General features: G+C 28.4%; 119 protein-coding genes, 2 pseudogenes, 2 riboswitches and 1 other annotated feature (2 of these 124 cut by a window edge). Of the genes and pseudogenes, 52 read left to right on the top strand and 69 right to left on the bottom strand.

What is annotated here, in order from left to right; genetic code table 11:
• The 18 genes from bioD to J2Z43_RS02450 all read left to right on the top strand — a co-directional run.
• Positions 1 to 614, top strand: partial view of a dethiobiotin synthase gene (gene bioD, locus J2Z43_RS02535; protein ID WP_209455702.1) — the 3' portion only. It extends 70 nt beyond the left edge of the window; 614 of the gene's 684 nt are visible here — the last part of the coding sequence; the start codon falls outside the window, past its left edge; the stop codon is at positions 612 to 614.
• A gap of 288 nt (positions 615 to 902) precedes the next feature.
• Positions 903 to 1,664 carry a DeoR/GlpR family DNA-binding transcription regulator gene (locus J2Z43_RS02530; RefSeq protein WP_024621405.1) on the top strand — a complete coding sequence of 254 codons (762 nt, stop codon included), beginning with the start codon at positions 903 to 905 and terminating at the stop codon, positions 1,662 to 1,664.
• A gap of 17 nt (positions 1,665 to 1,681) precedes the next feature.
• Positions 1,682 to 2,995, top strand: a complete 1,314-nt coding sequence (locus J2Z43_RS02525) for a four-carbon acid sugar kinase family protein (protein ID WP_209455701.1) — start codon at positions 1,682 to 1,684, stop codon at positions 2,993 to 2,995.
• A gap of 42 nt (positions 2,996 to 3,037) precedes the next feature.
• Positions 3,038 to 4,033 carry a 4-hydroxythreonine-4-phosphate dehydrogenase PdxA gene (gene pdxA, locus J2Z43_RS02520; protein WP_209455700.1) on the top strand — a complete coding sequence of 332 codons (996 nt, stop codon included), beginning with the start codon at positions 3,038 to 3,040 and terminating at the stop codon, positions 4,031 to 4,033.
• Between the two features lie 114 nt (positions 4,034 to 4,147).
• Positions 4,148 to 5,527 carry a GntP family permease gene (locus J2Z43_RS02515; RefSeq protein ID WP_209455699.1) on the top strand — a complete coding sequence of 460 codons (1,380 nt, stop codon included), beginning with the start codon at positions 4,148 to 4,150 and terminating at the stop codon, positions 5,525 to 5,527.
• Between the two features lie 259 nt (positions 5,528 to 5,786).
• Complete coding sequence (locus J2Z43_RS02510) at positions 5,787 to 6,416, top strand: Vat family streptogramin A O-acetyltransferase (RefSeq protein WP_234925942.1); 630 nt, start codon at positions 5,787 to 5,789, stop codon at positions 6,414 to 6,416.
• A 213-nt stretch (positions 6,417 to 6,629) separates the two neighbouring features.
• Entirely contained in the window at positions 6,630 to 7,208 is a 579-nt protein-coding gene (locus J2Z43_RS02505; protein ID WP_209455698.1) for a PadR family transcriptional regulator, read from the top strand.
• Positions 7,209 to 7,297: 89 nt separating this feature from the next.
• Positions 7,298 to 7,405, top strand: a riboswitch (SAM riboswitch).
• Positions 7,406 to 7,511: 106 nt separating this feature from the next.
• On the top strand, positions 7,512 to 8,777 hold the full coding sequence (locus J2Z43_RS02500) for an O-acetylhomoserine aminocarboxypropyltransferase/cysteine synthase family protein (protein ID WP_209455697.1): 1,266 nt from the start codon (positions 7,512 to 7,514) through the stop codon (positions 8,775 to 8,777).
• A 96-nt stretch (positions 8,778 to 8,873) separates the two neighbouring features.
• Positions 8,874 to 9,749 (top strand): homoserine O-succinyltransferase, encoded by an 876-nt coding sequence (locus J2Z43_RS02495; protein WP_209455696.1) that lies wholly within the window; start codon positions 8,874 to 8,876, stop codon positions 9,747 to 9,749.
• 380 nt (positions 9,750 to 10,129) lie between these two features.
• On the top strand, positions 10,130 to 10,573 hold the full coding sequence (locus tag J2Z43_RS02490; protein WP_209455695.1) for a MarR family winged helix-turn-helix transcriptional regulator: 444 nt from the start codon (positions 10,130 to 10,132) through the stop codon (positions 10,571 to 10,573).
• Positions 10,574 to 10,621: 48 nt separating this feature from the next.
• Positions 10,622 to 12,568, top strand: a complete 1,947-nt coding sequence (gene ftsH, locus J2Z43_RS02485) for an ATP-dependent zinc metalloprotease FtsH (protein ID WP_209455694.1) — start codon at positions 10,622 to 10,624, stop codon at positions 12,566 to 12,568.
• 252 nt (positions 12,569 to 12,820) lie between these two features.
• Entirely contained in the window at positions 12,821 to 13,777 is a 957-nt protein-coding gene (locus J2Z43_RS02480; protein WP_209455693.1) for a magnesium transporter CorA family protein, read from the top strand.
• A gap of 146 nt (positions 13,778 to 13,923) precedes the next feature.
• Positions 13,924 to 14,946 (top strand): branched-chain amino acid aminotransferase, encoded by a 1,023-nt coding sequence (locus J2Z43_RS02475; RefSeq protein WP_209455692.1) that lies wholly within the window; start codon positions 13,924 to 13,926, stop codon positions 14,944 to 14,946.
• A gap of 186 nt (positions 14,947 to 15,132) precedes the next feature.
• Entirely contained in the window at positions 15,133 to 16,194 is a 1,062-nt protein-coding gene (gene aroB / locus J2Z43_RS02470; protein WP_209455691.1) for a 3-dehydroquinate synthase, read from the top strand.
• The gene (gene aroA, locus J2Z43_RS02465) at positions 16,194 to 17,573 is read left to right on the top strand and encodes a 3-phosphoshikimate 1-carboxyvinyltransferase (protein ID WP_209455690.1); all 1,380 of its coding nucleotides are present in this window, start codon (positions 16,194 to 16,196) and stop codon (positions 17,571 to 17,573) included. The genes aroB and aroA overlap by 1 nt, the downstream gene beginning before the upstream one ends.
• A complete protein-coding gene (gene aroC, locus J2Z43_RS02460) occupies positions 17,551 to 18,633 on the top strand; it encodes a chorismate synthase (RefSeq protein WP_209455689.1) in 1,083 nt (360 codons plus the stop codon). Before aroA ends, aroC begins: the two co-directional genes overlap by 23 nt.
• Positions 18,634 to 18,906, top strand: coding sequence for a chorismate mutase (locus J2Z43_RS02455; RefSeq protein ID WP_209455688.1), 273 nt, complete (start codon positions 18,634 to 18,636; stop codon positions 18,904 to 18,906).
• Between the two features lie 124 nt (positions 18,907 to 19,030).
• A complete protein-coding gene (locus J2Z43_RS02450; protein ID WP_209455687.1) occupies positions 19,031 to 19,690 on the top strand; it encodes a B3/B4 domain-containing protein in 660 nt (219 codons plus the stop codon).
• Between the two features lie 93 nt (positions 19,691 to 19,783).
• Here J2Z43_RS02450 and J2Z43_RS02445 read toward each other — a convergent pair whose 3' ends face one another.
• Entirely contained in the window at positions 19,784 to 20,899 is a 1,116-nt protein-coding gene (locus J2Z43_RS02445; RefSeq protein ID WP_209455686.1) for a tyrosine-type recombinase/integrase, read from the bottom strand.
• 335 nt (positions 20,900 to 21,234) lie between these two features.
• Between J2Z43_RS02445 and J2Z43_RS02440 the strand changes: the two genes are divergently transcribed.
• Positions 21,235 to 21,828, top strand: coding sequence for a GNAT family N-acetyltransferase (locus J2Z43_RS02440; protein WP_234925941.1), 594 nt, complete (start codon positions 21,235 to 21,237; stop codon positions 21,826 to 21,828).
• 133 nt (positions 21,829 to 21,961) lie between these two features.
• Here the strand turns inward: J2Z43_RS02440 and J2Z43_RS02435 are convergent, their stop codons facing one another.
• Positions 21,962 to 22,822 carry a YitT family protein gene (locus J2Z43_RS02435; RefSeq protein WP_209455685.1) on the bottom strand — a complete coding sequence of 287 codons (861 nt, stop codon included), beginning with the start codon at positions 22,820 to 22,822 and terminating at the stop codon, positions 21,962 to 21,964.
• A gap of 199 nt (positions 22,823 to 23,021) precedes the next feature.
• On the opposite strand from J2Z43_RS02435, the gene J2Z43_RS02430 reads away from it, so the two are divergent.
• From J2Z43_RS02430 to lexA, 14 genes are all read left to right on the top strand, one after another.
• Positions 23,022 to 23,339, top strand: coding sequence for a Fe-S cluster assembly protein HesB (locus J2Z43_RS02430; protein WP_027702031.1), 318 nt, complete (start codon positions 23,022 to 23,024; stop codon positions 23,337 to 23,339).
• A 195-nt stretch (positions 23,340 to 23,534) separates the two neighbouring features.
• The gene (locus J2Z43_RS02425) at positions 23,535 to 24,257 is read left to right on the top strand and encodes a hypothetical protein (RefSeq protein ID WP_209455684.1); all 723 of its coding nucleotides are present in this window, start codon (positions 23,535 to 23,537) and stop codon (positions 24,255 to 24,257) included.
• 142 nt (positions 24,258 to 24,399) lie between these two features.
• Positions 24,400 to 24,942, top strand: a complete 543-nt coding sequence (locus J2Z43_RS02420; protein WP_209455683.1) for a hypothetical protein — start codon at positions 24,400 to 24,402, stop codon at positions 24,940 to 24,942.
• A gap of 379 nt (positions 24,943 to 25,321) precedes the next feature.
• A complete protein-coding gene (locus tag J2Z43_RS02415) occupies positions 25,322 to 26,395 on the top strand; it encodes a uroporphyrinogen decarboxylase family protein (RefSeq protein ID WP_234925940.1) in 1,074 nt (357 codons plus the stop codon).
• A 13-nt stretch (positions 26,396 to 26,408) separates the two neighbouring features.
• Positions 26,409 to 27,080 (top strand): corrinoid protein, encoded by a 672-nt coding sequence (locus J2Z43_RS02410; RefSeq protein ID WP_209455682.1) that lies wholly within the window; start codon positions 26,409 to 26,411, stop codon positions 27,078 to 27,080.
• Complete coding sequence (locus tag J2Z43_RS02405; RefSeq protein ID WP_234925939.1) at positions 27,080 to 28,099, top strand: methylcobamide:CoM methyltransferase MtbA; 1,020 nt, start codon at positions 27,080 to 27,082, stop codon at positions 28,097 to 28,099. The genes J2Z43_RS02410 and J2Z43_RS02405 overlap by 1 nt, the downstream gene beginning before the upstream one ends.
• Positions 28,100 to 28,204: 105 nt before the next feature.
• Entirely contained in the window at positions 28,205 to 28,681 is a 477-nt protein-coding gene (gene accB, locus J2Z43_RS02400; protein WP_209455681.1) for an acetyl-CoA carboxylase biotin carboxyl carrier protein, read from the top strand.
• Between the two features lie 14 nt (positions 28,682 to 28,695).
• Entirely contained in the window at positions 28,696 to 30,057 is a 1,362-nt protein-coding gene (gene accC, locus J2Z43_RS02395; RefSeq protein ID WP_209455680.1) for an acetyl-CoA carboxylase biotin carboxylase subunit, read from the top strand.
• Positions 30,058 to 30,071: 14 nt separating this feature from the next.
• Positions 30,072 to 30,923 carry an acetyl-CoA carboxylase, carboxyltransferase subunit beta gene (gene accD, locus J2Z43_RS02390; protein WP_209455679.1) on the top strand — a complete coding sequence of 284 codons (852 nt, stop codon included), beginning with the start codon at positions 30,072 to 30,074 and terminating at the stop codon, positions 30,921 to 30,923.
• 110 nt (positions 30,924 to 31,033) lie between these two features.
• A complete protein-coding gene (locus tag J2Z43_RS02385; protein ID WP_408631519.1) occupies positions 31,034 to 31,954 on the top strand; it encodes an acetyl-CoA carboxylase carboxyltransferase subunit alpha in 921 nt (306 codons plus the stop codon).
• Between the two features lie 403 nt (positions 31,955 to 32,357).
• Positions 32,358 to 32,618 carry a stage V sporulation protein S gene (locus tag J2Z43_RS02380; RefSeq protein WP_209455677.1) on the top strand — a complete coding sequence of 87 codons (261 nt, stop codon included), beginning with the start codon at positions 32,358 to 32,360 and terminating at the stop codon, positions 32,616 to 32,618.
• Positions 32,619 to 32,907: 289 nt separating this feature from the next.
• Positions 32,908 to 33,744, top strand: coding sequence for a hypothetical protein (locus J2Z43_RS02375; protein WP_209455676.1), 837 nt, complete (start codon positions 32,908 to 32,910; stop codon positions 33,742 to 33,744).
• Between the two features lie 1,105 nt (positions 33,745 to 34,849).
• Positions 34,850 to 35,977, top strand: a complete 1,128-nt coding sequence (locus J2Z43_RS02370) for a tyrosine-type recombinase/integrase (RefSeq protein WP_209455675.1) — start codon at positions 34,850 to 34,852, stop codon at positions 35,975 to 35,977.
• Between the two features lie 102 nt (positions 35,978 to 36,079).
• Complete coding sequence (lexA, locus tag J2Z43_RS02365) at positions 36,080 to 36,715, top strand: transcriptional repressor LexA (protein WP_209456354.1); 636 nt, start codon at positions 36,080 to 36,082, stop codon at positions 36,713 to 36,715.
• 75 nt (positions 36,716 to 36,790) lie between these two features.
• Here the strand turns inward: lexA and J2Z43_RS02360 are convergent, their stop codons facing one another.
• From J2Z43_RS02360 to J2Z43_RS02340, 5 genes are all read right to left on the bottom strand, one after another.
• Positions 36,791 to 37,090, bottom strand: a complete 300-nt coding sequence (locus tag J2Z43_RS02360) for a Dabb family protein (RefSeq protein ID WP_209455674.1) — start codon at positions 37,088 to 37,090, stop codon at positions 36,791 to 36,793.
• Between the two features lie 36 nt (positions 37,091 to 37,126).
• The gene (locus tag J2Z43_RS02355) at positions 37,127 to 38,086 is read right to left on the bottom strand and encodes a ComEC/Rec2 family competence protein (protein ID WP_234925938.1); all 960 of its coding nucleotides are present in this window, start codon (positions 38,084 to 38,086) and stop codon (positions 37,127 to 37,129) included.
• Between the two features lie 122 nt (positions 38,087 to 38,208).
• Positions 38,209 to 38,832 (bottom strand): OmpA family protein, encoded by a 624-nt coding sequence (locus J2Z43_RS15120; RefSeq protein WP_209455673.1) that lies wholly within the window; start codon positions 38,830 to 38,832, stop codon positions 38,209 to 38,211.
• The gene (locus J2Z43_RS02345) at positions 38,822 to 40,285 is read right to left on the bottom strand and encodes a MotA/TolQ/ExbB proton channel family protein (RefSeq protein ID WP_209455672.1); all 1,464 of its coding nucleotides are present in this window, start codon (positions 40,283 to 40,285) and stop codon (positions 38,822 to 38,824) included. Before J2Z43_RS02345 ends, J2Z43_RS15120 begins: the two co-directional genes overlap by 11 nt.
• A 105-nt stretch (positions 40,286 to 40,390) precedes the next feature.
• The gene (locus J2Z43_RS02340; RefSeq protein WP_209455671.1) at positions 40,391 to 41,275 is read right to left on the bottom strand and encodes an SPL family radical SAM protein; all 885 of its coding nucleotides are present in this window, start codon (positions 41,273 to 41,275) and stop codon (positions 40,391 to 40,393) included.
• 220 nt (positions 41,276 to 41,495) lie between these two features.
• On the opposite strand from J2Z43_RS02340, the gene J2Z43_RS02335 reads away from it, so the two are divergent.
• Entirely contained in the window at positions 41,496 to 42,119 is a 624-nt protein-coding gene (locus tag J2Z43_RS02335; protein WP_209455670.1) for an ABC transporter ATP-binding protein, read from the top strand.
• Positions 42,119 to 42,892: an ABC transporter permease gene (locus J2Z43_RS02330; RefSeq protein WP_209455669.1), complete on the top strand. Its 774-nt coding sequence runs from the start codon at positions 42,119 to 42,121 to the stop codon at positions 42,890 to 42,892. Before J2Z43_RS02335 ends, J2Z43_RS02330 begins: the two co-directional genes overlap by 1 nt.
• Before the next feature lie 126 nt (positions 42,893 to 43,018).
• Here the strand turns inward: J2Z43_RS02330 and J2Z43_RS15300 are convergent, their stop codons facing one another.
• The 5 genes from J2Z43_RS15300 to J2Z43_RS02305 form a co-directional block, all read right to left on the bottom strand.
• Positions 43,019 to 43,105 carry a zinc ribbon domain-containing protein gene (locus J2Z43_RS15300; protein WP_334299285.1) on the bottom strand — a complete coding sequence of 29 codons (87 nt, stop codon included), beginning with the start codon at positions 43,103 to 43,105 and terminating at the stop codon, positions 43,019 to 43,021.
• A gap of 442 nt (positions 43,106 to 43,547) precedes the next feature.
• A complete protein-coding gene (gene murJ / locus J2Z43_RS02320; protein WP_209455668.1) occupies positions 43,548 to 45,092 on the bottom strand; it encodes a murein biosynthesis integral membrane protein MurJ in 1,545 nt (514 codons plus the stop codon).
• A 2-nt stretch (positions 45,093 to 45,094) separates the two neighbouring features.
• Positions 45,095 to 45,709, bottom strand: coding sequence for a DedA family protein (locus J2Z43_RS02315; RefSeq protein WP_209455667.1), 615 nt, complete (start codon positions 45,707 to 45,709; stop codon positions 45,095 to 45,097).
• 175 nt (positions 45,710 to 45,884) lie between these two features.
• Positions 45,885 to 47,231 carry a sensor histidine kinase gene (locus tag J2Z43_RS02310; protein WP_209455666.1) on the bottom strand — a complete coding sequence of 449 codons (1,347 nt, stop codon included), beginning with the start codon at positions 47,229 to 47,231 and terminating at the stop codon, positions 45,885 to 45,887.
• Positions 47,232 to 47,233: 2 nt separating this feature from the next.
• The gene (locus tag J2Z43_RS02305; RefSeq protein WP_209455665.1) at positions 47,234 to 47,902 is read right to left on the bottom strand and encodes a response regulator transcription factor; all 669 of its coding nucleotides are present in this window, start codon (positions 47,900 to 47,902) and stop codon (positions 47,234 to 47,236) included.
• A gap of 250 nt (positions 47,903 to 48,152) precedes the next feature.
• Between J2Z43_RS02305 and J2Z43_RS15400 the strand changes: the two genes are divergently transcribed.
• The 3 genes from J2Z43_RS15400 to J2Z43_RS15395 all read left to right on the top strand — a co-directional run bounded on the left by J2Z43_RS15400 (position 48,153) and on the right by J2Z43_RS15395 (position 48,879).
• Complete coding sequence (locus J2Z43_RS15400; protein ID WP_343749127.1) at positions 48,153 to 48,251, top strand: ABC transporter permease; 99 nt, start codon at positions 48,153 to 48,155, stop codon at positions 48,249 to 48,251.
• A 140-nt stretch (positions 48,252 to 48,391) separates the two neighbouring features.
• Complete coding sequence (locus J2Z43_RS02295; protein WP_209455664.1) at positions 48,392 to 48,640, top strand: S66 peptidase family protein; 249 nt, start codon at positions 48,392 to 48,394, stop codon at positions 48,638 to 48,640.
• On the top strand, positions 48,634 to 48,879 hold the full coding sequence (locus tag J2Z43_RS15395) for a hypothetical protein (protein WP_209456352.1): 246 nt from the start codon (positions 48,634 to 48,636) through the stop codon (positions 48,877 to 48,879). Before J2Z43_RS02295 ends, J2Z43_RS15395 begins: the two co-directional genes overlap by 7 nt.
• A 90-nt stretch (positions 48,880 to 48,969) precedes the next feature.
• Here the strand turns inward: J2Z43_RS15395 and J2Z43_RS02285 are convergent, their stop codons facing one another.
• Complete coding sequence (locus J2Z43_RS02285; RefSeq protein ID WP_209455663.1) at positions 48,970 to 49,179, bottom strand: zinc ribbon domain-containing protein; 210 nt, start codon at positions 49,177 to 49,179, stop codon at positions 48,970 to 48,972.
• 210 nt (positions 49,180 to 49,389) lie between these two features.
• Here J2Z43_RS02285 and J2Z43_RS02280 point away from each other — a divergent pair, with 210 nt between their 5' ends.
• Both J2Z43_RS02280 and J2Z43_RS02275 read left to right on the top strand, forming a co-directional pair.
• On the top strand, positions 49,390 to 50,145 hold the full coding sequence (locus J2Z43_RS02280) for an ABC transporter ATP-binding protein (protein ID WP_024621366.1): 756 nt from the start codon (positions 49,390 to 49,392) through the stop codon (positions 50,143 to 50,145).
• Positions 50,135 to 50,938 (top strand): ABC transporter permease, encoded by an 804-nt coding sequence (locus tag J2Z43_RS02275; protein WP_209455662.1) that lies wholly within the window; start codon positions 50,135 to 50,137, stop codon positions 50,936 to 50,938. The genes J2Z43_RS02280 and J2Z43_RS02275 overlap by 11 nt, the downstream gene beginning before the upstream one ends.
• 72 nt (positions 50,939 to 51,010) lie before the next feature.
• Here J2Z43_RS02275 and J2Z43_RS14980 read toward each other — a convergent pair whose 3' ends face one another.
• From J2Z43_RS14980 to J2Z43_RS02255, 4 genes are all read right to left on the bottom strand, one after another.
• Positions 51,011 to 51,616, bottom strand: a complete 606-nt coding sequence (locus J2Z43_RS14980; RefSeq protein WP_209456351.1) for a peptidase dimerization domain-containing protein — start codon at positions 51,614 to 51,616, stop codon at positions 51,011 to 51,013.
• A gap of 2 nt (positions 51,617 to 51,618) precedes the next feature.
• Positions 51,619 to 52,065, bottom strand: coding sequence for a hypothetical protein (locus J2Z43_RS02265; protein ID WP_209455661.1), 447 nt, complete (start codon positions 52,063 to 52,065; stop codon positions 51,619 to 51,621).
• A 442-nt stretch (positions 52,066 to 52,507) separates the two neighbouring features.
• Positions 52,508 to 52,888, bottom strand: a complete 381-nt coding sequence (locus J2Z43_RS02260) for a VOC family protein (protein ID WP_209455660.1) — start codon at positions 52,886 to 52,888, stop codon at positions 52,508 to 52,510.
• Positions 52,889 to 52,951: 63 nt separating this feature from the next.
• Positions 52,952 to 53,266: a cupin domain-containing protein gene (locus tag J2Z43_RS02255; protein WP_209455659.1), complete on the bottom strand. Its 315-nt coding sequence runs from the start codon at positions 53,264 to 53,266 to the stop codon at positions 52,952 to 52,954.
• Positions 53,267 to 53,479: 213 nt separating this feature from the next.
• Between J2Z43_RS02255 and J2Z43_RS02250 the strand changes: the two genes are divergently transcribed.
• Positions 53,480 to 53,809, top strand: a complete 330-nt coding sequence (locus J2Z43_RS02250; RefSeq protein ID WP_209455658.1) for a winged helix-turn-helix transcriptional regulator — start codon at positions 53,480 to 53,482, stop codon at positions 53,807 to 53,809.
• Positions 53,810 to 54,041: 232 nt separating this feature from the next.
• Here the strand turns inward: J2Z43_RS02250 and J2Z43_RS02245 are convergent, their stop codons facing one another.
• Entirely contained in the window at positions 54,042 to 54,884 is an 843-nt protein-coding gene (locus tag J2Z43_RS02245) for a L,D-transpeptidase family protein (RefSeq protein ID WP_209455657.1), read from the bottom strand.
• A 363-nt stretch (positions 54,885 to 55,247) separates the two neighbouring features.
• Here J2Z43_RS02245 and nhaA point away from each other — a divergent pair, with 363 nt between their 5' ends.
• Positions 55,248 to 56,411, top strand: coding sequence for a Na+/H+ antiporter NhaA (gene nhaA / locus J2Z43_RS02240; protein ID WP_209455656.1), 1,164 nt, complete (start codon positions 55,248 to 55,250; stop codon positions 56,409 to 56,411).
• Between the two features lie 52 nt (positions 56,412 to 56,463).
• Here the strand turns inward: nhaA and J2Z43_RS02235 are convergent, their stop codons facing one another.
• From J2Z43_RS02235 to J2Z43_RS02205, 7 genes and pseudogenes are all read right to left on the bottom strand, one after another.
• Positions 56,464 to 57,663, bottom strand: coding sequence for a M20 family metallopeptidase (locus tag J2Z43_RS02235; RefSeq protein WP_209455655.1), 1,200 nt, complete (start codon positions 57,661 to 57,663; stop codon positions 56,464 to 56,466).
• 15 nt (positions 57,664 to 57,678) lie between these two features.
• Complete coding sequence (locus J2Z43_RS02230) at positions 57,679 to 59,070, bottom strand: YfcC family protein (RefSeq protein WP_209455654.1); 1,392 nt, start codon at positions 59,068 to 59,070, stop codon at positions 57,679 to 57,681.
• A 146-nt stretch (positions 59,071 to 59,216) separates the two neighbouring features.
• Positions 59,217 to 59,396: riboswitch (Lysine riboswitch) on the bottom strand.
• A gap of 261 nt (positions 59,397 to 59,657) precedes the next feature.
• A pseudogene (locus J2Z43_RS02225) lies at positions 59,658 to 59,831 on the bottom strand (hydroxylamine reductase); the annotation flags it as partial.
• Between the two features lie 72 nt (positions 59,832 to 59,903).
• A complete protein-coding gene (locus tag J2Z43_RS02220) occupies positions 59,904 to 60,314 on the bottom strand; it encodes a hypothetical protein (RefSeq protein ID WP_209455653.1) in 411 nt (136 codons plus the stop codon).
• A 227-nt stretch (positions 60,315 to 60,541) separates the two neighbouring features.
• A complete protein-coding gene (locus J2Z43_RS02215; RefSeq protein ID WP_209455652.1) occupies positions 60,542 to 61,048 on the bottom strand; it encodes a nucleoside recognition domain-containing protein in 507 nt (168 codons plus the stop codon).
• The gene (locus tag J2Z43_RS02210) at positions 61,048 to 61,689 is read right to left on the bottom strand and encodes a nucleoside recognition domain-containing protein (protein WP_209455651.1); all 642 of its coding nucleotides are present in this window, start codon (positions 61,687 to 61,689) and stop codon (positions 61,048 to 61,050) included. Before J2Z43_RS02210 ends, J2Z43_RS02215 begins: the two co-directional genes overlap by 1 nt.
• A gap of 56 nt (positions 61,690 to 61,745) precedes the next feature.
• Complete coding sequence (locus J2Z43_RS02205; protein WP_209455650.1) at positions 61,746 to 62,921, bottom strand: M20 family metallopeptidase; 1,176 nt, start codon at positions 62,919 to 62,921, stop codon at positions 61,746 to 61,748.
• Between the two features lie 334 nt (positions 62,922 to 63,255).
• Between J2Z43_RS02205 and J2Z43_RS02200 the strand changes: the two genes are divergently transcribed.
• On the top strand, positions 63,256 to 64,056 hold the full coding sequence (locus J2Z43_RS02200; protein ID WP_209455649.1) for an EFR1 family ferrodoxin: 801 nt from the start codon (positions 63,256 to 63,258) through the stop codon (positions 64,054 to 64,056).
• A gap of 221 nt (positions 64,057 to 64,277) precedes the next feature.
• Here J2Z43_RS02200 and J2Z43_RS02195 read toward each other — a convergent pair whose 3' ends face one another.
• The 5 genes from J2Z43_RS02195 to J2Z43_RS15390 form a co-directional block, all read right to left on the bottom strand.
• On the bottom strand, positions 64,278 to 65,312 hold the full coding sequence (locus J2Z43_RS02195) for a Cfr family 23S rRNA (adenine(2503)-C(8))-methyltransferase (protein ID WP_209455648.1): 1,035 nt from the start codon (positions 65,310 to 65,312) through the stop codon (positions 64,278 to 64,280).
• A gap of 162 nt (positions 65,313 to 65,474) precedes the next feature.
• Positions 65,475 to 66,953 carry an Lsa family ABC-F type ribosomal protection protein gene (locus J2Z43_RS02190; RefSeq protein WP_209455647.1) on the bottom strand — a complete coding sequence of 493 codons (1,479 nt, stop codon included), beginning with the start codon at positions 66,951 to 66,953 and terminating at the stop codon, positions 65,475 to 65,477.
• A gap of 507 nt (positions 66,954 to 67,460) precedes the next feature.
• On the bottom strand, positions 67,461 to 69,206 hold the full coding sequence (locus J2Z43_RS02185) for a hypothetical protein (protein WP_234925936.1): 1,746 nt from the start codon (positions 69,204 to 69,206) through the stop codon (positions 67,461 to 67,463).
• A 231-nt stretch (positions 69,207 to 69,437) separates the two neighbouring features.
• Positions 69,438 to 69,809, bottom strand: a complete 372-nt coding sequence (locus J2Z43_RS02180) for an HNH endonuclease (protein WP_209455646.1) — start codon at positions 69,807 to 69,809, stop codon at positions 69,438 to 69,440.
• A 93-nt stretch (positions 69,810 to 69,902) separates the two neighbouring features.
• Positions 69,903 to 70,097, bottom strand: a complete 195-nt coding sequence (locus tag J2Z43_RS15390) for a DNA polymerase thumb domain-containing protein (protein WP_408631518.1) — start codon at positions 70,095 to 70,097, stop codon at positions 69,903 to 69,905.
• A gap of 122 nt (positions 70,098 to 70,219) precedes the next feature.
• On the opposite strand from J2Z43_RS15390, the gene J2Z43_RS02175 reads away from it, so the two are divergent.
• Both J2Z43_RS02175 and J2Z43_RS02170 read left to right on the top strand, forming a co-directional pair.
• A complete protein-coding gene (locus J2Z43_RS02175; protein ID WP_209455645.1) occupies positions 70,220 to 70,807 on the top strand; it encodes an accessory gene regulator ArgB-like protein in 588 nt (195 codons plus the stop codon).
• Positions 70,804 to 70,950: a cyclic lactone autoinducer peptide gene (locus tag J2Z43_RS02170; RefSeq protein ID WP_209455644.1), complete on the top strand. Its 147-nt coding sequence runs from the start codon at positions 70,804 to 70,806 to the stop codon at positions 70,948 to 70,950. The genes J2Z43_RS02175 and J2Z43_RS02170 overlap by 4 nt, the downstream gene beginning before the upstream one ends.
• 50 nt (positions 70,951 to 71,000) lie before the next feature.
• Here the strand turns inward: J2Z43_RS02170 and J2Z43_RS02165 are convergent, their stop codons facing one another.
• The 3 genes from J2Z43_RS02165 to J2Z43_RS02160 form a co-directional block, all read right to left on the bottom strand.
• Positions 71,001 to 71,159, bottom strand: coding sequence for a hypothetical protein (locus tag J2Z43_RS02165; protein ID WP_209455643.1), 159 nt, complete (start codon positions 71,157 to 71,159; stop codon positions 71,001 to 71,003).
• Between the two features lie 291 nt (positions 71,160 to 71,450).
• Positions 71,451 to 71,585, bottom strand: a complete 135-nt coding sequence (locus J2Z43_RS14975; protein WP_268828381.1) for a hypothetical protein — start codon at positions 71,583 to 71,585, stop codon at positions 71,451 to 71,453.
• An 83-nt stretch (positions 71,586 to 71,668) separates the two neighbouring features.
• Positions 71,669 to 72,055 carry a VOC family protein gene (locus J2Z43_RS02160; protein WP_209455642.1) on the bottom strand — a complete coding sequence of 129 codons (387 nt, stop codon included), beginning with the start codon at positions 72,053 to 72,055 and terminating at the stop codon, positions 71,669 to 71,671.
• A 435-nt stretch (positions 72,056 to 72,490) separates the two neighbouring features.
• On the opposite strand from J2Z43_RS02160, the gene J2Z43_RS02155 reads away from it, so the two are divergent.
• From J2Z43_RS02155 to J2Z43_RS02145, 3 genes are read left to right on the top strand one after another with little or no spacing between them, the layout of a single operon-like run.
• The gene (locus tag J2Z43_RS02155; RefSeq protein ID WP_209455641.1) at positions 72,491 to 72,814 is read left to right on the top strand and encodes a hypothetical protein; all 324 of its coding nucleotides are present in this window, start codon (positions 72,491 to 72,493) and stop codon (positions 72,812 to 72,814) included.
• Positions 72,815 to 72,856: 42 nt separating this feature from the next.
• Positions 72,857 to 73,168, top strand: a complete 312-nt coding sequence (locus tag J2Z43_RS02150; protein ID WP_209455640.1) for a hypothetical protein — start codon at positions 72,857 to 72,859, stop codon at positions 73,166 to 73,168.
• 6 nt (positions 73,169 to 73,174) lie between these two features.
• Positions 73,175 to 73,585, top strand: coding sequence for a tyrosine-type recombinase/integrase (locus J2Z43_RS02145; RefSeq protein ID WP_234925935.1), 411 nt, complete (start codon positions 73,175 to 73,177; stop codon positions 73,583 to 73,585).
• A 374-nt stretch (positions 73,586 to 73,959) separates the two neighbouring features.
• Here the strand turns inward: J2Z43_RS02145 and J2Z43_RS02140 are convergent, their stop codons facing one another.
• The 32 genes and pseudogenes from J2Z43_RS02140 to J2Z43_RS01990 form a co-directional block, all read right to left on the bottom strand.
• The gene (locus tag J2Z43_RS02140) at positions 73,960 to 74,793 is read right to left on the bottom strand and encodes an HNH endonuclease (RefSeq protein ID WP_209455639.1); all 834 of its coding nucleotides are present in this window, start codon (positions 74,791 to 74,793) and stop codon (positions 73,960 to 73,962) included.
• A 428-nt stretch (positions 74,794 to 75,221) separates the two neighbouring features.
• Positions 75,222 to 75,272, bottom strand: a complete 51-nt coding sequence (locus J2Z43_RS15385; protein WP_408631517.1) for a hypothetical protein — start codon at positions 75,270 to 75,272, stop codon at positions 75,222 to 75,224.
• Between the two features lie 124 nt (positions 75,273 to 75,396).
• On the bottom strand, positions 75,397 to 77,106 hold the full coding sequence (locus J2Z43_RS02130; RefSeq protein ID WP_209455638.1) for an RNA-directed DNA polymerase: 1,710 nt from the start codon (positions 77,104 to 77,106) through the stop codon (positions 75,397 to 75,399).
• 564 nt (positions 77,107 to 77,670) lie between these two features.
• Positions 77,671 to 78,078 (bottom strand): DUF6946 family protein, encoded by a 408-nt coding sequence (locus J2Z43_RS02125; protein WP_209455637.1) that lies wholly within the window; start codon positions 78,076 to 78,078, stop codon positions 77,671 to 77,673.
• 53 nt (positions 78,079 to 78,131) lie between these two features.
• Complete coding sequence (locus tag J2Z43_RS02120; RefSeq protein WP_209455636.1) at positions 78,132 to 78,794, bottom strand: hypothetical protein; 663 nt, start codon at positions 78,792 to 78,794, stop codon at positions 78,132 to 78,134.
• Between the two features lie 94 nt (positions 78,795 to 78,888).
• Positions 78,889 to 79,227 carry an ATP dependent DNA ligase gene (locus J2Z43_RS02115; protein ID WP_209455635.1) on the bottom strand — a complete coding sequence of 113 codons (339 nt, stop codon included), beginning with the start codon at positions 79,225 to 79,227 and terminating at the stop codon, positions 78,889 to 78,891.
• A 372-nt stretch (positions 79,228 to 79,599) separates the two neighbouring features.
• Complete coding sequence (locus tag J2Z43_RS02110; protein WP_209455634.1) at positions 79,600 to 80,325, bottom strand: CPBP family intramembrane glutamic endopeptidase; 726 nt, start codon at positions 80,323 to 80,325, stop codon at positions 79,600 to 79,602.
• A 70-nt stretch (positions 80,326 to 80,395) separates the two neighbouring features.
• Positions 80,396 to 81,853 carry an ATP-binding cassette domain-containing protein gene (locus J2Z43_RS02105; RefSeq protein ID WP_209455633.1) on the bottom strand — a complete coding sequence of 486 codons (1,458 nt, stop codon included), beginning with the start codon at positions 81,851 to 81,853 and terminating at the stop codon, positions 80,396 to 80,398.
• 333 nt (positions 81,854 to 82,186) lie between these two features.
• The gene (locus J2Z43_RS02100) at positions 82,187 to 83,512 is read right to left on the bottom strand and encodes a lanthionine synthetase LanC family protein (RefSeq protein WP_209455632.1); all 1,326 of its coding nucleotides are present in this window, start codon (positions 83,510 to 83,512) and stop codon (positions 82,187 to 82,189) included.
• Positions 83,513 to 83,541: 29 nt separating this feature from the next.
• Positions 83,542 to 86,526 carry a lantibiotic dehydratase gene (locus J2Z43_RS02095; RefSeq protein ID WP_209455631.1) on the bottom strand — a complete coding sequence of 995 codons (2,985 nt, stop codon included), beginning with the start codon at positions 86,524 to 86,526 and terminating at the stop codon, positions 83,542 to 83,544.
• Positions 86,527 to 86,838: 312 nt separating this feature from the next.
• Positions 86,839 to 87,066: a hypothetical protein gene (locus tag J2Z43_RS02090; RefSeq protein WP_209455630.1), complete on the bottom strand. Its 228-nt coding sequence runs from the start codon at positions 87,064 to 87,066 to the stop codon at positions 86,839 to 86,841.
• Positions 87,067 to 88,190: 1,124 nt separating this feature from the next.
• A complete protein-coding gene (locus J2Z43_RS02085) occupies positions 88,191 to 88,604 on the bottom strand; it encodes a hypothetical protein (protein WP_209455629.1) in 414 nt (137 codons plus the stop codon).
• A gap of 296 nt (positions 88,605 to 88,900) precedes the next feature.
• Positions 88,901 to 89,086, bottom strand: a complete 186-nt coding sequence (locus tag J2Z43_RS15295; protein WP_209456348.1) for an HNH endonuclease — start codon at positions 89,084 to 89,086, stop codon at positions 88,901 to 88,903.
• Between the two features lie 29 nt (positions 89,087 to 89,115).
• Positions 89,116 to 89,454, bottom strand: coding sequence for an anti sigma factor C-terminal domain-containing protein (locus J2Z43_RS02075; protein ID WP_209455628.1), 339 nt, complete (start codon positions 89,452 to 89,454; stop codon positions 89,116 to 89,118).
• A gap of 218 nt (positions 89,455 to 89,672) precedes the next feature.
• A pseudogene (locus J2Z43_RS15380) lies at positions 89,673 to 89,945 on the bottom strand (sigma factor regulator N-terminal domain-containing protein); the annotation flags it as partial.
• Between the two features lie 849 nt (positions 89,946 to 90,794).
• Entirely contained in the window at positions 90,795 to 93,329 is a 2,535-nt protein-coding gene (locus J2Z43_RS02065; RefSeq protein ID WP_209455626.1) for a hypothetical protein, read from the bottom strand.
• Between the two features lie 454 nt (positions 93,330 to 93,783).
• Positions 93,784 to 93,897 carry a hypothetical protein gene (locus J2Z43_RS15290; protein WP_327786927.1) on the bottom strand — a complete coding sequence of 38 codons (114 nt, stop codon included), beginning with the start codon at positions 93,895 to 93,897 and terminating at the stop codon, positions 93,784 to 93,786.
• 16 nt (positions 93,898 to 93,913) lie between these two features.
• Positions 93,914 to 94,600 (bottom strand): HNH endonuclease, encoded by a 687-nt coding sequence (locus J2Z43_RS02060; RefSeq protein WP_234925934.1) that lies wholly within the window; start codon positions 94,598 to 94,600, stop codon positions 93,914 to 93,916.
• 416 nt (positions 94,601 to 95,016) lie between these two features.
• Positions 95,017 to 95,313 (bottom strand): hypothetical protein, encoded by a 297-nt coding sequence (locus J2Z43_RS02055; RefSeq protein ID WP_209455625.1) that lies wholly within the window; start codon positions 95,311 to 95,313, stop codon positions 95,017 to 95,019.
• Positions 95,314 to 96,113: 800 nt separating this feature from the next.
• A complete protein-coding gene (locus J2Z43_RS02050) occupies positions 96,114 to 98,048 on the bottom strand; it encodes a hypothetical protein (RefSeq protein ID WP_209455624.1) in 1,935 nt (644 codons plus the stop codon).
• 112 nt (positions 98,049 to 98,160) lie between these two features.
• Positions 98,161 to 99,909, bottom strand: coding sequence for a P-loop NTPase fold protein (locus J2Z43_RS02045; protein ID WP_209455623.1), 1,749 nt, complete (start codon positions 99,907 to 99,909; stop codon positions 98,161 to 98,163).
• Between the two features lie 620 nt (positions 99,910 to 100,529).
• A complete protein-coding gene (locus J2Z43_RS02040; RefSeq protein ID WP_209455622.1) occupies positions 100,530 to 100,883 on the bottom strand; it encodes an RNA polymerase sigma factor in 354 nt (117 codons plus the stop codon).
• A gap of 119 nt (positions 100,884 to 101,002) precedes the next feature.
• Entirely contained in the window at positions 101,003 to 101,809 is an 807-nt protein-coding gene (locus tag J2Z43_RS02035) for a hypothetical protein (protein ID WP_209455621.1), read from the bottom strand.
• A gap of 268 nt (positions 101,810 to 102,077) precedes the next feature.
• Positions 102,078 to 102,866: a hypothetical protein gene (locus J2Z43_RS02030; protein ID WP_209455620.1), complete on the bottom strand. Its 789-nt coding sequence runs from the start codon at positions 102,864 to 102,866 to the stop codon at positions 102,078 to 102,080.
• Positions 102,867 to 103,050: 184 nt separating this feature from the next.
• Positions 103,051 to 103,224, bottom strand: a complete 174-nt coding sequence (locus tag J2Z43_RS02025) for a hypothetical protein (RefSeq protein WP_209455619.1) — start codon at positions 103,222 to 103,224, stop codon at positions 103,051 to 103,053.
• A gap of 174 nt (positions 103,225 to 103,398) precedes the next feature.
• Entirely contained in the window at positions 103,399 to 103,674 is a 276-nt protein-coding gene (locus J2Z43_RS02020) for a hypothetical protein (protein ID WP_209455618.1), read from the bottom strand.
• Between the two features lie 22 nt (positions 103,675 to 103,696).
• Positions 103,697 to 103,894 (bottom strand): hypothetical protein, encoded by a 198-nt coding sequence (locus tag J2Z43_RS02015; RefSeq protein ID WP_209455617.1) that lies wholly within the window; start codon positions 103,892 to 103,894, stop codon positions 103,697 to 103,699.
• A 20-nt stretch (positions 103,895 to 103,914) separates the two neighbouring features.
• The gene (locus J2Z43_RS02010; protein ID WP_209455616.1) at positions 103,915 to 105,258 is read right to left on the bottom strand and encodes a replicative DNA helicase; all 1,344 of its coding nucleotides are present in this window, start codon (positions 105,256 to 105,258) and stop codon (positions 103,915 to 103,917) included.
• A gap of 140 nt (positions 105,259 to 105,398) precedes the next feature.
• Positions 105,399 to 106,151, bottom strand: coding sequence for a hypothetical protein (locus J2Z43_RS02005; RefSeq protein ID WP_209455615.1), 753 nt, complete (start codon positions 106,149 to 106,151; stop codon positions 105,399 to 105,401).
• A gap of 22 nt (positions 106,152 to 106,173) precedes the next feature.
• Positions 106,174 to 106,311 (bottom strand): hypothetical protein, encoded by a 138-nt coding sequence (locus J2Z43_RS02000; RefSeq protein ID WP_209455614.1) that lies wholly within the window; start codon positions 106,309 to 106,311, stop codon positions 106,174 to 106,176.
• 22 nt (positions 106,312 to 106,333) lie between these two features.
• Positions 106,334 to 106,645, bottom strand: a complete 312-nt coding sequence (locus J2Z43_RS01995; RefSeq protein ID WP_209455613.1) for a hypothetical protein — start codon at positions 106,643 to 106,645, stop codon at positions 106,334 to 106,336.
• A gap of 3 nt (positions 106,646 to 106,648) precedes the next feature.
• Complete coding sequence (locus J2Z43_RS01990) at positions 106,649 to 106,849, bottom strand: helix-turn-helix transcriptional regulator (protein ID WP_209455612.1); 201 nt, start codon at positions 106,847 to 106,849, stop codon at positions 106,649 to 106,651.
• A gap of 162 nt (positions 106,850 to 107,011) precedes the next feature.
• On the opposite strand from J2Z43_RS01990, the gene J2Z43_RS01985 reads away from it, so the two are divergent.
• The 3 genes from J2Z43_RS01985 (at position 107,012) to J2Z43_RS01975 (ending at position 110,047) form a co-directional block, all read left to right on the top strand.
• A complete protein-coding gene (locus tag J2Z43_RS01985) occupies positions 107,012 to 107,887 on the top strand; it encodes a helix-turn-helix domain-containing protein (protein WP_209455611.1) in 876 nt (291 codons plus the stop codon).
• 272 nt (positions 107,888 to 108,159) lie between these two features.
• Positions 108,160 to 108,861, top strand: a complete 702-nt coding sequence (locus J2Z43_RS01980) for a Fic family protein (protein WP_209455610.1) — start codon at positions 108,160 to 108,162, stop codon at positions 108,859 to 108,861.
• A gap of 16 nt (positions 108,862 to 108,877) precedes the next feature.
• A complete protein-coding gene (locus J2Z43_RS01975; protein ID WP_209455609.1) occupies positions 108,878 to 110,047 on the top strand; it encodes a tyrosine-type recombinase/integrase in 1,170 nt (389 codons plus the stop codon).
• A gap of 149 nt (positions 110,048 to 110,196) precedes the next feature.
• On the opposite strand, the gene serS is transcribed toward J2Z43_RS01975, so the two are convergent.
• From serS to J2Z43_RS01955, 4 genes are all read right to left on the bottom strand, one after another.
• On the bottom strand, positions 110,197 to 111,480 hold the full coding sequence (gene serS / locus J2Z43_RS01970; protein WP_209455608.1) for a serine--tRNA ligase: 1,284 nt from the start codon (positions 111,478 to 111,480) through the stop codon (positions 110,197 to 110,199).
• 62 nt (positions 111,481 to 111,542) lie between these two features.
• Positions 111,543 to 111,742, bottom strand: a binding site (T-box leader).
• Positions 111,743 to 111,869: 127 nt separating this feature from the next.
• Complete coding sequence (locus tag J2Z43_RS01965) at positions 111,870 to 112,235, bottom strand: VOC family protein (protein ID WP_209455607.1); 366 nt, start codon at positions 112,233 to 112,235, stop codon at positions 111,870 to 111,872.
• 63 nt (positions 112,236 to 112,298) lie between these two features.
• On the bottom strand, positions 112,299 to 113,561 hold the full coding sequence (locus J2Z43_RS01960; protein ID WP_327786913.1) for an MFS transporter: 1,263 nt from the start codon (positions 113,559 to 113,561) through the stop codon (positions 112,299 to 112,301).
• Positions 113,562 to 113,597: 36 nt separating this feature from the next.
• Positions 113,598 to 114,047: a MarR family winged helix-turn-helix transcriptional regulator gene (locus J2Z43_RS01955; protein ID WP_209455606.1), complete on the bottom strand. Its 450-nt coding sequence runs from the start codon at positions 114,045 to 114,047 to the stop codon at positions 113,598 to 113,600.
• Positions 114,048 to 114,409: 362 nt separating this feature from the next.
• Between J2Z43_RS01955 and J2Z43_RS01950 the strand changes: the two genes are divergently transcribed.
• Positions 114,410 to 115,343, top strand: partial view of a cell wall-binding repeat-containing protein gene (locus tag J2Z43_RS01950; RefSeq protein WP_209455605.1) — the 5' portion only. 302 nt of this gene lie beyond the right edge of the window; the window shows 934 of its 1,236 coding nt (coding positions 1–934); the start codon lies at positions 114,410 to 114,412; its stop codon lies beyond the right edge, outside the window.

The following is a 115,343-nucleotide window of genomic DNA, read 5'->3' as shown; positions in this document are numbered from 1 at the left end:
TAAAAGCGTTAATTAAAAATAAAATAAATGCCGGATACTACAAGCCAGTTCTAAGTGGAGCTATAGTAGAAAATGGAACTTTGATACCAGGAGATGTAGATTTCGTAAGCAGGGAGTCGGGACTTAAAAATAAGTATGAAGATTTAGTAACTTATGTATTTAAAACACCAGTTTCACCACATATGGCCTCGAAACTAGAGAATATAAAAATTGAGAAAGAAATTATAATAGATCATTATAATAGATTGAAGAATAAGTTTGATTATACAGTAGTAGAAGGTTGCGGAGGGATTTTTTGCCCACTTAGAATTGATACAGAACAGATTCTCCTGACTGATATTATAAAAATGATGGGATTAGATATTGTAATAGTCGCTTCATCTGATCTTGGTACTATAAATTCTACAGTGCTAACAGTGGAATATGCAAGAAGTTGCAATATAGGCATAGCAGGAATTATATTGAACAATTATGAAAAAGAAAATTATTTACACGATGATAATAAAGAAAAAATAGAGCTTTTAACAGGAGTAAAAGTAATTTCCTGTGTTAAAAAAGATGATAAAGATATTGAAATGACAATAGAAAATTGTCTAGAATTATTTAGTCGATGAAATTTAGTTAAAGAAATGCCTATGCTAAATCTATAGGCTCGATTAATAAAGCATAATTTAATATTTTAAAAATACATCGATATTTAATCGGTGTATTTTTTTGACTTAGTATGTTTATATAATAATTTGATTATATTTGTTAAATAATAGTTATAAAATAAACAAACATATTTCGACTAATATATTGACATCATTACTATAAATATGTAAATATATATCTATAAACAAACAAATTCAAACATACATACACACATAGTAACAAAACTATAAATAAGGACGGTGCAAAGCATGTTTCAAATAAATAGACACAAAAAAATCTATAACTACTTACTAGACAAGAATAATGCAACTGTCAATGAGCTAGCGGAAATATGTGATGTAGCGCCTATGACGATAAGAAGAGATCTCGACAAGATGGAAAGCGATGGACTACTTACACGAGTTTTCGGAGGTGCAGTCATTGGCTCTAATATAGTTAAAGAAATTGCGTATGAAGAAAAAGAAAAAATTTCGATCAATGAGAAGATTTCGATCGCATCTGAAGCTTCAAAGTTAGTATCTGATAATTCAATAATACTACTTGATTCTGGAACTACATGTATGGAAATAGCTAGAAATCTTGTAGATAGGTCAAATTTAAAGGTAATAACTACAGATATTCTTATAGCTGCTTACCTTATGAAATTTGAAAATATTGAGGTCTACTGTACTGGTGGTAGAGTTCAAACAGACATAGGTTGTTGTATAGACAACACCACTGTAGATTTTATCAGCAAGATTAATGCGGACATATGCTTCTTAGGAGCTAGTGCTATAAATAATTCTCTAGATGTATCTACTTTTACAATGGATAAAGTACTTGTAAAACAGACGATGCTTAAATCTTCAGAGTATAGAATACTAGTAGTCGATGATACTAAGTTTGAAAAGAGTAGTTTTGCAAAAATTTGTGAGCTGACTGATTTTAATTTAGTAATAACAAATGGTGATATAAAGGAAAGTTTAAAAGAAACACTTATAGAAAATGGAGTAAGTTTACAGCTTGTGTAAATAGGAGGTATAAAATTATGAAGCTATATATAATAGCAGATGATCTTACAGGTGCAAATGCAACAAGTGTGTTGTTGGCAAAAGAGGGATTTAAATGTTCGAGTTTTATTGATTCCAATCTATTAAATGACAGCAATATGGAAAACTACGATGTAGTAGCAGTAAGTACAGATAGTAGAGGAATAAAAGCTAATGAAGCTTATGACAAAGTAGCAAAAGAAGTAAATCGAGTTAAACATGTAAACCCAACTTATGCAAAGAGAATAGATAGTACACTTAGAGGGAATATTGGTTCTGAGATAGACGCAGTACTAGACAATGTAAAAGATAGCGTGGCTATAGTAGTGGCTTCGTATCCAGATTCATCTAGAATATCAATTGGAGGGTTTTTACTTGTAAATTCGATTCCACTTGAGAAGACTCTAGTAGCAAAAGATCCAAAATCCCCAGTTACAAACTCTAAGATAAGCGAAATTATTAAACTTCAAACTAAACACAGTGTAGGAGATATTGGAGTAAATGAAGTTCTAAAAGGACATATTAATTTATGCGATAAAATAAAAGATCTTGCTAATTCTAATAACAGAATAATAGTTATCGATGCCGTTACTAATGACGACATTGATATAATAGCTAAAGCGGCTAAAATGAGTAATTTAAACGTAGTTACAGTTGATCCAGGGCCGTTTACAAGAAGTTATTTAAATGAAAAATATGGATCTTCAACAGTTGAACAAGGAAAGAAAGTATTTCTATCTATAGGAAGTGTTTCTAAAACTACAATAGGTCAAATTGAACATTTATTAGTAAGTAGAAATCCTGACTTTGTAAAGGTAGATCCTTTAAAACTAATAGATGACAATCAAGTAGATAAAGAAATAGATAGAGTAATATCTATTATACGCGTGAAACTAGAAGAAAATAAATCTAATATCTTAGGCGTATCTACTACAACTAGGGAAGAAGAAGTTCTAGACTTAACAGCTTTATCCGAAGAATTAAAGATAGATGAAGAAGCTATATCTGTAAAAATCAACAAAGGTCTGGCAAAAATTACTGAAATGGCATTAGATATATCACATTCAGCAATAGGCGCACTTTATACAAGTGGTGGAGATGTGACTATGGAGGTCATGAAGATATTAGAAGTAGAAGGTATAGACATTAAAGATGAAGTAATACCACTAGCAGTTTACGGTAGATTTATCGGTGGGAAGTACAACAATATGCCAGCTATTACAAAAGGTGGACTTATCGGAGACGAAAAAACACTTCTAGTTTGTGTAGATTATCTATTAACTAAGATTTCAACACAATACTACGTTAAATAAATTAGACATAAAAAGTTTAGACTAAATTGAGGAGGTAATTTTATGAAAAAACCATTTATAGGTGTACCAATAGGTGACCCAGCGGGAATCGGGCCTGAAATAGTAGTAAAATCAATAGCGGGAGAAGATACAAACAGTTATGCGAATACAGTAATTTTCGGAGATAAAAAAGTATTAGAAAATGCTATAAAAATATGTGATTTAGATCTTGAAATAAAAGTAATAGAAGATGTGAAAGATGGTGTTTACAATAATAAAACACTTAACTTAATAGATTTGGACAATATAGATATGGACAAGTTTGAATTTGGTAAAGTAAGTGGTATGTGTGGAAAAGCATCATATGAATATGTAGAAAAATCAGTTGAATTCGCTTTAGACAAAAAGATAGATGCAGTTGCCACAACATCTATAAACAAAGAGGCATTTAAAGCTGGTAATGTACCGTATATAGGTCATACAGAGGTTTTAGAGGCTTTAACAAATACTCATAATCCTCTTACAATGTTCCAAGTTCGCGACTTAAGAGTATTCTTTTTAAGTAGACATGTTTCTTTAAGAAAAGCTTGCGACTTAGTTACAGAGGAAAATATGTACGACTTTATAGTTAGATCAAAGCAGTCACTTGATGAACTAGGAATTAAAAATGGTAAATTAGCTGTAGCTGGATTAAACCCTCACTGTGGTGAACATGGATTATTTGGCAATGAAGAAAGATATATAGAAAAAGCAATAGAGAGAGCTAAGACTGATGGAATAGATGTAATAGGTCCTATAGGAGCAGATTCAGTATTCTTCTTTGGGCTTCAAGGGAAATACGATGCAGTTTTATCTTTATACCACGATCAAGGTCATATAGCTACTAAGACGGTAGATTTCCACAAGACTATATCTATAACAAACAATATGCCATTTTTAAGAACTTCTGTTGATCATGGAACAGCATTTGATATAGCAGGAAAAAATATAGCCGACGAAATAAGTTTAGTAGAAGCAATAAGACTTGCAGCAGAGTATGCACCTAAATTTGGCAAATAGAATTGCGCTCAGCTATACAAATTAAATAGCGACACTAAATTTGATAAAAACTAATTTATTAGTTTATATAAATCTATAGATATAATTATATTAATTTTAAGGGAGAATAATGATATGGAAACAACAACATTGGTATCATCAGGCCCACAACTTTTATTAGGGCTTGGGTTAGGTATTACTCTGTTAATTTTCATGATGCTAAAGACAAAGTTGCATCCGTTTTTAGCTATGATTATCGCTGCATCTGTCACTGGACTAGTTGGCGGAATGGGAGCAGCAGACGTAGTAGGTAGTATTACAAAAGGTTTTGGTAACACGCTTGGAAGTATTGGTATTATAATCGGCTTTGGTGTTATGATGGGAGAAATCTTCGAAGTGTCTGGAGCTGCCAAAAAGATGGCTCAGGTATTTGTAAAGAAACTTGGTAAAGGAAGAGAAGAGTTGGCATTAGCTATCACTGGTTTCCTTGTATCTATTCCGATATTCTGTGATTCAGGATTCGTTATACTTTCACCACTTGCTAAATCAATTTCTAGAAATACTGGAAAATCAGTTATTTCACTTGGTTTATCACTAGCAATAGGTCTTGTTATAACTCACTCATTAGTGCCTCCTACTCCTGGACCAGTCGGAGTTGCAGGTATATATGGAGCTAATGTAGGAACTGTACTACTTCTTGGTATAATATGTGCTATACCTATGACAATTGCGGGTCTTATGTACGCGAAATATATAGGTAAAAAAATGTATAGAGTGCCTTCTGAAGATGGAGAAACTTATTTAACAGAATATGTTGCTCCTTCAAATGCAGATGTATTAGGTGATTCTTCTGAAATTTTACCTTCAACTCTAATGTCATTTATGCCTATAATTGTACCAATAATATTAATACTTATAAATACAGTTGCTGCATTATTTAAATATTCTGGTCCTATGGCTGGAGCTATAGACTTCTTCGGATCTCCTATAATAGCAGTTGGTATCGGTCTTATAGTAGCAATTTATGGATTAGGTGCTAAATACGAAAAAAATGAAATAATAGGAGCAATGGAAAAAGGAATAAAATCAGCAGGTGTTATAATGCTTGTAACTGGAGCTGGTGGTGCCTTAGGTATGATAATAAGAGATAGTGGAGCTGGTGATTATATAGCTGGATTGATAGCTCAAACTGCGCTTCCAGCAGTGGTAATACCATTTGCTATATCTTCTATAATAAGACTTATACAAGGAAGTGGTACTGTTGCGATGACAACTGCAGCATCAGTTACTGCACCAATGATGGCAACGCTTGGACTTAGTCCTGAACTTGCAGTTTTATCTGCTTGTATAGGTTCTCTAGTGTTCTCACACTTCAATGATTCATACTTCTGGGTTGTTAATAGAACTCTTGGCGTAACTGAAGCTAAAGAGCAAATCAGAGGTTATTCTATAGCTAGTACTATAGTATGGGCTGTAGGTTTTGTAGAATTATTAATTGTAAGTATATTTATATAGTGTAAATAGCTTGATAAAATAAATTAGATGATATAAAAAGCTGTACTGCAAGATGCAATGTAAACGTATCTGCTGTACAGTTTTTTTTATTATAAATCCGTAATTTAATCAACACAAGATCCCATTGCATTTAACAATTATGGTTATAAATACATTTAGTCTAAAAAGTATATTATGACTTTAGTGAAAAAGAATGATAAAATAAAAAATAAGCACAAATATTATTGATATAAAAAATATATATGGGAGGATTTAAATTATGTATGGACCTGATCCAAATTCAATATATCCAAATAAAGATATAAAGTCTATTTGTTACATAAAAAATGTAGTGACTCGCCCTAATATTATTATTGGTGATTACACTTACTACGATGATATAAATGGAGCTGAGAAGTTTGAAGAACATGTTACACATCACTATGAATTTTTAGGGGATAAACTTATTGTAGGAAGATTTTGCGCTATTGCTAAAGGTATAGAATTCGTGATGAATGGTGCAAATCATAAAATGAATTCTATAACTACATATCCGTTTAATATTATGGGCTCTGGGTGGGAAAAATTCACTCCTACAACTGAAGAATTGCCGTTTAAGGGCGATACGGTAGTTGGTAATGATGTTTGGATAGGGCAGAATGTAACTGTGATGCCTGGAGTGCAAATTGGAGATGGAGCTATAATTGCTGCTAATTCGGTTGTAACCAAAAACATACCAGCTTACTGTATTGCAGGTGGTAATCCTTGCAAAAATATTAGAAAAAGATTTAGTGATGACCTTATTGAATATTTACTATGTATTAAGTGGTGGAATTGGTCACCTGAGAAAATATTTGAGAATTTAGATATACTTTGTAGTGGAGATTTGAACCTAATTAAAAATATATAATACTATGATTTAAAATAATTAATAAATTTATAAAATGTTATATTATGCGGCATCATCTATAAATAGTAGGTATATTGACGAATAGTATATAGTACTATTTTGTACAGTTATGTAAAACTTTGTGATCTAAGGACATAAATATATATAAAGGTATAATTTTTAAAGTAGTTCTCTGTATATCTTGATTTATAATAATAATAGGAAGGTGATTAAATGTCTTCTGTAGACTTAGCGATACTAGGGGATCTATATAAAGAACCTAAAAGCGCTTATGAGATTCAAAAAAGTATAGAAACAACTGGAATATCTAAATGGGTTAAAATAAGTACACCTTCAATATATAAAAAAACAATCCAATTAGAGAAAAAAGGGTATTTGTCGAGTGAAAGTATAAGAGAGGGTAGAATGCCTGAAAAGACAATTTACTCTATTACCAAATTTGGAAAAGTGTATTATATGGAACTTATGAAAAAAGCCGCTAGCAATCATATCGATATAATGCTTGAATTTAATGCAGTTATTACAAACATAAACAACTTATCCAGTGAGGATGCAAATGAACTTACAAATTCTATTAGAACTAATATAGAAACTAGCATGATGGAATTAGATAAAACTTTAAAAAATAATAATGAGATAGAAAACAAAAACTTAGAAGATACAGAAATAAAAGAAAAAATTCACAAATTAAATTTTATAAATAAATCTATTGTTAAACAACAATCAAATATCTTTAAAACGCTGTATTTATGGATAAGCGACTTTAAGGACGAAATGAATAAAAACATATAAAATAAAATTGTTTTAAGAAAGATTATAAAAAAAGAGTTGACAAAATTATTGGAAGAATATATCATGAGAACAATACAAAATTAAATTAAATCTTATCCAGAGTGGTGGAGGGACTGGCCCTATGAAACCCGGCAACCAGTATATATTTATTATACATTGGTGCTAAATCCTGCAGCGTGATAGCTGAAAGATGAGTATAACTAAGCTTATTAAAGAGCCTGAGTATACTCAGGCTCTTATTTTTTATTTAAGAGCTCATCGCGATTTATTTAATTTAAAATTAAATCAAAGGGGGACAATTAAATGTCAAAAAAAGAAACGATATGTGTACAAGGAAATTATAAACCAGAAAGTGGAGAAGCGAGAGTAGTGCCAATACATCAAAGTACCACTTTCAAATACGATGAATTAGATCAATTGGCTGATTTATTTGATTTAAAAGCTGCAGGACACTTTTATTCAAGACTTAGCAACCCAACAGTTCAGGCTCTAGAAGAAAAGATCAATCTATTAGAAGGTGGAGTTGGTGCACTTGCAGCATCATCTGGTCAAGCGGCGAACTTACTTGCAATACTTAATATATGTCAAGCAGGAGACAACTTCTTATGCTCTTCAAAGGTTTATGGAGGTAGTATAAACTTATTTGGACACACATTTAAGAAATTAGGTATAGACTTAATAAAATTCAATTTAGATGATGACGCTGATAAAATAATAGCTTTAGCAGACGATAAAACAAAGGCTGTTTTTGGTGAGACATTAGCAAATCCTACACTTGAAGTACTAGATTTAGAAAAGATTGTATCTGTAGCGAAAGCTCTAGATGTGCCAGTAATCATAGACAACACACTAGCTTCACCATACCTTTGCAATCCAATTGAATACGGTGTTAATATAGTAACTCATTCAACTACAAAATACTTAGATGGCCATGCTGCCGCTTTAGGAGGAATAGTTGTAGATGGAGGTAACTTCAATTGGGATAATGGCAAATTTAAAGGATTAGTTGATCCTGATCCTTCATACCATGGATTAAGTTATACTGAAACATTCGGGCAAGCTGCTTTTATAACAAAAGCGAGAGTTCAACTTCTGAGAGATCACGGAAACTGCCAAAATCCATTTAATGCTTTCTTAACTAATCAAAATATTGAAACACTACACCTTAGAATGGAAAGACATAGTTCTAATACAATTGCTATAGCAAAGTTTTTACAAAATCATAAGAATATTGATTCAGTAAACTATCCAGGTTTAGAAGGTAATAAGTACTACGAAAATGCTAAAAAATACCTTCCTAAAGGATCAAGTGGAGTTTTATCATTCAACGTTAAAGGCGGCATAGAAAACGCCAAAAAATTTGTAGGAAAATTAAATGTTGCGGCACTAGTTACTCATGTTGCTGATGTTAGAACTTCAGTTATTCATCCAGCATCTACTACTCATAGACAGTTATCAGAAAGTGAACTTATTGATATAGGAATACATCCATCACTTATAAGATTATCGGTGGGAATAGAAAATGTAGATGATCTTATGGCTGATTTAGATCAGGCATTGGAGTTTTAAATTATATAGTTTAATATAAGCTATAGGTATTAAAGTAGGGAATTATTTGGAGTTCTGAATATAGAATAAATTTGTTGAAGTAAAGGAAGATGCGTTATGTCATTAATACTTACAAGAGGATTACCAGCTATAGAAATATTGGTTGATGAGGGGATTGATGTAATCTTTGAGCAGGATTACATACTAAATAAAAATAAATACAAAAAGATTGCTATACTGAATCTTATGCCTATAAAAATTGATACAGAGTTGGATTTACTTAGAAGATTAGATAAATCTGGGGGAGATTTACTGATAGATTTTATAAATATTTCGACTAGAAAAAGCAGCAGAGTTTGCAATGAGTATACTTCAGATTTCTATAAAACACTAGAAGATATAAAAGATACTAATTATGATGGGGTAATAATAACAGGGGCTCCGGTCGAACAAATGGAGTTTGAAGAAGTTGATTATTGGGATGAATTAAAGGATATTATAGATTTCAGCAAAACAAATTCAAAATCTACTTTATATATCTGTTGGGCGGCGCAAGCAGGACTTTATAAAGATTACAATATTAAAAAACATCCACTTGAGAAAAAATGCTTTGGTGTATTTGAACATAAGGTAAATAAAGATAGTAAAATAGTAGAAAATTTTGATGAGTTATTTTTCGCTCCTCACTCGAGACATACGACTATAGATATTAATGATATAAAAAATAACTCCGAACTAAATCTAGTTAGCTACTCTGATAAAGCTGGAGCTTATATTATTGCTAATACTAGAGATATATATGTAATGGGGCACAGCGAGTATGCAAAAGAAACATTGGATAAAGAGTACAAAAGAGATATAGAAAAGGAAGTTGAAATAGAAATACCAATAAACTACTATCCTGAAGATGATCCTTTCAGAGAACCGGAAGTAAAGTGGAAGGAACACTCAGAGCTTTTATTTAAAAATTGGATAAATAATTATTTGATTTAACCACTTAGTTAATAGCCTCCTTTATTAATAGAGTTGTTAAAATATAACTAGAAAAGAGAGTGTTAGGGGTAACCACTCTCTTTTTTATTGTGTACATTTGTTTCTAAGATACATACATAGGGTATTAAGATGTTATTAAATTTCAATAAACTTATTTAGTTCATATGTTCATATAAAGTACATATTTATATGTTTTTCTATAAGTAGATAAATAACTCTTATTTAAATAGTAACTTTTCTATTGACTTAATATTTATATTAAGATAATATTTAATGTATTAAACATTATGACGTTGAATATTATGATTGGAAATATTTAACTATTGAATATTTAATGTATTGAACTATTTTAATGTTGATAAGATAAGGAGATGTTTTTTATGGATGAGGTTATTTTCAAACACAAGATTATGGAATACAATAGAAATATACATAATAAGTTTACAAATATGCTAAATGAACACTATAAACCTTTTGGTATTACATCAGTTCAAGCTGTTATTTTGCTCGATCTTTACGAAAATGGCGAAGAGAAGATAAGCGATTTAAGTAAAAATCTAAGCATGACAAACAGCAATGTCTCTGTTATATGTAAAAGACTTGAAAAAAACGGATTTATCAACCGTGTAAGAGATAGTGAGGATCAAAGGATCGTGAAGGTAGTTCTTGCAGATAAATTTATGGATATACAAACTAAATTAGAATCTAGCGTATTTGATAACTATTTTGAAAATCTAACTGAAGATAAAATTCAGGAAATGAAAGATATAGTAAGCGGTTTAGAAAAACTGGATAAATTGCTTTCTTGTATAGAGTGTAAATAACTACACCTAAGTGAAATTAAATTAAATCTTAATTGAGGAGATGACAATATGGATGAAAATAAAAATCCCAAAATACCTACTTTTTACACCTATGCTTTAATTATAATATTAGTTATGGTATTTAATATTGCGCGCCCGATGGTAGGCGAAAGAAAAATAGAAGAAATAGATTATGGACGATTTATTGCTATGTTAGATGAAGGCAAAGTAAAAGAAGTTGAAATTCAGCCAAATAAAATACTGATAACTCAAAATTCAGATAATAAAAAAGAAGATACTAAAAATGAAAATAGCAAAAATGAAAACAAAGAAAATATCAATCCTTTTAAAGACAAAAATACAGATAATGAACTAAATGAGAAAAAATATATCACTGGTAAAATGGATAATGATCCAGATTTAGTAAAAAGATTAGAAAAAGCAGATGTGAAATTTTCTACTGATATACCTCGTGAAAACTCTCCTCTAGTAAACTTTTTAATAGGTTGGATAATTCCAATAGCTATATTTATGTTTGTTGGAAATATGATTATGAAGTCAATGCAGAAAAAAATGGGTGGAAACTCTATGCAGTTTGGAAAGAGCAATGCTAAAGTATATGTATCTGCCAAAAGCGGGAAGACATTTGCCGATGTCGCTGGTCAAGACGAAGCAAAAGAAGCTCTTACAGAAATAGTTGACTTCCTGAACAATCCTGCTAAATACAAAAAAATAGGTGCTGAGATGCCTAAAGGAGCTCTTTTAGTTGGACCTCCAGGAACAGGTAAGACACTTCTTGCACAAGCAGTAGCTGGTGAAGCAGGAGTACCGTTCTTTTCTATTTCAGGATCAGAATTTGTAGAGATGTTTGTAGGTATGGGTGCTTCAAGGGTAAGAGACTTATTCAAACAAGCTAAAGAAAAAGCGCCTTGTATCGTATTTATAGATGAGATAGATACAATAGGTAAGAAAAGGGATAATGGCTCAGGATTTGGTGGAAATGATGAGCGTGAGCAGACTCTAAACCAACTTTTAAGTGAGATGGATGGATTTGACGGAGGTTCGGGAGTTGTTATACTAGCTGCTACGAATAGACCAGAGAGTCTTGATAAAGCTCTACTTAGACCAGGTAGATTCGATAGACGTATTCCAGTTGAACTTCCTGACTTAGGAGGTAGAGAGTCAATACTAAAAGTTCACTCTAAAAAAATAAAAATATCTGAAGATATAGATTTTAATACAATAGCAAGGGCTACATCAGGAGCATCTGGTGCTGATCTAGCAAATATAGTAAATGAATCGGCGCTTAGAGCTATAAAATGTAATAGAGATGTAGTTATGCAGGAAGACTTAGAAGAGTCTGTAGAAACTGTAATAGCAGGCTATCAACGTAAAGGAGCAGTTATATCAGCTAAGGAAAAACGTATAATTGCTTACCATGAGATAGGTCATGCATTAGTAGCCGCTGTGGGTAAAAACTCAGCTCCTGTACACAAAATAACTATAATACCTCGTACATCAGGTGCACTTGGATACACGATGCAAGTTGCTGAACAAGAGAATGTTTTAATGAGTAAAGAAGAGGCAATCGAAAAGATTAGAACTCTAACAGGTGGTAGAGCAGCAGAAGAAGTTATATTTAACACAAGCACATCTGGTGCTTCAAACGATATTGAGCAAGCTACTAAGATAGCTAGATCTATGATAGCTAGACTAGGTATGAGTGAAGTATTTGATATGATGGCTCTTGAAACAGTAAATAATCAGTACCTTGGAGGGGATGCTTCACTTGCATGTTCGCCAGATACATCAGCTAAAATTGATGAAGAGGTTTTAACTCTAATAAAAGCATGTCATCAAGACGCTATTCAAATTCTAAAAGACAATATAGATAAACTACATGAATTAGCTGCATATCTTCTTGAAAAAGAAACTATAACTGGCGATGAATTTATGGAGATTCTTGAAAATAAAGATAACACAAAAGAAGATATAGATTTAAATAAAGAAAGTTAAAATAAAAAATAAATATATAAGTGTTTTATAGATTGAAGTAGAAGTTGTCTTATTATAGCTTTTACTTCAATCTATTTGTTTTTAGAGCAAGATTTATTATTTTTATACTTCAAGATAGGGTTTTATTATCTAATTAAAATGATGTGATTAAAATTATTAAAAAATATATAAATGCAAATAGTTTAAAACTAAAATAATTTACTGATAATAATATATAATAGATATAGGACAATAATTTGAGGAGAAAAAAATATGTACGTATTAAATTTAAACACAAAGAAAGTTATTGAAAATATAGATGAAAATTTTTATAATAAAGAAAATTCATATGTGATTCTTTGCAACCCAGAGAATTTATTATTTTTTAAGGACATTTTAAATATAGATGAAACTTCTTACAGAGATTCTCTTAGATACGACGATGTAACCAAACTGCATTTATTCGATGAGTACGATTATCTGAGCTTAAATACATTTGAGATAAAAGGGAAACAAACAGTTATTGAAGAAGTGAATATATACTTAGCGGATAACTTTATTTTAGTAGTCGTTACAGAGGAACATTTTATATTCGAACTTATAAAAAATATAATGTTTCAAAGTCCTGCTCTAGAAGAAGATCCTCAAGTTGCAATTTTCCAAATAAACTACTCTATCTTTAAAGAGATAATTGTAAGTGGTTTTGAATCTTTAGAGGCAGTTGAAGACTTAATATTAGAAATAGAGGATGATCTCTCAGATAAAGTTAATAACAGTTATTCCGATAGAATAAGTTATGTTAGAGGTCTTGCAAGAGACATTGTAAAAACGATTAGACCTCTTTTATATATAGGAGATAGAGCAGTTAAAGAAAATGTCAGATATTTAAAATATACAAAAGTAAAAAAATACTGTATTGAAAATATGCAGAGAACTGACTTAGGTGTAGATAGATTATACAATTTTGCTATATCCACAAGAGAGCTCTCTGATAAATTGCTAGATATCTATTCATCAAAAGTAGGTGAAAAAACAAATAATTTGATAACAAAATTAACACTTGTGACAGCTATTTCTGCGCCACTTACGATCATTACCGGTATATACGGTATGAATTTTAGACACATGCCTGAGCTAGGGTGGGTCTATGGATATCCGTTCATTTTACTAGTGATGCTTTCTATCGTTGTTATCGGTTTTATTATTTTTAAAATAAAAAAATTATTATAGTATAAATTATTTTCTTTGTTTATAAATTATCTATTTATAGCCTAAAAGAGAACATTATTCGACCAATAATTTTATTTTGTTGAAAAAAATAAATCAATGTTATATAATTAGACATGTAATTATATAAACTACAAGGAGGAAACAACATGCAAAAAAAAGATATTAAATGGTCAGAACTAGGATTCGACTACTTGAAAACAGACAGAAGTTACATATCTTACTGGAAAGATGGCAGCTGGGATAATGGTGCGCTAGTAGAAGAAGATACAGTAACAATAAATCAAGGTTCTACTGCTTTACATTATGGACAACAATGTTTCGAAGGTTTAAAGGCTTACACTAATAAAGATGGTGGAATCCAATTATTTAGACCTGAGGAAAACGCTTTGAGAATGCAAAGAAGTTGTAAAAGACTTTTAATGCCTGAAGTTCCTGTAGAAAAATTTGTAAACGCTTGTATAGAACTTGTTAAAGCTAACGAAGCTTATGTTCCACCATATGGAACTGGAGCAACTTTATACTTAAGACCATTTGTTATTGGTGTTGGAGAAAATATAGGTGTTAGACCTGCTAAAGAGTACATATTTGGAATATTCTGTATGCCAGTAGGACCATACTATAAAGGTGGTATGTCTCCAGTAAACTACATAACTACTAACTATGATAGAGCAGCAGCTCATGGTACTGGTAAAGACAAAGTTGGTGGAAACTATGCAGCTAGTTTATTAGCTCACCAAGAAGCAGTAGATAAAGGATTCGCTGACTGTATATACCTAGATCCAGGTACTCATACTAAAATAGATGAGGTTGGAGCTGCTAACTTCTTTGCTATCACAAAAGATAACAGATTTGTTACTCCAGATTCATCATCAATATTACCAAGTATAACTAAATTATCTTTACTACATGTTGCAAAAGAATACTTAGGATTAGAAACAGCTCAAGAGTCTGTTTATATTGACAAACTTGATGAGTATGCTGAAGCAGGAGCTTGTGGTACTGCAGCAGTTATAACTCCTATTGGTGGAATCGAACACAATGGTAAACTACATGTATTCCACAGTGAAACAGAAGTTGGACCAATGGTTAAAAAATTATACGATACTTTATCTGGAATCCAAACTGGTGATGTAGAAGCTCCAGAAGGATGGATAACAAAAGTTAAATAATAAAAGTTAATTAAAGGGAGAATTCAAACGAATTCTCCTTTTTTATTACAAAAATATCTGCTATCTAATATATAAATCTTTATTTTTATCTATTTATTAATTTTCTGAAATTGTAGTTATTAAAAAAATATGATACGATTATGACAGGAATTAATAATAATTGAATTAATATAAGGAATGATATATATGAAAAGAAAAGTATATGTAAATTTAGAAAAAAGTACATACTGCATTAGAATAGAAAATAACAGCTTGGATTCTATAGGCAAAAAAATAAAGAAAGTTTATCAATGTAAAAAAGCGATAATTATTACGGATGAAAATGTAAATAATTATTATACAGGTAGACTTGAAAGCTCTCTTTTTAAAAATGATTTCGATGTAGATACTATAGTTATAGAACCAGGAGAAATGTCAAAGTCATTAGATAGTTTGCCCAAAATATATAATAGGCTTATAGACTTTGAAGTTACCAGAAATGATTTACTTATAGCCTTAGGTGGTGGAGTTGTGGGAGATATATGTGGATTTGTGGCATCTTCATTTTTAAGAGGGATTCCATTTATCCAAATACCAACATCACTACTTGCGCAAGTTGATAGTTCGGTTGGAGGGAAAGTGGGCATTAATTTAGAAAGAGGAAAAAATTTAGTTGGCAGCTTTTATCATCCTAAAGCCGTTTTTATAGACCCACTTGTTCTAAATACTTTACCTGATAAGTACTATAAAGATGGAATGGCAGAAGTTATAAAATATGGTTGTATAAAAGATAAAAACTTCTTTTATAAATTGAAGTCATTGAAAAATAGAAATGATATTACAGATAATATCGATGATATAATTTACCGTTGTTGTTCGATTAAGAAAAAAATGGTAGAAAGTGATGAAAGGGATCTAAATGAAAGAATGATCCTAAACTTTGGACATACACTCGGACATGCTATAGAAAAATACTACAATTTTGAAAAGTATACTCATGGAGAAGCTGTTGCCATTGGGATGTACAATATAGCACTACTTGGAGAAAGAAAAGGTCTCACTAAAGATGGAACTTCTGATGAAATAAAAGACATCTTGATAGAGCAAGGCCTAGCATATAAACTTGATGTAAGTTTAAAGTCCTTAATGGAGTTCATAAAAAATGATAAAAAAAATATTGGATCAACACTTAAAGTAGTATTACTTAAAGAAATCGGTGAAAGCTTTATATACGATACTACTCTTGACTTCTTTGAGGAGGAAATATAATGGCGGACATAAAGTTATACCCTTCAAAATTAAATGGTGAAATAATAGTTCCTCCATCTAAAAGTATGTCACACAGAGCCATAATCTGCGCTTCATTGGCTTCTGGAACTAGTATAATCGAAAATATAGATTTTTCTGATGATATTAATTCTACAATAAAAGCAATGAAAATACTTGGAGCTGAAATTACAGTTGAAGGTAAAAGTTTATATATACAAGGAATAAAGTCGAAAGAAATAGTAAGTGAATTTGAAGACAAAAAACAATTTCAATATAAGGAACAATTTCAAATATGTAATAATGATTTAAATAATGACAATGTAAACTGCGAAAAAAATATACCAACAATAGACTGCAGTGAGTCTGGATCTACATTAAGATTTATTGTTCCTATATTTTCAGCACTTTCAAAACCTGTAAGGTATATTGGTAGAGGTAACTTAGGAAAAAGACCATTAAATATTTACTATAAAATTTTCGATGAACAAAATATTAGATATAAGTTTAAAAGAAATGAACTAGATTTAACAGTTTTGGATAATTTAAAATCAGGTGAATTTTATATTGACGGAAATGTTAGCTCACAATTTATATCGGGACTATTATTTGCGCTTCCTTTACTTTCTGGCGACTCTAAGATATATATAACTACAGAATTTGAGTCAAAACCATACTTAGATTTAACCATATCAATTTTAAAGACATTTGGTGTAGATATAGTAAATATGGATTATAGAGAATTTACTATAAAAGGAAATCAAAAGTACAAAAATTGTAATTACAGAGTAGAGGGAGATTACTCACAAGGAGCATATTTTCTATGTGCTAATGCTCTCGGTTCTGATATATCTATATCTGGGTTAAAAGAGGAAAGCCTTCAGGGAGACAAGAGAATAATTTGTATTTTAGATAGTATGGGAACTTCATCAAAATTTGTAAATTATAAACTTTATAATATATCAAGAGAACTTACTGGTACGACTATAGACGCATCACAATGCCCAGACATTATTCCAGTGCTTTCATTAGTTGCAACATTAAGCAAAGGTGAAACAAAAATAGTAAATGCTCATAGGCTTAAACTTAAAGAGTGTGATAGACTAGAAGCTACAAGATTAGAACTCCTTAAATTAGGGGGGGATATAGTAGCTAAAGAAGACAGCTTGATTATAAATGGTGTTGATAAACTTCGTGGAGGGATTACGGTGTGGAGTCACAACGATCATAGGATTGCAATGATGCTTTCTATAGCTTCTTGTTTTTGTGAGGAAGAAATTGTTCTTTGTGATAGTGAATGTATATCAAAATCGTATCCAAATTTTTACAAAGACTTCATTGAATTAGGAGGAAAAATAGATGAGTGGGATTTGGGGAAATAATATAAAGATATCTCTATTCGGGGAGTCACATGGAAATTCAATAGGAATTAACGTAGATGGACTTGAGCCTGGTATAGAACTGGATTTAAGCGAGGTTTATGCTGAGATGTCTAGAAGATCTCCAGGGAAAAGTCTTTTATCCAGTAAGAGAAAAGAATCAGATATGCCCGACATACTCAGTGGATATTTTGATGGTAAAACGACAGGAACGCCACTGTGTGCTGTAATAAAAAACGAGGATAAAAAATCAAATGACTACAGTAAAATAAAAGATTTAGCTAGACCTGGACATGCAGATTACACAGGTTATGTAAAGTACAACTCTTTTAATGACTACAGAGGAGGAGGACACTTTTCAGGTAGACTTACTGCACCGTTGGTATTTTGCGGGGCTATTTGCAAACAGATTTTAAAAAGAAAAGGTATCTTTATAGGTTCTCATATTAAAAAAATAAATTGTATAGAAGATACAAGTTTTGACTATGCTAATATTTCTAAAAAAGAGCTTGAAGAATTAAAAAAACTATCGATTCCAGTAATTGATAAATCCAAAGCTGCTGATATGGAAAAACTTATAAACGATGCAAGAATGTCAACCGACTCTGTAGGCGGAGTAGTGGAGTGTGCTGTTGTCGGTATAAAACCAGGAGTAGGCGATCCATTCTTTGATTCTGTAGAGTCTGTATTATCTCACCTCATGTTTTCTATACCGGCAGTTAAAGGTGTAGAATTTGGTGCAGGATTTGGAGTTGCAGATATGTATGGATCTGAATGCAATGACGAATTTTACATTGATAAAAAGGTTATAAAGACTAAGACTAACAATAATGGTGGTATTTTAGGTGGAATCACAAATGGAATGCCTGTTATTTTTAAAGTAGCGATAAAACCTACACCATCGATAGCTAAAACTCAAAACACAGTAAATTTTAAAGATGGTAAAGAAGAAAAGATAGCTATTGAAGGAAGACATGATCCATGTATAGTTCTAAGGGCATTGCCGGTAATAGAGGCAGTAGCAGCTATCGGAATATACGATTTATTGAAAGGTAGCATATAAATGGATAAATTAAACGATTACAGAGACGAAATTGATAAAATTGATAAAGTTCTAATAGAGTTATTTGAGAAAAGACTCGATGTAGTCTTAAAAGTAGCAGAGCATAAAAAAGAAAACAATCTTACTATCTATCAAGAGGGAAGAGAGAAGCTAGTCCTTAAAAAAGTTGAGGAAAATATTGAAAACGATGATTATTTAAATGAAGCGTTAATGTTTTTTGAATCAATTATGGATATAAGCAAATCTTTACAGGATAAAAAAAATAATGTATAAGAATAAGACAATTAGTTTACATAATTGCGTTATGGTGAAATTATTTTAGAACAAATTAGGTAAAATATTGAAAACACTATATTTCAACTTATAAATAAAATATAACTTGAGGAGCTTAATTGATATGAGATTAAAAGTAGATTCAAAATTAAAAGACAAATGCCAAGATATATGTATTGGAAGTATAGAAGCGAATGTAAAAGTTTCTGATTCTAGCAGTGAACTGTTACAATTGATAGATTCTGAATGCAAAAGAATTGAAAATACATATGAAACAAAAGACGTATCATCTATAAAAAATATAAATGACTCTAGATTAGCCTATAGAAGCATTGGAAAAGATCCAACTAGGTATAGACTTTCCTCAGAAGCATTATTTAGAAGAGTAAGTAAAGGTGATGGTTTGTACATCATAAACAATATAGTCGATATTAATAATTTAATATCTTTAAAAAGTGCCTATTCTGTTGGAACTTATGATCTAGATAAAATCGTTGGACAAATCAACTTCACAGTAGGTGGAGAAGGGGAAAGCTACAAAGGAATTGGGAAAGGTTCTGTAAATATTGAAAATCTTCCTGTATTTGAAGATGAAGAAGGAAAATTTGGAAGCACTACTTCAGATTCTACAAGAGCAATGATAAATGATGATTCAGTACATATACTTATGAATATAATATCCTTTAATGGTGACAAGGAACTAAATTTAAATATGGATATAGCTGAAAAATTACTACTAGATTATGCAGAAGCAGAGATAATTGATAAAATAATAGTCCGCTAAGTAAAAGCGATCTTATTGTGACTATAGATGGCTGAAAAACTACAGATAATTAAAATAAACTAGCCAATATCGGCTAGTTTATTTTTTATGTAATTACATATCAAATATACTTCGAGAAATTTTTAGGACAACGTTATCTTCGTACTTTTCGAAAATATCTGAGTACATATTTAATGTAGTAGATACACTAGAATGCCCAATTCTCGAAGAAATTACACTTCCAGATACTCCAGCTTCTATTAATATATATACATGAAAATGCCTTAATTCTTGAAATGTTGTCTCAGGGAGATTATTTTCTTTAATAAACTGCTTTAATTTTCTGCTTATAACATCCTCAGCAATCGGATTTGCCTTATCATCGTAAAATAGAAGGTTCTGTTTAATTCCTAAAGAGTTCTTTATATTTTTTTTGGAAGATACTTCTTTTAATAATTTAAGTTTTTTCATAATTTCTTTCGGGATACTTACAGTTCTTACAATACTTTTAGATCTTGGTTCTTTTAATATTACAGAGCCATTTTCCCTGACCGATACTTTGTCGACTCTAAGTGTACTATTATTAAAATCGATATTATTCCAAGTTAGTCCTAAAATTTCTGATAATTTGAGACCTACACCACTAGCCAGATACAATGGAATTTCAAGAATTGTATCCTTTGAATGCTCAAGTATATCCTTTATATCTTTTTTATTGAATACCCTTTTTGGTTTGTAATTAGATTCTGTGTTATCTATTTTTATAAATTTTGCTACATTTCGATTGAGTAATCCACAATCTACTGCGAAATCTAATGATAGCCTCAGTATATTTAGGTGGATGTTTAAAGTTTTAACACTTAACGAGCTTCTAAGTTTATCTATATAGTCGATTATATCTTGCGTTTTTAATTCATGAATTTTAAAATTACCTATCAATGGTTCTATGTATTTTTCAAAAATTCTGATGTAGTAGTTGTATGAAGAAGGGGAGAGGTTCTCCTGTCTTTCAGATAGATACTTCAACATTAGTTCGTTTATACTCATATCATTAACAACAAGTTCATCATTTAAAAGGCTATTTTTTAACTCGATCATTCTTTTCGTTGCTTCTTTTTTCTTTTCAAAAGATCCCATATTTTTTTGTTTTCTTTTGCTTGTATCTGAATCTTTGTATTCCAAATAGACTATATAGTTTTTACTCCTTTTTCTAATAAATACACTTCCCATAATTTACAACCTCCTAGTATAGCTAGATATATTATATCATCAGTATATAAAAAAACAAAATTATAACTGAAACATTACTGACATAAAATAATATATATACATATGTTATTGAAAATACAACGATTTTTACATAAAACATAAAATAATTACTTTTATGTTTTATGTAATGTCTACGATTATATAAAACTTATAAACGCCTATTATTTATACTGAAAGTAGGCTAATTAATTATATACTTTAGAATATAATTAATTAAGGTATAAATTTAAGAACCTTTTATACCTTAATTTTGTATTCTAATAATGAGACTATTATTTAATTAAGGAGAGGATATAATGAATCATCAGTATTCTCAAATGAAGCCCTTAGAAAGTAAGAACTGCATCCTAAGAGAAGTTAGGCTGGGTGATGCAAAAGATATGTATGAGTACTATAAATTAGATATAGTTGTAAAATATCTACCTATTAATAGACATACAAGTATAAGTAAGACTAGAAAATTTATTAAAGCATTTTTTATCGATAACTACAACATGGGTAGAGTAGGTCATTATGCAATTATATCTAAAAAAGACGCCAAAGTTATAGGAAATATTGGCTTTAACAATATAAAGGTTAATGCTGAAGAAGCTGATATAGGAATTTGTATTAATCCGGCTTATTGGGGCCATGGTTATGCAACAGAATTAGCCGATCCTATAATAAGGTATGGATTTGATGAATTAAACCTAAAAAGGATAATAGCAGAAACATACAAAGAAAATGTTAACTCTACTAAACCCCTTAAGAACTTAGGCTTTAGATATTTTGAAACTGTTAGCAACAACTTCTCTAAAGAATCTATGGGTAATACACATTTAGAATCTATAAAAAGTGAAACATTGTGTTATAGATATGAGCTGTTAAAACAAAGATATAATAGATGCTGATGTTATCGACAAATTATTTGTATTAATTAAACTTAATCAAATATCTATTAATATAAAAAATAGGTCTTAATATATAAAGAAAGAATATCAATAAGCTTTCTAAATTTATTATAAGACCTATTCTTATTTATATTTATGATCCTAAGACTTTAAATCCTTTTCCATAGACTTCTTTGACATCTGAGACAATTACAAATGCCTCTGGATCTACATCTTTGACTAGTCTATTTAAGAACAACTCTTGTTTTTTTGTAACTACTACAAATAACACTTCTTTGCTTGTTTTAGTATAACCACCTTTACCATCTAAGATTGTAAGACCTCTATTTAACTCTTTAGTAATGGCGCTTCTAACTTTTTCAGGTTCTTCCGATATAATATAAAACGCTCTAGAAGAGTTAACACCTTCTACTATGATATCAGCAACTTTTACTATAACAATTAGTGCCATACCAGAATATAATGCCGTTTCAAGACTGCGATTTACAAAACCAGATGATATAACGATCATACCATCTAAGCAACTCATGAATTTAGTAACCTTGATTCCTGGGAACTTCTTGCTTAGTATTAAAGCTATTAGGTCAGTACCTCCAGTAGAAGCATCGGATTTAAACATAATTCCAAGACCTATACCTACTAGCAACCCACCAGAAATAGAAGAAAGAATTAAATCCTCAGTAAAATGCATTCTAGATAATGGATCTGTCAATTGTACTATTGCAGAAAATAAAACTGTACCAAATAATGTCTTTAATGAATTTTTTAAGCCCATTATTCTAAACGCAAGTATTACTAGTGGAACTCCTATAAGCATCATTACAACAGAAACAGGAAGACCTGTGATTTTGTTTAACAATAAAGAAAGACCACTAAGACCACCAGGAGCAATTGTGTGGGGTTTCAAAAATGCATTTATACCGACACTCATTGAAATACATCCCATAACTAAACCTGTCATCTCTACTAAAATAGGCAATTTACGCTTTTCCATAGTATCACCTCCTCATTGGCTCCAATAAGATATTATAACAGTAAAAGCACTTTTTTTAAAGCTATTTCAACAATAAAAATCATAATAAAAATAATTTTGATTTGTAATATCATTTTACATCTTATTATGATAAATATGGTATAATAAGATTTGAAAGCGATGCAAAAATCGATAAATAAATCTGAAAGGAATTGATTATATGAAGGTAACATTACCAGAAACAGCAGCAGAAACACTAAAAAATATTTTAGATGATAATAAAGATAAACCAAATAGCATAAGAGTTTATTTTGAAGGCGTTGGATGCAGTGGACCATCTTTTGGACTAGCTCTTGATGAACAAAAAAAAGACGATTTCGCTTACGAAACCGGTGGACTAAACTTTATCATGAACATGGCAGATTACCAAGAATATGGTGATATTGTCATAGAAGATAGTGGATACGGTTTTAGAGTTGTTCCTGAGAACATGGAAGACATGGGCGGTTGCTCTGGGTGCTCTGGGTGTGGCAATTAATTTAGTGTCATAATTTGAAAACCAAAATAAGTTTGGTATAACTATATACAATATAATAGGAGTAATCGTAGAATTTTATATTTATTTAAAAGAATAAAGTGAACGAAATTACACCTAAACTGCAAGGAAACAAAGACCTCTCATAGAAATAATTATGTATACATATGTAAATATAATTTTTTATGGGAGGTTATTATGATTTTAAATGCTTTTTTACCTTTGTTGATTTCAGTCTCAGCCTTATCACCTGTGAATAGTACAGATAAAGCTTTGACAGAATCTCAGCTTAAAGATATTTTTCCTGATGCGAACTTGAGAACTGTAATAAAAAGATACATACACCCTGATGAGCTTACTATAAGTAAGATAAAATCTTTAGATGGAGAGTTTTATGCTTCTGGAGAGAAAATAACGAACTTAGAAGGAATATCTTATCTAGAAAATATCGATGACTTTGTTTTTTGGAACAACAATATAAAAGAGTTGCCTAAAGAGATCACAGAATTAAAAGATATAGATTCTTTAAATTTGGCAAATAACTATATAACAGAGCCTAATGTAATAAATGAACTTAAAGAAAGAGGCGTGAAAGTAAACAGCGATTTGAACTTTATAAACTTAGAAGAGAACCAATATAAATTGGATACAAAGCATAACTCTATAAATATAACTGTAGATGAAAAATTTGATCTAAGAAATGTCTTATCTAAGAATATAGACGACTATTATAAACACTGGGAGACTACAGATGAGCTTCCGAAAGATTTAAATTTAATTGTTACTGCAGATAATGATCTTGTTAGCATTGATAATATGATGATAACAGGAAAGAAAATTGGAAAATCAAAAATAAAAGTTGTGATAAACAATAATGAAAATTCATCTCAAATTGTAGTGATAAACGTTAAGGTTAAATAAAATGTATATTTTAAGTATTGAATAAAAACTAGCTAATTCTCCAAAGCTAGTTTTTTTATTGTCCATATAGTCTGCTACTTAGAAATATTTCTTCGATTCAAATCATATTATTAAGTATGGCAGCTTATAGGAGGATGATAGTATGCAATTTAAATATTTAAACTGGTATACACAAGCTATTGGGGCTACCTTTGGTATGTTATCCTGTATTTTTGGATACCTCAATGGTTTTATGTTTGTTTTATTAAATGATCCAAGCAAATATATAGAAAATATAGGGATACTTGGAGTGATATCAAGTTATACTTTATTACCGTTTTGTATTTTAACCTTTATACTTGCACTTATTAGATCTTATACAATTGAGATAGAAGAGAAGAAATTGTTTGGTTTTTCATTTTTATATCTAAACAATAAGATATCTATACTTACAGTATTACTAGGTATTATTGGGAGCAGACACTTTTTTATAATACCAGCTATACTAATATTGTTTAATCAGCACAGTTATAAATTTATTAAAAAGGTTGAAAATAATGAAGAACTTGATTCTAATATTAATAAAACAGAAGAAAAATTTACAGTTATAACTGAGAACTTATCTGAAAACATAGATGTGTATGTAAATTCAGAATTAGAAAAAAACATAATAGACTCACATGAAAGTAGCAAAGAATTTACTTAAATTAAAGTGTCGATTTAGAATCGACACTTTTTATTTTACTCTTTTAAATTATTATCAAACCTTTGTAATAATTCAAAAGAGTAAAAAGAGTATTATTATAAAATAAATCATATAGATGATAGAAAAAACAATTCATTTTATTATTTTTGTTAGTAGCAGATCTAAATAAAGCCTTGATAATGGTATTAATAAATAATACTATTTAAGTTTAGCAGGATCAAATTAATCAAATTTTGTTATATAAATTGAAAATTCTAGTTAATAGAAAATGCTTATGACAACATATACTGTAATAGTTTTTAACAATTTGTTTATTTATGTTTAATGATGTAAAGTATTTTTGATTGATAAATTTATAACTCGAAAAGGAGAACAAATTATGGATTATACAATTAATAAAGATCAAATGACCCCAAAAGAAAGAATGCAGGCTTTTGGAGCGGGTAAAGAAATAGATAGAATACCATGTTCACCATTTTTAGGAGAAAGCGTTGCACCATCTTTTGGATATTCAATATATGATTATAATCATTCTGTAGATGTGCTCGTAGATGTAGCAGTTAAAAGTTTTGAAAAGTTTCGTCCAGATAGTATCGGATTTGGACCGGGCCTTCAAGGAATACCAGAGGCGATGGGTAGTGAGGTTGTATTCCCATTAAACAATACGCCTTTTATAAATAAACCAGCTATATGTGATTATAGTGAAATAGGAAAATTAAGCCCTATAGATCCTTATAAAGATGGAAGAATACATTACTTTTTAGAAGCACTTAAAATAACTAATGAAAAATTAAGTTGTGAAGTAGGGGTAGGGACTTCTGTAGGCGGTCCTTTTACTTTAGCATCTTTTTTAAGAGGTACTGATAATTTCTTAAGAGATTTAACGAAAAATAAAGAAAAGGCACATGAACTTTTAGAAATTTCAACTCAGAGTGTTATAAATTATATTGATGCAGCTTGTGATATAGGCTTAACTCCTGGTCTAGCTGAACCAATTGCATCTTGTACAATGATAAGCAGTAAAAACTTTGAAGAATTTGCAAAACCATACTTAAAAAAGTGTATGGATAGAATTATAGAGAGAACCGGAGGAGGATCGACACTTCATATCTGTGGCAAAACAAAAAAAGTATGGGGTCATATGGTTGATATAGGGATAGCTAACCTGAGTTTAGATAATATAGAAGATATAGGAGAATTAAAAGAAGCATATGGTGATAAAGTATGCTTAATCGGAAATGTAGACCCTGTTGAAACAATTATGAGAGGTACTATAGAAGATATATATATGGAAGCAAAAGAATGTATAATTAAAGGCCATGATAGTATGAAAGGATTTATATTAAGTACAGGTTGCGATGTTCCTATAGGAACGGACCCTAAAAAAATAATAGCATTAATGGATGCTGCAAGGATATTCGGATCTAGCAAAATAAATATTAATGAATTATAAAAAGGAGATTAGCATGATAAATTTAAAAGAAGATTTATTAAAAAAGTTAGCAGATTGTGTTGTAGAGATGGAAGATGAAACTGTAATAGATGTAGCTAATGAGTATATAGAAAATGAATTTGAACCTTATGAAGGCATATCTAAAGGACTGGCTCTTGGAATGGAGGATGCAGGTAAGCTTTATGAAGAAGAGGAGTATTTTATACCTGATCTTTTATTGTGTTCAGACGCTATGTATAAAGGCATTGATATATTAAAACCTCACATTAAAAAAAATTCAGCTAAAGAAAGTTTTAAAGCAGTAATAGGAGTTGTCGAGGGAGATACACATGATATTGGGAAAAACTTATTTAAAATTATGTTAGAAACTTCAGGATTTGAAGTATACGATTTAGGAAGAGATGTCCCTTGTATTGATTTTATTAATAAAGCAAAAGAAATCAATGCAGATTTAATAGGATTATCTACTCTTATGACTACTACTATGGAAAATATGCAATTAGTTATTGATTTATTAAATAAAGAAGATATTCGTGAAAAATTTGTTGTTATGGTAGGCGGAGGGCCTATATCACAAGGGTTTGCAAATGAAATCGGCGCAGATGGATATGCACATGAAGCATCAAAAGCAGCTAAACTCGCAAAAGAGCTAATAAGCAAGAAAAAATATAAAGAGGTGGTATAATGACACCTAAAGAAAGACTATATAAAGCGTTAAAAGGAGAAGTTGTAGATAGAAAACCTTGTATTTGTCCTGGTGGGATGATGAATATGATAGTGGAAGATATTATGGATATTGAAGGTGTCTTTTGGCCAATGGCACATAGCAATTCTAATATGATGGCAGATTTAACATTAGGTATGTATAAAAACAATGGTTTTGAAAACTTTGGAGTACCATATTGCATGACAGTAGAAGCTGAAAGCATGGGAGCAGAAGTATATATGGGAACAAAAACCACAGAACCTAGAGTTATAAAATATCCAATTGAATCGGTTGCTCAGTGGAGTAATTTGGACAAGGTAGATGTAACTAAAGGAAGAGCAAAAGTTGTTATAGATGCTATTAAAATATTAAAAGAAAAAAATAACGATGTTCCTATAGTAGCAAACTTAATAGGGCCTGTTAGCTTAGCATCCTCACTTGTAGAGCCAATTACTTACTATAAAGAAATTAGGAAAAAGAAAGAAGAAGCTCATGAGTTTATGGAATTCGTCACAGAAAACCTTATAATTTTTGGGAAAGCTCAATTAGAGGCTGGGGCAGATGTTTTAACTATATCAGATCCAAGTGGTACCGGTGAAATTCTCGGCGCTAAAACTTTTAGTGAATTTGCAACTCCATATTTAAATAATATAATAGATCAATTGAAAGAATACGCTCCTGGAGGAACTATTATACATATATGCGGAAAATTAAAAACTATTTATAAAGAATTAAATGATTTGCATAGTGATGCAGTTAGTTTTGATTCTATAACTAATGCTAGACAAGTGGTTGAAAATGTTCCAGGAAAAGTTATTATGGGGAATGTTAGCACTTTCGCTATTGAAAATGGAACTAAGGAAAGTTTAAAAAATATCTCCAATTCATGTTTGAAAAGTGGAGTGGATATATTATCTCCAGCTTGTGGAATAGGCGTAAAAAGTAAACTTGATAACATAAAAGTTTTAGTAGAATGTGCAAAACAATTTAATAACTAAAATATATCAATTAAAGTGTCGATTTAGCGTTGACACTTTTTCTTTTACTATTTTACCTTTTATGATATAATATTAGCACCAGGTAATAATACAAGGGGGTAAGAAATGAATATTAACGAAGTAAAAGAATTAATAAAGCTGATTGATTCAACAAGTTTAGACTATGTAAAGCTTGAAAATGCTTCTTTAAAACTAGAAGTCTCTAGAAACAATAATACAGTTGAAAAAACTCAAAATACTGTAGTTAGAGAAGATAAAAAAGAAACTGCTTGTAAAGAAATTACAGTTGAAAAAGAAGAAATCAGAGATAATAATGAAAATAATACGGAAAATGATAATAATTTATATATAATTTCAGCACCACTTATGGGAACTTTCTATGGATCTCCGAATCCTGACTCAGAAAATTTTGTTAAAATCGGAGATGTAATAGAAGAAGGACAGACGCTTTGCATTCTTGAAGCTATGAAACTTATGAATGAAATAAACAGTGAAGTTAATGGTGAAATAGTTGAAATATTGGTTAAAAATGAAGAACTAGTAGAGTACAATCAACCTTTATTTAAGATTAAACCAATGTAAATAGGAGGTAACTGATGTCAATAAATAAAATACTAGTTGCAAATAGAGGAGATATTGCGGTTAGAATAATAAGAACATGTAAAGAGTTAGGTATAAAAACTGTAGCAATATACTCAGAAGCAGATAAAGATTGTCTGCACAGATATTTGTCTGATGAATCGATATGTATAGGACCAAATAACGTAAGTAAAAGTTATAATAACATAGACAATATAATATATTTAGCAAAAAAGTTAAAATGTGACGCTATACATCCTGGATTTGGATTTTTATCTGAAAACCCAGAGTTTGTAAGCAAATGTGAAGATAATGGAATTATTTTTATAGGTCCTACAAAAGAACAAATGGAACTTATGGGTGACAAGTCACGTGCAAGAGAGACTATGATGAGTTTAGGTGTACCAGTTGTACCAGGATCAAAGACAGTACTTAAATCTAAAGAAGATGCCCTTAAAGTGGCTTCTGAAATTGGATATCCTGTTATGATTAAAGCATCTAATGGTGGCGGTGGCAAGGGTATGAGAATAGTATTTAATAAAGAAGAACTTCCTTCACTATTTGATATTGCCAGCTCTGAATCTTTAGCATCGTTTGGTAGCAATGATCTCTATATGGAAAAATTTATAGAGAATCCAAGACATATAGAGGTACAAGTATTTGGAGATAAATATTCCAATGCTATTCACTTCGGAGACAGAGACTGCTCTATGCAAAGAAGAAATCAAAAAGTTATAGAAGAGTCTCTTAGTCCATATATAACTGATGCTGAAAGGGAAGAGTTATTTAAAACAGCGACAGATATTATAAATGGTATTGGATATTTAGGAGCGGGAACTATAGAATTTATATTTGACAAAGATAAAAAATTCTACTTTATTGAAATGAATACAAGGATACAAGTTGAACATCCTGTCACTGAGATGATTACAAATATAGATCTTATAAGACTTCAGATACTTATAGCTGCTGGAAAAGAGATTCCATACAAGCAAGAAGATATTATATTTAGAGGTCATGCAATTGAATGTAGAATAAATGCTGAAAATTCACAAATGAGCTTTGCACCATCACCAGGTAAAATAGATTCACTTAATTTGCCAGGGGGGTTTGGAGTTAGATTTGATACATTTGTGTATCCAGGATATACAATACCGCCTCTTTACGATTCGATGATAGGTAAACTTATATGTTGGGCTGATACAAGAGAAGAGTGTATTGAAAGAATGTACAGAGCTCTAGATGAAATTATAATAGACGGAATCTTTACTAATATAGATTTCCAAAAATCACTAATAACGTGTGATGCTTTTAGAGATGACACACATCATACTAAATTCATAGAGAATGAATTTATGAAAGAGTGTACTTCAATATAAGGGAGCAATAAACAATGATAAAAAAATTCTTACCATCAAAGGGATCTAAGTATGTAACGATCTCTCTGGATGAAAACTTTAAAGAAAATAGTATAAATGAAAAATTCTGGCTATACTGCAAAGGGTGTGATGAGCGAGTATTCAGAAAAGATATTGAGGAAAATTTATACGTATGCCCAAACTGTGGTAGACACTACAGTTTAAAAGCTAGAAATAGGATAAAACTGATTATAGATAGAGGAACATTTGTCGAGCTAAACGAAGAGGTTGAATTTCAAGATCCTCTAAAGTTCCCAAGTTATAATGATAAATTCAACTCATACAGAGATAAAACAGGAGAATCAGAAGGGGTAATAACTGGGCACGGTAGGCTTAACGGTATAAAAACGGTACTTTGTGTTATGAATCCTGAATTTATGATGGGAAGTATGGGTTCTGTTGTAGGAGAAAAAATAACTTACGCAATAGAGTATGCTGCTGAAAATAATCTTCCGATAATCATATGTTCAGCTTCTGGAGGAGCGAGAATGCAAGAAGGTATGATATCTTTGATGCAGATGGCAAAGACTTCTCAAGCTCTTGCTAAATTAGAAGAAAAGGGTCTACCTTATATTTCAATTTTAACTGATCCAACAACAGGAGGAGTTACAGCAAGTTTTGCGATGCTTGGAGATATAATAATTTCTGAGCCTAATACTTTAATTGGATTTGCTGGTCCGAGAGTTATTGAACAGACGATAAACCAAAAACTTCCTGAAGGATTCCAGACTTCTGAGTTTTTACTTGAACATGGATTTATAGACATGATAGTAGATAGAAGAAAAATGAAAGAGGTATTGTACGAAATTCTTAATATGCATAGATAATGGAATTTAAAATATTAATTATATTTATTTATTTTTAAAATCTAACTAAAATTATTAAATATCAGCTGCATAAAGGAGGTTATATTTTGAGTGATAGTATTAAAGAAAGAATGAAAACTATTGAAAAAGATATAAAGCAGTTAGAGACCATATCTAAATCAAGTAGTATTGATTTAAATGATAAAATAAATGCACTAAAAGATAAATTGAAAAGATTAAAATATGAAGCTTTTACTTCATTGACACCGCATGATAAGGTAGTTCTGAGTAGAGATAAAGATAGACCGACTACTCAAGATTATATAGATAATATCTGTGCAAATTTTTTGGAATTTCACGGCGATAGATTATACAAAGACGATCCATCTATAGTAGGTGGAATAGGCAAGATAGGCAATTATAATGTAACTATAATCGGACACCAAAAGGGCCATGATACTAAAGAAAAAATAAGAAGAAACTTTGGTATGCCTCATCCTGAAGGATACAGAAAAGCTCTAAGACTTATGAAACAAGCTGAAAAATTTAATAGACCTATAGTTACTTTTGTAGACACATCTGGAGCATTTTGTGGTCTAGAAGCGGAAGAGAGAGGCCAAGGAGAAGCTATCGCTAGAAATCTACTTGAGATGAGCAAGTTATCTGTACCTGTTATTACTTTTGTAATAGGTGAAGGTGGAAGTGGAGGAGCTCTTGGCATAGGAGTTGGAAACGACATTTGTATGCTTGAACACTCTGTTTACTCTGTAATATCACCAGAGGGTCTATCCAGTATATTATTTAAAGATTCATCAAGAGCAAAAGAAGCTTGTGATGTTATGAAGCTTACTAGTAAAGATCTTTATGACTTAAATATAATCGATAAAATTATTAAAGAGCCGCTTGGTGGAGCTCAAAAAGATGTTGAGGCCGTTTCTAAGGAGATCAAAAAGTATGTATTAGATAGACTTGACTACTATAAAGATATTTCTAAAGAGGACATCGTATCTATGAGATATAACAAATTTAGAAATATAGGTAAATGTATATAACAATAGTGTTTACCTCAAAATAAATTGATACTTAATCTTTGAGATGTTACCTAATGTAAAAATATAGTTGAATTAAAAGGGCGCCTAAAAGTAAGACTTTAGATAGCTCTTTTTTTGAATCTTAATTTATACTAAAAAATAGAATAGTTGTTATAAATATTTATATTATATATGAAATTAAACTTATACTGTCATAATAAGTTTTAAATTGTTACTTTGATTATGTGTTTAAGTAGTTACAAATATTATATTGTAAATATCAGAATTTTCGTTTAAACAATATCATAAAATGTCTAGAGAAATAGAAATGCTCTTCAAGGTATTTGGATTTTGTAAATAGAATATATATATTAAACAACAATAAAAGAAACTAAAAATTTTCTTAACAAAAGGGGCTGTTAAAATGGAAATATTAAAAGTTTCAACAAAATCGCATCCTAATTCACTTGCAGGGGCTTTAGCAAGTGTAATTAGAAGGGATGGTGTAGCGGAGGTTCAAGCAGTCGGTGCAGGGGCTCTTAATCAATCGATAAAGGCGGTTGCAATAGCGAGAGGATTTCTAGCTCCAAGTGGCGTAGATCTTGTGTGTATACCGGCATTTACAGAGATTGAGATTGACGGGAATAAAAAGACAGCTATAAAACTTACTATTGAATCCAGATAGCGTTATATGTTTTTCGTATATTTTGATATTTGTGTGATTTGCTATATTAATATTTTCTTGGTGTAAAGAGATATCTTTGCACTTTTTTTGATTATAAATTTATTAGGATTCTTTTAAAAAAGTTTTTATATTTGTATTTGATATGTTTTATATTTTGTTTACTCTTTTTAAATTAAATGGTAAAATTATTGTATTTAAAATAAAAAAGTAATTCACAATAAATATTATCAAGGAGAAATCGAAGTGAAGCTAAAGTTATTAGATGGAAAGCCGAAAGGAGTTTATATTTATGGATCTAATTTATATATTAAAATCTAGCATAGTAAACGTAATCCTTTTAATTATTACATTTTTAGCGTTTGGATTTGTATTCAGCATGATTGAAAGGAAAAACAATAAATTTATATACTCAGCATTTGGTAGAAGTGGACTTATTGTAACTGGAGCTATAGGCACCATTATTCATGAATTAAGTCATTTAATTATGTGCCTTATTTTTAAACATCATATAAAAGAGGTAAAGCTGTTTAGACCAATTGAGAGTGAATACGATGGAGTATTAGGATATGTAAGTCATACATACAAGAAAAATAGTTTATATCAGAAACTAGGCAATTTTTTTATAGGTATTGCACCATTAATCGGAGGGACTCTATCAATAGTTCTTATATTTAGGTTATTTTTGCCTGAAAGTTTTAGTGCGATTATAAATATTCTTAGTTTAGAGACTTATATTGCTAATATAGAAAGCTTTAATTTTATTGGTTTTATTAATTCTTTATTAAAGGATATTTACATTTCTTTCACTTTTGTGTTCCAAGGAAATAATCTAATCTCGATAAAGTTTATAATTTTTATATTCTTGATGTATTCGATATCGAGCCATATGTCTTTAAGTTATTCTGACTTTAAGAATAGTTTGTCTGGATTAGGTGTGCTTATAGCGATAGTTTTTATAGGATCAATCGTATCGTATTTACTAGGTGCAGGTGAGAGTAGTATAGTTGATATGATTATAGAGTACAATATAATCGTTATTTTACTAATGATGCTCGGTTTGTTTTTTTCCTTTGTAACATTGATTATATCTTATATTCTAAGCACAATTATAAAAGGTAGAAGTTAGCTAGACTTATCAATTGCTGATTGTATAGAAAAAATAGTTAGAAATAAACAGACAAAATGCTAAATATATGCAATTTAAAAACTCCAGACGAAGATTGAGTTTATTGGTAATTTATTTAAATAGAATATAAAAAATGATAAAATAAAAGGAAATCTTATTAATTAATCCCTTTCTGGTAGATACTAATGCAAAGTGCAATGATATTGATTAGTTATTGCCATAAAGGGATTTTGTCTGCTATATAAAAATAGAAATTCGGTTATATCTGTTATATCTATAGAAAAATGTAATATTATATGAGTAATATAAGCGTGAATTTTAATACTTCAAATCTTGATCTTCACGTTATATTGGGTTGGTTAATTGAAATTGATGTAAAGAATTAAACTATAAAATTTATTTTGAAATATTTGTAGTTAGTTTATAAATTTTATTTGTTTTAATATAAATTATGTATATTTGTTAATAACTCTCAAAAATAGAGCTTACATATAACTAATCTTTAAATGTATATTTAGGGAATAGTTGTGTATATAAATTATAGGAAGAGTGCTTTTATGCTAATTTACCTAAAATCAGCTATTTGTATACTTGCAAAATATATTGCTAAAAAAACTTATCTTTTACTTTTCACTCTACCTTTATCTTCTTGTTAATGGACTTACTATTTATATATTTTATGATTCAATAATTATAAATCTATTTTAGCAATTTGATAACAAGTTATAAATTTAATATTCAGTTAGTTAACGTAGTTTTACTCATAACAATTTATATTGATCACAAATTTATATATCATTCAAATTATACATTGCTACGACATTTTGATCTACTTTTATTCTATCCTCAAAAATAGACCTCTTAAATGACCTTCTAAGAACTTTTATTTAATTTCTTGAGTATTTATACCATTAACAATTATTCAATTTGGATAATGAATCTTTAACTATATTGTACTCTCTTTCGTTATTTACAAATAATTTTTCCACATTAAGTATTCTTAAGAATTTTTCACTAAATTTGAATCATAATCATTTTTAATATATAATTTAACTTATTAATGTTATTATATTAAAATGTTTCATCGTATTAGGAGGTTGAAAATATGTCTGAAACTAAATCAGTTAGAATCAATAATAAATCAAATAAGCCTGATAATATCGTTATTAGGGATAATGATATTATAGATAGATGTATAAGTGTACAGAAAAAGCTACCTGGCTTTATGAAGGATTATTTTATTTATTTGAAGGGATCGGTGGCTGTAACTACTAGGCTTGCATATTTAGATGATATACATTTTTTTTGCGAATACTTAGTGGAAAATAACGAACTTACTGTTGCAAAGGAAGTAGAAAATATTACTGTTGAAGAATTCAACGAAATTAAAGCAAGAGACCTTAACCTATTTCTAGGTGATTATTGTGGTAGATACTATAAAGAAAATGGTAAAAATACAATCTTGTATGAAAATAATAATAGAGCTCTAGCTAGAAAAAAATCTTCAATATCTACACTATTTAAGTTTTTATATAGAAATGAACAAATTGATAGCAATATCACTGATGGGCTTAATCCTATTAAGCTACCGAAGCCGCAGCCAGACGCTATAAAGCGTTTAGAGATAGATGAAGTGGCAAAGATGCTTGATGCAGTTGATACAGGCAAAGGGCTAACAGATAAAGAGATGGTTTACTGGGAAAAAACAAGGTTGAGAGATAAAGCAATTTTGGCTCTGTTTGTTACTTATGGTCTTAGACTCAACGAACTTAGGGAATTAAATATTTCTTCATTTAATTTTTCTAGAGGCGAATTTATGATTTACAGAAAAAGAGGCAAAGAAGTTCTAATGCCTATAAACCATACATGCGAAACAGTTGTAAAAGATTACATAGAAAATGAAAGACCTAATAGTGAGCTTTTATCAGAAGAGTTTAAAGACGCTTTGTTTTTATCTCTACAAAATAAAAGAATTACAGCAAAGGCAATAAGGTCCTTAGTAAAAAAATATACATCAATTTCTATGGATACTAGCAGAGATAAAGGATATAGCCCTCACAAACTTAGAGCCACAGCTGCTACTTCACTTATTCAAAACGGTTTTTCCATATACGATGTTCAAAATCTATTAGATCACGATAACGTAACTACAACTCAGCTATATGCTGCACACAAGAAAAACGTAAAACGTGATATAGTAAACAACTTCGAATGGATTGATGATGAAAATTAATCGAAACAACAGGAACAAATGTTTGAGTTAGCAATACTATTATGATACAATATATAGTATAGAACAATTTAAAATATAAACCCAGAAATGAGTGAGATGATTATGTATTTAGATTTAACAGAAAAACAAGCGCTAATCTTAGAGTTTATAAAATCAGAGCTTGTTGCTAAGGGATATCCACCTGCAGTTAGGGAGATATGTAATGCAGTTGGACTTAGATCTACTTCTACAGTACATTCGCATTTAAACAAACTTGAAAAGCTTGGATACATAAGAAAAGATCCAACTAAACCTAGAGCTATTGAGGTATTGGACAGAAACAAGGACGATAATGTTACTGGATTTAACCAAGAAATCATCAACTTACCGCTAGTTGGTGAAATCACTGCTGGTGAACCAATACTTGCTCATCAGAATATTCAAGAATACATACCACTTCCTACTAACCTAATTAAGGGAAAAGACAACTTTGTCCTTAAAGTAAAAGGTGAAAGTATGATAAACGCTGGTATATTAGATGGCGATTATGTAGTAGTAGATAAAAATAGTTCTGCGGAAAACTCAGAAATTGTTGTAGCGCTTGTAAACGGAGAAGCTGCTACGGTTAAGAGATTTTTTAAAGAAGAAAACTTTATAAGACTACAACCTGAAAATGAATTTATGGAAGCGATTATACTCAATGACTACGAAGTTGAGATAATAGGTATCGTAACTGGAGTCTTTAGGGTTATGAAGTAAATTTTCAAAGAAAAAGGTTGGCTCATTATATTTGAGTCAACCTTTTGTTTTTTATTGTTATTTTATTTTAATCTTTTATTCTACACTATCAAAGCATTTTCTGCTGCACATAAGAACTTTTACAAATTCTCCAACTTTCTTGTGCTCAGGGTGATTTTGATAGTTTATAAGAGCTTCTTTACTTTCAAATAAGCTGTCGAGCATAATATCTACATTACTTGAATCTAGGGCATCTATGCTAACTTCGATACTTACTACTCCATCTACTACACTTCCAAGAGCTTCAAGATCTGATTTTATTTTTTTAGAACTCCCTATTCGTTCATTATTTGAAATTTTTTCATCATAATTCCAAAATACAACATGTCTTACCATAGTAACACCTCTTATGTAAGTATTAACACTAAATATCTAATTAGCTTTGCTTCTACCGTCAATGTAACTTCCTTCTACCTTGCATTCGGAGATAAGTCCATCACCTGTAGATTCGAAAATTATATCACCACATTCATCGCTTCTATGTATTTTTATACCCATCTTTTTAAATCTATTCATCGTCTCTTTATGAGGATGACCGTATGAATTGTCTTTTTCAGCCAATATAGCAGCATACTCTGGGTTTACTTTATCCAAAAATTCTTGAGTAGAACTACTTCTAGATCCATGGTGAGCAACTTTTAATAAGTCTACTTTATCTAACTTTCCTAAAATTTCTTTTTCAGTACCCTTTTCGATATCACCTGTAAATATAGCTTTATCGTTTCCATTTGTGTAAACCAAAACTAAAGATTGTTCGTTAGTCGTGCCTCCACCGTTGGTATTAAGTACTTCAAAATAAGAATTATTTAAGTAAAACTTATTGTTTTCAAGTGGAACTCCAGGAGATAATCCTTTGTCTGCCATTGCATTTATAAAATCTCTGTAACTCTTTGTGCTTGCTGAACCATTAGATACTAATACGTTCTCTATTTCGAAATTTTTGACTACAGCATCTAAACCGCCCAAATGATCAGCATGTGCATGAGTAGATATTAAGTATTTAATTGATTTTACACCAGATTTATTTAGGTAGTCAACCATTAGATCTTCATCATCATTGTCTCCTCCATCAATTAGTGTAAAAACTCCGTTATCTTCTATAAGAATCGCATCGCTATTTCCAGTGTCTATAAAATGTATTTTTACATTCTCTCCACTCGTTTTAATAGTTTCTGTACTCTGCTCACTACTACTATCACTAATTACTTCGTTTACAATATCCAACTGATCACATGCTGTTAAAAATATTGATACCATAAATACTATAAGTATCATCAATGATTTAATCTTAATTGTATTTTTCCTAATACTTGTTTTGTAACTGTGCTTCATGTTAAATCCTCCATAATAATAACAATAACCCTTATTATACCATTTTATCATTTTTTAGTGAAATTTGTTATTTTATAAGAATAAATTAAACTTAATACTCTATATTTACTTTTCTATATTTATTAATCTATATCAATCTCGTATTTTAATTCAACTCTTCTAGATGAATCTCTGTTTACAGATCCATCCTTGTTTTTTATAAGATCAGCTTTAGATCTGCCTACAGCTATTATATGCTTAGTAAATTTAGTTTTATATTTGTAATCTCCTATCTCATCACTTACCATATATTTAGTTACACTGTAAGCTCTTCTTTGAGACAAATCCAGATTGTATAAATAACTCCCTATATCATCCGTGTGACCTTCTACTACAATTTTAGATATATTGCTGCCATAATCTTTATAAACTGTTTCTACATACTTAGGAATGAATTTTTTTAACATTTCTTTTGCCTCTGGCTTTAGCTCATCACTATCTACATCAAACATTGTACTTTCACCAAAAGTTACTTGACCGCTTCTTTTATCGACCTTAACCGGAATATTATCATTCTTTAAAGTTTCTTCTACTGAATTATTGATATTTTGTGCCAAATCTTGTTTAACAGATCCAGATATGCTCTGAGTGCTAAATAGAGTTAGGATTACAACCATAAGAACAGTTGAAAGTAAATCAGTAAAAGTAGGCCAAAAACTACTCTTTTCAAATTCTTTATTCACGGTTCTTCTATATTTATTTATCATATACCTCATCCTCACCTATTCTATCTTCCAATTCATGTTTTAGACTATCATCATCAATTGAGATATTCTCTTCAATCTCTGTATGTAAATCGTCATATAAATTATCGTTTGAATAATCGTTTTGATCCACAAGCTTAATGTTGTCTCTATCATTTAAGATTTCATTATCAATATCTATTTTTTCGACCAATCTATCTATAAAATCTTTATAATCAATCAAATCGTATTCTTCCATAATAGAAGTGTCAAAGGTCATATTTAGCTTATCCTGTATATCTAGTGACTTATCAAATACTTTATCCAGTTTATCTTGTATATCAAGTGAAAAATCGGCTACTACATCTGCCAGAGAGTTTACTGTATAATCTAGAGTTACTTTTTCTTCTAGTAAATTTCTCTGTGCTACTGTCATTTCATTTTCGTGTGAGATAAGTTTAGATAGCATATCTTGAGCGCTTCTCTCATAAATTGCAAATCCAGCATTTATATTTTTTATGTAATCTTTAATTTTATATTGGCTCTCAGTAGCATTTGTAATACTCTTTGTTGATTCTTTTAAATCAAATAGCATTTCTCTACTTATATCGTCTTGTCTATCGTATTTTTCAAATAATTTATTAAACTTCACATTTAAAATGCTGAATTGTTTATCTAGTTTTCTGATGCTCTGATCAAATGTCTTTATAGAGCTTTCTGATCCTTCAAGAAGAGACTTAAGATTTTTTATCCCGTTTATAAACTCTTCATTAAATTCAGTTAGGTCTTGAGAAATTTTATCGAACTTCTCTATAGACTCTATGGACTTACTTATATGTTTAATCGTATTTTTTACTTCTTCTATCTTTACATCCATATGTTCTGATTTTTTATGAGTTACTTGAGAAGTAAGTATATTCTCAGTTTTTAGCATTAGTCTAACTAAAATGTGCTCACAGTCTTTAGTCCTAGTAATAGATGTAATGATTATAGAAAAAACTATACCAAAGATACTAGTTAAAAAAGCTGTCTGCATACTGCTTATTGTAGCTGGTAAAGAGTTTACAATATCACTAGTATTAACAGACAACAGCATTGTAGAAAGCCCAACAAACGTCCCTAATACTCCAAATAGTATACATATTGAAGAAGCATTTTTAATACTGTTGATTTTATCTAGAAGAGATCTGTTATTATATTTGAGTTCAGATATAATCTCTTCTATAAATGAAGTTATATTTACATCTGAGTACTTATGTTCTTTGCTGTATTCATCGTACTTAATTTTTATTTCATTATAAAATGAACTCGTATCCTGGTTTGTGTTTACTTCTACAAGCTTCGAATCTATGAAAGCATACAGCTTACTGTTGTCCAAAATTTTGACAACAGCAAATGTTGTTATAAATATCAAAAATGCTACTGTAATTGGATTTGTAAGAATCGAGCTTACGAAATTGACAAGTATATTACTCAAATCTATCCCCACCTTATAAATTATTTATATTTAATCTATACGTAGTAGAGATCTAAAAAATGATAGAAATAAGAAAATTAATGGATTATTATAAAATATTGTCTATTAATCGAATAATGATATCTGTGTAGTTTCATAACTTTTTTTATAGGCATCTATTATATCCTCCATTTTGTACAATATATTTTTTTTGGCGCACTCTTCTTTGAAAATATACATTAGCTCTTTATACTTTGGCGAAAGGCAATCGTACCTATCTTCGTAAGTTTTAATGTATTTATGTTTAAGATTTGGAAAGGTTTCATCTAACTTGTTATAATACCACTCTCTTTGATTATCTCTCAATGTTAATCCTGGATGTGTACTGATAAAGTTTGCTCCATTTTCATACGCTAAATTTACTATTCCCATAACATTATCTTTTGTATCTTCAATAAATGGAAGCATCGGGCCCATTAAAATCCCTGTGTATATTCCCGCTTCAGATAGCTTTCTTATACTTTCGAACCTTTCAGAAGAACTTGATACATAGGGTTCAACAATTTTGCTTATTTTATCATCCCAAGTGGTAATAGTAATTTTTGCGATAGTCGGTGAATGATCTTTTATATCTTTTAGTATATCTATATCTCTTGTGATAAGGCTACTTTTCGTATCTATAGCTACTCCGAATCTGTATTTATCTATCAGCTTTAGAGCTTCCCTTGTTAATTTGTACTTTTTTTCAAACGGATTGTATGGATCTGACATTGCTCCTGTTCCAATAACACCTTTTTTAATTTTGCTTTTTAGCTCTCTATCAATCATATCAGTTGAGTCTAATTTTGCTCTGACCGTGTCAAAGTTATCAATCTGATAGCACCTACTTCTGCTATCACAGTAAATACAGCCGTGACAGCATCCTTTATATATATTCATGATGTAGTTTATGCCAAACCAACATGAAGTTTTAGTTTTATTAACTATTGTTTTAGCTGGTATAAATTCCATTAGAACTCTCCTTAATAATTTTATAATCTCTTATTATATTATATAAAATATAACTTGACATATATATGTCTTATTTAACAATCTTTTTTCTAATTACTAGATAAATATTTGAAAATTATTAACAATTAATCATAAAAATCATTAACATTGATATTATAGTCAAAGCTCTATATAATAAATATAGATAAATAAAAGTACAAACAAATTAGTAGGAGGACATATGTCGTTATTTTTATTAGAAGATGTAAAGTACAAAAATATTAAATACCCAAAAATAGAAATTGAAGATAAACAGATCTCATTTATTTGCGGAGAAAGCGGTACAGGAAAAAGCACTCTGCTTAAACTGCTAAATGGTGTAATTACCGCTGAAAGTGGAAAAATAACTTATTTAAACAACTTAATAGAAAGTTATGATTCTATAGATCTAAGAAAAGAAGCAATGCTAGTAGGACAAACAGTTTATCTATTCGATAAGACTATAAGAGAAAACTTTTATGAGTACTATGATTTTCGATGTATAGATAAACCAAGTGATGAAGATATAAGAAAATATTTAAAAATTTCCTGCATCGATTTTAGTCTCGACACAGTATGTACCACTATGTCAGGTGGTGAACGCCAAAGAGTCTATATTGCAATATGCCTTTCGATGCTTCCAAAAACTATAATGTTTGATGAGCCCACAAGCGCTCTTGATGAATGTACGTCTGATAGACTGCTAAATAACATTATTGAGTTTTGTAAAACTATGAATATGTCTGTAGTTGTAATTTCCCACAATAAAGCATTAGCAGATAGATATGCAGAAAATTTGATTTACTTATCTAGGGAGGACAATTAATGAACGCTATTATAGAACTTAACATACTACAGTTTTCTCTTATATACTCCTTGTTGCTTATAGTACTTTTTATAATGAAAAGATGCAAAATATCTAAAACAAAGATGTTGTTGATAGCTAGTATGAGGATGAGTGTTCAGCTCGCTTTAGCCGGATTTATACTTACATATATTTTTAAAAACCCTCACCCTGTATTTACGATATTATATCTGACTACAATGACTCTGTTTTCAATATATACGGTCCTATCTAGAAACAAAGGTGTAAATAAAAAATTTAAACTTATAGTTGCCTTCTCGTTATCTATTGTTGGCCTATGTATTATATTTTTCTTTATTACAGTAGTTATAGGGGTAAGCATATTTAATCAACAGTACATAATACCGATAAGCGGAATGATATTTGGAAATGCTATGACTGGAGTAAGTCTAGGTTTAAAAACTTTCGATGAAAGTATAAAAACTCAGAGAAACAAAATTGATACGCTTGTCAATATAGGGGTAACACCAGACAGAATACTCTCACCTTTTGCTAATCAAGCGTTAGAGACTGCAATACTTCCGACTTTAAATTCCATGATCGGTATGGGTATTATATCTTTACCTGGAATGATGACAGGCCAGATACTATCTGGAACTATACCGACAACAGCTATACTCTACCAAATTGCAATAATTATCGCACAGTGTACAGTTACTTGTCTTGCAGTATTTTGTTCATTGCATTTTGGCTGTAAGACACTTTATAATAAAAGAAATCAAATGCTTATATAAAAGCACTTATTAAATAGTACCTAGTTTTGTCTACTTGAATTTCTTGTATTGGATGTGTAAAAATAAAACTTATATAAACAAGTCTTTTTTACTGTGTTAATATTTGATTGCCTTAACATTTAAGTTCTAGTTTATTAAGAAATATAATATATTCCATCCTGTTGATGTATCTGCCTTATAAAGCTCTGTATAACCACATTTTTTGCAACTTATTGTAATAGTTTCTTCAATTTCACAAATATCTGGTTATATTTCTAGAATTACCTGAATGAAATGAGCAAATAGATATAATAGATGGCTCTTTAGGATTATTTATTTTGTATGCTAACTTTTGTATAGCTGGATAAATTACTTCTCTATACTTCTCTAGGTTAAATACTCTATAAACTATTCAATATTAGATAAAGTATAATGCACTGTAATAGACATATATATAGACTCAAAATAAATCTTAACTTTATTTGGGATTATTTGAATAAGTAATGACAACTAAATACTAAAAACTAAGGCTTTACAGGATCCTGTAAAGCCTTAGTTTTTTATTTTTTAAAATAGTTTCTCGTCTTAACATGAATTTAGAAGTATTTTTTATAGTCAAATTATCTCTTATCGTTGCTCATATGTATATATATGATTATATAGACATAGTTTAAAATTACCTTTTAATTTTACTTTTTATTACTTCTAATATTACTTTACTTTCTTCTACCTTTAAAAGTATTATGCATAACCCGTAAGATAATGCTCCGAATCCTATTGATAAAGATAATGATAAAATCTCTTGAATAGTTCCAGTTGATAGCATTATACTTAGTACATTGTATATTAATAATGTAACAGCTGACATTATCGCTGCTGATAAAATTGATTTTATCATTACTAATATTATTGATTTCCCTCCAAATGCTCCTATCTTCTTTCTTAAACTTATAAAAAATAGTACTATTGTAACAATTGCTGATATGCTAGTTGCAAATGCTAGCCCAGCTATTCCCATATTGGTGAATCTAACAAACAATAAATTTAATATGATATTTAGTACAACTGTTAAAATAGCATTTTTCATTGGTGTTTTTGTATCCTGTAAAGAATAAAAAGCTTTTCCAAGTATATCCCTAAGCCCAAATCCTATCATACCTATTGAATAAAATACAAGAGCCATAGCAGTCATCTGTGTTGCCCTTGCATCAAATTCCCCTCTTTCAAAAAGTATTTTAACTATTGGGTGTGCAAGTATCATAGCGCCTGCTGATATAGGTATAACTATAAGTGTAACCATATTTACTGATGTTTTTATAGACCTCTTGAATTCTTCTTTATTATTCTGCGTTGATAATTTAGATAATACAGGATAAATAACTGATGAAATCGATACTATAAACATTCCCATCACAAATTGATTCAACTTATTGGCATAATTTAATGCTGAAATACTTCCTTCAACAAGTGTGGATGCGATTGTTCTGTCTACAATAGTACTTGCTTGGTTTACTGCTACACCTATTAATACAGGTAATACCAGCCAGAGCATCCTTCTTAAATGTTTATCATCAAAGTCCACAAATAACTTATATTTAAATCCTTTTTTCCTTGCATTTGGAAATTGAAATAAAAACTGAAAAAAAAGTCCTAATAGTGCTCCCCATGGGAGTATATGTATATTTATTTTTGCACTCAATACTATTGCTATTATTACTATAATATTGTTTGGGACACTTATTAGGCCAGGTATTACAAAATTATCGTTGACCTGTAAATACGCTGTCATGATATAACTAATTCCTAAAAATGCCAATCCTATAAGCATAACTCTAGTAAAATAAACTGCTTGATTAAATACTTCTCCTTTAAAACCAACTGCAAATAGCTTAACAATCAATGGTGAAAAAATTATACCTAGAGCTGAAAATCCTAAACAAATTAGCATTATTGCATTTAATACATTGTTTGTAAATTTATTTGATTCTTCTTTACCATTATTCTCTCTTATATCTTGATATAAAGGTATAAATGCAGTATCAAGTGATGTTCCTATAGCTAGAAATATTACTGCGGGTATATTCATAGCTATTAAAAATGCATCGCTTGTCCCAGATGCTCCATACACTGACGCCAATGTTAGTTCCCTACCAAATCCTAACACTTTGGCTATTAAGGTTGCTATCATTAAACCTAATGCTGACTTTGCTACTTTTGACATAACTACATTCTCCTTCTATGCTTGGTTATATTTTTTTTCTTCATAAAATAAAATATAACTATACCTAATATTGCTGTAATACAAATAATCACGGAATATTTACTCATAATATAAGATATCTGTTCTATATTGCTACCTAATATATATCCTAGATATATTAAAATCGAATTCCATGCAAATATACCAAATGTTGAATAAATTATAAACTCATAAATGTTCATCCCACTAATTCCTGCCGGGATAGAAATAAATGTTCTCACAACAGGCATTACTCTAGCTATACTCATTGAAAATTTTCCGTATTTTTTCATATATTTTAAAGATAAACTCAATGATTTTTTCAGTTTTCCATTTTTCATATTTATATATTTATACAACCTATCCTTAAAAAATTTTCCAGATAGATAACTAACGATGCTTCCTAAAAGACCAACCAACGTTGATGCTACTATTGCTGCTAGAAAACTTATTTTCCCACTTGTAATAAATATAGCCATAAGAGGTAAAGTAGCTTCGCTAGGAAGTGGAACACCTGCATATTCTAAGAATATTAATAAAAAAATGCTTATTATTCCGTAGCTAACTATAAAACTATTTATCATAGCATCTATATGCATAATTATCTCCTTTTCTAATTAAATTTATATTAATTTTTACTATTATGCTTATAATTATAATTATATAAAGTGAAAAATAAATTAACTAAAAATTAAAATTTGATGAAAAATAATCAATAAAAAATAAGATGTGTAAGTAAATAAAGCTATCTTACACATCTTATTTTTTATTGATTTAAAATATTAATTTTACTTCTGTATATTCTTTCTCAACACTTTCTATTTGTATTTTTCCATTATATAATGAAACTATTTTTTGAGCTATAGATAGCCCTAATCCATATGAATTGTTTCTTTGTCTTGATTCATCACTTTTAAAGAATCTATTTGTGACCTTTATGATATGGGGCTTTGAAATTCCCATCCCATTGTCCTTTATCGATAAAATTACATTAGTATCTCGTCTTTCTAAATATATATCAATCTTTAATACATCTTTATCATTATATTTTATAGAATTATCTATTATAATCATAAGCAATTGTTTTAAATGCTCTTTTTTTATTTTAATTTTCGCATTCTCATCAACTATGCCAAGCTTAAAAACTATATTAGGATGCAGCATATTATAATTTTCTATAGTTCCTAATATTATATCAATAGGATTTATAAGATTGATCTTATCGAGATTTACTACATAATTATCTACTTTAGATAAAGCCAGTAATTCATTAATTAAATTTATCATTCTATCACTTTCATCTAAACATACATTTATAGAGTTATTTAATACTTCCTCATCTTTTTTGCCCCATCGCTTTAGCATCCTCAAATGGCCCTGTAGTACAGTAAGTGGTGTTTTCAATTCATGAGATGCATCTGATGAAAATTGACTCTGCCTCTCAAATGATTCTTGTATTTCATCCATCATTGAATTAAATAATATATTCATTCGGTCAAATTCATCATATCTGCCTTCAATTGCCACCCTATTATTCAGATTGTTTTTCTTTATTCCTTCCATTGTATCTGTAAGTGTCTTTATTCGTCTTAAAAATTTATTTGATAAATAAATTGATCCAATAATACTAAAGGACACACTTATTATGAATATTCCTATAGATATAATTACATATCTTTCCATAAATTCTGTAAGCACATCTACCTTTTGTAGTATTTGCAAGTTATATCTTCCAGAATCTATAGGTTTATCTAATAATACATATGGCCTAAATCTTATAAGCTTTAGCTTTACCTCCTCATTATTATTTAAATTTATATTTTTCCATTTATCTGTATCGCTTTTATATAAAACACTATTACCTGTATAAATTCTTATATTCTCACCTGAAGTTTTAGTTATCAAATTTATTATTTTACTACTTTGCTTTATCTCCTCTATACTACCATTTAAATCTTTATAAGTATTTTCAATTTGAATTTTTTGATTATTTATACTAAAGATTCCAAAGCTTAATACCTGTGCTATACTATAAATTATTAAAATAGTAGTTATTATTCCTATTGATACTAACGTGAATTCTTGTTTTACAGAAATATTTCTTATAAGTTTTTTTAACATAATTAAGTCCTCATAACATACCCAACAGATCTTACTGTTTGGATATATTCATCTTTATCTTCTGTATTTAATTTATTTCTTAAATGTCTTACATATACATCGACCACATTAGTCTCAGCTTCATAATCGTATCCCCAAATACTTTCTATCAAACTAAATCTAGATATAACCTTATCTTTATTTTCCATTAGGTATATTAATAGCTCATATTCTTTATTAGTTAGGTTTAATTCTTCACTACCTTTTTTAACTATCCTAGATTCTATATTTATAGATAAATCTTTAAAGTTTATTACCCTAGATTTAGAAGGAGCTTCTCTTCTAAAAACAACTTGAATTCGAGCTAATAACTCCTCTATTGCAAATGGTTTTGCTATATAATCATCTGCCCCCATCTGTAATCCAGATACTTTATCCATTACACTATCTCGTGCACTTAACATTATTATAGGAGTATCTTTTACTTTTTTTAGTCTTCTACATACTTCTATACCATTGAGACTTGGAAGCATAAGATCTAATAATATCAGATCAAAATTATTATTTAATGCGATCTCTAAACCTTCATTGCCATCCTCTACAACTTGAGTCGAATAACCTTCAAATTCTAGCTCCATTTTTACAAATGAAGATATATTTATTTCATCTTCTATAATAAGTATTTTTTTCATCTTGAGCCCCTCTACTTTACTATTTATATAAATATTATACAGCAACAACTAAAATTTTTAATTAAGATAAGATTAAATATTTCTCATAAAAAATTCAGTATATATTTTAATTCTTTATTAACGAATTATAGCTATTATTATGCACCGTACTCTTTCACGCACCATTAGAACCAATTATTGATATAAAATCTCCCTTTGATATGTTAAAATTTACATCAGAAAGAACATTTTCTTTTCCACTTTGAATTCAATGATTGGTATGAGAATTATATCTTTACCTGGAATGATGACAGGACAGATACTATCTGGAACTATACCACAACAGCTATACTCTATCAAATTGCAATAATTATCGCACAGTGTACAGTTACTTGCCTTGCAGTGTTTTGTTCATTGCATTTTGGCTGTAAGACACTTTATAATAAAAGGAATCAAATGCTTATATAAAATAGATGTATTATACAAAACTGATAAGGAGGTAAAATTAATATGATAAAACCTAAATTTTCAACAAACAATTTCATAGAAATCAAGCCTAGCCCACACTGGACTTCTGATGTATTAGAATGGACTGACTCTAAAAATGCCACTATATCACGTAAACTTAAAAATGATACAAAAGGATATGAACTTATCCAAGGGAGCGGAACGGTAAGAGGGAGACTTCTAGGTGGTTGTACAAATGTAATTCAGATGTTAATCGGTAGTGAAGGAATCTTCTTGCACAAGGTATTTTAAATGTAATAAATGGTATTGTAGTTGGAAAACCAATAGATGAAAAGTGCTATGATGAATACAAAGAAGTTTACAGAAGTGTAGTTGGAGTTGAATCCAATAGATCTGATCTACCTATAATTTATAATGTAAATTGTAGTCATACGTCGCCAAACTGCATTATTACATATGGTATAGAAGCAGAAATAAATAGTTTAGAACGTACTTTTACAATACTTGAATCTCCTGTATTGGATGTGTAAAATAAAACTTATATAAATTAAAAAAGACTTATTAAAACAAGTCTTTTTTATGTAACAATATCTAATTGAATTTGCTTATAATATGTAATTCTAGCCCATTAAGAAATCTAATATATTCCATCCAGATGATGTATCTGCCTTATAAAGTTCCGTATATCCACACTTTTTGCAACTTATTGTAATAAATTTCTTATTTTGTACATCAAAAATTTTTGCAAAATTCCCCCCAGTTGCTTGGAATTGATCATGTTCATATGAATTTGATCCACATTTAGGACACTCAAATTGCTTTTTTTCCATATGCTCTCCTCCTCTATTTAAATTAGTTACTTTATTATATAACAATAATAGCCAATTTAAAACCAATTTATTGTCTAGTTATGTAAATTTCGGTGTAAATATCTGTAATTTTCATATTATATTTTCATATATTCATAAAAATAGGTACAAATTTATCCAAATTTTAATACCATACTAGTATACGAGCTAAAAGCTACAGGAGGTGTCACAATGAATAACAACATAGTAGAAGTAAAGAACCTATGCAAAAGCTTCTACAATAAAGAGGGAGAACTCAAAGTCCTCGATAATATCAACTTTAGCCTTAAAGAAGGTGAAGTTTTGACACTAGTTGGACCATCTGGAAGCGGTAAATCAACTTTATTAAATATATTAACAAAATTATTAAAGCCAACTAGAGGTGATATAAATATAAATGGAAACATCGGATACATGTTCCAAAGAGACAATTTACTTGAGTGGCGAAATATTATGGATAATATAACTATTGGCTTGGAAGTTCAGGGGAAGAAAAAGGATAAAGAATCACTTGAAAGAATTGAAAAGCTACTAAAGACATACGACTTATGGGATTTTAGAAATATGTATCCAAAGGAACTCTCAGGCGGTATGAAACAAAGAGTCGCTTTAATAAGAACCTTATCAGTAGATCCTGATATACTGCTTTTAGATGAGCCTTTCTCTGCTCTAGATTACCAGACTAGACTCCTAGTTTGTGACGATGTCTATAGGATTATTAAAAATGAAAATAAATCGACTATTTTGGTTACACATGATATAGGGGAAGCCATAAGTATATCTGATAAGGTTGCTGTTTTATCTAGGAGACCGGCCACAATTAAAAACATTTACGATATAGATATAAAAGTTGAAGGTGAAAAAATACCAATTAAAACACGTAAGGTCCCAGAATTCCAAACATACTTTGATCTTTTATGGAAGGAGCTGGACACTTATGAGATTTAGTAAAGAGTCAGATGGATATCTTAGTTATTTAAAAAAGGAGAAATTAGAAAAGAGAAAAATACTCTTTTATCAGATACTAATATTAGTTGTGTTTACATTATTATGGGAATTATTAGCCAATATGAAAATAATAGATACTTTTCTATTTAGTAAGCCTAGTAATATCTATAATTTATTTTTGCAATATGCTTCTAATGGAGAGTTATTCAAACATATAGGAGTATCTGTATACGAAACAATAGTAGGATTAGCAATAGGTACTTTTTTTGGTATTATTATCGCCATTATTTTATGGTGGTCTGAAAAAATATCTAAAATACTAGATCCTTTTTTAGTTGTACTAAATGCACTTCCAAAAACAGCCCTTGCCCCAATAATAATCGTATGGGTTGGCGCAGGAGTTGAGGGAATTATAGTAACTGCCGTTGCTATATCAATAGTTGTAACAATTCTTTCAGCTTACAACTACTTTATAAATGTAGAAGAAGAAAAAGTGAAAATGCTTAGAAGTTTTGGAGCAACTAAACTTCAAATTCTTTTTAAACTTATTCTACCCGCAAATACTGCCAATTTAATCAATTTAACTAAGATAAATATAGGTATGGCATGGGTTGGAGTAATTGTAGGGGAATTTTTAGTTTCTAGATATGGTATTGGATATTTAATTGTATACGGAAGTCAGGTTTTCAAACTAGATCTCGTTATGATGGGAGTTATTGTTTTAGCAGTTTGTGCTTGGGCAATGTACGCCGTAGTAAGTCTAATTGAAAAAATTTATCTTAGTAGAAGATGATTTGTTAAAATAAGGTGCAAATACTGCACCTTATTTCTTTATTCTTTAATTCATATATAGATTAATCGTTCTTTATTCATTTAAATAATCAATTATAAATCCAGAAAATATATTTATTGCATTTTTTAATAATCTTTCATCTAAATCAAATATGCTGCTGTGTAATTTTTCGGATAGCTTTTTATCCTCCTCTGAGGAAGATCCAATATATACATAAAGTCCTGGTATCTTTGATGTATATTCAGAAAAATCATCAGATGTCATTGCTGGGTAATCAATTACATCTATGTATTTGCTTTCAAGAAATTTAGTTGCAGAATCGACCATTTTATTTACTAAATTTTTATCGTTTATTACAGGAAAGCAAATACCACTTCTATGGAACTGGTATTTTGCTTTATATGCTTTTGTATAATTACTAGCAATCTCTTCAATTCTATTCATTATATAATTGACATTTTCAGTGCTTATAGACCTTACAGTTCCTTCAATTTCACAAATATCTGGAATTATATTTCTAGAATTACCTGAATGAAATGAGCAAACTGATATAATAGATGGCTCTTTAGGATTGTTTATCTTATAAGCTAATTTTTGTATCGCTGAATAGATTTCCGAACCTATAGCAATTGGATCTATACAATTAAAAGGCTCGGCTCCATGACCTCCCTTACCTATTACTAAGCTCCAATTTTTATATTTTTAAAAATGTAAAAATCACTTAAATTAGTTGAATAAATAATAATAGCTATACTACTTATCAATACTAATAAATAATTTATACATTCGAATTGCTCTGCATTTATCACTTTTAACGATGAAAGCGTAAATAACAATATAGAAAGGATAAAAAAGAATATCATTCCAGAATAAAACTTATGTTTTTCATTATTTCTTCCTTCTGTATAAAATTTAGCAATGGAAACTGAACTCAATGGCAATATCATTATAAATCCGGCGAAACTCTCAGGGTCGATATACTCCCTGAAACATAATATTAGTCCTAACAAATAGGTAAGGCCAAATGTTATCGTGAAAAATATTATAATCTGCATTTTTTTTCGCTTAGCTTCGTCTTCAATATATATTGGATTTAATAAATTTATCCACTTTGCTTGTAGGTTCATATAAACTAACTCCTTTTTTTTATATTTTTATGTTATAAGTTATGTTTATATATATAAAAAATATAATTGTGCAAATTACGTCTGAATCTTATTAATATAGTTCTTCAATTTTACTTAATATCCTTCTTTTTATGACAAGATGATTAGTTTCTAATACAAGTAAATATTAAAATTCTGAGGATTATTTAACTTTTATAATTAAAATACAGCATATTTTCAAATAAAAAAAGGGGAGCAAATTAAGCTCTCCTTTTTTCTACATTAGTTTTCTATTCTTAAATCATTTATCTCCCAAATTATAAGTTTCCTAGAGATCCTTGCCTCAAACATAGTTTTACCTGTGGACTTATCTAATCCTTTGCTTGGACCACCACATACTGCATAAATTACTACATATATAATTTTTTATGATAAGTCTAATGCTTAATATTTTTTGCAATAACTAGCCTCTAATTTCAATCAATTCACCATCAAGTCCTTTGAAGATAACTCTTTTCCATCCGATTTCTTCTGGTACCCTTGGACTAGGAATATGTGGTTCGATCACAGTTGGAACACCTGCGTTTTTTAGTCTTTGGTAATCGGCATCAAAATCATCGCTTATAAGGCAGAAATGATATCCACTTTTTTCCTTCTCTTCAGTCCAATGCTCAAATTCTAAAACGGTATCTCCTAATTTAAGATAAACTACTTTTTCAATTTCAGGCATACCTGGAACATCGTGTTCAAAATATTTCCTAAATCCAAAATGTTTCTCATAAAAATCAATTGATCTTTGTCTATCCTTTACCGCAAATGCAACATGGTCTATTCGTTTAAACATTTAAACACATCCATTCTATAATAATTACTACCTAAGTTTTTAAATTTGCCAGTTAATAGCGACTTAACTTTTTATCTTAATTTGCAATACAACCCAATTTGATGAACTAGTGTTACAAAAGCCATGAGTCTCTCCTTTGGGAGATAAAATAATATCTTTCTCACTTAATACAAGTTCTTCGTTATTTATCGTTATAGTTCCTTCACCAGAAATGACATAAAAAACCTCGTCTATATTAGAATGTTTATGTTCCGTTGTCGTTTGCCCAGGTTCGTAAAGTAGAAGTCCCACATCAAGCTGCCCCTCTTTAAAAATAGCCTTACGTGCACTCTTTTCGGCTTCAAAATCAAGTAAATCTCCTATATTAATTTTATTCATAAAAATATTCCTCCCTTTAAAATATTATGTGTAAAATTGTAGTTGATAATCAGCGCGCTAGTTCATCACAACTTAATTCTACGACATTTCATTGAATTAAATTAATTCATAATCAAATTATAAATTCCATACTTACTTATTGCAAGTAGGCACCTTTTTGTGATATACTTACCAAAAAGTAAGTATTGTATAATAACTTAAGGAGATAATAAAATGCCATGTAATAAATCATGCCCTATTGAGCATACAGTAAACTTGATTGGTCACAAATGGAAAGTGCTCATTCTTAGAAATCTAATGGACAATGGTACACAAAGATTCAATGAACTTAACAGGGGAATTAAAGATATAAGTCAAAAGATGCTTACACAGCAACTTCGACAAATGGAAGCCGATGGGCTTGTTAGCAGAAAAGTTTACCCTGAGGTTCCACCAAGAGTTGATTATTCACTTACTGAACTTGGTCAGACACTAAAACCAGTCTTAGATGCAATGAATCATTGGGGAACTGCTCATATAAATAATACTAAATCAGATAATTGAAAATAATTGCTTAGCGAAGAAAATAGATTTTTTAGTGTCTTAAAACACTATTTTTGAATTTGAAAAAGATACTGTCTTTCGTATTGAAAATATATTTAATCTAAAAAGACCCTCAACTACTTATTAGCTGAAGGCTTTTTTAGCTTATATATATTAATTTAATGTATATCGATTTAATTTAATTAGTATTTTTTTTGATTAAATAAAAACCCCTCCTAGCCTATATGTTAAATTAATTTATAATTATAGTAGTTTTATCTAATACATTATTATAAATCCAATGAGCATTTTCTACAGCTAATCTAATACATCCATGGCTCAAGGCCATCCCAAGTCTATCATCAATTATTTCAGTTCCTTCTGCATTAAATAAAATTGAATGATAGTAGTAGCTACCTCGAATTCTAGTAGCGTACTTTACTCTATAAGTATCAGAGCCAAAGTAAGGCTTTCTACCGCTAACATAAAAAGTTCCCTTAATAGTTGGTGTACTTGGTTTACCAATTGTACATAGCCACTTATACAGTAAATTCCATGAACCATCTTGATTTTTTTCAAATATATAAGTAAGCTTATTTTCTAAATCTGTTGTAATTAAATTTATAGTGGGGCTTTTAATTTCATTATCATTTACAAACTTTGTCATATCCGTGTAAAAGTACTTAAAATCATATTCTTCAGGTGGATTTCCATCATCAGAAAGGAAATAGCTAAATATATATCCTTCTTGATTATCATACATAGCATGACTCCAGTCTCCATTTACAGATAACACTTGTACTATAGATTTTGGAGGAATTATAGTTACTGGATTAGACTCAGCAGATGGATAAGACCTTAAAGTAACATCTGTCCATGTAAATTTTGTTTTGGATAAATAATCGCTATATACATACCCTCTTTGTCCATTATATGATACTTCATACCAATCTTCTTCAGCTTCTATAACTTGAACCTTAGACCCTACCGGTATTACAGTGATTACATTTGAAGAAGTAGATTTTTCTTCTCTTAGATTAGTATTAGCTAAGGTATACTTATATGAATTTTGTTGTTGTCTTCTATATTTTTTCATACTTCACCTCTAAATTTAATTTTATTATATCCTATGAGACTATTTCTGTATTTAGCACTTTATACTCAAAACTAGCTGATACAATTTAAATGATTATTTTATAAAATATATCTTAGATACTAAAAAACACATTGAAAAAATTATAAATGTGTTTTCGTGGATTTAATAGCTGAGATGAATCGACGAAATCAAGACCACTATTTATTATTTAAATTAACAAGATATTATTTAAGTATATAACCTCAAACACTCTATATAATCTTTTTTATTTTGGTGATTAAACCTATTAGTCCAATCATAGAATTATTTATAGGTAATATTTTATTTTTATCATAAATAGAATTAAAGTTAGTTGGTGATTGATTGGGATTTATTAAAATATATAAAAAGAAGAATTTTAGAATAGAATTAATAACAAGTATTATGCTTATTTTTGCTACAATATCTGCTATTATCATTTGCAATAGCCCGTTTAGTAAAATATATCATAATATATTTAACGATGTATACATAGTAAACGATTTCTCATTACATATGTTTATAAATGATTTTTTAATGTCAATATTTTTTTTAGTTGCAGGTCTTGAGATTAAACACGAAGTACTTCACGGGAATCTATCTACTCTTAAAAAGGCATCTTTTCCTATAATTGCTGCAATAGGCGGTGTGGCTTTACCTGCAATAATTTATTTTATATTCAATAAAAATACTTCTTATTTAAGTGGAATATGCATACCTATATCAACTGATATAGCTTTTGCAGTAGGCGTATTTTATATATTCAAAAATAAACTAGATCCTAAACTTAGTGTATTTTTGCTATCATTGGCGGTTGTCGATGATTTAATATCAATAATATGCATTGGAGTAATTTATTCTCTGAATATAAAATTACCTTTTTTAATAATTGCTATTATTATATTTTTTTTACTTATAATAGCAAATAAAATATTCAATATACAAAGTATTTTATACTATCTTATTGCAGGGTTATGCCTTTGGTACTTTATCCATCTAAGTGGTATACACTCTACCATTAGTGGTGTTTTATTAGCAATATCTATACCGTCATCTGGACATAGCAAAATATGTACATTAGACAGACTCCAGAAAATTTTAACTCCTATTAATAATTTGTTCATAGTTCCGTTATTCGCGTTTGCCAATACTGGAATAGTATTAGTATATAACATAGATATCTCTAGTTCTTATCCGTTAATTTTAGGTATTATTATAGGATTGTGCGTGGGAAAGCCTCTTGGAATAATCCTATTTACATATATAGGAAGTTTGCTTCAAATTACTGAAAAGCCTAAGAATACTAGTTGGGTGTCTTTGTTTTTAGTATCTCTATTGGCAGGTATTGGCTTTACTATGTCTATATTTGTAACGGAGATCGCTTTTATACATGATTTAGTTTTGGTAGATATTGCGAAGCTATCTATTCTAGTAGCTTCAATTATATCTGTATTATCCACAGCTGTTTGCATCTATCTATATAGTGTTTACTTAAAGGTTCTAAAATAAGCTTAACAAAAAGGTATTACCAATTTTTTGGTAATACCTCTTTTGTTCTATTTTAAAAATCAGCTTTATTTAAGTGATTTTTCTTAATCTCATCAAGTAATCCATCTTTTAAATAAATCTCTAATGCACATCCCACCATTGCCTTTACTGATTTGTGAAGTTTATCGTAAGCTTCCTTGGAATTTGCATAATTTAAAAACTCTTTTTCGTGAACATATACCATTGGATTTATATCTAGAGCTATTTCTGTATACATAGTAGGACAAACTTGACTTACATTGCCTATATCTGTAGAGCCTACTGGGCCATCTTTTCCTTCTAATATATTCGTTATACCTACCTCAATTAAATTATTCTTTGTTATATCTTGAAGCACCTTGTTGCTAATTATATTGTCAAAAGAATTTTCAAAATAACTGTAAGAAAGCTTAGCACCTGTCATTAACTCTGCACCTTTTGCACAATTTATAACCTTTTTAGTTACTTCATCTAAATAACCTCTTTCACTTGCTCTTATGAAAAACTTACAAGATGCTTTTTCTGGAACTATATTTGGAGCTTCTCCTCCATCTGAAACTATCCCATGTATTCTAACATCTGATTTTACATGTTGTCTTAGTGCATTTATTCCTGCAAAGGTAAGTTGTACTGCATCTAATGCATTAACTCCCATATGAGGATGACTAGCTGCATGTGCTGCTACTCCTTCAAAACTAAACTCTATTGAATCTATTGCCAAAGCCTTGCAGTTTATATTATTAAAAGCTTCTATATGCATCTGATAACATACATCGATATCTTCAAAAGCCCCTGCTTTAACTAAATCACATTTTCCTCCTGTCGTTTCTTCAGCTGGTGTTCCTATTAATAAAATTTTTCCTTTAAAATTTTCTTTTAATTTACTTAATACTATACAAGCCCCTAATGTCGATGCCGCAATCCAGTTATGCCCACAAGCATGAGCTGGTTCTTTATTTTCTCCATATCCAGGTAATGCATCATACTCTGCTAAAAATGCTATAGTAGGACCATCATTATCTCCTAGCTCTGCTCTAAAAGCAGTATCTATATTGCAGTATGGATAAGTTGTATCAAATCCATATTCCTTCATTTTATCGACTAAGTATTTAGATGATATATATTCTTCTTCTCCTAGTTCTGGATTATTAAATATAAAATCACATACTTCTTCAATTTCTTTTCCAAGTTCTTCTTCTATCTCATAAGATCTTTTCTTAATACTTTCTATCATTATTTTCCTCCTATATTAGAAACCTATATATAAGCCTGTTGTTAAAAATACCATTGTAGTAATTACTAATACTATAATTAAAGGCATTACGAATCTAACCCACTTTGACCAAGGAATATTTGCTAGTGCTAGTGCTCCCATTAAAACTCCTGATGTAGGTGTTATTAAGTTTGTTACACCTATTCCAAATTGATAAGCTGTAACTATCATTTGTCTAGATACATCTACTAAATCCCCCAGTGGTGCAAGAACAGGTATTGTAAGTGATGCAAGTCCTGATGCTGACGGTATTAAAAATGCTATTAAACCCTCTATTAAGAAAGTTAAATTTATAAATATAGCTTTTGGTAATCCATTTAATACATTTGCTGCAGAATTTAAGATTGTATCTATTATATATCCATTTTCTGCTATTATTACTATTCCACGTGCAAATGCTATACATAATCCTGCTGAAATTAAATCACTTGCTCCACTTATAAATGAATTAACTATTTCATCTTGTTTAAGCCCTGATGCTATTCCTGATATTATACCAATAGCTGTAAATATCATTGCAATTTCACTTATATACCATCCTTGTTTTAAAACTCCATATACCATAATTCCCATGCCTAATGTGAAAATAGCTATTACCATAGCTTCTCTTTTTGTAAACTCTTTTATGTTTGTATCACTATTGGCTATAGCTTCTTGATTCAGTGATATATCCTGAACTAAAGACTTTGTAGGATCTTTTTTAACTTTATTAGCATACATCATAACAAATCCTATACTTATAGCCATATAAATTAAAAACATAATAACTCTATACTCTATTCCAGAGCCTGGTGCTATTTGTGAAAGTGCTTGTGCTATTCCTACAGAGAAAGGATTAGTAGTAGCTGCTCCAAATCCGGCTGTTGCTCCTATAAATACTGTTGCCACTGCTGTTAATGAATCATAACCCATGCTAGTCATAAGTGGAATAAATATCATATAAAAAGGTAGTGTTTCTTCACTCATTCCAAATGTCGTTCCACCTAGTCCAAATAAAATCATTGAGATAGGTATTATTAAAAATTGAAATTTCTTCATTTTATTTACAGTATGAGCTATAATGGCTTCTATGGCTCCTGTTTTATTAACAATTCCAAAAGCTCCTCCAACGATTAAAACAAATCCAACTACTTCAGCTGCATCTATAAATCCATTTATAGGTGCTGTAAATACTTCAGTAACTCCTTGTGGATTTGATGATACTTTTTCATAAGTTCCAGCTACAACAACCGCTCTTCCTTCTATATCTACTCTTTCAAAACTTCCACTTGGTACTATCCAAGTAAGAACTGCCATTAATATTATTAGTAAAAATATTATAGTAAGTGTCTGCGGCATAGTAAACTTTTTCTTTCTTAAATTACTCATTTTTATAATTCCCCCATTTTTAAGTCAAAATATTTAATTGCTTTCCCTTTGTCTATCTAAGTTTGTATAGATGTAAAAAAGCTCAACATGAATACATGTTGAGCTGAATGTGCTAAAACAACATACCTACATCTTCCCTTTATCTTATTTAAGATAGCTCTCCATCAAAATTCAGGATAATTTTGATGACAGTACTGTACTTATTAAATACAGCCCCAGCACTAGCTTTGGACACTAGCACTTCGGCACTTACTCCTTTTATATTGCTTCACTGGCTTCCGACCTGTTCAATATTAATCTTAGTAAATGCGACCTCTACCTCAATCTTTTCATTAGATGAGGTAATTCCTATTAAATTTTATTTGTTGTAAGTAATTGTAGCATAATATATCGGGATTGTAAATATTTTTAAAATTCTTTAGTATTTTAATAATTATTACATTTATAAAGTAGCTTCATAAACATACTTACCAACTCATTGGTTTTGGTCTAATTTAAATGAGTATAACTATAATTGGTGTCTACGTCAATATTTTAGACTCAAATTTTTTATATGATAAGGTTCGGCTAGGCTTCCTTTATCACAGCTAATATCCAGCTATTCCAAAGTTTTCAACTAAAATTTTAGCTACATTTGGTGATAAAAATGCTGGTAATGTAGGGCCTAAGTGGATATTCTTAACCCCTAGGTACAATAATGATAATAATACTATAACAGCTTTTTGCTCATACCATGCTATATTAAATGCTAAAGGTAAATCGTACCAAGCATTCCCGTAGTTACCTACAAAAAAGGTTTAGCTGTTCTGCTACACCTTTTATTTATAAATTACTTATATTTCTTCTTTTATATCTTCGCTTATATCTTCATTATTATCTATAATTATAGCTTCTTCTTTTATATCTTCGCTTATGTCTTCATTATTATCTGTAATTATAGTTTCTTCTTTTATATCTTCTCTATTAAATTTTTTAAAATCATTTGTTATGTAGTTTAGTTTATCGATAATATATCCTATTGCAAATGTAGCTATTGAGTAGAATAGGAATGGTACAGAAGCCGTTCCGAAATAGTTTATTACACTTTGTAATTCATCCTTTATTACAAGACCTTGAGATCCTAGACTTGAAATATATGTATATGAGCAATATATTGTAAATATTGTGTAAATACCTAAAAGTATTGATATTGTGTATAACGCTAGAACCACTGGATTTTTTCTTTTTTTGTTATCTTTTCTCATAATTAATATTACTCCTTTTTTATTTGTTTTTGTTCAATGGTTTAGATTATAATACAGTATCCTTAATTTAACCTTAAGTAAAAAGGCATTACCAACATCACATTCAATACTCTTTAATTCTAAAATTAAGGGTAGCAACAAAGCTACCCTTTTAACTAATCTCTATAATTATATATAAACAACGCTATTTGTTAAAACTTGTGGACATTATTTTTTTTAAAATCATCCTATACATTTCCTGTAACCGTCAAGAATAATCTCATTAATAACATACCAACTATTGAGTCAAATATAGGAACTAAAAGCATTATCCCTCTATATTTTGCACTAGTATTTGCAACTAATACTATTCTTGCATAGTGTCCAACTAATGTTCCCATTAGCATACATGGAATTATTAGAATTGTAGCTTGTGACGCTGTTATCATACCTTGAGCAAATAAATTCGCTGCTGTAGCCGCACCAGCTGCCTTTGCGAAGAATGCAGAAATTAATACAACTACTGACTCTCCCGGAAGTCCAAATAACCCCATAACTGGTCCAAATACTTTTCCAAATAGATCAACTAGCCCTGTTAATTGTAGGAATGTTACAATCATATATCCCATTATCATGGCAGGTAGTATTTGTTCAACACCTATATAAAATCCTTTTTTAGCCCCGTTCATAAATATCTCAACGGTAGACTTCTTTGGCTTATTGTTCTCTACTGTATTACCTGCTGGTTGAGACATTATGCAACACTCCTTTGCTTTTTATTCTTCATGTTTATATACAATCTTATCATATTTGCACCTAATAACTTACAGAATATCTCTATCAATATAATTGGCCCAACTGCCATAAGCGCTATTGGAAGAAGTGGAGCCTGAGTATTTATAGTATTTAGTATTACTGCCGAACCTGCGTATTGATATGCAACGAATATTGTACGCTCATCATCCGTCATATCTCCACTTTCAACAAGCTCTTTAGTCATTATTGAAGCAACGTCTGAGCTTGTAAACGATGATACAAATGCTACACCAGCAGTCCCTGGGATACCAAGTAATGGTCTAAGTATTGGGTTAAATATCTTCGCTGCTGCTTTCATAGCACCCATTGATTCAACTACATCGATAATTCCAACTGCAAGCGCTACAGTAGGAACTAGTGTCAACGCGAATAAGAAACCATCTTTAGCTCCTGTTCCGCCTTTACCTGTAAAGTCAACTCCATCTACTATTTGACCAAAGCTTCCTGTTAAATTTGCAAAGTCAAATGCTTTTAAAAAGTTATCCGCATCTTTGAAAACTCCAGAGAATAATACTATAAGTACAAATAATGACAGGTAGCCTTTCCAAGTTACCTTGTTTGCCTCATTTGCTTTATCCATGTTTAATCTCCCTACTGAATTTAGTATTTATTTTTGTCTGACTTACTTTTTTGCTACTAATATTTAAACTTATCTAAATTAAGTACAATTGTTGATAAAACTTTAGCTCTTTCAAATACAGATTCTACTATCGCATATTCTCTCTCTGTATGATTCCATTCTCCTCTAACTCCAAACGAACACAATGTTGGAACTTTAGCTATTGTTAAATAGCTAGCATCGGAACTTCCACCCAATGGTCTCGATCCAAATTTACCAAAGTTATTTTCCTCACAAACTTGACTAACAAAATCATAGAATTTTATAACGTTTTCATTCGTCTCAAATGCCATCATTTCAGCTATATAATTAACTTTTGTCGTAGTTCCCTCTACATAAATTTTAGCACTTATATCATTAATTTTTTGTTTTATAGATTCCATATCTCCAACTTTTGCAAATCTTATATCTATCTCTATTTTACAATCCTTTGGTATTGCATTAGGTATTCTTCCACCTTTTATCACACTGACACTAACCGTTCTTCCTTCTTCAAGGTTTGTTAGTTTTTGTAATTCAAGTATCTTATGTGCCATTTCTTCAATAGCATTTCTACCTCCTGTAAAATCATTTCCCGCATGAGTCTCTACACCTTCTACCGTTACTTCACACCCAATTCTACCTTTTCTTCCAATACATAAACAGTTGTCTACTAATCCTGTCTCCATATTAAAAGAGCAGTATCCACCTTTTGCCGCATCTGACAATACTTCTGCTCCAGTAGACCCCTCATGTATTTGTTCTTCGTCACCAGAGATTATAACTTTTAATGGTCTTTCCTTGTAACCAATATGGTTCAAAGCTTTAATTACATATAGTGCAATAACAATACCACCCTTCATATCTAGTACCCCTGGACCATAAGCCTTTCCATCTTCAATCCTAAATGGATTTTCTCCAAATGTTCCGTTTTCAAAAACTGTATCCATATGTCCAGAAAATATTACTGGTTCATTGCCTCTATCGCTTCCTAGAGTTGCTACTAAAGTATCTCCATTTTTTTTACCGACATCAATTAATTCTACATCAAAACCATCTTTTTCTAGTTCTAGTTTAAGCCTATTAGCTACTACATTTACACTCTGCTTGTCCCCAGTATAGCTTTCTAGATTTACTATTTCACGCCATAAATCAAGGATTTCCTCTCTTCTACTATCAATAAATTCATTAATCTCTTTCAAATGTTTATTCATAATATACTTTCCACCTTATCAATATAGTTTTTTGATTCTACTTTCATAATTTAAAGTTGTTTGTACAATATACAAATCTTTTTGTATAATATATTAGACTAGTCTTATATTAAGAATATCATTATATTATTTAATTCGTCAATATATTTTTTATTTTTTGATTATTTGTTAAATTTTTAAATTAATTCAACCCGAATATATAATATTAATTTAATTAGATATCTATAGAATTAATTTGCTCTAGTATTCAAACAGTATTATTTTCTATTAAATTTCTTAGTGCTATGTTAAAATAACTGTAACAAGTGATTATTTTAATAATGGAGGGCTTATTTTGAATAAAGTATGTATATTTTACTTTTCTGGAACTGGTATGACAAAATACATTGTTAATAAAATAAAGCAAGAGCTTAAAAACCAACAAGTTTGTGTAGATTGCATTAAAATTGAAAATATCGAGGGGGTACCTGATATTCATTTAATATCATATGATGCTGTAGGAATAGCTTATCCTGTACATTCTTTTAATGCACCTCAAATTGTGTTAAATTTTGTAAAGCACTTACCAGAAACAGACTTTATGGATACATTTATAATAAATACAGCCGGAGAGGACCACTTGATAAATTATGCTTCATCTAATTTACTCATCAAAAAATTGAATAAAAAAGGTTTTAAAGTATTTTATAATAAGTTATTTGCTATGCCATCAAATTTTGTAGTTAAATATGATGACAAAAAAATAAAAGAACTTGTTGATGAAGCAGATAAAAAAATACCTATAACGGTACAAAATTTAATAGATAGAATTCCTTATCTTCCAAGTAGTAGTGCTTTAGTAAAAATTGTAGCTTTTATTGGTAGATTAGAGTGGTATGGCGCTCATATTTTGGGTAAGTTTTTTTATGCCAAAAATAGTTGTACACGTTGCGGTAAGTGTGTTAATAATTGTCCTAATCATAATATAAATATTATTAAACGTAGGGTAAAATTTCACTGGAATTGCGGTTTGTGCATGAGGTGTATATACAATTGTCCAGAACAAGTAATTAATGTACATCAACCATTTAAGTTCCTACGTTTTGATAATTGGTATGATCCTAATATCTTTATAAAGAAAATAAGTAAATTATAAAGAATATAAGTTAAAATGTAGATTAATTGCTAATCTCCTTGTAAGAAAAAAGAGATTAAACATATATGCTTAATCTCTATCTTTATATAAATTTATTTAATTTTAATCACTCTCATCTAACCATTTAGTTAGAACTTCTAAATATTTATCATATTTTCAACAAACGGCATGTGTCTCGAATATTCAATTTCTTTACTCAAATGGATATTTTTGAAATAACATCATAATTCATTTTCATAACACAACTGCCCGCAAGCCGCACTAATTTCAGAACCAAATTGTGTTCTAACAGTTACACTAACACCAGCTTTCTTTAGTGTACTGCAGAATTGCTTGATAGCACTTGAAGATTGAAATTTAAACGTTGTTTTATCCGTAGAATTATAAGGTATCAAATCAATGTGATATAAATGCTCCCATGAACCACGATTTTTCAATAATCCTATAAATGCCTCTGCATGTTCTTTCGAATCATTGATTCCTTCAAGCATAATATAAGCAATAAACACTCGTCGACCCGTATGAATGATATGTTCATCTAATGTCTTCATTACTTCATTCAATGGAAATCTTTTATTTATAGGCATTAAATCGCTTCTTTGACTTTCAAATGGTGAATGAAGTGAAAAAGCCAGATTCACTTGTGGAAATTCATTGGTCAATCTTTGAATTCCCGGTATAATGCCAATTGTTGAAATAGTAATTCTTCGTTGACTTAATCCAAATAAATTTTGATCAGTTAAAATTTTTACTGCATCAAATAACTCCGGATTTGCAAAAGCCTCACCCATTCCCATAAATGAAATACTATTTAATCTATGGTCATTAAAATAGAAATAAAGTAATTGGTCAGTTATCTCATCAGCAGTAAGATTGCGTTTGAATCCACCACCTCCTGTTGCGCAAAAACGACATCCAAAACCACAGCCACATTGGGAAGAAATGCAAAATGATTCCCACCCCTGTTTATACTTTAGTCCAACAGCTTCTATTCTTTCTCCATCGGTCAATTCGAATAACAATTTTTGAGCTTGTTTAGAATCTTGTGAAAAAAGAGGTTTTACACTAGATACATTATTTCCAAACTCATTTACTAAAGCTATCCTTAACGCTTTTGGTAGTATATGCATATCATCAAAATGATCTATTCTTTGATGAAAAATAGCTTTTGTAAGCTGCTCGTATCTATAATCAGGTAATTTTAAATTTGATACTATTTGTTTCATTTTTCCATATTTCGTTTTTGCCTGTTTCATGTAGGCTTCCTCCTCACTATTAATAGTTAGTGAGCAAAGCCAGTATAATTAGCGACTTATACTACTCCATGCAAGCGTCGCCCAAAACATCTGGCTTTGCATGGAGCCAATTGTGTGTTACTTTTATATTTCCATTAAACATATTAATCTCCATTTCTACCTTTACAATTTTATTATTTTTGTTGCAACATCTTCACAAAATGCACTATCATGCTCAACAAACAAAATAGTAGGTTTATGTTCAATTAACAATTTCTCAATCTGCAAACGAGATATGACATCAATAAAATTCAATGGTTCATCCCAAATATACAAATGTGCCCGTTTACACAAACTTTCGGCAAGCAATAGCTTTTTCTTCTGTCCTTCACTAAAATCCTCGATATTCTTTTCAAACTGTTCTCTTGAAAAATCAAGTTTTCTAAGCATTGATTTAAATAAACTCTCGTCAATACAGTGTTGATCTGCATACTTAGATAAGTTACCATATAAATCTGAAGTATCTTGTGAAACATACGAAATGATTAACTTATCATTCTTTCTTACAATCCCACTATGGGGGATGTCTTCTCCATAAATTAATTTCAATATACTTGATTTTCCGCTTCCATTCTTTCCTTGAATAGCAATTCTTTCACCTTGTTCTATAGTAAAGTTTACTCCTTCACAGACAATTCTATCATCATATTCAATTGCAACATCTGTAAGTTCTACAAGCTTTTCATCATGGAAAGTAAGCGGTACTATTTTTAAACTTTCATTAGATTCAATATTTTTAAGAAGCTTTGATTTTTCCTCAATCATGTTTTGTTGTCTAGCTTCTATATTTTTTGCACGCTTCATCATTTTTGCTGCTTTATGTCCAACATATCCTTTATCTAATTTACTCCCAGAATTAGTAGTTCTATACTTGCTGCTTTCAACACTATTTGACCATGTAGATGTACGTTTTGCCGAGCTGGAAAGTCTGTTAATATCCTTTTTCAATTTTTCGTTTTCTGCTAACTCAAAACCATCTTGTAATTCTTTGTTTCTCCACCATGAAGAAAAATTTCCTTTTTGTATTTCAATATTAGTTTTATTAATAGACAAAATATGGTCAACGCAATTATCCAAGAAAGACCTATCATGTGAAATCAGAATAAATCCTTTCTTTTTTTTCAGGTAATTACATAGTTTTTGTCTAGCTTCAGCATCCAAATGATTGGTAGGCTCATCAATAAGTAAGAAGGAGTTCTCTTTCAAAAACATAGCACCCAACAATGCTTTGGTCTGCTCTCCTTTAGATAGTGTATAAAACTGTCTATATAAAGCATCGTAGCCCATATCTAACAAAGATAATTCCTTTACTATTTCCCAATCCATTGAATTTGGACTAATCCCCCTTATAACATCTATGGTGAAATTGCTTTGCTCCTGCACCTCATAAGGAAAATATTCAAAAGTCACATCAGCTGAAATGTTTCCATTATGTTCGTATTTCCCAAGCAAAAGATTTAGAAAAGTAGTCTTTCCTCTTCCATTTCTTCCAGTAAAGCCTAATTTCCAATCGGTATCAATTTGAAAACTTACATTTTCAAAAATATTATCATAGCTACCTTCATAAGCAAAGGTTAGATTTGTAACATTTATTAAAGACATATTTTTGTCCTCCTCTGTATTTAATAGTATAAATAACAAAGTCGGAACAATAGGCGATCTTGTTATTACTCCATATAAGTGTCGCCTGCAGTATCCGACTCTATATGGAGATTGTCATGTGTTAGCAAAGTGTCTCTATTTATCATAATATTATTTATCCTCCTTATCGAATTATTTATAAAAAAGTAAGAGCCGCAAGAATTAGTTATTCTTACAGCTCATAGATATACGTAGTTAAGCTAATCATTATAGCATAACACATGTGTATATATTAAGAGAAAAAAGAATAACTTTCTTGCATAAGTACAGCAAAACAAACAGAACACATCTGTTTATCTTTGTATTAAATGTACTTTAAAAATTAGCAAGAAAAATTAATCATTTTTTCACCTCAAATTTCGAATTTTTTATCATTGTACTATTGTACGTGGAAAAAGTCAATAAAGAGTGAATCAAGAAAAGCTTTTTTAATAAGTTTATTTTACAAGTAGTTTATATTTTTTAATATTATAAATCAAATAAAGTTATTTCTGGCTCAGGTGCAAAGTCTTCTAATCTTTTCTTAGCTAAATTAATATACCAATACTTATCTAGTTTAGAAGGTATTTTCATATATACTATATTATCATTTACTATAAATACCCTATCTGGTGTATTACCTATTTTCTCAGGACTTTTAAAGTCATCTTTAACCTTCATTATACAAGGATCACTTGCTAATTTACTTGCAAACACCCTTATTACTTTTAAGTTTATCTTCTCTTGTCCATATAAAGCATATTTATAAGCACCAGTTATTTTAACGCACTTTTGAAAATCTATTAGATTATTACAATTTAAAATAGTATCTTCTATGCTTACGTTATTAATTAGATATTCTTTTAATGCTTTATTAACTATAGGCAAATCATTATCCAATAAACTTAACGTTTTAACATAAGCTCCTTTACTTTTTACTTTTTTATCAGCTTGTATAATTATATAATTATTAACATCTTTTTGAATAACTTTTTCTATCATATCATGGTCTAAGTCCATTTTTGTTCTCTCACACCAATCTTCACAAATCTTTAGATATTTATCAACATCTTCTTTACTATTGAATCTAAACATAACACCATCTGTATTACACTGTATAAGCTCTGCTTTATCTTCAAACTCAAGTTCGACTTTTTCAATAAAATCAAGTAATAATAATTGACCGTTTACACATATTGCATTTCCAACTTGAGGATCGTATAAATAATTTTTTCTATCCTTTGATGCTCCAAAAACTGAGTTTAATAATATTTTTAATGGATATTCTTTAGGATCTTTATTTTTTTTAAGTTCAATTCTAGTATCTCTTATTTGTTTATATTTTTTAGGTTCTGATACATTCCTACTTAGTAAATTGTAGTTAATTATTATTGATGGATAAAATGAGCTTACATCACTATTTATAATAAAACCTTCTTTAATATATTGTTTTCTTGCAGAATGAAGCCCTCCCCATCCGAAGTCTGTTTCTAGATTATATACATTTGTTTTTAGACCTTTTTTATAATCTCTGTTATTAAAGTCTTCATACCACTTTTTTACATAGTCATATTTACTTAGCTTTAGTGTATTTATTATATTAAAATCAAATTCATCATTTCTTTCGAAATTTGGTCTTTTAGCTCCCAATATTGAACTACTTAATTGAGCTTTTGATTTATTAAAAAATCTTTCTTCTAAGTTAAAGTAGTTTATCAACGCTTCTTGAGCTTCATATTCATGTTTTAATTCATTAAAAACCTTTAATGTCATCTTAACATCGTGTAGGCAATAACTTGTTAACTCTTCTATTTCTTCTTTATCTGGATAAGTTTCAAGGTCAAAAGATACACTACTTTCTACTATACTTTCTCCCATAAATAACTCTAGCTCTTTAAGACTTTTAAATCCATCTCCTAATTCAAAGAAGAATAACTCCTGGCTATTTAAAGATCTATCTATTTGCCATCCCGAAAGTTTTTCTTTTATAATTTTATCTGATACCATACAAGGGTTTAGATTTGTAAGTAAAGCCTTCATAATCCATTGGTCGTATCCTCTTATATTGTATCCTAGCCATATACTATTTCTATTTTTATTAAACACTCTTAAAAATTCATTTCTATCATTAACTATAGTATGTTCTAATCCACTTTTTACATCTTTCATACAGCACATCCAGAAGTTAGCATTTGATAGAACTTCAAAGTCTATGACAATTAGCCTTTTATTCATAATGCACATCCTTTTATGTTTTCTTATTTGTTATAATATAATTATAACCCATAGTATAAGTTATTAACTAGGGTACTTTTTATATTTTTAAGTTTTCATAATTTAATACATCACTTACAATGTCTTTATAAAAATCACGCTCATGACACACTAAAATAAAACACTTTATATCTTTTAATGCTCTTTTTAGTTCATTCTTTGCATATATCTCCTATACCAATACATATATTTTTAAGTATGAATTATTTGTTTATTTAAATTTGACAAGTGTTCAATATCTTTATCTAAATTAAGAATATGCATTTTCATATGACAATTAGGACATAATGCCACTGTATTATCAATATCGTCATCCCCTCCCTTAGATAACCAAATAATATGATGAACTTCTAAATACGGTTCATTGCTTAAATTCATAAAGGGCGCCTTTTCTTTACAAAGTTCACAAAAACCTTTTGCTCTCATTTTTGTATACTCTATAATTATTTGATTTCTGCTATGGGTCTGTGAAATTACATTTACTGATCCTGCTTTACCTTTTACTTTTTTAGCATTATCAATAATTTCTTCTGATTTAAGCTTTTTTATCTTCCTTACTTTCATTTCACTATTTTTTTCAAATACATCCTTTTCTATATTAGGTAAACCATAAGTGCTAATTAACGTTAATTTGAATAAGCTTACTGGGGAATTATCTTATCCATTAGCAAAACTCCAAAGTTCTACACCTCTTTTACCTAATGTATTCTTTAAAAACTCTGGCTTTGTATTTGATAAATCTCCTATAGTGTTTATATTGTATTTTAAAAATTTCTTTTTAGTAGCTCGACCAACATTTAATAAGTCCTCGACATAGGTATTAACAGCATTAAAAAAGCAGTTGACAAATATAATGGTGAATTAGTAATAGAAAAACTTGGAGAAAATTTAAGTATGTCTATTCTTTTACCTTTAGCTGATTTGCAAATTCAATATTAGTTAAAAGGTATCTACATAATTTGGGGGCGTTATAAATGATTAAATCGTGTGCAGACAAGGTAACTTCATATCTAATTGAAAGAGAAACAATTGAAGATGAAGAATTTGAAATTTATTCATATGGTTTCGAAACATTGATAGCTTTTGTAGTTAATATAGCAGTAATATTAATTATAGGATATATGTTAAATAAATTTAATGAAACACTTTTATTTTTATGCTTTTATTGTCCTATAAGGCAATTTTCTGGTGGATTTCACGCAGAAAACTATCGAAGGTGTCTATTAGTTTTTATTACGTTGTATTTATCTAATACATATATTTTAGATAAACTTATGAATCTTAATACAGATATATTTATTACAATTATATCAATAATAAGTTATGTTGGGATAGTATTTTTATCTCCTCAAGAGCATAGAAACAACCCTTTAAGTAATAAAGAAAGAAAAAAATATATAAAAATTGTTACATATTTAAGTAGTTTTCTTTTAGTAATATCTTTTTTCGGCATTAGATACGCAGTTACATATGAATACGCTATGTATGCATTTTCTGTAATTGTATGTATTTTTATAATGTTAATATTAGGTATATTAAAGAAAGGAGTGACTAATTTATGAAAAGAAGTAAAAGTTCAGTAGTATTGCAAAAAGTAGGATCATTAGCACTAAGTACAGTTAAGTTATCAGCTAATTCAACATCAGGATTTTTATCACACCAACCAAAAATGCCAAAAGATACACAAAAATTTAAAAAAAAATAGCTAAAAATAAAAAAGTGGTTAGATTATTTATGCTAACTGCTTTTTTATTATTAATTTCTTACTACTGAGTCTTGGCACTCATTGTTATCTCTCTTGAGTGCAGCCCTACGAAGTATATTCCATTCATTTAACCTATAAGGTCTATAGTTCTTTTGAATACTAAGTAAAGACTTAATCTTTATTAGTAATTCAGGTGTCATTAAGTTCATTGGATCACCTACCTTTCATTAGAAATCTTTATGATTCTTTCTAATTAATTCCTGAATCATATTAGATATATGTACATTTATTTCATCAGCCTGTTCTTTAGTTAGCTGGTTACCTTTGTAATATAGCGTTACTGCTTCAGCTACGTAGTTGCAAAAGTAATAATATGAAAATGTATCTTCAGTAAAGTTTTTAAAACATCCTTGTATTATAATGGCGCAATTTCCTTACTTGTCTTACCTTTTAATATATTTACTCGATTTGTTTTAATCATTCTATACTTAGTACCTCCTTTATATGTCATACTTATTTTTATTGTACTTCCTTTCTACCTTAGAACTCTTAGGTATCTTCCCCATGCCCTTACTTATCTCTCTTAGTTCCATGTTAGGTAAATCTATAGTCATAAAAATTTTTTCATTACTCATTACCTTCTCCATTTATTGCATAAAAAAAGAACCCGATTCCTAGAGTTCTTTTAATTTTATTATTTAAGCGAACGTTTTTTGTACTATTTTATGTCAGCAAAAATTTCGTGTATATTACCATCTGGATCTGCAAATAAAGCTGTTCTTTGATTCCAGGGCATATTTTGTGGTTCATTAATAGGTCTTGCTCCAAGAGTAATTAAACGGGCAAACGAATCATCTACATCATCTTGATCTTCACATGGAAAAGCTAACTCGAAAGCTTGACCAGATATTTTTTCCTTAAAATCTTTGCTATAAATATCCATAACGCTTCGTTTACTGATTGCAAATCTTACTCCTTTGTTATTAAATTCAACATAACCTCCAAGATCTTCTATAATCTCGAAGCCAAGTACTTCTTTATAAAATGTCTTCATTTTATCTATATTATTTGTCCAGATTGTAATTAGATTAATTTGCGCCTTCATGCAAGTATTCCTCCATATAAATTATTATAGTTAGTTTTATTTATTCCATTATATCATTCTTCTTTGATACAATTGTCTCATTTTATAAAAAGGCAATAAAGGTTTAATATATTTTAATATTTCTCAGTTATACCATTAAAATAAAAAATTGAATTATGATTTAAGAAAAATAATAGGTATCTTTTATACTACTATTTAATCAAAAGAAGGCAAGCTTCAGGAATTGCACCTGAATTAAATACTATAACTCGCATGCACTGACTAGACAAGTCCTTTTAACTTAATCTAGCCAGTTATGAAATTGTATGTAGTGGAATATTTTTCCACAATACAATTATCTCATATTTTCAATGGTAAAATAGGCAATAAAAATGCAATTTAATATTTTATAAACATTCAATTATATCGATAATCATTCCCAGTTATTCCCTTTAAATGACCAGTTATGTCAAACTTATTGATTTATTACATTTAATATACTACTCTTTTATTAAATATATAGCAAACTTATCTTTTACTAATACTATATCAGGCTCTTATCCAATTGGATCGGGTAATGTTGCAAATAGTTTAGGGGTGACAGTCGGAAAATCTAAATCATACGCTGCAACGTATTCTATTTCAGCTCCTAAAGGCAAAAGAAAAATGATAATTTTTAGACCTAGATACAAAACTTATCAAGTTGTACAAAGATACTATGCTAAAGGTACTTTCACTGGTAAAACTGCAACAGCAACTGTTAAAGTATTTGACAATTGAGATTTTAGTAGTAAAAATTTATAGAATCTAAGAGGTAAAAACATGAAAAAAGTAAATTTAAATGAAAAGGAAAGTAGGGTTTTATCGTTATTTTTTTTAATATTGAGTATAATATCACTTTTAATTCAATCAATTACTTTTTTATTAAGTAAATTGATATATATACTAGCAGAACCAGATATAGTATATGTAACTTTATTAGAAAAATGGTTAGACTCTCTTCCTTCTTTAACAAAATTAGCAACTTTTTCGCCGGGGATAATTGCCATAATTTCAATGATATTATCTGTTTATATGTTTGTAAAGGATAAGTACCTATGTATGAGACAAACGGAAATAAGACATATACGATAGTAGAACATGAGCCTAAAACTGATAATTCAATTAGAACTACCCCCCCTTCCTAATGATATACTAATAAGATTAAGGGAGTATAAGAAAGAGCAAAATACAATGATATTAAAAATGGGTGCCTTATATATAAAAAATGATTATGTATTTGCTGATGAACTTGGCCAACCAATTAATCATCAAAGGCCTAAAGATAATTTAAGAGCGGTATTAAAAAAACTTGATATAGAACCTATTAAATTTCATGGACTAAGAAAAACTTATGCTACAAGATTATTTGAAAATGATGTACCTCCTAAAACCGTGCAAGCTCTTATGGGGCATAGTGACATATCAATTACTATGAACATATATACTGAAGTCATGGAAGAAAAGAAATATGAAGCGGTAAATACATTAAATAATATATTTAAACTATAAAAAAGACCCAAAACTGCAGATTAGTTGAAGGTCTTTTTTTATATTATTTTAACTAGCTTTCCGCTAGTTGTGTTATGGTTGTGTTAATTTAGATATATTCAGAAATATACAACTACTACGAATGTTGTTATTTCAATATATACAAATTACTTCTTAGTTATTTCAGTCATTCCACCCATGAATATTATACAGAGTTAAGTTTATTATACATAATATTAAAATGGTAAAATTTCAATATTTCTTAGAAAGTATTTTTTAATTATAGGCAATATTTTTGGTGTTTTTCATTTCTAATTGGGTTACTGTTGGGTTATTTGCAGTATCAAATATTTAAACTTGAATCATACTTATCTCCTATACCAATACTTATATTTTTAAGTGTGAATTATATATTTATTTAAATTTGACAAGTGTTCAACATCTTTATCTATATTAAGAATATGCATTTTTTTATGACAGTTAGGACATAATGCCACTGTATTATCAATATCGTCATTTCCTCCCTTAGATAGCCAAATAATATGATGTACTTCTAAATAAGGTTCATTGTTTAAATTTATAAAAGGTGCTTTTTCTTTACAAAGTTCACAAAAACCTTTTGCTCTCATTTTTGTATACCCTATAATAATTTGATTTCTGCTGTGGGTCTGTGAAATAACATTTACTGCACCTGCTTTACCTTTTACTTTTTTAGCTTTATCAATAATTTCTTCTGCTTTAAGTTTTTTTATCTTCCTTACTTTCATATCACTATTTCTTTCAAATACACCCTTTTCTATATTAGGTAAACCATAATCACTAATTAACTTTAATTTGAAAATCCATACAGTTCTATCGATTCCATCTTCCCCCTGCTGAATGGACTGATAAGGTTCCCCAATTAAGTAAACCTGCCCTATATATGTATAACGTTTCTTTTCAAACACTTCAAACAAATGTATTTCTACCGTATTTTCATTACTTAAAGCTAAGGTTTTATTTTGCATAAAGTCAAGGCTTTGGTCCCCATTTTTCCCCATACCAGTATAATGAAATTCATTTTTATACCACTTATCTTCATATAGCCCTTTCGTCTCATCTGAGATTAAAACAAGAGTATTAGTGGAATTTGATTTTCTCATACAACCCTGTCCACTGCATGCAAAAGCCTTCATTATATCATCATTCTGTAAAACATCTCCTTGTGACAAGCCAAATCTATTTTTCATGGGCTATTCTCCTGTTACTTTATATTTTTTAAAGTAGCATCTTAACTACTAGTCATATTACAGTTATTTAAAATTAATCTCAGAATAATAATTCATATTTATTATAACTAAATTTTACCATATATTGTTATAAGTACAAAGCTATCAATTTTCATTTTCTTAACCTTAAACTATCTGATTACGATATGATTGTGGTTTTTTATAATAAAATAGGATTGCTCATCAAATATGATTAAGCAATTCCACTTTATTCATCATTATTAATTTTATATTGGTGGAGACGAAGGGAGAAGTAACTTAATTTTTTATTTAACTCCTCTAACTCCTCCATCTATGTATTTCCAAGCATTACACATAAGTATTTTATATATTCATATTTATTTATATTATAGTGCTGTTTAGGTGTGTCATAGGTGTGTTTTCTAATTTTACACACCTAACAACTCTTTTTTCTTAGTGTTAAAATCGTCCTCTGTTATTGCTCCCATATCTAACAATTCTATTATGTTGATCTAACGAGTTTATATTTTGGTTTTCTTTAACAGTTGCTGCATTTTTGTCTTTTTTGCTACTCTTCATGTTAGCTAAAGATTAATCCTACTATTATTTATACCTAAAAAACGATATATCGTCTTTTAATAGTTGTTCATAAAAATTACTTAATATAAGATTATTCCCAACATTTTTACTCTGCACATGAATTATCATAGGAGATTTAACTTTTTTTAAATATTCTAGATTGAAAAATTCTGATCTTGATTTATCTCTTGAGTATTTATCATATAGATAATTCTTGTATTGCTCTTCAAACTCTAATTTTTTTTCTTTCTTTAACTTATAAAATAATTGGTATTTAAACAACCAAAATTCATTATTCCATGTATATGAATTTGACAGTTTAGATTCAATTGTTTCAAATAGTTTATTCCAGTCTATATTCTTATTTTTTAGATATATTTCTATGCTTATTATCGAATTGAAATCATCCTGTGTTTTAATAATTTTTAATAAAATTGGTTTATCTAAAATGTAACCAATCTCTAATTTATAAACTATACTCAATATAGCTAATAGCTCTTCATTATATTCTAGTTCAATATATTGTTTTACATTCTCATGAACTTGTTCTTTCATATTCATTATACTTTTACCTATATAGCTTAATATATCTTGCTCATTTATAACCTTTATAAAATCCAAGAAATAAATATATAATTGAGGCCTCATCAAAACAAGATTAAATAAATATTTCCATATATCACCTTTCCACGCATCTTTACTTAAGTGATTATTTTCATATGCTTGTATAAGAGCTTTAAATAATAGCTTTAAGGATCCTTTTTTTCCTTTTTTTTCTTTGATTAATGAATAGTCTATAAAATCATAAATTATTCTTCTTTCTTTAGATATAGTTAATACATCATAATTTTGCTTAGATAGCTTTATATATGTAAAATAATCATCTACATTTTCATCAATATCAAAAGGAAATATATCTATTAAATTTTTATCTTTTTTTATTTTTAAATTTAATTGATTTAGTTCTTTATTGAGTGTATTATAAAATTCAATTTGTTCCCATTCTCTACTATATGCAAGTTCAAAATCATCAACATACCTAACATATCTAAATTTAGATAATTTTTCATCAACTTTACACATATATATTTCAGAAATTAATCTTGATGTGAATGGTCCAGTTGGTATACCATGAGTTTCCCCATATTGACATTTCTGAATTAACGAATCCATCTGATTGTAGTATTTGTCTTTTTCGTTTTTCTCCCTTTTAGCTTTTTCTTTTCCTTCTAGTACCCATGGAATTGAATGTGTATATATGCTAGGATAAAAATTTTCTATATCTGTCCTAAATATACGTCTGTTGCCTAATCTATTTTTGTATCTTAATATCTTGCCATGTAAATAACCTTTATTATAAAATTCATTAGATAATGACTTAGTGCTACTCTTCAAAATATCTATGTATTTTTCTTGATATTCATTGATATGTTTACATAAACAAATATAGGAATATATGTTAGGATATTTAAATATCCTTCTTTCTTCATCATTTTTATATACAGAAAAGATAATAGGTTCAGTTTCTTTATTATTATTTTTTAGCTCTACTTTATCTATTATTTTACTTATGCTGTTGTACAGGTCATTGCAATTGAATATGTCTTTATGTATACTTGTTGAAGTGTACTTTAAATCCATCTCGCATATATCAGTTTTATTTTTAGCTTTTTTAAAATCAAAGTAACCATATTTTATTAAATAATCTAGTGTAAAATATTTTTTTATTTCCATAAATTTTCTCCTAATTGTTATTTAAACACAAAAATGTATCGATAAATTTTGTGAATAATTCTTTTGCGTAATATAACGATGTAAATGAGGAGATGTATTCAATTTTTTATTAATTAATTTACAAGTAAGAGTAAATATCAAAATTGTAAATTAATATTAACTGCTCTGCTAAATCAATATAAATTATTTTATAATATTTGCTAAATTTATAGATCCCCTAAAATCGTTTTTTTAAATTCATCAACCTATATTATAACAAATATATGGAAAAAATTTACATATATATAATCTGTATGCAGTTGGGTGATTCCTCGCTGTACAGAATAATGTCCGAGTCTATATCTTAGATTATCAATAGTCTCATCTATTTAAGATTAATTATACTTCTATCTCGATATACTTTATGTAAAAATCTATCCCTGGATATCCTGGTAATTTATATGAATCATTTATCTTGAATTTTTCTAAACTTTTAATAAAATATATTATATCCCTATGATTTTTTTAATATTATAACATCCTTCTTTTTTAAGTGTGAGTATGATTAAAATTGCTTTAACTGTATTAACTTTTAATTCTTATAAGTTTGTTTTCAGATATATTTTCCAGTTCTTTTGATACAAGTTTACCTAACTCTTCATCTGTTTTGGCCTCAATGCTTATGACAGCCTGAGAATCTTGTATAAATAGTATATCATGATTACAACCTTCACCTCTTCCAACAAACTTAGTAACTGCTTCTGGCTCCCCATAAAATATTTTTTCTTTATTACAACCTATTTCTGACAATATTTCTTCAATTTCTTTTGGTATATATCCATTCCCCGCCAATATGTACTTTGCTACTTCTTTTGCACTTCTTCCATCTTTCCAATGAGTATCTACTTTTTTAGGCGGTGCAAGATTACGCCAGTCCTTTAATGAGTCTATGTTACAATCTTTTTTTTGTAGTTTCAATTTATATATTCCCATATATATTCTCCCTTAACTTAATTTCACGATATTTACCTCTTATTAATTTCTTCTTATTTTCTATATTTATAATTATAATTTATAGTTTTAATTTCTTCCTCAACTTCATTTATTAATTCTTTCTCATTATCTAAAAGGTTTTTATATGAATTTTCAATTAAATCTATTTCACTTAATTTTAATATTTCGGGTAATATTAATTTATATGAATCAAATGATTCCTGATCGTCAAATTCAAATCTATTATAATGACTACTTAATAATAAATTTGATAAAACCACTCTACCACTAAGACTAAGTGTATCATAATTATGCAAATTATATGGATTGTAGATAACTTTATTAATAGAATTAAGAGCATTATCTAAATTTAAATTATATTCTTCTATTGATGTATGAAAATTTTTTAGTTTTATATATATATTTTTAGGTATTGAGAATGATCTTGAATCATTTAATATTTCAAATAAATCTTTATAGTTTATAGAATTAATAGAAGTATCTATAGAGCTAAAACTTATATTTGGCATCGAAAAATCAATTAAGCTGTTATGATTCTTAGAAACTTCATTATAAAGTGGCTCATATGTATTAATAAGTCTATCAATATTTGACTTAGATCTTAATTCTTTTTTAAAAGAAAAATTCGCTCCAATAATTGTAAAAATACCACCTATAATCGCCCCAATTAACGCTGATATAACTTCTGTGTTCATATTTCCCTCCAGTTTTAATATTCTAAGAAAAATATACCACATTAATATGTAAAATACTATTTAAAATAAGAGTAGCTTATTACGCTACTCGTATTTATTCTCTACATTCATTTGGTAATTTATCTTCTCTTATTCCCTTTAATACTGGTTGCCTTAATGAACCTTTATCATTTGGCATATGCTCTACTGTACATACTAAAGTTGGCTCTAGCCAAACCGCATCTTCGTTATTAGATCCAGTAGGTACGTACTTAATTGGTGGTTCACTAACTTTTTTATATTTATACTGATTAAGCTTTCTAAGACTAACACCTAAAGTAACGTGTCCTTTATATACTAACTCATTATCTTCATTGTATTGTGCAATTATTAAACTAGTCATGTTGTTTTCTTTTAGTATATAACCGCAAATTACGAAGTTCTCGTCCTTCATGTATTTATTTTTTATCTAGTCTCTACTCTTTTTATCAAACCAATACTTGCTGTGCTTATCTTTTGCAACTATCCCTTTAAGCTTCTTATGATTATATAATTATAATTATGTTTGATAATAAAAAATCTAGGGATCAACCCCTCGATTAACATAATTATTTACTGTATAATTATATCTTTTATAGTACATTCATAGACCTAAGATATTCTTAGGTCTATATAAAATTTCTTTTTATTTTTTACTTTTATCTATACTCTTAGCAGACCCAATATAAATTGTTCTTGCTTCATCATTTCTAAATCTATAACACCCCGACTATTACAAAATCAAACTCACGTTGGTTTTTAACCTTAACTTCATGATAGGTTAAGGTTAAAAAATAATAGCTACTAAATTAAGTGTTAAATTAACTAAAATATGTAAAATAATATTATATTTGATATCTTTTGTCTTTATATAAATAAACCAAAATGATATTGAGTATACAATAATCGTTAGAAATGCCATAAGTAATGATAAAAAAACACTTATATTTAGTGTAGCAAATGTATTATAATGCAACAAAGAAAATAATATTGCGTTAATTATAGCTATAAAATACTCATCTGACAATTTTTCTACTTTAAGCGAATTAATTGCTATATTATTAAATATACCTCTAAAATATAGTTCTTCTAAAATAGGTGCAACTAATATCATTTTAAACAAGAAGTTATACTCTAAATTATATTCTCTTGAACCATTATTTATAAGAATTTCTTTAAATACATTTGATAGTAATAACCAAACATATGCAAAAGCAATAAATAGCAAAATCAATAATAGTAACATATTTTTTTTATTAAAATGTAATAAACTATTTATAGAAACTTTTTTATACATACTATTTATGATCCCATCATTATATACTTTAACAAGTATAAAAATAATTATAGAAAAACAGAGTGTACTTAGTAAGTTTCCTATGATTTGATTTGAAAATAATTGATCAATTGAAATAACTTGCTGTGTAAATAAAAAAAGAATGTTAATGAATAAAAATATTAATATTGCTCCGCAAAAATTTAAAAAATACTTTTTAAAACCTGAATAATCCATACAGATCCCCCTTTAAAGCTAATAACAAATTGTATTAGATATTAAGCAATTATACTATTTCTTTAATATTTTAAATCTCTAGGTTGTTAAAAAACAGTTGTTTATAAAGTTCGCAATTAAGCAGCAAGTCTTCATGATTTCCTTGTGATAAAACTTCTCCATTATTAATTAATATAATATTAGATGATTTTTTAATTATATTATTGAACCTATGTGCAATTATAAGACCTATTTTATCTTTGAAAATTTTTATATACATATCTTCTATTTCTCTTTCTGTAATCACATCTAAAGACGCATTTGGTTCATCTAATATATATAAATCCGCTTTTTTTGCAAAAGCTCGAGCTGTAGCAATTTTTTGCCACTGACCCATAGAAATTTGTCTACCCTCATCAAACCAAAAACCTATTTGAGAATCTAGCTTGTCCGAATTTTTATTTAGTATTGAATCTATTGAGAATTTTTCTGATATATCTTCTACATACTTTCGATCTTCAATTTTTTCAATATTTCCATAGGCAATGTTATCATAATAAGAAGCTTCATACTTTGAAAAATCTTGGAAAAGGGTTCCAATAAGGGACATATAACAATCCTTATCTATTTCCTTTAGTTCTATTCCATTTACAATTATTTCTCCTTCATAATTAGGATAAAAACCCATGAGTAACTTAATAAGCGTTGTTTTCCCTGAACCGTTAGTTCCTAAAATCGTATACATTTTATTAGATTCAAACATTAAATTTATGTTATTCAACGTATAATTATCACTATTTTTATATTTAAAATATAAATCTTTTATTTCTATAGTCTCAATAGAATCTATTTTTACTGAACCAGTTCTTTGATTAGTAGGATAATTTAAAAAATCATATAGCAAATCAATATATAAGGTTTCCTTCTTTATTTTCGCTACAATACTGAGCATTCCTTGTAAATTTTCTTTTACTTTCATAAGAGAATTTGTATAAGTCATTACATTACCAATAAGAATGATTTTAATATATCCACAATATATTATATAAACAAATATAATACCATCTATTATTTGTTCGATTATCGAAATAATAGTTAAGAACAGATAATATTTTTTCATAAGCCCCATATCTTGTGAAATAAACTTTTTGTAAAGAGTCTTATACTTTTCTATGAAAAAATTCCCTAGTTTATTTAATTTAATTTCTTTAAAGAAATCTTCTCTTGTTAAAAGGTAACTTAAGTACCAAGCTTTTCTACTCTCATTGGTCCTATTTTTTATAATATTAAATTCTTCAATATTATACTTCCTAGTAACATAATATTTAACACATGGTATTATTAGCACAGGAATAATAAGCCATACTCTGAAAGTTAGAAGGATAAATAAATAAGATATTAGATTTATTGAAATTCTCAACAATTGAATAAAATTATCAATAAAATTAACAGTATTGCTAATTCCCTCGTCTTCAGATCTTTGAATCATATCATATACCTTACTATCTTCAAAATTATGTAAATCAAGTAAACTACATTTTTCTAACAAATAGGTCTCTAGCTTCAAATGAAAATTCCTTGTAAATTTACTTTGATATATGTCAAAAATATTTGTTTGAAGTATTAGTATCACATCTAGAATAATATAAAAGACAATATTTTTTATTATAATATCAAATGTACTTAGCCCCAACTGAATCTTATTAATAATACTTTGCATAACCAACATACTTATAATCGGGATTGCAGTTGATATAATAGTCGAAAATATAGATAAAAAAAGGTATTTTTTATCTACTTCAAAAGTAACTTTCAAAGCCAACTTAAAACTTTTAATAATATCATCTCCTTATATATAGGAAAATTTGCACTCTCTTTATTTCTAGTCAAAAAATAATAATTTATTAAAATCTATATCATCATTAAAAACTAGAGATAAAGCTAAAACTATACCAGTAGTACCTTCTAAAAAATTGTATGATTTAATTTCATATTCTTTTATCTCATTTATAAAATTTTCATCTAAGTTAATCCTAAATCCGAAATCGTTTTTTTTATCAAAACAGTTCAAGATATTATTAATTGAATACTCTAAATTTGTTATTAAAGTTATATCATTATCTTTTTTATATGCTAACAATTGCATAGCAAGTATGCTGGCATATCCATGGCAAATATTTGTCGTAAATAAATAAAAATCATTAAAGTGTTGTTTAGCAATTTTTTTACAATTATTATTATACTTTAATGATTTCTCTTCATCATCTAAATAGCTACATGTTTCTAGTAAAATCTTGGATAAGCTAAATGACCCATAACACCATTTATAAAAATCTAAATAATAGTCTAAATTTTTTAATCTATTATTACAATACTCTTCTAAATCAATAATTGGCGGCCAAGTAATAGCATTATCAATTTCAATTTCATATTTATCATATATATTTAGGAATATTGAAATAGAATTGTCTAATCCTTCTACATTAAATCCCTTGTTTTTGGCCATCGCAAGGGCTTTTAGTGGACCAGCTATACCATGAGATACACTAAGGTTTATGTGACCATATAAAAAACATTTTTTTTCATCATCTGTTGAATTATGGTATGGAATATAGATTTTAGGTGCAATAAATTCATCTTGACTAGATTTCTCTGCAAGCATAACAAGATACTTACATATGGTTTTTAATTTATCAACTTCTGTTTCTTCCCATTCAAATTCAAATAAATAATTTAAGGTTCCTGATAAGCCATATATAATATCATAATCAAATGTATTAGTATTATTTTTATAATTATCTATTAACTTTACAGCTTGTTTGTAGCTTTCATCCAAGAATAGCTTGTTTATATCGTTTAAAAACTTGGAAAGTAATCCTGTGCTTCTATTGAAAGAATAGATAGAATATGCACAATAACCTAAACCCTCAGTAAACATTGAATAAAAATTCCGGAAATTATCACTTTCTATTTTAATCTTTATTTTTTTTGCTAACTCATATCCTACACAAATATATTTATCTTTTTTCAATTCAGGTATAATCGGCAACAAATTAGAAATAGTGATTAAAAAATCCTCATAGTCATCTTGCTTAATTAAGTTAGCTTCAACCTCATTATGTATTTTTTCTAAATACCACATTATAATTTCACTTATTTTTTCCTTATATTTTTTGTCTATTAAAAGATTTCTCTTATCTAATAACATTTTAAACCTTTCCAAAACACCTGAAACAATTATTTATAGTGTCTTTTCCTATTGTTTAATTCTCTTATTGAATGTCTAATTAAATGAGTCATTTTTTCTTCTTCAAGTGGATTACCTTTAAATCTATTACAGAACATATGAGTTATTGAAAAAATAATACTATCTATTGAAGTTATGTTATTATCACTAATAAGTTTATTTTTGATTTCTTTTAAAATAGTATTTCTTTTCTCTAATAACGGTATTAAATAATTAATTTTTTCTATTTTAATTGGGTCATTGTAAAATAATATTTCTGAAAAATCAAGATATCTTTGCCTGCTAGTTTTAAATTCATTACGCCATTTTGAATTATCCGTGTATTTCTCTAGAGCAACAACAATCTCATCATCTGAAGTATAGAATACTTTTAGTATTGATATAATACCTAAAAAATAATAAAATTCAACATCACTAGAATCATATAAATCCACTTTTTTTAATAATTCCATAACAAATTCGCTATCAGCTGTAAAGAAACGTTCAATTTCATTCATTAAATTAATACCACCATATCTAGAAATTTCAGGTAAATATGTTTCAATTGTTGCTGTATATATCATCCCTTCATTTTTTAATTTATATATATAATCATTAATTAACATAAGTACATTCATTAAGTCCTCATTATTGTCAAATTTTAATCGTATCCTTAAATTTTTACCGCCTTCGTCAATGTATCTTATAAAAAATTTTATAGATGATTTTTCAATTAATTTAAATAATTCTTCAATATTATAAATAACCTCATTTTCTCTACCATCAACACCGTATAATTTGTAATATAGCCAATTTTTTTCAAATGGTAATATGAAAAATTTACTATCGGTAACGATACTTTCTTTATACGTATTATTAAATTTATCAGTATTTTTAACCTCTTCTTTTTTAAAAAACGATAAAGAGTATTCAGACATGTATCTATTTTTTACTTTATCCTCAAGTAGTAATTCTTTGTTAGAATTAAATTCAAATTCTTCTAATATAATATGGGAGGATCTTTTAATTTGTTTAAATAAATACTCGTAAAAAATTTTATTTTCTAAATCAATAAGTAATCGATTATCTGACTCCGTTAAATACACATACTTATCAATTTTAAATATATTTTTAATACTACAGAATTCTTCCAAAAATAAATCATAATCTTTGATATCACTAAACATTTCTTTATATATTTTCCACTGTTTCGGCTTAATAACAACATTTTCAAATTTAATCCTCGGAGTAAATATATATTTGTTATTAAATAAAAAATATAACCTGTTTAAAGTATTATATTTACTATTGGTTATAGAATAAAGTAAATTAGCTAACTTGCTATGTCCATTTTCGTTAAGCATATCATTTTTTATGAATATAATTTTTTTCCCGGAAATTGCATGAACAACATTAACTTTGTTATCTTCATTAATTATTACATATAAATCTTCCATAAATAATTCCGAATCATTATCATCCCCACCCAGTGAAAATGATAAGCATTTGTTATTTATCTTAATATCATTCCTAACATTTATTGTTCTTGAATCTGACAGTAATTCTCTAATTTCAGCGTAAAAACAGTTATTTTCTGATTGATAATCGGTATCTTTATTTTTTAATTTATTTAATATATTTATATATTTATCTTCATACTTTAAAACATCATAAAATCTATTATAAATCGATGTAGCTCTATCAGAGCCTGGATTATTTGTTATAAAGTATTCATAATTATCGCTATTTAATTTTTTAATAATAACATTTAAATCAAAAGATTCTACAGTCTCGATAGTTTGAAACTTATCTTTATCAACTGCTTCTTTAAAATCGTCTTCTGTTAGTTTGACTTCATCCTTACTCATGCTGATTGATTGTAGAATTTTAAATTCTATTATATTTTTAATTTTTTTTTCTCTTTCATCTATATTATCACTATTTATATTCTCTATTGTATTCAATATATTTAGTTTATTAGTGTCAATAATATCTGTTAAAGGAATCAGAGTATTATATCCATACTTTTCAGTAACTTTTTCACAAAATTCTTCTTGATATGAATTTTCATTATATAGTATATTACTAAACTTATTTATGAAATTATTTAAATCATTTCTAATAGAAACGTCTAAATTACTATTGCTTAAACGTATACCTTTATTAATATATATGTAATTATCTGCCTTAAATATAGAACTCATTTTATTTATAAGTTCACAATAGACAGAATCCAATTCTATGGTAGTACTGATATTGTTAGCTGATAGAGTTTTTTTAATTTCATAAATTAATCTATTAATATCTTCATATTTTTTTGAATATTCATTCAAACCTAAAGAATTAAGAGTAAATATAATGTGATTTAAAGTATCTTTGCAATATGGTGCTTGTTTAAGATTTGTGATTAAAAATTCATTGTCTATAAGATCCTTTACTGTATTCTCTACAAGTAAATTATCAACTCCTGGATATTCTTCTTTAATATAATTTATAACTTCTTTATAAGATCGATAGTTTCTTGTATATTCTCTTATAATATTTATCAAATGCGTATTTTTAATGCTATACTCAGAAAATCTATTTTTACTATCAGCCCCATGCAATGATATTTGTGAATTTTTCAATCTATTACCAGACATATACGTATTGTTATTAAATTTAAGTGATAATTTATCAAGTATATCCTTATTATTTTCTAATTGATAAGTTACATTACAAATCCACTTATTATCAACTTTAACCTCTACTAGAGATTCAGTATCATTCATACACAGGCTCGTTTTTTTACCAAACGATCCTATTCCAACACCAGCACATAAACCGAAAGGTGTAGCCCTAGTCGAAGCTCTTATTAAATATTTAATTAAACTTGATTCAAAGGTATCATTATACTTAACTTTTCCATTTTCAATATTTAATAACATATTAAACATATTTTCACTTGATACCATTAACATATTTTTTACTTGATTGTATATACCTTTATCTTTCATATATGTTATGAGATTACCTTCATATTTTAATAAATCAAAATATATACTTATAGGCAAACTTGGTGCCCTCATTACAAAATGGTCATATAATTTATATGTCAAAATAATTCACTTCCTTTAGCCCTAATTTTCAATTAAAGTTTCCTTAAGTTTTATAACAGTGATTTAGTGGTTTATATTACTAAATTTTTAAATTTCAACACTTTCATAAACAATGTAGTTTATCTAATTTTAAGTCAAATAATTATTTTTTTAATCTCAAAAAGCGTTTCATAAACCAGATAATATACTCTTATTATGTATAACTACTAATTAATCTTGTTTTATTCCATATGTTCTGTTGCAAGGACCAATTTTTGTGTATGTTTCGTGACAACCATTTCCTTTTTTTGCTGTTTTAGAGCATAATTTTTTACTAGCATTTACAATAGTACCGCAGTAATTAACACTAAATGTAATTGCATCAGTGGCTCCAGATTTTGCTACTGCATTACTTTCTACTTTATTTAAATCTAAATTAAAATCATCATATTTTGACATTTCATACCTCCTGGGAATTATAAGTATATTATCTGTTTTAAAAACGCTATACTAATAATGCTAATATTTGATTATTAATATAATTTATAGCATTATTAGTATATCTTATAATTCTCAATCTATCTATAAAATGTCAAAACTGGGCATTTAAACTGCATAAGTGGAAAAAAATATATTAATTCGACAATATTATATGCTTACATGATACAGCTTCTAATTTTTTTATCTATACATGGAAATAAATTTGACAACTTATTTAAAGCAAATCCATATACTTCTAACAACTCAGGTACCCCTCCTGGATACATCAGAATAGTGTCTATATCATCCTCAGTTAAATTTTCTGTAGTGAATCCTAATAAATAACCATCACCAATTCTTGATCATAAGCAAGTCGGCAATGCTTAAATCTTACGTTATAATTCTTTTCAATATTTACAAAGCACGCTTTAAATGTTTCACCTTTATATTCCTTTTCGTACCATCTACAGGTGTTAATTTCATAATATAATATCACCCTCACCCCATAGATTTTAGTACTAAAACTATGGCCCTATAATAATAAGCAATAAGAGAAGTTACGTGTAATAAGGATTAATTCAATGCACTATAACATAGAAAATATTTATGTTCATATATCAATATGAGAACATATATGATTAGAAATAGAGGTAAACATAAGCAGTATTTTTAGAAATTATCATAAGAGACTCTCTCCATTTATTTTGAGTTAGAATATCGATAGATGAATAAGGAAGCACTCCTTAGTACTCCCTATAAAAGTACTATAAGGATTAAGATGGGTTTATATAACAAAATATAAAAGGTAAGTCAAGATATCAATGACACAAAAAATACTATAGTCAATAAAGAAGAAAGTAAAAAATATCAAATAGAAACTAAACTATAAATATCAAATAATGAAATCAAATCTTTAAAGTTTTTAATAGACAAAAATAATGAGGAAATAGAAAATTATAATAAAGAGATCTTGAATAAAGGCAATAAGATAGAGAATTTTAAACTTAAGAAAGAGGATTATATGAAAAATTAATAAAAAAATCTATGGTCATATTATGGTTATGGTTTTTTCATGGGTTTTTATATTTTTTGTGTACCAAGGTTTACGCTAGGCTTTGCATAGCTCCCCTAAACTTTATTTCATCAATCATTTTAGTTATATTTTCATCGTTATACTTATCTTTCCAGATATTCATTCTTTGTAAGTAGAAGTATTTAACATCGTTTTTCAAAATCCATCCTACAGTATTCTCCCTATATTTTAATTTTTTAAATTTTTCTTCATCTAGATTTATTTGTGGGAAAATTGTATTTTCATATAACATTTCTACAATATCATTTTCTTCCGCATATAAAGTTTTATAATAAAAAATTTTCGCCTTATCTAAATCTATAACAAACTTAGGTAAAGCAGATAAAAAATTTATAATAGGCTTAATAGATTCTTTAATATTGATAGAAATACTTGAATTTAATTCATCAGATCTCGTACTGACCTCTTTAAATATTTTATTCACCTGATATTAACTTTACTTGGTTAAAAGCTTCTTCATATTCCTCTTTTATCTTTTTTACGACATCAATATACTTTTTATCATTTTTATTTTATTAATTAATTCTTTTCTAGACATATTGTCCTCCGTAATTATTAAAGATAGTACTTTATATAAATTTAAATTTCAGGTTTTCACAGGTACTAATAAATTTTTTACTAAGAATAAAAATACTCCATGTCATTCAGGAGTACTCACATAATTTATAATTATATTCTATTAATTATTGCGATAAGTTAATTATACAAATGCATAAATTTTTAAGTGTGTATTATATGTATATTTAAATTTGACAAGTGTTCAAGATCTTTATCTAAATTAAGAATATGCATTTTTTTATGACAATTAGGACATAATGCCACTGTGTTATCAATATCGTCATTCCCTCCCTTAGATAGCCAAATAATGTGATGAACTTGAACTTCTAAATAATAAAGTGTAGTCATTATCGATTTTAACACATAGACGTTAAATTTTATTTAAGAGGTTGTATATAAGGAACTATTTTAGCTGTTACCCCTATTGATGCTCCTTTAACATATGGTTTATCTTTCAGTGAAATGAAGTTACTTGATTGTCCAGTCAACATAACGCCGCAGACTTCTAAATCTTTTAGTTTTTTATTTTTATTTATAAAAGCTTTTATGTCTTTTTGTTCTCCTTTATATTTTTCCAATGAACTAATAAAGTAGCTGTAAGTGTTTTCATTGATATTTTTAAGTTCCGCATCGTCAACAGAAAAACCAATTGTTTCATTATTTTCTTCTTCTGTCATTACATATATCCAAGTCACACTTAATGAAGACGGAATCATTTTTTATAATTCATCAAACTTATAAGGTTTATCAAATGAAATTGCAACCTCTGCAACAGAATTATCTAAAGATTGGATATTACTTAATTCATATGGAATAAATTCGTGACTTTTATGAGGATTGTAGAATTCAGCTATTTTTTGATTAGTTTGCCTATCGTAAGAGTAATTGTTATATCCAGAGGAGTTTAAATTATTAGAATCAACATTGTATTGCCTTATTGTATAGCTATTAAAGAGTGTACTCCATGGTACAATATACCCATCAATTTTTTTGAGCGACTAACATGAATTTCTCCTCCAAATGAATTGTTATTGTATAATGTTTGATAATCTACACTTATATTTGGTTCAGCTACTACATTATAAATATTTAATTCTTCATTTAATAAGTCTGATTGTTTTTTTGCAAAGTAATTTGAACTATTATATATTGTTAAAACACCAACGATAAGAATAGACAATGATATAAGTGTAGTTATTATTATGCTTTTTAATTTTGCTACTCAATAAATCAAATAGCCTTGATGAGTCTTTAGTAAATTTAAAACAAATGAAAAGCAAATTAACAAATACATTAGAAGTCTATTATAAATAAACGTTTTTACTTAATCCTTTTGGTTTGAATCCACTAAGATGGGATATAACTTACTTTTATTACAAGGCTGACTTCTTATATATAAAAGTTTACTTTTAATTATTTATATAAGAATAATGTAACATTTTACATTGTTTTATTTAATTTGTTTGAAAAGTTTAAGTCTGTTTTCTATTAAAGAAGCAACCCTAATCATCTCTTGCTATTATTAGTTGTATTTATACTTTTTAGCCTTATACTAATTTAGCACGAAATAAAAGTAATCTTGCTTTGATTGAATTCAGTTGTCGGTATTTCAGTTATCTATTTTAATATCTTCTTCAAAATGTGATCTTATTAGTTTACTATATATTTTAAATTTCAGGTTTCCTTAGGTTTTAGCAAATCCTATAATATATGAATAGCAATAAAAAAAGTACTCCATAATCTTTCGGAGTACTCTTACAATTTACAACTATTTTTCATTTAATTTTATACATGCATCCCACCCATGAATATTAATATAGTTTTGCAGAATTTATTATGAAACTATTCCATTGAAATTTCAACGCTTTATAACTTCATAGATAGTTATTCTATTTAAGTAGATATCAAAATAGCAATGCAGAAGGGGGATAAAGGGGGGATTATATTTTTAAGATAATAAATAAATTTATATTATGATAATACTTTATTCTATATTCATAATATTACTTTAAATAATCTTAGTCCTTCACTCCATGAATGTTATGTAAGTTTACAATTATCTATTAAATATAATACCTACTCCTATACAATCATCCGTCAATTCACATACATAATCTATTTCTACAACTATATCTCTTATATTATTTTCTAAATATTCATTAAGTTCATCTTCATTAAATAGAAATTCTATATTTTCTTTGACCAATATGTACTTACCACTATTATTCTTTTCTATATTGTTTCTATTACAAAAATCATAAACACTCACTTTATTTATACCTACACTTATATTGATCACTTCAAAGTAAATTTGCTTACTATTAAGCGCATACATGAAATTACTGAAGTAGTTTACATCTATTTTTTGTTTATCTTGTCCAAATTTTTCGAGCTTACTTGAAGTATCTTCATCAAGATAAGTGCTACAATTATCATAACCAATAACAACATCTGTTTCTATACTATTCTTTTCTATATATTCTAGAAATTTTATAATGTTATCTTCATCTCTATTTGATACCTTTGGATTATATATATTATTTTTTATTATATATATCAGCCTTTTAATTAATTCGTCATATAATAAATTAACACTTATTTGAATAATATTAATATCTGTAGCTGCTTTAGGAATCTCTATTTTTTTTCTAATTATATCTCTTTTTCCTTTACATTTAGATTTATCTTTTTTAAATAAGCCTAGAAATTCATTAAATTTCTTAAGGAGATCTTTTTCAATTGACTCTTTAGTATCCTCATATGATAAATTATTTTTGTCAATATCACTATGTCCATTTATCATAATTTCTTTATACATCATATTTATACTCTCTCTTAGCATATTGATACTTTCTTCAGCGGCTAGATCTTCTGATATTAGATCTTCAGCAAAAAATAATTTTTTAAATTTTTTGTATTCTTCTAAAAAATCAGAACTATAATTAATTTCGTTAATTATTAAAATCAAATTTTCATATGTAATAAATTTTTTTAAATTTTCTTTTAATATTTCAAAATTATTTCCTTTTAATTTTAGTATATAAAAAACAATAAATTTGACAACAACATTATCCATAATAAAAACCTTTGGATCACTTTTAAATGTCCTTTCCCATGTTTTTAATATCGCTTCTAATAAATATCTATCATTTGGAATAAAATTAGTTTTTAAAAAACTCTTTACTTTATTATTATTAGAATCTATTAGTTTTATTAATTTACTTCTTTCTTCTGATTTAACTAAATATTCAAACTCTATTAAGTAATACAAATATATAATAATAATAAATAAGTACTCATTATCTAGTTTTTTTTCAATTTTATTATAAGGGTGCATACTATTTACCATCTTACGAAAATAAGTTTCTTTTAAAACTTCATCCTCATAGTTATCAATTAATACTTTAGTATATTCACACAACTGTAAATTCACTTGTATATTTTTATTTAATCTAAATTGTTCATTAAAGGCATATATTCCTATACAACCATCGTGATAATCAAATAAATCTTCTTTGACTTTTCTTAATAATATCGGGTTATATTTACCAAAACCTTTTCTTTTCATCTCATCGTATAATCTTGCTGAAAAAAATTTTACTCTAAAATTATTTTGAGGCCTTAAATCTCCATTTTTTTCAATAAAATTCATATTATTAAATAAATCATACTGCATATTAAAAATTATTTTTTGATCAATTCTATCGTCCAATATCATTGTAGCTATTGCGCTAAATATATTATAGAATACTTTTTCATAAACATCTAAATATATCTTTTTGTTTCCACTACCATTATTATTGTCATTGCATATTTTATATATTTTTTGAATAGAATAGAGTGCAATTACTGTTTTACTACTATCTTTCTTCTCAAATATGCTGTTATACACATTTGATAAATTATCTTCTATAATTTCCATCATATAAATATCATCATTTTTTATTGTAATTTCAAATATTTCTTCAAAAAAAGATATATTTTCTTTTATAAGATAAGTATTATTTTTCTCAATATTTATTAAAGTTTCATCTTTCAATCCCTTTAAAAATTGTTCTTTGTAATATTTTCTAGCTGATTTTTCTGAAAAAATATTTTTAATATAATTATAAATCTCATATTTTAATTGGTCATTAACATATAAGGATTTTAATATATCTATAGCCATAGACATAATGATTATTATACTTATAAAAAAAACATAAATTAACAAGTTGTAATAATCTAATGCTAAGAGAATATATGATATTAATATCAATATAAACTCTAGTATAATACAATTTTTATGCTTAAATAATACAGGAGTATCATTTGTAATATATCTAATTATATTAACTCCATAAATCGTATCTTTTAGCACTCCGCTTAAAATTGCAATCAAGGCAATTCCAAGTGTTGATATAGATACCTGAGCCGTAAAAATAGAATACATTATATCTCTTTTATATTGATTATTGATTAAAATAAAACTTGGTAAATTAAAAATATTACTTTCTATAATTAAACAAATTACAAGCAGTGATATAAGTATAATATAAGCAATAATTCTAAATAACTTACTTTTATTAAACTTTGGATTTTTTGTTCCCATTTTTGTAATACCCTTTCTTTAAAGAAATTTAATAGCTGTTTTTAATATAATATAACTTATTAAGTTACAATATTCTACATTCATTTTCAAAAACCTTTTAATATTTTTATATATTTTATTATGCATATTTAAATTTCAGGTTTTCTAGGTTTTAGCAAATCCTATGGTATATGTATTGCAATAAAAAAGTACTCCATAGTTGTTTCGGAGTACTCTTTTAATTTACAACTTTTTATCTTTTAAGTTTATACACACATTCCGCCTTAGATATTATATAGATTTAAGTTTATTTTTCTTAATATAAAAATTCTAAAAATTCAATATTTTTTAGAAAGTATTTTTTATTATGGGTTATATTTTTAATGTCTTTCATTCTAATTGGGTTAATGTTGGATTATTTGCAGCATAATTTAAACTTAAATCATACTTATCTCTCATACCAATACTTATATTTTTAAGTGTGAATTATATGTTTATTTAAATTTGACAAGTGTTCAACATCTTTATCTAAATTAAGAATATGCATTTTTTTATGACAATTAGGACATAATGCCACTGTATTATCAATATCGTCATTCCCTCCCTTAGAGAACTTCTAAATAAGGTTCATTGTTTAAATTCATAAAGGGTGCCTTTTCTTTACAAAGTTCACAAAAACCTTTTGCTCTCATTTTTGTATACTCTATAATAATTTGATTTCTGCTGTGAGTCTGTGAAATTACATTTACTGATCCTGCCTTACCTTTTACTTTTTTAGCTTTATCAATAATTTCTTCTGCTTTAAGTTTTTTTATCTTCCTTTCTTTCACTTCACTATTTCTTCCAAATACATCTTTATCTATATTAGGTAAACTATAACCGCTAACTAACTCCAATTTGAAAATCCATACAGTTCTATCGATTCCATCTTCTCCCTGCTGTATGGACTGATAAGGTTCTCCAATTAAGTAAACCTGTCCTATATATGTATATCGTTTCTTTTCAAACACTTCAAACAAGTGTATTTCCACCTTATTTTCATTACTTAAAGCTAAGGTTTTGTTTTGCATAAAGTCTAGGCTTTGGTCCCCATTTTTCCCCATACCAGTATAATGAAATTCATCTTTATACCACTTGTCTTCATATAGCCCTTTCGTCTCATCTGATATTAATACAAGAGTATTAGTGGAATTTGATTTTCTCATACCGCCCTGTCCACTGCATCCAAAAACCTTCATTATATCATCATTCTGTAAAACATCCCCTTGTGACAAACCTAATCTATTTTTCATTTGCTATTCTCCTGTCCTCTCTATATTTTTTAAAACAGCTTTTTAACTATTAGTCATATTATAGATATTTAAAATTTAACTCAGAATAATTAAAAACTCATATTTATTATAACTAAATTTTACCAAATATAGTTATAAGTAGGAATCCATAACTTTTTCTTAACCTTAAACCATCTGACGGATAGGATTGTTTATAAAATATGATTAAGCAATTCCACTTTGTTTATCGATATTCATTTAAAATTGGTGGAGACGAGGGGATTTCTGTTTTCAACATTGCACAATATTTAATCTTTACTTTAATATTGTATTTCCAATCATTCCAATATTGACAATTGGTTGTTTGCATATTGTTTTTATTATCAATTGTTCTAGCGTGGGAATAAAAGGGGTATTTCTTTCTTCTACTCTATAAATTATTTATTGTTTAGTATTCTATCTATTTTAGTTATACTATCATCATCTTCTACAACTATGCTAAATCTATCAACTACATTATCTTTTTCTCTCTTTATTCTTTTTAAATCATAATAAACCTTTATATAGAAAAAAATATATATAAAAAACATTGCAAAGATAAAAACCGTATACATACTCCAATTAATATTTATCGGATCCTTATTATTTTCATTTTTAAATATGAAACCAAATAATACTGGTATCAAAGAAATAGGTGTCAATGATTTTAATATATCAAATTGTATATTTGCCATATACAAATCTGTATCCAACCACCTTAATAAACACGAATATTGTTTTTTATTCTTGTTAATATCACCTTTACTATTCTCATCAGCGAGATCCATTGCCAAACTAATATTTGCAGAACGATAAGTGTTATATAAAATAAAAAGTCTACGTATTAGGATAAAAGTAAATAATAGAAAACAAAGTTTATTTCTATAAATATAGTAAAAGATTTTTATATCGAATAATATATATATAATATGAATAAATCCCGAAATAACTATAATATTTACAAATAACATAAATAACTGTCTTCTTAGTATTTTTTTAAATTCATCCTTAGCCTTATCTATAATTATATAATTATAGATAAATAGCATGAGTAGTAATAAAATTATAATAAATTTAAAATAATTAGAATTAAATTTATCTAAAGCGTCCATTAAAAAATAATAATTCTCGTTTAATGTCATAATTACCCCTTTCTAAGTTCTTTCTTAATAATTCCTTTAATCCAAAAATTATTATTAAACAACAATATTCTACACTATTGTTAAAATTCCTTTTAAAAATCTAAATAATTAATATTAAAATTTCAAGTTTTCTCAGGTTTTATCGAATATTAAAACATATAAATCGCAATAAAAAGTACTCCGTCGGTTGTTTTGGAGTACTCCGTTCATTTATACTGCAATGGTTGTTTTGTAATACTGCATTCATTGGAGTATTCGTTTTAACACTCCAATAAATCATTTTAATAGCAATATTTGCTATCTTTAAAAATTATTAATAGATAAACTGTATCATTTGATTGAATAAGCAATTATTATCTGTTTTTTATATAATCTGCAATGCAGAAATCATCATTTATTTTTAATATAGTTAAAATAAATATCCTTAATAAAACCATATAATTATGTTTATGTATATCGAATTCATTATCTAAATCAGGTTGTGTATGAACATACTTATTTCTTAGGTCTAAACCATTATTAAATTGTGATTTATTTAAAAAATAATTGATATAGTCTTGTTCAGGTTTAGTGAATAGTGAGCTTTCAATTTTAACAATATGCTTTTTTTCTAATTCATCAATTACTTCTTGACCTTGATTAGGATATTTCCAATAACTTATCACTTCATTATAATATAAATCTTTTAGTATGGTAATAAGAGTATTATTGCTAAATTCAAGGAATCCTTTATTATTTATTAATAAATACTCATGTTCAATTAACCAGTTTATCTTTTGAATATTATGTTTTGAGTAAGAACTGATTACAACCTCTTCATTAGATATTAATTCAAATAAATTTCTATAAGATTTATCTAACTTTTTAATGAAGCCCAAACTACTTTGATCCGAAAACAGAAATATTGTTAATTTTCTGAATTCATCGCCATATCCGTACACATATTTCCTTTGAACCAATGAAGGAATATTTTTATAAATTAGATGATCAGAACTAAATTCAAGTAATTCAAAGTCAATATGCCCTTCTTCAACAAACAGTAAAAATTGTTTTAATACAGACTCAAGTGCAGGCATTATATTTGTGCATTTTTCTAAAAATGTTGAATTTGTTGAAGGCATATTTAATTTAAAGTTATTAGCTTCAAATTCATGGGATAGATAATCCTTAAAAAACCACTCAATTAATTCCTCGATCCTAATATCTATACTAAGTAGTTTGTTATAGTAACCAGTCATTTGCATTAAAGATAGCTGATCTAGACGGTTGAAAGTCCCCCCTTTTATATAAGCATTTTTTGACTTAATAAACATATATCTTTCTAAAACTCCCATATAATGTGATTTATTCACAAGATTGAATCTCATTTGAAAATCAACATAATCAAATAAATAAATAAAATTGTTTAACAAGGTTGCACTATCTCTATTTTCTTCAATCCACTTAGTACTATAGATTGCTTTTATTGAGTATCCTTCTATCTCTATCTTTACTTCCTCTTCCTGAGTATCAGAAAAAATTAGAGTTGTTTCCAAAAGTATACCAGAATCTTCAGGAAATAATTTTTTTTTCTCTAATTCAAGTCTCTTTTTTGCTTTCAGTAATGTTTTTGGCGATAATTCTACTTTATTCTTATTGCTTTGTATATTAGCTATAATCTTTAAGTAATTAAAATTTATTTGTTCATTATCTAAATAATTACAAATTATTACTTCTTTATCTGCATTTGTTAATTCATTCGGAAAAAATAGGTGATTTGTTTCAGTGTTATGTTTTATTTCATATTCATCTAAAAGTACTTCGGCAGAAGATTTATTAAATAACATATACTCTCTTATAGGACATCCAAAGTATTTTGCAATTCCCCTATGTATTAGAATTTCATGTAAATTAACTTTTGATTCGTACAAAAATATCTCAAATTCTAAAGGATCTATTTTTTGATATAAATTAAATTTTACAATTAGTTCCCAAAAATCCTGTCTATAATCAAAATCTATTTTTTCATAATATTTATCAAACTTATCAATATTTATATTCACAAAAAATCTAGCTATTATCGGCATAAATGTCTTTGCTATATCTTTATATTTTTTTATGTCATTAGATTTCCATCTTGTTAGATATATTTCGTTATCAAAGTATTTCTGAATATTATAAAGTTCAATCACATCGTTAATACATTCTAATTTCTTATCATTTCTGTGATTTATAATTACTTTCTCTGAACACTCTAAGTAATAACTATAACTTAAGTCATTAGTAGAATAAAATTTTACTCGATCCACAATTATTACACCTCACTTCTTAAATAACTATGTTAAATTTGTAATATTATTTATTGTGTTATTAGTATCTAGTTGTATAATTATTGCGTTATATACTGTATAAGACATTAACTTAATTAGTAATCTCAAATTCACTACTTTTTATGATATCAGTTAAAAATTCAATCAGTTGACTATCATTTATTTTGCCTATTTTATCTCCTGTATCTAGTTTTGCTACATTTTGTTTTAGATGATTTAAAGAATTTAAAGTCTCTTTTTTATTTACTTCAGTAAAAAATATTTCTTTACTAAGTAGACCTTTTATAGCTGATTTTAATAAAAATCTATCAAAATTCTTTTTATTTTTATAACAATCAAAGAATAAGTTAACAAATTCATCAGTAATCCTGCCTTCATAAGCACCTAAACATTCTATTACAAAAGATACATTATCTTTTTTTAATGCTTCAAATAATTTGTGCTCGAAAAAACAATTATCTTGAGATCTATAAGTGTCAAATATCATGTTGTATAGCATTAGGCCTTCATTACTAAGAAGCCTTTCTTCTTCAACAGTTAAATAAATCCTCAAATAAATTTTTTCATTATTATCAAATGTGTTCTTTAATTTTATTTTTATGCCTTCTTCTAGGCTTTTATAATTAATATTACAGTGGAGATCTATTTTGTATTGAACTGCTTGTAGATATAGTTTAAAAATTGATATATAGTCTGATAATTCTATATTACCAATATACGCATAATCTAATAGCTCTTGAAATCCTTCAATTAAATCTATTTCTTCAAGAAGCAATAGATTTTCAGTTGAAATAATAATATCCTTCTTTGATTTAGGTGATGAAATAATATCAATTCTTTTAAGATCATTTTCTAATAATTTTTCATTGAAATATCCATCTCTTAACCAATCTATCAATGAAAATAAAAAGTAATTCTTATCATATTTTGTATATTTATCTTTTAAATCAGTATCAATAAAAATCCCTTCATATACTTTATATTTTTCATCTTGTAGCTCACCTACTCTATATTCAAAATAAACTACTAGAAAATTATAAAATATTTTTAATTCATTATCTTGTTCTTCAAAATTGGTGTCACTGACCTTTTTAAAAAATAGTTCATAGTCTTGTAGCGCACATTTTAGAATTCGTAAGTTTTCTTTTCCTATTTCACTAAATGTATCGATAATGAATTCTGTATTTTTTTCAAGAAAACTTTTATAACCTAAATCTGAATTATATTCTTCATAAGATTTTATTATTTTATTTATGGTTTCTTTAGATTTATTTGTAAACTTAATAGTTCTAGAAATAATTTTTTCTTTTATAATGGAATAGTCTTCTTTTTTTGAAGGATCTCTTAAAAGTGATTCTTCATTTGCTATAATAATTGTTTTACATTCTGCCATCTCAATATATTGGTTTATTAGTCCCATCAAGTCATTAATGTCTATTTTACAGCGCTCTAGGTCATCAAATATGAATAATAAGTGTGTTTTATTATAGGGCTCGATGTCCACCAACATATTCAAATCAATAAATGGTACAGCTCTTCCGATATAAGGCAACTTCTCTAAAAGCGCTTTATAGTTAATAGATTTTAGTTTATTGTTTGAGGGTATTTTATATCTTTTATTTATATATTTAGCTTTAACTTCTTTATTAAACATATCAGAACTATCTATTCCAAATAAAGAAATTTTAATAATATCAAAGTTGTTTTTTATTAAATCATTATTCATTAAATTATTTTCTATAAAATAAGATTTGCCACTTCCCCATTTTCCAGTAATTAAGAGTGCGCCAGTATTATTTTTTTGATTACAGTATAAATTTATTTCATTCAATAGGTCCATCAAAGTCTCCTTATATATAAATTATTTATATATAATTCTACTTAATAGTTTAAAATCCTTCTTTAATAATCATAATGCGCCTTTTTTATCCGACAACAAAATCGTAAATGGATTTTCTAAAATAATATATAATATAAATTTCAGGTTTTCTCAGGTTCTAGCAAATCCTTAAATAAATCTCGCAATAAAAAAGTACTCCATAGTTGTTTTGGAGTACTCCATAGTTGTTTTGGAGTACTCCATTCATTTATATTGCAATGGTTGTTTTGTAATACTGCATATTTTTAATGGAGTATTCGTTTTGCAACACTCCAATGAAACATTTTAATAGTTATCCATTTATTATCTTTTTATGTTCTTTTGTCGACTTGCTCTGCTCTTAATCTCTCTCATACGCCCTATATAACCGTTTCCATAGTTATTGGCCATACTTTTCAATATACAAACCGTCTGACCACTTTTTAATATCTAAATCAACATACATATAGTATTCATACGGATAATTAACCCTTAGATATTCCCTTATATTAGCACGTATTTTAGTATCAGCATGTAAATTATATCCGTAGCTTTAAAACATTATTGTATCTTTATCAAGGTTCTCTACTTTGGCCATAACATTAATTTACACTATTTCTTTCCATATTTTCGCCAAATAAAGCTTGCACAATTATGCTTATCACTTCTTTATTCCTATTATAAGCGGTTCTAATACTACACCCTAAACTTTCACTCGTTAATTGCCAATCTAAGCCGTTTAAATATCTCAGTTTAATCAATTCCCTATGGATAGGGCTTAGGCTACTCATAGCCTTATCTATATTATTTACTAGCATTTTAGTATCCTCTATATTTTTATGACTAATATTTAAGACATTCTTTTCTGAGGTACTTTTAATAAATGACTTTAATTCCCTGTGGTGCTTCAATATATCAATTGCAAACTTCTCATATTCCTTATTTAAATATTCCATATTATCTTTCATCTCCCTCGCGCGCATGATAAAATAAAGATAATATGTTTAGCAATGCCCCCTCCCCGTTGCTTGTTTCCCCAAAATAAACCGCATTTAATTGAGGGAGGGGGGATATACTACTTAACTACTTCTAATTTAGGCTTACTAAGTCTTTCTATATGATTCATAACATCATTAGGAGTCCAACCGTTATAATCGCTAGCAAGTGTCATAAAACTTACTGCAATATCAGACATAAAAGAATCCATCTGAACATTAAATATAAAGTCTATCCCACTATCACCAGTAAATTCAGTATCTAATCCATATTCATTTACATACTCTATACTGCTAAAGTAATCTTTCAATTCCCACTTATAACCCTCATAATACTTTTGTATAGGAAATACTTTTAATAACTCTGTCGGAGTTAATCCAGTGAGTAAATTTGCAATCAATGAAGATAAGCTATAGCTACAAATAAAACTTTTCATATTGTTATAATCATCTCCCATTTCATCCATATTTGAATATAACATGCATGCGGTCACTAATCTATTCATGTATTCATAATCTCTATTAAATGAGTATTTGCATATCAATTTCAATACTATCAATGCCTTAAGGTTATTACCTTTCAAATCACATACTATCTTTACGCAGTGCCATGTAAGCAAATTAACTCTACTATCTACATATACTAATTCAAATATTCTCAATATATTGTCTCTCTTATTCTTGTATGTAAAATATTCAATCCCGCTCTTATCACTAATAGAATTTAGCTTTCTTTCAGCTCTATATAAATCTATATATAAAGGTTCTAGTAAATTCTCTAACTTTACTTTTGATACTTCGCTTCCTAAATCTATGTATTCTTGTAGTTTTCTACATTTTGCAATTAGTATCACATCTGTATAAAAGTTCCCAAATCCTTCTCTCATATATTTCTCCTTTCTTCGTACGAAATTCGTACGCACAAATTAATATGTCTAGTTTTGTCTCGTTATTAAATAAATAGGTAAGGTTTTGTGAGGTTATTTTGATTATATATAGCATCATATATCTAAATTTAAGTGAGGTTTTATAAGGTTTTTCATTTCACCTCTACTCAATTAAATAAATTATATATAGTTTTTATATTAGCTTTTCTTAGGTTCTCATCCAAATGATGATTACCTTCTTCATTATGAAAACTCAATCTTGAATTATCTAAAATTTCAATAACTTGTCCTTTAGATTATTAATAATAGACATAGTTTCAGTGCTTCCACCTTTGTCAGGATGATGTTTATGTGATAATAGCTTAAAGGCTTCTTTTAATAATTTCTTTTCATTTTCATTGTAGTTACTTGAATTATTTACTGAGTAACCACTTGAGCTATAGCTCTTTCTATAATTCTCATATGCTCTTTCATAGCTCTTCCTCTGTTTCTGCGTTTCCTCATACTCTTTTTTAATCCTATCTAGTTCATCTTTGTTTCTAAGCATTCCAAATATGTCGTAGCAAATATCATATGTCCTATCTCCGTATTTTGCTTCAAAGGTCTGTTTGTTATCTGTATATTTATTGAGTATCGCTGTTTGATCTACCTCTGCCTTATATTCATCTGTCTTATGATATTCTTCCGTTATCTTTTCAATAAGCGTATCTAGCTTCTTGTAGATAATCTCGTATAGTTCAGCTTCTGTAATTCCCATTTCATTTAACTTATTTTCAACCTTCCACAATTCGAAACCATATTCTATTAAGCTATAGTGTTCTTCCGTACTGATATGCCATTGCTTCTTTTTAACTTCTCCATTTTCCCTATAGCTTTCATGTATCGATATTTTATAAGCCTTTTTTATTGGCCTATCAAAGCACTCTGAACTTTTCCTATAGGTATACTTTTTTATATACTTATCATTTATTGTCCAGTCCCATGTATAGACTTCTAAACGCTTACTATTTCCTTTACTTGCTTTCTTTAGCCCTACTTCTTGAATTACACAGTACATAATCCAACCTTCTTTCTTTATATGTAGTTGATAGATTTATTTTTAGTGTAACTACGGTTTAAATATAAAGTGGTTACAGAATTTCATTTTACAGTAACCACTTTAAATATTCTTATTATCCCTTTTTAGGGTGTCCGAAATATCCAAATAATCTTTTTAGGGTGTCGCATTTGTCGAGATAGAATTAAGCATAGATCCTCATACTTAACTGGCATACAATCGCTAGATCATGAAAAATATCTTCATTAACACCTAATTTTTCAAGTTTTTCCGATAATATATTTCGTGCCTCTACATATTTATCAAGAGTATTTCTATCTCCCGAAAATCCATATTCATCTTGTTTTCTTTTACACATGTTTAAATCCCCCATTATAATTTATTTTTCATACACACATTTTCCAACAATTTATATATGTAAATCTTGAATAATTTTCGTTTATAAACTATAATCAACTTGCGAATGTTGGATTATAATTTATAATTCATAACTAGAATTGGTATTTGTTTTTTTCATAATTCAAATACCTTTTTAGTTCCATGAAAACATCACCTGTATTTTATCAAAATATATAACTATTGATTTATCCATTTCTTTTATCTCTTTTATATCTTTAATATGTACATCTAACCTTAAACCATTAACCCCTATTAACTCTATATTAGAATTATCGCCTATATAAGCATTTTGTAAGGTTTCAGCGGTTGTAAGGTATAAATTATCAAGTCTTATATTTACAACTGTCTTGACTGCTTCTAAGCGGTTTATTTTAGTTATAATCTCATTGATGTTTAGTATATTGATCACCTCATTTGTTATCTCAATTATCTTAACTTTGACTTACAGAATTTAATATCAAATATAATTTATTTCCTCTATCTATTAGATCTAGTAAGACTTTGTACTGTTTTGATTCCTCTACATTCTCTATTTCTTCATCACTAAGATTACTAAAGTATTCTTCTGATTTATCAATCCTCTGTGATATGACATCTAATTCTTGTCTTATTTGCTCCAAATATCCCAAATTAAAACCTCCTATTATCTTTAAAATGGTGAGTTTATTTCTGCTTGTACAAACTTCTTGTTTAGATCGTATCCATAGTCTTTTATTAACTCGGAACCATCTGTGTAATATCTTTTTCTATCTAAATCAAAACTGATTTTTATAGCTTTATTCGTTACACCACCCCATCTATTTTTTAGTAAAAGAATCTTAGAACCCTCAATATCTTCTTTAGGCCTTACAATCCTTAGAACAGTATCAGCACTGTTTACTATTTCACTAGCTCCTGATACATCAAACATAGATGGTTTGTTATCTCCCATTGGCTTTTTAGGATGTGCAACTAACACTATGGCCAAACCATATTTTTTTGCGAGTTGCTTTAGCGATAAACACAATTGTTTTTGTTCTCTATATTGCTTTTGATCATCACCTATATTCATAGTCATAAGATTATCTAAAACAAATAATTTAACATCTTTTTTTAGCACTAAATTTTCTATAGTTTCTAATATATTTTTCTTATCCGCAATAATATCGTCGTCATAAATAAATAATTTGTCTTTAATCCAATCACTAATTAAATCCCAACAATAGTCATTTATATCTTTATATTTATTTCCTGACATACTAACTCTCTCTACTAGGTGATATTCATTTGCCACAGTTCTTTTAAACCATAGCATTAGATCACTAGCGGGCAACTCCCCGCTATATAATAAACACTTGAAATTGTTGGATATTGACTCAGCAATCATTTGATTTATAATAGTGCTTTTACCGCTTCCTGGGTCTCCTGTTAGAATAGTCAATGATGTAGATTTAAAACCTCCACTAAGCAGTGAATCTAAAGCCTTAAAACCAGTAGATATAAATCGATTTGAGTCCCTCCTCCTTTTCACATTTGAAGCATTTATATACCTGCTTTCTGCCGATCCATTATTTGAAATGAGACTTTTAAAGCTATCAAAGTCATTTCTCACATCTTTTAATTTGCCAAGATATAGCTTTTCAATTATTTCATTTAATTCTCTGATTCCCTCCCTTGATATATATTTGTCTAAAATTATATTGATGTAATAATTTGCATTTGATATTGTTGGTACTACAGTCGATAGTCTTGTTAAATAGCCAATACCTCCTATTTGATCTAATAACTCTCTATTCTTTAAATCTTCTGAAATTGTTACCATGTCTATTGGCATATTGTCATTGTGGATATTAACCATACTTTCAAATATTATTTGATGGCTTTTTGAAAAAAAATAATGAATTTTTAATTTATTTGAAGCAATATTTACAATCTCTTTGTTCAAAAGCATTGCCCCTAGAACACTCTGTTCTGCTTCTAAATTATGTGGCTCTTCTCTGTTGCTATTTATCAATTTATTTAAACCTCCTTATTTCGATTTTAAGCATATATATTTATCTAACTAAATAAATACTTGTATTTATATTTCAAATATAAATTAGATATGTTTTGGTCAATATTTTTGATATATTTAATCATATGCATGTCCTCTTTTTAAAAAGATTCATATTCATAATCTCCTATCTTTTCAATCTTTACATTTTCTTTTTCAATATTTTCTTGCTTATAATTAGGAGTGTATTTATCTAGATAATTTTCGTCTAAATAATCAACATAACTACCATTAAAGAATGTATCACCATTTTGATAACTCTTATTTTTAAAGCCGTTAACTCTTTCTGTCTCGACCTCTGCTTTGTATCTGCTAATACATTTCTCTAACTTCTCAAAACCATAATCTTCTAAAAGCTTGGGGATTTTTTTCATAGCTCTAACCTTACCCTTTTTATTCGGATATAATTTCCAAAGTGATTCGCTAGAAGCACTATTTATATTATTCTTTATTCCTTTTTCTTTGATAAGTGGATCGAATAAGGGTTGAATAGGGGTTGTATTAGGTTTACAAGAGTTATTAATTACTCTATTATCAACACCTTCCAAGGTTCGTTTAAGGTTCACATTAGGTTCGATTAAGGATTGCTCAATTTCTGAAATTTTAACTAATTTTCCAACCGCTGGTTTTGATTTTTTACCTCTTATTCCCTTTGAAATTTCAATGAATATCCCATGTTGTTTAAACTTGTTTATGATTGATTTTATCCTTGTTCTTCCAATCTTAGCTTCCCTTAAACTATGTTCAATTTGCCTGTCTGTGTACTCTGTAATTCCAGTTTTAAAATCTGCCTTTAAATATAATTGGTGATAAACAAGTAATTCATCCCAATCTAGATCTAATGGCGAAATCATATATCTCAACTCCCCCACCTACTTAGCTATGTCTACTACTACTTTTAATTTGACTACTTTCAACATCTTTCAATACTCTTCTAAATTTACGTAAATCACTAAAGCTTAAACTGTATGAACCCATATCGCATAAAGCTTTAAATATGTAAAAATCTTTCATTTTCATGAAATCACTCCTTATATTAAAATTTTGAACCATTGCAATTTTCATACAACCAATCATCTAATTTATTTCTTAAAATATAAATCCTTGAATTAATAGTTATACAAGGAAAATCATTATTTTTAGCTTTACACAATTCTCTAAATTTACCTTCCCCTATAGGGTAAAGCTTAGAAGCTTCTTTACACGTAATTAACTCGGCTTTATTCCTTTTCCACTTCTCAACCTCTCTGTATCCCTTCTCTTTAGCTTCTTGGGCTTTCTGTTGTTCTACCATTGCATTTAATGCTGATTGCATAGTTTTCATCATTTCTAATACATTGTTATCCATAGGTTATTCCTCCTCACTAAAAAATAATTCTTGTACTGATACCTCCAAAATTTCTGACAATTTTTGCATAATCTTTATATTTGTGTTTACTTTCTTTCCATTTTCTAAGTTGCTTAAATAGTAACGTGATACCCCTATTTTCTCTGCAAGTTCTTTCTGCTTGTATCCTTTTTTAATTCTAGCTATTTTTAAATTTAAGCTCATATGAATTCCCTCCTCTCTTTTTACAATCCTACGTTTGTTGTATTTTTTTCTTTATATTCTTATAATAAATCAAACAAACGTGTAATGTCAATATGTTTCCTAAAAAATATTTTACATTTGTGCAATTATTATATATAATGTGAATTAGGAGGTTATAGGATTATGAGCATAGGAGAAAATATAATAAGAGTTAGGAAAATAAAGAAAATAAGTCAAAAAGAATTAGCTGAAAAAAGCGGTATATCAGTTAATGGGCTTTTAAATTACGAAAAAGATTATAGAGAGCCAACTTATACCGCAATTGAGAAAATAGCTGACGTTCTAAAGGTCAAGGCTAGTGTTTTAACATATTGGTTGGATGATGCCGTTACTTGCGCCGATATATCAGATTTTTTAAATAGTTTATATCCATATGATAGCTATCACGATAAAAATATAACTGAAGATATTGTAATAGGAAATAGTTCGATTGGTTTTAATCATACAATATCTTTGCCTAAATTTATTGGGGATGATGATGTTCATAGATTAATGGAATTATTTGATCTAAGTTATGATAACGCTGTAGCTTTATTCTATGGAGATTTTTTACCCGAATTCTCAACTTCTGAGTTTTATTATAAGTTTGTTGAAATATTTGGATTAACTGAAGAGCAATTTTATAGTTTTCTCGTTACTCTTGAGATAGCAGATATTATAGAAAAAAATGCCTATATAAATACATTAAATAATAAAAATATACAATTGACATATGTTACTGTTTTATCATCTGAAATTATTGATCCCCAGCCTATAGATGATTTAATCAAAAATGGACTAAATGATAAAAATATAGCCAATATTATAAACTTCATTTCTAGCTCAAAAATATTAGATTATTATGGCGTAGCAATAAATAATGAAGGAGTATCAATGAAAAAAGATACCGACAATATCAATACCATAACAATAAATGTTAATGGACTTCCGCAAAACGCAATAGATGAAATAAAAGAGTATATAGAGTTTGTAAAACATAAATATCATGATAGAAAGTAAAATGACCTTTTTAGGACTCAGATTACTCAGGATAATACCCATGTAGTTACTTATAATATTTACTTTGTAACTACATAGAATAATCTAATTATACTCTCTGAATTTTGAGAGTATACAATCACACATACCAATTATATAGTAGTTACTTATTATATTTATATAGTACCTACATATGAAATATAAAGTATTTATTTTATAAACTAACCTAATCATAGTTGGTAAGTTAAACAAGCGACGAATTTTGTCGTTACAAATAGAAACGAGGTGATTAAATGAATAATAAATTTATAGATAGATTAATAGAAACAAGAGATTTGAAAAAATCACTATATGGCATTTTAAAACATAACTTCCTATATCATTCAAATAAAATTGAAGGAAGTACATTTACAACTGAAGCTTTGGCTTTATTGCTTGATAAAAACATTGTAGAAGGAAAACATACCTTAGATGATGTACAAGAGACCGTAAACTCAAGTTACGTATTTGATACCGTTATTGATACTCTTGATCAGAATATTAGTCATAGTTTCTTAAAAAACCTACATTCAAGCCTGTTTTTCAATACGACACTACACTCAAGAGGGCTTTCTGGGATATATAAGACTATTCCTAATATGATCCTTGGAACAGATATTAAATTAGCTCAACCATTTGAAGTCGAACCATTATTGGATGAATTATTTGAATGGTACTACAACCTTGATAAAGTGACATTAGAATCAATAGCGGAGTTTCATTATAGATTTGAACGTATACACCCATTTCAGGATGGTAATGGACGTATAGGAAGATTTTTAATGCTTAAACAAATGCTAGAGAATAATCTTCCACTTAAAATAGTATCTTGGGATAATGAGGATTTATATAGAAGTTCTTTAGCTTCATCTAAAATAGGTGACTACTCTCCCCTAATTGCATATATAAATAACTTGGATGATTTTAAAGAAGCGTATAAGGAGTATTGGATATAAAAGTGAGGTGATAACTATGGCCAAACGTGCTAATGGCGAAGGCACTATAGATAAATATAAAAATGGTTGGCGATCACGTATAATGGTTGGTTATAACGAAGATGGAAAAGTAATCAGAAAATCTTTTTATGGTAAAACTCAAAAGGAAGTAAAAGAAAAATTAGAGTTATATAAAAAGCAAAATTCATTAGATTATAACTTAGATAATGATAAGTTGACTCTTGCTCAATGGTTTTATATATGGATATGGGAATTTAAGAAAAGAGAAATTAAACCTAACACTTTTGATAGCTATCACAATGTTTATAAAAACTATATAGATAATAACACTATAGGGAATATAGAACTAAAGAAGTTTAGAAATACTCACCTACAGAAATATTATAATAACCTATTTGATAATGGTTTAAATGTAAGCACTATAAAGCATATCAATAAAAGACTTAAAACTTGTTTAAATGAAGCATATAAACAAGGATATATAGATCGTAATTATTGTTCTATGGTTACGCTACCAAAGGAAATAAGCAAAGAACAGCGTAAAACCGAAGTATTGACACTTGAACAACAACAAAAATTTATTGAAGCTATAAAAGGTCATAAGCTAGAAATGTTATTCTTAGTTGCTATAAGTACAGGATTAAGGCGAGGTGAACTCTTAGGCTTAAAATGGTCTGATATAGACTTTGATAATTGCTCTTTAACAGTCCATAGAACATTACAGAAAGTTCCCATATATGAGACAAATGGAAATAAGACTTATACTATAGTGGAACATGAACCCAAGACAGATAATTCAATTAGAACTATCCCGCTACCTAATGATATTCTAATAAGATTAAGGGAATATAAAAAAGAACAAAATACTAAGATATTAAAAATGAGCGAATTATATCAAAAGAATGATTATGTATTTTCTGATGATATTGGCCAGCCAATTAATCATCAAAGACCCAAAGATAATTTAAGAGCGGTGTTAAAAAAGCTTGATATTGAACCCATTAAATTTCATGGTCTAAGGAAGACTTATGCTACAAGGTTATTTGAAAATGACGTTCCTCCTAAAACTGTACAGGCTCTTATGGGTCATAGTGACATATCAATTACTATGAACATATATACCGAAGTTATGGAAGAAAAGAAATATGAAGCGGTAAATACATTAAATAACATATTTAAACTATAAATAAGACCCTCAACTACTAGTTAGCTGAAGGTCTTATTTTTTTATAGTATTTGTGTTAGTATTCCTATAGTTGGGTTATTATTGGGTTATTTTATACATAACGAAAATAAATAAATCATAATAAATCCTTATATTTCAATACATACAAATTATTTCTGTTTAATCTCTGTCATTCCACCCATATAAGACTGTAGGGCCTTAGGTATTTTAACAGTACCCTCAGCAGTTAAATTATTTTCTAAAAATGCAATAAGCATTCTAGGAGGAGCAACAACAGTGTTATTTAAAGTATGTGCAAAGTATTTGCCATTTTCACCGTTTACACGTATTTTTAAGCGGCGAGCTTGCGCATCTCCTAAGTTTGAACAACTCCCTACCTCAAAGTATTTTTCTTGTCTAGGTGACCAGGCTTCAACATCAACAGACTTCACTTTAAGATCTGCAAGATCTCCTGAACAGCACTCAAGAGTTCTAACTGGAATATCTAAAGTTCTAAAGAAATCCACTGTATTTTGCCATAGTTTATCGTACCACATAGGACTCTCTTCAGGTTCACAAACTACTATCATTTCTTGTTTTTCAAATTGATGTATTCTGTAAACTCCTCTCTCTTCTATTCCATGAGCACCTTTTTCTTTTCTAAAGCAAGGAGAGTAACTAGTAAGTGTATGTGGTAGCGTTTCCTCAGGAAGTATTGTGTCAATAAATTTACCAATCATTGAATGTTCACTAGTTCCTATTAAGTAAAGGTCTTCCCCTTCTATTTTGTACATCATCGCATCCATCTCTGCAAAACTCATAACTCCTGTTACAACTTCACTTCTTATCATAAATGGTGGTATACAATAAGTAAATCCACGATCGATCATAAAATCTCTTGCATAAGAAGTTACAGCAGAATGAAGTCTAGCTATATCTCCCATTAAATAGTAAAATCCGCTTCCAGCAACTTTTCTAGCACTGTCTAAGTCTATTCCATTAAACATTTCCATTATATCAGTATGGTATGGGACCTCGAATTCTGGTACTATAGGCTCTCCAAAACGTTCAACCTCGACATTTTCACTATCATCTTTACCAATAGGCACACTGTCGTCAATGATATTTGGTATTGTCATCATTAAAGTTTTAATTTTTTCTTGTAGTTCATTTTCTTTAGTTTCTAAATCAGATAGTTTTCCTGAAGCTTCAGTAACTTTTTTCTTCATCTCTTCTGCTTCATCTTTTTTCCCTTGTGACATAAGAGATCCGATTTCTTTAGAAATCTTATTTCTATCTGCTCTTAAGTCGTCTGCCTGAGGCTTAATTCCTCTAAGCTCTAAATCTAAAGCTATTACCTCATCTACTAAGCTAAGCTTGTTATTTTGGAATTTTTTCTTGATGTTTTCTTTAACAATATCTGGATTTTCTCTTACAAATCTTAAATCTAACATAGTTTTCCTCCTTAGAAAATTAATTTTATAATATCAAAAAGAACCCTCCATCACATGTATAAACATGGGACGGAAGGTTCCGCGTTGCCACCCAAATTGCAAGCCTAATAGACTTGCCTCTCGAAATAGTATTATAAAGGATACCGACCTTCAGCTCTCACTGACAGCTCCAAAAGTGGAAAGATTTATTATTACACCGATTCTCACCAAACATCGGCTCTCTGAAGAAATTTTAAATCGTAACTTTTATCTTTGCTGGTTCTTATAATTATATATCATTAAACCCTTGTTTTCAAGGTTTTCAAGGATAATATAACCATATTTATTAATTTTTAAACACTTTATATTCTGATTAATGTTAATATATTTAAAATCATAGACTTAAAAGCTTATTTTTTATCTACAAGTTGTATATCATATCCATTAGGATCTTTTACAAAGAAGAAACTTACATCTTGATTAGGAGAAATTGGTCCTCTAGTCACCTCTATATTATTCTTTTCCATAATATTAAGCGCTATTTCTTGAGAATCTACAAAGAAACCTATTGTTATATCTTCGCTTGTCTTTACATTAGTATGATTCGGGCTGTATATAAGCTCTATTTTTGCTTCATTTTTCTTCCCTAGCAATGCAAATTCTGTGCCGTCTGGTGTATTAAAACGCTCTGATATATTAAGTCCAATCACTTCATTATAGAATTTTAATGATTCCTCTAGATTATTTACCTTTATTGTAACCCAACATAAATTCATAATTTATTCCCCCGTTATTATATTTGTGTTATTAATTTATTTTTTGTGATATTAATTCTGCTATTATTTATTTTCTATTTTATTACTCGATTTTCCTCTAATAAAAACGAAATATATCAAAAAAGCTAATACTATTGATATTGATAAATACATATACATTTTACTGTAACCAATATTTGAAGCAATTATACCTGCTACTACTGATCCGACTCCAATACCCCCATCAAACCCATTAAAAAATGTGGCATTTGCTGCGCCTATATTTTCCTTTGGAGCATTTATCACAGACATCGTCTGAAGGCTCGACTGTGTTGCACCAAAACCTACACCATATAAAACTCCGCTTATAGAAAACATCAGTAATCCATTTGCATAAACTAATACCAATATTCCCAGAAATAAACATATAAGCCCTGGGAATACAGCTATATCAAATCCATATCTATCGACTAACTTACCGAAAAAAGGTCTAGAAATCAACAAGGAAATTGCATATATTGTGAAATATATTCCTACATTTTTTATACCTAAGTCATTCGCATATATGGATATAAATCCTACTATAGATCCATAGGTAATAGTTATAAGAAATATAACTGAAGCTGGAGCAACCGCACTTTTCTCAAATAAGTTAATTTTAGATTTTAAAGGTTTCTCAATAGATTCATTGAAAGATCCTTTAGAAGAATTTTGTGAAGACTCTTTTAAAGATTTTACTAATGAATTGTCCGTTTTTAGGTTTTCTTTACCTACTTTTTTATACTTTATTGTAAATGCCAACAACAATGCTACAATTGTAAGTGTAGATGAGGCTACAGAAACAATTCTAAAATTATAATCAGCAATTATCTTTAAACCAAAAGTAGGCGCTAATGCCATAGCTAAACTACTAGATAAACTAAAATATCCCATTCCCTCTCCAAATCTATTTTTAGGAATAATATCTGAAGCTATAGTACTACTAGAAGTACTTGAGATTCCCCATCCAAATCCATGTATAAATCGAATAAAAAGAATCATTGCTACTACTGATACCCATCCGTAAGATATAGTTGCTAAAATTACAATACATAGCCCTATAAAAAATACACCTTTTCTACCATATTTATCTAAGGCTACTCCAGCAAACGGACGTATCAATATCGAAGCAATAGTCGATAAACCCGCTATCCAACCAATTATTGAGTCTGCTGCACCAAGGCTTTTTACATAAACAGGTAAAACTGGTAATAGCATCTGGAAACTACAAAATATCAATAAGTTAATTAGCATTATTAATATAAACTCTTTGCTCCAGATTGTAGTTTTTACTTTATTTTCTTCCACTTATTCACTTCCGTTCTTTTGTAAATATAAAATTCTTTATAACTCATCAATGTTAGAATTGATTTTTATTTTTTTTTTATGTACATTATTTAAAATCTTATTTAGAAGCTTAATACTTGTTTCTATCTCTTCATCAGATAAATCTTTCATTGCTACATTTACAACTTCGATAAAGCCTTGTTGAATTCTTGGCGAAATTTCTCTTCCCTTTTCAGTTAGATAAAGTCTATCTGACCGTTTGTCTTTTTCATCTTTTTCTTTTCTAATATATCCACTATCAACCAAATTTTTTATTGCTTTAGCAGTTGTTGATTTACCAATATATAGGTGTTCACTAAGCTCTTTTTGAGTTATCCCTTCATTTATAGATACAACATAGAAAAAATCTTGCTGCCCACTTCTTATCGGCAAATCTTTTAATTTAGAGTTGACAATACTATCCATATTTCTATATATTGCTGCATTTAATTTTCCTATTGACTCCATAAGTAACCTCCCATTTAGTTTCGTATGCAACTATTTTTAATATAACAATATCTAGTTTCCTTTGCAACTATTTTTTGTACATTTTCTAAATAGTTACTAAATATTAACTTTTTAGAATAAATATATATTAAATATATTCCAAAATATGGAATACAAAATTTTGTTGCAATAGAAAACATATGGTAAATATATATATATAACCTAATATTTCCAATATACGGGTATAATCCCTTATATTTACTCTAATGTTAATTAATCAAAAATGTTTGTATTAATAATCTATTTGTTGTATAATAAATTGTAACTAAATTGTAACTTTCTTACAATTTAGGTAAAAAGTGAATTTTAATAGGAGGTTAAATATGAAGGTAAAACAAAAGTTATTGGCTTTAGGATTATCTTTTTCAATAGTAATAGCTGCTATGCCTATTGCGAATGCTCTATCAAGTGTAGATACAATTCAAGGCATAGATAGATATGAAACTGCTGCACTTATAGCTGATAAACAAGAGTACACTACTGCTATATTAGTAAACTCTGATAATAGCTTAGCTGATGGTCTTAGTGCTAGTGGTTTAGCTGGGGTTACAGATTCCCCTATACTGTTGACGCAAAAAGATAAGATACCTAATATCACACAAGAAAGACTTAAAAAGGCAGAAAAAGTATACATCATAGGTGGTACTAACTCAGTAAGTTCTAAAGTTGAGTCTAGTTTAACTACAAATGGAACTAAGGTAAAAAGAATAAGCGGTTCTGACAGAATAAAAACTAGCTACAATGTTGCTTCAGAAATAAAAACAATTAAGGATATCGATAAAGTAGTCTTTACTAATGCCTACAAAGGAGAGCCAGATGCTATGAGTATATCTCCAATAGCAGCAAGAGACGGCGCTCCAATAATACTTACAGATGGTAATACTACTACATTTAATGCTAAAGACCTAGAGAGTTATGTAATCGGTGGTTCAAACTCTATGAGTGAAAGCTTAGTTAGTAGCACCAAATCCACTAGAATAGGTGGTACTGATAGATTTGATACAAACAAAAAGATAATCAATCAGTTCTACAAATCTACAGGTGAATTTTACATAACAAAATCAGATGTTTTAGTTGACGCGTTGACTGGTTCAACAATTGCAAAAGAAACTCCAATAGTGCTAGTTAATAGAATGTCTGATAAAACTATCCTTAATGGAGCAACTAAGCTTACTTCTCTAGGAAGTCTTGATAAAGTTACTACACAAAGATGTATAAATGCAACGAACCCTCAAGACTTATACAATAAAGAAGTAT

Source organism: Metaclostridioides mangenotii (genome assembly GCF_017873185.1).
GTDB classification, from domain to species: Bacteria; Bacillota; Clostridia; order Peptostreptococcales; family Peptostreptococcaceae; genus Metaclostridioides; species Metaclostridioides mangenotii.
This window is presented reverse-complemented; position numbering and strand designations above follow the sequence as displayed.

Excerpts from the sequence above, each read along its gene's own strand:
- J2Z43_RS02530 (WP_024621405.1), top strand. The coding sequence starts at position 903 with ATGTTTCAAATAAATAGACACAAAAAAATCTATAACTACTTACTAGAC.
- J2Z43_RS02525 (WP_209455701.1), top strand. The coding sequence starts at position 1,682 with ATGAAGCTATATATAATAGCAGATGATCTTACAGGTGCAAATGCAACA.
- pdxA (WP_209455700.1), top strand. The coding sequence starts at position 3,038 with ATGAAAAAACCATTTATAGGTGTACCAATAGGTGACCCAGCGGGAATC.
- J2Z43_RS02515 (WP_209455699.1), top strand. The coding sequence starts at position 4,148 with ATGGAAACAACAACATTGGTATCATCAGGCCCACAACTTTTATTAGGG.
- J2Z43_RS02510 (WP_234925942.1), top strand. The coding sequence starts at position 5,787 with ATGTATGGACCTGATCCAAATTCAATATATCCAAATAAAGATATAAAG.
- J2Z43_RS02505 (WP_209455698.1), top strand. The coding sequence starts at position 6,630 with ATGTCTTCTGTAGACTTAGCGATACTAGGGGATCTATATAAAGAACCT.
- J2Z43_RS02500 (WP_209455697.1), top strand. The coding sequence starts at position 7,512 with ATGTCAAAAAAAGAAACGATATGTGTACAAGGAAATTATAAACCAGAA.
- J2Z43_RS02495 (WP_209455696.1), top strand. The coding sequence starts at position 8,874 with ATGTCATTAATACTTACAAGAGGATTACCAGCTATAGAAATATTGGTT.
- J2Z43_RS02490 (WP_209455695.1), top strand. The coding sequence starts at position 10,130 with ATGGATGAGGTTATTTTCAAACACAAGATTATGGAATACAATAGAAAT.
- ftsH (WP_209455694.1), top strand. The coding sequence starts at position 10,622 with ATGGATGAAAATAAAAATCCCAAAATACCTACTTTTTACACCTATGCT.
- J2Z43_RS02480 (WP_209455693.1), top strand. The coding sequence starts at position 12,821 with ATGTACGTATTAAATTTAAACACAAAGAAAGTTATTGAAAATATAGAT.
- J2Z43_RS02475 (WP_209455692.1), top strand. The coding sequence starts at position 13,924 with ATGCAAAAAAAAGATATTAAATGGTCAGAACTAGGATTCGACTACTTG.
- aroB (WP_209455691.1), top strand. The coding sequence starts at position 15,133 with ATGAAAAGAAAAGTATATGTAAATTTAGAAAAAAGTACATACTGCATT.
- aroA (WP_209455690.1), top strand. The coding sequence starts at position 16,194 with ATGGCGGACATAAAGTTATACCCTTCAAAATTAAATGGTGAAATAATA.
- aroC (WP_209455689.1), top strand. The coding sequence starts at position 17,551 with ATGAGTGGGATTTGGGGAAATAATATAAAGATATCTCTATTCGGGGAG.
- J2Z43_RS02455 (WP_209455688.1), top strand. The coding sequence starts at position 18,634 with ATGGATAAATTAAACGATTACAGAGACGAAATTGATAAAATTGATAAA.
- J2Z43_RS02450 (WP_209455687.1), top strand. The coding sequence starts at position 19,031 with ATGAGATTAAAAGTAGATTCAAAATTAAAAGACAAATGCCAAGATATA.
- J2Z43_RS02445 (WP_209455686.1), bottom strand. The coding sequence starts at position 20,899 with ATGGGAAGTGTATTTATTAGAAAAAGGAGTAAAAACTATATAGTCTAT.
- J2Z43_RS02440 (WP_234925941.1), top strand. The coding sequence starts at position 21,235 with ATGAATCATCAGTATTCTCAAATGAAGCCCTTAGAAAGTAAGAACTGC.
- J2Z43_RS02435 (WP_209455685.1), bottom strand. The coding sequence starts at position 22,822 with ATGGAAAAGCGTAAATTGCCTATTTTAGTAGAGATGACAGGTTTAGTT.
- J2Z43_RS02430 (WP_027702031.1), top strand. The coding sequence starts at position 23,022 with ATGAAGGTAACATTACCAGAAACAGCAGCAGAAACACTAAAAAATATT.
- J2Z43_RS02425 (WP_209455684.1), top strand. The coding sequence starts at position 23,535 with ATGATTTTAAATGCTTTTTTACCTTTGTTGATTTCAGTCTCAGCCTTA.
- J2Z43_RS02420 (WP_209455683.1), top strand. The coding sequence starts at position 24,400 with ATGCAATTTAAATATTTAAACTGGTATACACAAGCTATTGGGGCTACC.
- J2Z43_RS02415 (WP_234925940.1), top strand. The coding sequence starts at position 25,322 with ATGGATTATACAATTAATAAAGATCAAATGACCCCAAAAGAAAGAATG.
- J2Z43_RS02410 (WP_209455682.1), top strand. The coding sequence starts at position 26,409 with ATGATAAATTTAAAAGAAGATTTATTAAAAAAGTTAGCAGATTGTGTT.
- J2Z43_RS02405 (WP_234925939.1), top strand. The coding sequence starts at position 27,080 with ATGACACCTAAAGAAAGACTATATAAAGCGTTAAAAGGAGAAGTTGTA.
- accB (WP_209455681.1), top strand. The coding sequence starts at position 28,205 with ATGAATATTAACGAAGTAAAAGAATTAATAAAGCTGATTGATTCAACA.
- accC (WP_209455680.1), top strand. The coding sequence starts at position 28,696 with ATGTCAATAAATAAAATACTAGTTGCAAATAGAGGAGATATTGCGGTT.
- accD (WP_209455679.1), top strand. The coding sequence starts at position 30,072 with ATGATAAAAAAATTCTTACCATCAAAGGGATCTAAGTATGTAACGATC.
- J2Z43_RS02385 (WP_408631519.1), top strand. The coding sequence starts at position 31,034 with ATGAAAACTATTGAAAAAGATATAAAGCAGTTAGAGACCATATCTAAA.
- J2Z43_RS02380 (WP_209455677.1), top strand. The coding sequence starts at position 32,358 with ATGGAAATATTAAAAGTTTCAACAAAATCGCATCCTAATTCACTTGCA.
- J2Z43_RS02375 (WP_209455676.1), top strand. The coding sequence starts at position 32,908 with ATGGATCTAATTTATATATTAAAATCTAGCATAGTAAACGTAATCCTT.
- J2Z43_RS02370 (WP_209455675.1), top strand. The coding sequence starts at position 34,850 with ATGTCTGAAACTAAATCAGTTAGAATCAATAATAAATCAAATAAGCCT.
- lexA (WP_209456354.1), top strand. The coding sequence starts at position 36,080 with ATGTATTTAGATTTAACAGAAAAACAAGCGCTAATCTTAGAGTTTATA.
- J2Z43_RS02360 (WP_209455674.1), bottom strand. The coding sequence starts at position 37,090 with ATGGTAAGACATGTTGTATTTTGGAATTATGATGAAAAAATTTCAAAT.
- J2Z43_RS02355 (WP_234925938.1), bottom strand. The coding sequence starts at position 38,086 with ATGAAGCACAGTTACAAAACAAGTATTAGGAAAAATACAATTAAGATT.
- J2Z43_RS15120 (WP_209455673.1), bottom strand. The coding sequence starts at position 38,832 with ATGATAAATAAATATAGAAGAACCGTGAATAAAGAATTTGAAAAGAGT.
- J2Z43_RS02340 (WP_209455671.1), bottom strand. The coding sequence starts at position 41,275 with ATGGAATTTATACCAGCTAAAACAATAGTTAATAAAACTAAAACTTCA.
- J2Z43_RS02335 (WP_209455670.1), top strand. The coding sequence starts at position 41,496 with ATGTCGTTATTTTTATTAGAAGATGTAAAGTACAAAAATATTAAATAC.
- J2Z43_RS02330 (WP_209455669.1), top strand. The coding sequence starts at position 42,119 with ATGAACGCTATTATAGAACTTAACATACTACAGTTTTCTCTTATATAC.
- murJ (WP_209455668.1), bottom strand. The coding sequence starts at position 45,092 with ATGTCAAAAGTAGCAAAGTCAGCATTAGGTTTAATGATAGCAACCTTA.
- J2Z43_RS02315 (WP_209455667.1), bottom strand. The coding sequence starts at position 45,709 with ATGCATATAGATGCTATGATAAATAGTTTTATAGTTAGCTACGGAATA.
- J2Z43_RS02310 (WP_209455666.1), bottom strand. The coding sequence starts at position 47,231 with ATGTTAAAAAAACTTATAAGAAATATTTCTGTAAAACAAGAATTCACG.
- J2Z43_RS02305 (WP_209455665.1), bottom strand. The coding sequence starts at position 47,902 with ATGAAAAAAATACTTATTATAGAAGATGAAATAAATATATCTTCATTT.
- J2Z43_RS15400 (WP_343749127.1), top strand. The coding sequence starts at position 48,153 with ATGATTGGTATGAGAATTATATCTTTACCTGGAATGATGACAGGACAG.
- J2Z43_RS02295 (WP_209455664.1), top strand. The coding sequence starts at position 48,392 with ATGATAAAACCTAAATTTTCAACAAACAATTTCATAGAAATCAAGCCT.
- J2Z43_RS02285 (WP_209455663.1), bottom strand. The coding sequence starts at position 49,179 with ATGGAAAAAAAGCAATTTGAGTGTCCTAAATGTGGATCAAATTCATAT.
- J2Z43_RS02280 (WP_024621366.1), top strand. The coding sequence starts at position 49,390 with ATGAATAACAACATAGTAGAAGTAAAGAACCTATGCAAAAGCTTCTAC.
- J2Z43_RS02275 (WP_209455662.1), top strand. The coding sequence starts at position 50,135 with ATGAGATTTAGTAAAGAGTCAGATGGATATCTTAGTTATTTAAAAAAG.
- J2Z43_RS02265 (WP_209455661.1), bottom strand. The coding sequence starts at position 52,065 with ATGAACCTACAAGCAAAGTGGATAAATTTATTAAATCCAATATATATT.
- J2Z43_RS02260 (WP_209455660.1), bottom strand. The coding sequence starts at position 52,888 with ATGTTTAAACGAATAGACCATGTTGCATTTGCGGTAAAGGATAGACAA.
- J2Z43_RS02255 (WP_209455659.1), bottom strand. The coding sequence starts at position 53,266 with ATGAATAAAATTAATATAGGAGATTTACTTGATTTTGAAGCCGAAAAG.
- J2Z43_RS02250 (WP_209455658.1), top strand. The coding sequence starts at position 53,480 with ATGCCATGTAATAAATCATGCCCTATTGAGCATACAGTAAACTTGATT.
- J2Z43_RS02245 (WP_209455657.1), bottom strand. The coding sequence starts at position 54,884 with ATGAAAAAATATAGAAGACAACAACAAAATTCATATAAGTATACCTTA.
- J2Z43_RS02235 (WP_209455655.1), bottom strand. The coding sequence starts at position 57,663 with ATGATAGAAAGTATTAAGAAAAGATCTTATGAGATAGAAGAAGAACTT.
- J2Z43_RS02230 (WP_209455654.1), bottom strand. The coding sequence starts at position 59,070 with ATGAGTAATTTAAGAAAGAAAAAGTTTACTATGCCGCAGACACTTACT.
- J2Z43_RS02220 (WP_209455653.1), bottom strand. The coding sequence starts at position 60,314 with ATGAGAAAAGATAACAAAAAAAGAAAAAATCCAGTGGTTCTAGCGTTA.
- J2Z43_RS02215 (WP_209455652.1), bottom strand. The coding sequence starts at position 61,048 with ATGTCTCAACCAGCAGGTAATACAGTAGAGAACAATAAGCCAAAGAAG.
- J2Z43_RS02210 (WP_209455651.1), bottom strand. The coding sequence starts at position 61,689 with ATGGATAAAGCAAATGAGGCAAACAAGGTAACTTGGAAAGGCTACCTG.
- J2Z43_RS02205 (WP_209455650.1), bottom strand. The coding sequence starts at position 62,921 with ATGAATAAACATTTGAAAGAGATTAATGAATTTATTGATAGTAGAAGA.
- J2Z43_RS02195 (WP_209455648.1), bottom strand. The coding sequence starts at position 65,312 with ATGAAACAGGCAAAAACGAAATATGGAAAAATGAAACAAATAGTATCA.
- J2Z43_RS02190 (WP_209455647.1), bottom strand. The coding sequence starts at position 66,953 with ATGTCTTTAATAAATGTTACAAATCTAACCTTTGCTTATGAAGGTAGC.
- J2Z43_RS02185 (WP_234925936.1), bottom strand. The coding sequence starts at position 69,206 with ATGAATAAAAGGCTAATTGTCATAGACTTTGAAGTTCTATCAAATGCT.
- J2Z43_RS02180 (WP_209455646.1), bottom strand. The coding sequence starts at position 69,809 with ATGAAAGTAAGGAAGATAAAAAAGCTTAAATCAGAAGAAATTATTGAT.
- J2Z43_RS02175 (WP_209455645.1), top strand. The coding sequence starts at position 70,220 with ATGATTAAATCGTGTGCAGACAAGGTAACTTCATATCTAATTGAAAGA.
- J2Z43_RS02170 (WP_209455644.1), top strand. The coding sequence starts at position 70,804 with ATGAAAAGAAGTAAAAGTTCAGTAGTATTGCAAAAAGTAGGATCATTA.
- J2Z43_RS02165 (WP_209455643.1), bottom strand. The coding sequence starts at position 71,159 with ATGAACTTAATGACACCTGAATTACTAATAAAGATTAAGTCTTTACTT.
- J2Z43_RS14975 (WP_268828381.1), bottom strand. The coding sequence starts at position 71,585 with ATGAGTAATGAAAAAATTTTTATGACTATAGATTTACCTAACATGGAA.
- J2Z43_RS02160 (WP_209455642.1), bottom strand. The coding sequence starts at position 72,055 with ATGAAGGCGCAAATTAATCTAATTACAATCTGGACAAATAATATAGAT.
- J2Z43_RS02155 (WP_209455641.1), top strand. The coding sequence starts at position 72,491 with ATGACCAGTTATGTCAAACTTATTGATTTATTACATTTAATATACTAC.
- J2Z43_RS02150 (WP_209455640.1), top strand. The coding sequence starts at position 72,857 with ATGAAAAAAGTAAATTTAAATGAAAAGGAAAGTAGGGTTTTATCGTTA.
- J2Z43_RS02145 (WP_234925935.1), top strand. The coding sequence starts at position 73,175 with ATGAGCCTAAAACTGATAATTCAATTAGAACTACCCCCCCTTCCTAAT.
- J2Z43_RS02140 (WP_209455639.1), bottom strand. The coding sequence starts at position 74,793 with ATGAAAAATAGATTTGGCTTGTCACAAGGAGATGTTTTACAGAATGAT.
- J2Z43_RS02130 (WP_209455638.1), bottom strand. The coding sequence starts at position 77,106 with ATGGAAATAAAAAAATATTTTACACTAGATTATTTAATAAAATATGGT.
- J2Z43_RS02125 (WP_209455637.1), bottom strand. The coding sequence starts at position 78,078 with ATGGGAATATATAAATTGAAACTACAAAAAAAAGATTGTAACATAGAC.
- J2Z43_RS02120 (WP_209455636.1), bottom strand. The coding sequence starts at position 78,794 with ATGAACACAGAAGTTATATCAGCGTTAATTGGGGCGATTATAGGTGGT.
- J2Z43_RS02115 (WP_209455635.1), bottom strand. The coding sequence starts at position 79,227 with ATGAAGGACGAGAACTTCGTAATTTGCGGTTATATACTAAAAGAAAAC.
- J2Z43_RS02110 (WP_209455634.1), bottom strand. The coding sequence starts at position 80,325 with ATGGATTATTCAGGTTTTAAAAAGTATTTTTTAAATTTTTGCGGAGCA.
- J2Z43_RS02100 (WP_209455632.1), bottom strand. The coding sequence starts at position 83,512 with ATGTTATTAGATAAGAGAAATCTTTTAATAGACAAAAAATATAAGGAA.
- J2Z43_RS02095 (WP_209455631.1), bottom strand. The coding sequence starts at position 86,526 with ATGAAAGATAAAGGTATATACAATCAAGTAAAAAATATGTTAATGGTA.
- J2Z43_RS02090 (WP_209455630.1), bottom strand. The coding sequence starts at position 87,066 with ATGTCAAAATATGATGATTTTAATTTAGATTTAAATAAAGTAGAAAGT.
- J2Z43_RS15295 (WP_209456348.1), bottom strand. The coding sequence starts at position 89,086 with ATGACTACACTTTATTATTTAGAAGTTCAAGTTCATCACATTATTTGG.
- J2Z43_RS02075 (WP_209455628.1), bottom strand. The coding sequence starts at position 89,454 with ATGATTCCGTCTTCATTAAGTGTGACTTGGATATATGTAATGACAGAA.
- J2Z43_RS02065 (WP_209455626.1), bottom strand. The coding sequence starts at position 93,329 with ATGGGAACAAAAAATCCAAAGTTTAATAAAAGTAAGTTATTTAGAATT.
- J2Z43_RS02060 (WP_234925934.1), bottom strand. The coding sequence starts at position 94,600 with ATGAAAAATAGATTAGGTTTGTCACAAGGGGATGTTTTACAGAATGAT.
- J2Z43_RS02055 (WP_209455625.1), bottom strand. The coding sequence starts at position 95,313 with ATGGCAAATATACAATTTGATATATTAAAATCATTGACACCTATTTCT.
- J2Z43_RS02045 (WP_209455623.1), bottom strand. The coding sequence starts at position 99,909 with ATGGACCTATTGAATGAAATAAATTTATACTGTAATCAAAAAAATAAT.
- J2Z43_RS02040 (WP_209455622.1), bottom strand. The coding sequence starts at position 100,883 with ATGGAATATTTAAATAAGGAATATGAGAAGTTTGCAATTGATATATTG.
- J2Z43_RS02035 (WP_209455621.1), bottom strand. The coding sequence starts at position 101,809 with ATGAGAGAAGGATTTGGGAACTTTTATACAGATGTGATACTAATTGCA.
- J2Z43_RS02030 (WP_209455620.1), bottom strand. The coding sequence starts at position 102,866 with ATGTACTGTGTAATTCAAGAAGTAGGGCTAAAGAAAGCAAGTAAAGGA.
- J2Z43_RS02025 (WP_209455619.1), bottom strand. The coding sequence starts at position 103,224 with ATGTGTAAAAGAAAACAAGATGAATATGGATTTTCGGGAGATAGAAAT.
- J2Z43_RS02005 (WP_209455615.1), bottom strand. The coding sequence starts at position 106,151 with ATGATTTCGCCATTAGATCTAGATTGGGATGAATTACTTGTTTATCAC.
- J2Z43_RS02000 (WP_209455614.1), bottom strand. The coding sequence starts at position 106,311 with ATGAAAGATTTTTACATATTTAAAGCTTTATGCGATATGGGTTCATAC.
- J2Z43_RS01995 (WP_209455613.1), bottom strand. The coding sequence starts at position 106,645 with ATGGATAACAATGTATTAGAAATGATGAAAACTATGCAATCAGCATTA.
- J2Z43_RS01990 (WP_209455612.1), bottom strand. The coding sequence starts at position 106,849 with ATGAGCTTAAATTTAAAAATAGCTAGAATTAAAAAAGGATACAAGCAG.
- J2Z43_RS01985 (WP_209455611.1), top strand. The coding sequence starts at position 107,012 with ATGAGCATAGGAGAAAATATAATAAGAGTTAGGAAAATAAAGAAAATA.
- J2Z43_RS01980 (WP_209455610.1), top strand. The coding sequence starts at position 108,160 with ATGAATAATAAATTTATAGATAGATTAATAGAAACAAGAGATTTGAAA.
- J2Z43_RS01975 (WP_209455609.1), top strand. The coding sequence starts at position 108,878 with ATGGCCAAACGTGCTAATGGCGAAGGCACTATAGATAAATATAAAAAT.
- serS (WP_209455608.1), bottom strand. The coding sequence starts at position 111,480 with ATGTTAGATTTAAGATTTGTAAGAGAAAATCCAGATATTGTTAAAGAA.
- J2Z43_RS01965 (WP_209455607.1), bottom strand. The coding sequence starts at position 112,235 with ATGAATTTATGTTGGGTTACAATAAAGGTAAATAATCTAGAGGAATCA.
- J2Z43_RS01955 (WP_209455606.1), bottom strand. The coding sequence starts at position 114,047 with ATGGAGTCAATAGGAAAATTAAATGCAGCAATATATAGAAATATGGAT.